Source organism: Bradyrhizobium sp. 142 (assembly GCF_023074015.1).
In the GTDB taxonomy this organism is placed as follows: domain Bacteria; phylum Pseudomonadota; class Alphaproteobacteria; order Rhizobiales; family Xanthobacteraceae; genus Bradyrhizobium.
The window spans coordinates 56,807-140,014 of the sequence record NZ_JADPKQ010000224.1; the positions used below are offsets into that span (position 1 = coordinate 56,807).

At 60.8% G+C, this 83,208-nt stretch carries 67 protein-coding genes and 5 pseudogenes (1 of these 72 running past the window's edge); 31 read left to right on the forward strand and 41 right to left on the reverse strand.

Annotation, left to right across the window (positions count from 1 at the left end; genetic code table 11):
* The 7 genes from IVA82_RS20845 to IVA82_RS20875 form a co-directional block, all read left to right on the forward strand.
* Positions 1-373, forward strand: the 3' portion of a protein-coding gene (locus IVA82_RS20845; RefSeq protein ID WP_247388415.1) for a 2Fe-2S iron-sulfur cluster-binding protein. The gene continues 833 nt to the left of window position 1, outside the view; the window shows 373 of its 1,206 coding nt (coding positions 834-1,206); the start codon falls outside the window, past its left edge; it ends in the stop codon at positions 371-373.
* An 82-nt stretch (positions 374-455) separates the two neighbouring features.
* A complete protein-coding gene (locus tag IVA82_RS20850; protein WP_247388416.1) occupies positions 456-1,610 on the forward strand; it encodes an ABC transporter substrate-binding protein in 1,155 nt (384 codons plus the stop codon).
* Between the two features lie 286 nt (positions 1,611-1,896).
* Positions 1,897-2,769 (forward strand): branched-chain amino acid ABC transporter permease, encoded by an 873-nt coding sequence (locus IVA82_RS20855; RefSeq protein ID WP_247388417.1) that lies wholly within the window; start codon positions 1,897-1,899, stop codon positions 2,767-2,769.
* Complete coding sequence (locus IVA82_RS20860) at positions 2,766-3,812, forward strand: branched-chain amino acid ABC transporter permease (RefSeq protein WP_247493493.1); 1,047 nt, start codon at positions 2,766-2,768, stop codon at positions 3,810-3,812. The genes IVA82_RS20855 and IVA82_RS20860 overlap by 4 nt, the downstream gene beginning before the upstream one ends.
* The gene (locus IVA82_RS20865; RefSeq protein WP_247388419.1) at positions 3,812-4,594 is read left to right on the forward strand and encodes an ABC transporter ATP-binding protein; all 783 of its coding nucleotides are present in this window, start codon (positions 3,812-3,814) and stop codon (positions 4,592-4,594) included. The genes IVA82_RS20860 and IVA82_RS20865 overlap by 1 nt, the downstream gene beginning before the upstream one ends.
* Entirely contained in the window at positions 4,587-5,291 is a 705-nt protein-coding gene (locus IVA82_RS20870) for an ABC transporter ATP-binding protein (protein ID WP_247388420.1), read from the forward strand. The genes IVA82_RS20865 and IVA82_RS20870 overlap by 8 nt, the downstream gene beginning before the upstream one ends.
* A gap of 1 nt (position 5,292) precedes the next feature.
* The gene (locus IVA82_RS20875) at positions 5,293-5,640 is read left to right on the forward strand and encodes a Rieske (2Fe-2S) protein (protein WP_247388421.1); all 348 of its coding nucleotides are present in this window, start codon (positions 5,293-5,295) and stop codon (positions 5,638-5,640) included.
* Between the two features lie 110 nt (positions 5,641-5,750).
* On the opposite strand, the pseudogene IVA82_RS20880 reads toward IVA82_RS20875, so the two are convergent.
* Both IVA82_RS20880 and IVA82_RS20885 read right to left on the reverse strand, forming a co-directional pair.
* A pseudogene (locus IVA82_RS20880) lies at positions 5,751-5,975 on the reverse strand (alpha/beta hydrolase); the annotation flags it as partial.
* A 24-nt stretch (positions 5,976-5,999) separates the two neighbouring features.
* Positions 6,000-6,464: a DUF1348 family protein gene (locus IVA82_RS20885; protein WP_247388422.1), complete on the reverse strand. Its 465-nt coding sequence runs from the start codon at positions 6,462-6,464 to the stop codon at positions 6,000-6,002.
* Positions 6,465-6,804: 340 nt separating this feature from the next.
* Here IVA82_RS20885 and IVA82_RS20890 point away from each other — a divergent pair, with 340 nt between their 5' ends.
* A complete protein-coding gene (locus tag IVA82_RS20890) occupies positions 6,805-8,193 on the forward strand; it encodes a hypothetical protein (protein WP_247388423.1) in 1,389 nt (462 codons plus the stop codon).
* Between the two features lie 99 nt (positions 8,194-8,292).
* Here IVA82_RS20890 and IVA82_RS20895 read toward each other — a convergent pair whose 3' ends face one another.
* A complete protein-coding gene (locus IVA82_RS20895) occupies positions 8,293-9,171 on the reverse strand; it encodes a hypothetical protein (RefSeq protein ID WP_247388424.1) in 879 nt (292 codons plus the stop codon).
* 246 nt (positions 9,172-9,417) lie between these two features.
* Here IVA82_RS20895 and IVA82_RS20900 point away from each other — a divergent pair, with 246 nt between their 5' ends.
* Entirely contained in the window at positions 9,418-9,993 is a 576-nt protein-coding gene (locus IVA82_RS20900) for a hypothetical protein (RefSeq protein WP_247388425.1), read from the forward strand.
* Positions 9,994-10,078: 85 nt separating this feature from the next.
* Here IVA82_RS20900 and IVA82_RS20905 read toward each other — a convergent pair whose 3' ends face one another.
* The 9 genes from IVA82_RS20905 to IVA82_RS20945 all read right to left on the reverse strand — a co-directional run bounded on the left by IVA82_RS20905 (position 10,079) and on the right by IVA82_RS20945 (position 22,181).
* A complete protein-coding gene (locus IVA82_RS20905; RefSeq protein ID WP_247388426.1) occupies positions 10,079-11,665 on the reverse strand; it encodes a class I SAM-dependent methyltransferase in 1,587 nt (528 codons plus the stop codon).
* A gap of 5 nt (positions 11,666-11,670) precedes the next feature.
* Complete coding sequence (gene tssH / locus IVA82_RS20910) at positions 11,671-14,310, reverse strand: type VI secretion system ATPase TssH (RefSeq protein ID WP_247388427.1); 2,640 nt, start codon at positions 14,308-14,310, stop codon at positions 11,671-11,673.
* A 97-nt stretch (positions 14,311-14,407) separates the two neighbouring features.
* On the reverse strand, positions 14,408-15,472 hold the full coding sequence (tssG, locus tag IVA82_RS20915; protein ID WP_247388428.1) for a type VI secretion system baseplate subunit TssG: 1,065 nt from the start codon (positions 15,470-15,472) through the stop codon (positions 14,408-14,410).
* On the reverse strand, positions 15,436-17,403 hold the full coding sequence (gene tssF / locus IVA82_RS20920; RefSeq protein WP_247493494.1) for a type VI secretion system baseplate subunit TssF: 1,968 nt from the start codon (positions 17,401-17,403) through the stop codon (positions 15,436-15,438). The genes tssG and tssF overlap by 37 nt, the downstream gene beginning before the upstream one ends.
* A 1-nt stretch (position 17,404) precedes the next feature.
* The gene (tssE, locus tag IVA82_RS20925) at positions 17,405-17,953 is read right to left on the reverse strand and encodes a type VI secretion system baseplate subunit TssE (protein WP_247388430.1); all 549 of its coding nucleotides are present in this window, start codon (positions 17,951-17,953) and stop codon (positions 17,405-17,407) included.
* Between the two features lie 183 nt (positions 17,954-18,136).
* Positions 18,137-18,622: a type VI secretion system tube protein Hcp gene (locus IVA82_RS20930; protein WP_247388431.1), complete on the reverse strand. Its 486-nt coding sequence runs from the start codon at positions 18,620-18,622 to the stop codon at positions 18,137-18,139.
* 50 nt (positions 18,623-18,672) lie between these two features.
* Entirely contained in the window at positions 18,673-20,175 is a 1,503-nt protein-coding gene (gene tssC, locus IVA82_RS20935; RefSeq protein WP_247388432.1) for a type VI secretion system contractile sheath large subunit, read from the reverse strand.
* A gap of 16 nt (positions 20,176-20,191) precedes the next feature.
* Positions 20,192-20,719 (reverse strand): type VI secretion system contractile sheath small subunit, encoded by a 528-nt coding sequence (gene tssB, locus IVA82_RS20940; protein WP_247388433.1) that lies wholly within the window; start codon positions 20,717-20,719, stop codon positions 20,192-20,194.
* A 121-nt stretch (positions 20,720-20,840) separates the two neighbouring features.
* Positions 20,841-22,181: a type VI secretion system ImpA family N-terminal domain-containing protein gene (locus tag IVA82_RS20945; RefSeq protein ID WP_247388434.1), complete on the reverse strand. Its 1,341-nt coding sequence runs from the start codon at positions 22,179-22,181 to the stop codon at positions 20,841-20,843.
* Between the two features lie 320 nt (positions 22,182-22,501).
* Here IVA82_RS20945 and tssI point away from each other — a divergent pair, with 320 nt between their 5' ends.
* The 9 genes from tssI to IVA82_RS20990 all read left to right on the forward strand — a co-directional run bounded on the left by tssI (position 22,502) and on the right by IVA82_RS20990 (position 36,100).
* Positions 22,502-24,370 carry a type VI secretion system tip protein TssI/VgrG gene (gene tssI, locus IVA82_RS20950; RefSeq protein ID WP_247388435.1) on the forward strand — a complete coding sequence of 623 codons (1,869 nt, stop codon included), beginning with the start codon at positions 22,502-22,504 and terminating at the stop codon, positions 24,368-24,370.
* A 5-nt stretch (positions 24,371-24,375) separates the two neighbouring features.
* Positions 24,376-24,939: a hypothetical protein gene (locus tag IVA82_RS20955; protein ID WP_247388436.1), complete on the forward strand. Its 564-nt coding sequence runs from the start codon at positions 24,376-24,378 to the stop codon at positions 24,937-24,939.
* 12 nt (positions 24,940-24,951) lie between these two features.
* Complete coding sequence (gene tagH, locus IVA82_RS20960) at positions 24,952-26,331, forward strand: type VI secretion system-associated FHA domain protein TagH (protein WP_247388437.1); 1,380 nt, start codon at positions 24,952-24,954, stop codon at positions 26,329-26,331.
* Positions 26,332-26,379: 48 nt separating this feature from the next.
* Positions 26,380-27,717 carry a type VI secretion system baseplate subunit TssK gene (gene tssK, locus IVA82_RS20965; protein WP_247388438.1) on the forward strand — a complete coding sequence of 446 codons (1,338 nt, stop codon included), beginning with the start codon at positions 26,380-26,382 and terminating at the stop codon, positions 27,715-27,717.
* Between the two features lie 287 nt (positions 27,718-28,004).
* Positions 28,005-29,240, forward strand: a complete 1,236-nt coding sequence (tssL, locus tag IVA82_RS20970) for a type VI secretion system protein TssL, long form (RefSeq protein WP_256469686.1) — start codon at positions 28,005-28,007, stop codon at positions 29,238-29,240.
* Positions 29,241-29,283: 43 nt separating this feature from the next.
* On the forward strand, positions 29,284-32,820 hold the full coding sequence (gene tssM, locus IVA82_RS20975) for a type VI secretion system membrane subunit TssM (RefSeq protein WP_247388439.1): 3,537 nt from the start codon (positions 29,284-29,286) through the stop codon (positions 32,818-32,820).
* Positions 32,817-33,518: a type VI secretion system-associated protein TagF gene (tagF, locus tag IVA82_RS20980; protein ID WP_346658791.1), complete on the forward strand. Its 702-nt coding sequence runs from the start codon at positions 32,817-32,819 to the stop codon at positions 33,516-33,518. The genes tssM and tagF overlap by 4 nt, the downstream gene beginning before the upstream one ends.
* A 6-nt stretch (positions 33,519-33,524) precedes the next feature.
* A complete protein-coding gene (locus tag IVA82_RS20985) occupies positions 33,525-34,301 on the forward strand; it encodes a protein phosphatase 2C domain-containing protein (RefSeq protein WP_346658792.1) in 777 nt (258 codons plus the stop codon).
* A complete protein-coding gene (locus tag IVA82_RS20990) occupies positions 34,298-36,100 on the forward strand; it encodes a serine/threonine-protein kinase (protein WP_247388441.1) in 1,803 nt (600 codons plus the stop codon). The genes IVA82_RS20985 and IVA82_RS20990 overlap by 4 nt, the downstream gene beginning before the upstream one ends.
* 9 nt (positions 36,101-36,109) lie before the next feature.
* On the opposite strand, the gene IVA82_RS20995 is transcribed toward IVA82_RS20990, so the two are convergent.
* Positions 36,110-37,138, reverse strand: a complete 1,029-nt coding sequence (locus IVA82_RS20995; protein ID WP_247388442.1) for a DUF4424 domain-containing protein — start codon at positions 37,136-37,138, stop codon at positions 36,110-36,112.
* A 47-nt stretch (positions 37,139-37,185) separates the two neighbouring features.
* Complete coding sequence (locus tag IVA82_RS21000; RefSeq protein ID WP_247388443.1) at positions 37,186-37,467, reverse strand: hypothetical protein; 282 nt, start codon at positions 37,465-37,467, stop codon at positions 37,186-37,188.
* A 159-nt stretch (positions 37,468-37,626) separates the two neighbouring features.
* Between IVA82_RS21000 and IVA82_RS21005 the strand changes: the two genes are divergently transcribed.
* Genes IVA82_RS21005 through IVA82_RS21015 form a run of 3 tightly spaced genes read left to right on the forward strand, consistent with a single transcriptional unit; the run spans position 37,627 to position 41,865 of the window.
* Positions 37,627-39,348 carry a hypothetical protein gene (locus tag IVA82_RS21005; RefSeq protein ID WP_247388444.1) on the forward strand — a complete coding sequence of 574 codons (1,722 nt, stop codon included), beginning with the start codon at positions 37,627-37,629 and terminating at the stop codon, positions 39,346-39,348.
* 56 nt (positions 39,349-39,404) lie between these two features.
* Complete coding sequence (locus tag IVA82_RS21010) at positions 39,405-41,198, forward strand: caspase family protein (RefSeq protein WP_247388445.1); 1,794 nt, start codon at positions 39,405-39,407, stop codon at positions 41,196-41,198.
* A gap of 19 nt (positions 41,199-41,217) precedes the next feature.
* Complete coding sequence (locus IVA82_RS21015; protein WP_247388446.1) at positions 41,218-41,865, forward strand: DUF4384 domain-containing protein; 648 nt, start codon at positions 41,218-41,220, stop codon at positions 41,863-41,865.
* 33 nt (positions 41,866-41,898) lie between these two features.
* On the opposite strand, the gene IVA82_RS21020 is transcribed toward IVA82_RS21015, so the two are convergent.
* The 3 genes from IVA82_RS21020 to IVA82_RS21030 all read right to left on the reverse strand — a co-directional run bounded on the left by IVA82_RS21020 (position 41,899) and on the right by IVA82_RS21030 (position 45,968).
* The gene (locus IVA82_RS21020; RefSeq protein WP_247388447.1) at positions 41,899-42,810 is read right to left on the reverse strand and encodes a hypothetical protein; all 912 of its coding nucleotides are present in this window, start codon (positions 42,808-42,810) and stop codon (positions 41,899-41,901) included.
* A 219-nt stretch (positions 42,811-43,029) separates the two neighbouring features.
* A complete protein-coding gene (locus tag IVA82_RS21025) occupies positions 43,030-44,916 on the reverse strand; it encodes a caspase family protein (RefSeq protein ID WP_247388448.1) in 1,887 nt (628 codons plus the stop codon).
* A gap of 377 nt (positions 44,917-45,293) precedes the next feature.
* Positions 45,294-45,968 (reverse strand): isoprenylcysteine carboxylmethyltransferase family protein, encoded by a 675-nt coding sequence (locus tag IVA82_RS21030; protein ID WP_247388449.1) that lies wholly within the window; start codon positions 45,966-45,968, stop codon positions 45,294-45,296.
* A 307-nt stretch (positions 45,969-46,275) separates the two neighbouring features.
* On the opposite strand from IVA82_RS21030, the gene IVA82_RS21035 reads away from it, so the two are divergent.
* The 9 genes and pseudogenes from IVA82_RS21035 to IVA82_RS21075 all read left to right on the forward strand — a co-directional run.
* Positions 46,276-48,030: a caspase family protein gene (locus IVA82_RS21035; RefSeq protein WP_247388450.1), complete on the forward strand. Its 1,755-nt coding sequence runs from the start codon at positions 46,276-46,278 to the stop codon at positions 48,028-48,030.
* 256 nt (positions 48,031-48,286) lie between these two features.
* The gene (locus tag IVA82_RS21040; RefSeq protein ID WP_247388451.1) at positions 48,287-48,790 is read left to right on the forward strand and encodes a T6SS effector amidase Tae4 family protein; all 504 of its coding nucleotides are present in this window, start codon (positions 48,287-48,289) and stop codon (positions 48,788-48,790) included.
* A 546-nt stretch (positions 48,791-49,336) separates the two neighbouring features.
* On the forward strand, positions 49,337-49,897 hold the full coding sequence (locus IVA82_RS21045; RefSeq protein ID WP_247388452.1) for a hypothetical protein: 561 nt from the start codon (positions 49,337-49,339) through the stop codon (positions 49,895-49,897).
* Between the two features lie 447 nt (positions 49,898-50,344).
* A complete protein-coding gene (locus IVA82_RS21050) occupies positions 50,345-50,785 on the forward strand; it encodes a hypothetical protein (RefSeq protein WP_247388453.1) in 441 nt (146 codons plus the stop codon).
* A gap of 30 nt (positions 50,786-50,815) precedes the next feature.
* A complete protein-coding gene (locus tag IVA82_RS21055) occupies positions 50,816-51,286 on the forward strand; it encodes a hypothetical protein (protein WP_247388454.1) in 471 nt (156 codons plus the stop codon).
* 105 nt (positions 51,287-51,391) lie between these two features.
* The gene (locus IVA82_RS21060) at positions 51,392-51,574 is read left to right on the forward strand and encodes a hypothetical protein (RefSeq protein ID WP_247388455.1); all 183 of its coding nucleotides are present in this window, start codon (positions 51,392-51,394) and stop codon (positions 51,572-51,574) included.
* Positions 51,575-51,822: 248 nt separating this feature from the next.
* Entirely contained in the window at positions 51,823-52,158 is a 336-nt protein-coding gene (locus tag IVA82_RS21065; protein WP_247493495.1) for a transposase, read from the forward strand.
* A pseudogene (gene tnpB, locus IVA82_RS21070) lies at positions 52,155-52,483 on the forward strand (IS66 family insertion sequence element accessory protein TnpB). The gene IVA82_RS21065 and the pseudogene tnpB overlap by 4 nt, the downstream one beginning before the upstream one ends.
* A 70-nt stretch (positions 52,484-52,553) precedes the next feature.
* A pseudogene (locus tag IVA82_RS21075) lies at positions 52,554-53,652 on the forward strand (IS66 family transposase); the annotation flags it as partial.
* Between the two features lie 41 nt (positions 53,653-53,693).
* Here the strand turns inward: IVA82_RS21075 and IVA82_RS21080 are convergent.
* From IVA82_RS21080 to IVA82_RS21195, 24 genes and pseudogenes are all read right to left on the reverse strand, one after another.
* A complete protein-coding gene (locus IVA82_RS21080; RefSeq protein ID WP_247493496.1) occupies positions 53,694-54,023 on the reverse strand; it encodes a hypothetical protein in 330 nt (109 codons plus the stop codon).
* 78 nt (positions 54,024-54,101) lie between these two features.
* Positions 54,102-54,707: pseudogene (locus tag IVA82_RS21085) on the reverse strand (multiheme c-type cytochrome); the annotation flags it as partial.
* Positions 54,708-55,036: 329 nt separating this feature from the next.
* Complete coding sequence (locus tag IVA82_RS21090; protein WP_247388458.1) at positions 55,037-55,414, reverse strand: hypothetical protein; 378 nt, start codon at positions 55,412-55,414, stop codon at positions 55,037-55,039.
* Positions 55,415-55,485: 71 nt separating this feature from the next.
* Positions 55,486-55,746, reverse strand: a complete 261-nt coding sequence (locus IVA82_RS21095; protein ID WP_247388459.1) for a hypothetical protein — start codon at positions 55,744-55,746, stop codon at positions 55,486-55,488.
* A gap of 46 nt (positions 55,747-55,792) precedes the next feature.
* Positions 55,793-58,321, reverse strand: coding sequence for an arylsulfatase (locus tag IVA82_RS21100; RefSeq protein ID WP_247388460.1), 2,529 nt, complete (start codon positions 58,319-58,321; stop codon positions 55,793-55,795).
* A gap of 250 nt (positions 58,322-58,571) precedes the next feature.
* Entirely contained in the window at positions 58,572-58,859 is a 288-nt protein-coding gene (locus IVA82_RS21105; protein ID WP_247388461.1) for a hypothetical protein, read from the reverse strand.
* A gap of 56 nt (positions 58,860-58,915) precedes the next feature.
* Positions 58,916-59,275 carry a hypothetical protein gene (locus tag IVA82_RS21110; RefSeq protein WP_247388462.1) on the reverse strand — a complete coding sequence of 120 codons (360 nt, stop codon included), beginning with the start codon at positions 59,273-59,275 and terminating at the stop codon, positions 58,916-58,918.
* A 52-nt stretch (positions 59,276-59,327) separates the two neighbouring features.
* A complete protein-coding gene (locus IVA82_RS21115) occupies positions 59,328-61,814 on the reverse strand; it encodes an arylsulfatase (protein WP_247388463.1) in 2,487 nt (828 codons plus the stop codon).
* Between the two features lie 488 nt (positions 61,815-62,302).
* A complete protein-coding gene (locus IVA82_RS21120) occupies positions 62,303-63,871 on the reverse strand; it encodes an efflux transporter outer membrane subunit (RefSeq protein ID WP_247388464.1) in 1,569 nt (522 codons plus the stop codon).
* Positions 63,872-64,109: 238 nt separating this feature from the next.
* A complete protein-coding gene (locus tag IVA82_RS21125; RefSeq protein ID WP_247388465.1) occupies positions 64,110-65,408 on the reverse strand; it encodes a biotin/lipoyl-binding protein in 1,299 nt (432 codons plus the stop codon).
* On the reverse strand, positions 65,405-65,674 hold the full coding sequence (locus tag IVA82_RS21130; RefSeq protein WP_247388466.1) for a DUF3302 domain-containing protein: 270 nt from the start codon (positions 65,672-65,674) through the stop codon (positions 65,405-65,407). Before IVA82_RS21130 ends, IVA82_RS21125 begins: the two co-directional genes overlap by 4 nt.
* Positions 65,675-65,778: 104 nt before the next feature.
* On the reverse strand, positions 65,779-66,888 hold the full coding sequence (locus IVA82_RS21135) for a hypothetical protein (protein ID WP_247388467.1): 1,110 nt from the start codon (positions 66,886-66,888) through the stop codon (positions 65,779-65,781).
* A 33-nt stretch (positions 66,889-66,921) separates the two neighbouring features.
* Positions 66,922-68,499, reverse strand: coding sequence for a hypothetical protein (locus tag IVA82_RS21140; protein ID WP_247388468.1), 1,578 nt, complete (start codon positions 68,497-68,499; stop codon positions 66,922-66,924).
* A gap of 19 nt (positions 68,500-68,518) precedes the next feature.
* Positions 68,519-69,367, reverse strand: a complete 849-nt coding sequence (locus IVA82_RS21145) for a hypothetical protein (RefSeq protein WP_247493497.1) — start codon at positions 69,365-69,367, stop codon at positions 68,519-68,521.
* Between the two features lie 18 nt (positions 69,368-69,385).
* Entirely contained in the window at positions 69,386-69,670 is a 285-nt protein-coding gene (locus tag IVA82_RS21150; protein ID WP_247388470.1) for a hypothetical protein, read from the reverse strand.
* Positions 69,671-69,706: 36 nt separating this feature from the next.
* A complete protein-coding gene (locus IVA82_RS21155) occupies positions 69,707-70,075 on the reverse strand; it encodes a hypothetical protein (RefSeq protein WP_247388471.1) in 369 nt (122 codons plus the stop codon).
* An 18-nt stretch (positions 70,076-70,093) separates the two neighbouring features.
* Complete coding sequence (locus tag IVA82_RS21160; protein ID WP_247388472.1) at positions 70,094-72,541, reverse strand: arylsulfatase; 2,448 nt, start codon at positions 72,539-72,541, stop codon at positions 70,094-70,096.
* Between the two features lie 12 nt (positions 72,542-72,553).
* Positions 72,554-73,546 (reverse strand): HAD family hydrolase, encoded by a 993-nt coding sequence (locus IVA82_RS21165; protein WP_247388479.1) that lies wholly within the window; start codon positions 73,544-73,546, stop codon positions 72,554-72,556.
* 132 nt (positions 73,547-73,678) lie between these two features.
* Positions 73,679-75,373: an arylsulfatase gene (locus tag IVA82_RS21170; protein ID WP_247388480.1), complete on the reverse strand. Its 1,695-nt coding sequence runs from the start codon at positions 75,371-75,373 to the stop codon at positions 73,679-73,681.
* 11 nt (positions 75,374-75,384) lie between these two features.
* Complete coding sequence (locus IVA82_RS21175; RefSeq protein ID WP_247388473.1) at positions 75,385-76,356, reverse strand: formylglycine-generating enzyme family protein; 972 nt, start codon at positions 76,354-76,356, stop codon at positions 75,385-75,387.
* A gap of 141 nt (positions 76,357-76,497) precedes the next feature.
* Positions 76,498-77,259 (reverse strand): DUF4239 domain-containing protein, encoded by a 762-nt coding sequence (locus IVA82_RS21180; RefSeq protein ID WP_247388474.1) that lies wholly within the window; start codon positions 77,257-77,259, stop codon positions 76,498-76,500.
* Positions 77,260-77,346: 87 nt separating this feature from the next.
* A complete protein-coding gene (locus IVA82_RS21185; RefSeq protein ID WP_247388475.1) occupies positions 77,347-78,672 on the reverse strand; it encodes a TAXI family TRAP transporter solute-binding subunit in 1,326 nt (441 codons plus the stop codon).
* 119 nt (positions 78,673-78,791) lie between these two features.
* Entirely contained in the window at positions 78,792-79,433 is a 642-nt protein-coding gene (locus IVA82_RS21190) for an adenylate/guanylate cyclase domain-containing protein (RefSeq protein WP_247388476.1), read from the reverse strand.
* 1,859 nt (positions 79,434-81,292) lie between these two features.
* Positions 81,293-81,991, reverse strand: a pseudogene (locus IVA82_RS21195) (ABC transporter substrate-binding protein); the annotation flags it as partial.
* A gap of 406 nt (positions 81,992-82,397) precedes the next feature.
* Here IVA82_RS21195 and IVA82_RS21200 point away from each other — a divergent pair.
* On the forward strand, positions 82,398-83,208 hold an 811-nt coding region (locus tag IVA82_RS21200), incomplete at its 3' end, for an IS701 family transposase (protein WP_247493498.1).

An 83,208-nucleotide genomic window follows, 5' to 3' on the forward strand; every position in this document is an offset into this window, starting at 1 on the left:
CGATCCGGCAACATTGACCGGCCGCATCGTCGGCATCGGCACGGACCGCCGCAGCCGCTCGGCGACGCAAGGTGAAATTCGCTACCGCCTGGTACCCGTCGATGACGGCGGTGCGACCGCCGTTGAGCTGTCGATCGGGTACACGCTCACGGGATTGCTGGCCCAAGTCGGCCGGCCCGGTCTGGTGCGCGATCTCGCCGGACGCCTGGTGGCGGACTTCGCCGGCAATCTCGACCGCCACATGTCGGGTGCGCCGCTGCGCGAGACGGTTCCGGCGGAGCTCGGCGGCTTGTCGATCATTTTCGATGTCTTGCGCGCCCGCCTCGCGCGCATCTTTGGCCGCTTCTTCGCCAAGACGGGCGGAGCGGGATGACGGATCGGCGCGTTCGCGCAAGCGCGGAAGCGATGAAGCTTGGATTGCCTAGGGATCAACAGCGTGGGATTGGAGAGACAGAATGACACGAGCACTCGGACTTGTTCCGGCAGTCGCGCTGGCGGCAGCCCTGTTCGCTGGAGCGGCGGAGGCGCAGACCATCAAGATCGGCGTCAACCAACCACTCACCGGCGCGTTCGCGGCGTCCGGCACCTACGTCGTCAATGGTGCCAAGATCGCTGCCGACGAGATCAACGCCAAGGGTGGCATTCTCGGCAAGAAGATCGAGCTCGTGATCGAGGACAACAAGAGCAATCCGACCGAAGCGGCCGCCGTTGCCGAGAAGCTCATCACCAGCGACAAGGTGCCGGTCCTGATGGGCGCCTGGGGCTCGAGCCTGACGCTGGCCGTGATGCCGAAGCTGATCGAATATGAAACGCCGATGGTGGTGGAGACCTCGTCCTCGGGCAAGATCACCACGACTGGCAATCCCTTCATCTTCCGCATTTCGCCGCCCTCGGCGGTCGAGGCCGCGGCGTTCAGGGGCATCGTCGATAAGCTCGCATTGAAGAAGGTAGACTTCCTCGTCATCAACAACGACTGGGGCCGCGGCACCGCCGAGGACTTCTCCAAGATGATGAAGGACAAGGGGATCAGCATCGGCCTGGTCGAGACCATGGATCAGGGCGCGCAGGACATGAGCGCGCAGCTCTCCAAGATCAAGAGTTCGGATTCGGAGACTGTCATCGTCACCACCGCGGTCGATCAGTTGACGCTGATCTTCAAGCAGGCGGCCGCGCTGGGACTGACGAAGCGCATCATCACCACCGGCGGTTCGCAGAACCCGGACCAGATCATCGCGCAGGCGGGAGCCGCCGCCAACGGCACCATGCATCTGACGACGTTCCTGCCGTGGTTCCCGGACAAGACGCCGAATCCGGAAGCCACCAGCTACTTCATTGCCGAATGGAAGAAGCGCGGCTTCGAGTTCGCCGGCTGCACCGAGAGCTTCCGCGGGTATGACGGTATCCGCACCGTGGCAGCCGCGATCGAGAAGGCGGGCAAGGCCGAGCCCGCGGCGATCAAGGCGGCGTTCTGGGACATCAGGCTGAAGGGGCTCAACGGCGACATCGTGTTCCGCAAGTCCGGTCCCGAAGGCAAGGAGAGCGGGCAGAGCCAGCCGAACGTCTATCTGATCGAGATCAACGAGGGCAAGGTCGAGATGAAGACGCTCTAGTCTTGGCAACCCTGGGCGAGCAAGGTGATCGCATATGGGCTGATCTTGTTGTGGCCGATCCTTCGAGACGCCCGCCTTGGGGCGGGCCCTCAGGATGAGGATGGAGTCCGCGGCAGCGGCTTCAACGGGCTCCGATGCCGCTCAGCCTCATCCTGAGGAGACCGCGGAGCGGTCGTCTCGAAGGACGAGGCGCGCGCTCAGGCCGCCCAAAAGGCCATATGCGATAGCCCTGCCCGGGCGAGGGCGGCGCAGCCCTCGCCGACATGCGGATCATTCGGGAGCAGTCTTGAGCGAGTTTCTACAGCATCTGATCAACATGCTCGTGCTCGGCGGCACCTATGCGCTGCTGGGCATCGGGCTCACGTTGATCTTCGGCATCATGAACGTCGTGAACTTCACGCATGGCGTTTTATACACGTTCGGCGCCTACATCATGTTCATCGTGGTGCATCAGTTCGGCTTGAACTTCTTCCTGGCGTTGCCCGTGGCCGTGCTGGCCGGATGGCTGCTTGGTGCGGCCATCGAGCTGACGCTGCTGAGGCCGCTGCGCGGCTCGGACATCGACACCACGATGCTGGTCATGATCGGCGCCTGGATCGCGATGCAATCGGGCGCGTTGTGGATCTGGGGCGGCGTCGCGAAATCGGTGGCAACGCCGTTTCCTGAGGCTCCGCTGGTGCTCGGACCGGTCTCCGTGTCCTGGCTGCGCCTGTTCGTGCTGGCGGCGGCGGCATTCCTGATCCTGGTGGCGTACCTCCTGATCAACCGGACCAGACTTGGCCGTGCGATGAGGGCAACGTTTCAGGACCATGACACGGCCTCGCTGATGGGGGTCAATGTCGATCTGGTCTACACCTCGACCTTCGCCATCGGCTCCAGTCTTGCGGCTGCCGCAGGCGCGCTGCTCGGGCCGGTCTATGTGATCTTCCCGCAGATGGGCGACCTCGCCGCCGTCAAGGCGTTCGCCATCGTCATCCTCGGCGGTCTCGGCAATATCACCGGGGCGGTGATCGGCGGCTTCATCCTGGCCTTGGCCGAGGAACTCGGCGCCGGCTATGTCTCGTCCGGTTACCGTGACGCCATGGGCTTTGTGATCATCATCGCTGTCCTGATCTTCAAGCCGACCGGCCTGTTCGCGCGCTCGGAGCGCGTCGGATGAGGGCAGGTCTCACCATTCTTGCCGTCGCAGCTCTGGCCTCGGTGCCGCTCTGGCTGCGCGATCCCTATCTGTTGAACGCGCTGATCACGACCGGCATCTTCGTCATCGGCGCGATGAGTCTCAACCTGCTGCTCGGCTTCACCGGCCAACTGAGCCTCGGTCACATCGCCTTCTTCGGCATCGGCGCCTATGTGAGCGCCCTGACATCGCTCGGCTTCGAGATCGGGCTGCCCGGCGGCTTCCGGCTGGTTCATGAGCCCTGGCCGCCGATCCTGGGATTCGTGCTCGCGATCCTGATCGCCGGAACGTGCGGCTATTTCGTCGGGCTGCTCTCGTTCCGCGTCCGCGGCGCCTATTTCGTCATCGTGACGATCTCCTTTGCCGAGGTCGTCCGGCTGGTCGCGTTGAACTGGGTCGAGCTAACGCAAGGGCCGCTGGCGCTGACCAACATTCCATCGATTGCGCTGCCTTTGGCTGGCTTTGGCGAGCTGACACTGCGTACCAAGCTGCAGAACTATTACCTCGTGCTGGCGGTGGGGCTGATCGCCTATCTCCTGATCGCGCGCCTCGTTCATTCGCATTTCGGCCGGGCGATGCGCGGACTGATGGAGAATGAAACGCTGGCGGTCTCCGTCGGCATCGACGTGACGAGGACGCTGACGCTGGCGGCGGTGATATCGGCCGCGATCGTAGGCGCGGCCGGCAGCCTCTATGCCCACTATATCCGGATCATCGATCCCGAAGTCTTTGCCTTCATGAACACCGTCACCATGGTGATCATGGTCATCAGTGGCGGCAAGGGCTCGTTGGCCGGTCCCGTCGTCGGCGGCCTGATCTTCGGGCTGCTGCCGGTCGCGTTGCGTCCGATCATGGCCCCCGAAGCGCAGTGGATCGCCTATGGCGGCGTGTTGATCGGCATTCTGTTCGTGCTGCCGCGCGGCATCGTTCCATCGCTGGCCCAACGCTTTGCCGCTAGACGAAGCGGGAAGACCGTGCTGCCGCCGGTCGCGCTGGCCGACACCGGCGTCAAGGAGCGGGTGTGATGACGGTGCGCGCCGTTGCCATGACGATCGAGCAGGTTGCGGTGCGCTTCGGCGGGCTCGTCGCGATCTCGGACATGAGTTTCACTGTCGGGGAGGGCGAGATCGTCAGTCTGATCGGGCCGAACGGCGCCGGCAAGACCACGGCCTTCAACGTCATGACCGGTTTCCTGGAGCCCAGCGCCGGGCGCGTCACCTATCAGGGCACCGCGCTGAACGGATTGAAGCCGCATCAGATCGCCGATCTCGGCCTGATCCGCACCTTCCAACGCACCAGCGTTTTTCCCAACGACACTGTGTACGACAATCTCCTGATCGGGTTGCACCGTCAGGGCAAGGTCCGGCTGGTCGACGCCATTCTTGGTTCGCCGCGCGCGCGCGCCTCGGAGCGCAAGCTGCGACAGCGCGCAGGCGAGCTGATCGAATGGGTCGGCCTCGAACGCCGCGCCCACGATCTGGCCGGCTCGCTTTCCTATGGCGAGCAGCGTCTGGTCGGCGTCGCGCTGGCGCTTGCTGCCGAGCCCTCGATGCTGCTGCTCGACGAGCCGGTCTCAGGCATGAATGCTTCGGAGACGCACCGGTTCGTCGAGCTCATCCGTGGCATCCGCGACCGCGGCATTACGATCCTGCTGGTCGAGCACGACATGCCGATGGTGATGACAGTGTCGGACCGCATCGTGGTGCTGAACAACGGCCGCATCATCGCCGAGGGGACGCCCGAGGTAATTCGCAACGATCCGGCCGTGATCGAGGCTTATCTCGGCCATGGGGCGGCACGTGCTTGAGATCCGCGACATGGTGTGCGGCTATGGCGGCGTCACCGCGCTGCGCGGCATCTCGCTGGATGTGAAGGCCGGTCAGCTGGTTGCCCTGATCGGCGCCAACGGCGCCGGCAAGAGCACCACGCTGCGGGCCATTTCGGGTCTGGTGCCGCCGCGCTCCGGGCAGATGCGTTTCGAGGGCCTCGACATCACCGGAGCCAGGCCGCCGCGCGTGCTGGCGAGCGGCATCGCGCATTGCCCGGAAGGGCGGCGGGTGTTCCCGCACATGAGTGTCGAGGAAAATCTCGACATGGGCGCTTACTTGCGCAGCGGCTCCGGCGAGATCGCGACCGATCGCGAGCGCATTTACGCGGAATTCCCGCGGCTTGCCGAGCGCCGCCGGCAGGCCGCCGGCACGCTGTCCGGCGGCGAGCAGCAGATGCTCGCGATCGGACGTGCGTTGATGTCGCGGCCGCGGCTGATCATGTTCGACGAGCCATCGCTCGGGCTTGCGCCCAACATCGTCGAGCGGACCTTTGCGATCATCCGCCGTATCCGGGATGCCGGCACCACGGTGCTCCTGGTCGAGCAGAACGCGTTCGCCGCGCTGGACATGTGCGATCATGCCTATCTCCTCGAGAACGGCCGCATCGTGCTGTCCGGGGCCGGCGCCGAGCTGATCGAGAACGAGCATGTGCGGAAGGCCTATCTTGGTGGATGATGTGACGGTCCGTCCAGACGAACCGGGGTGGATCGCGGTCTGTGCTCTGGATCGGCTGAAGGCAGAGACGATCGTTTGCGTGCGCGTGGCCGGGCTCGATATGCTCGTGATCTGGAACGATGGCGAGGTCGCAGCCTGCGAGCGCGCGTGCCCGCACGAACAGGCGGACCTTGGTCTTGGACAGGTGGCGGCGGGACGCCTGTTTTGTCCCCGTCACGCAGCATCGTTCGATCTGCGCGACGGCTGCATCTCTTCGGGCTGGCCAAGTCCGCCGTTGCGGCTCTATCCGGTCCGGGTCACGGGAGAACAGGTCTGGCTTGATGCGAGGACGGCAGAGTCGAGGCGATGATGGCATTCTGTTCAAAGCCACGCGCGAGGTGGAGTAGCCTTCAGAAGCGGCGTGGATTTGCCTTTGGAAACAACGACATTCCTACTGTGCATGGGGTTGTTTTCGCGCTTTTAGTCCAGCTGCCTCCCGGCAGCCTCCACCAGAATGCCGTCAGGGCGTCGCAGCGCCTCGAGGATGGTGAAATGGTCGGCGCCCTCGACCGGAATGAGCTGGCCGGGCGCCTTTGCGCCCGCGCGTCTCTCGTGAAGATTGATGCCGTAGGCGATATCGAGTCGCTTATGCGTTAGCGGCAGGCGAAGCGGCGAAAGCCTGGCAATCTCTTCATCGCTAGCTTGAGATCGAGAAAACGCTCTGAGTTGCTAGAAGCCGAAATAGCTCAGCCCCGGATGATCGTCGGGCCGGCGGCCTAGCGGCCAACGAAACTTCCGTTCGGATTCGGAGATTGGGTGTTCGTTGATGCTCGCGTGACGTGTGCGCATCAAGCCGTCCTCAGCAAATTCCCAGTTCTCGTTACCGTAGGCACGAAACCACTGGCCGCTGTCGTCGTGATACTCATAGGCAAAGCGCACTGCAATGCGGTTGCCGGCGAACGTCCAGAGCTCCTTGATCAATCGATAATCGAGCTCCCTATTCCACTTGCGGGTCAGAAAGGCCTGTGCCTCCTCGCGGCCGCTGGTGAACTCCGCGCGATTGCGCCAGTGGGTGTCGACAGTATAAGCCAGCGCGACCTTGGCGGGATCGCGGCTATTCCAGCCATCCTCGGCCAATCGGACCTTCTCGACGGCGCTCTGTTCGTTGAACGGCGGCAGCGGGGGGCGAGACATTTCAATTCTCCTTTGATCGTGCGTTGAGGGTGATCGACGTGCTTGCGTGTTTGGATGTCTGCAATGTAGCGACGCAGATTTAGAGCTGATCAGTTTGGATCCCTGGGGCGGCGGCAGTCGCCAGGTGACTTTGTATTCGACACGGCAAGCGGTATGAGAAGGAACAGGAGAGCGTTAACGCACTCGTGAACGTCGCCACAGGACAACCGCTGTCCTCGCGAGTGAACACAAGGGACGGCGGGCGCGACCAACCCTAGAGCGGGAATGCTTGCCACAGCGCCTGCCTCCGGCCGCATGTCAGGACGTTCGAGGCAGCATTTCCCGTTCCAGGAGGTGCGATATGCTGCACTTGAAAGACAAGGTCGGACGGTTCGCGACGACGGGGCGCAGCTGCCAGAACTGGAAAAAGGACCAGGAACTGGTCATTTCGCTGCTCAACAAGATCGCCATTTCGGACGGCGGCGCCGAGAACACGCTCAAACCACAGATGGTCGTGACCGGTCACGCCAGCGACGGCCTTTACAACTCGATTCTGTACTTCCAAAAGAAGAACTTTCCTGGCGCGCCTGACGGCTATATTCGGCCTGCCGGCCCGACATTCAGTCGGCTCGTTGAACTGTCGACGAAGGCGGCCGCCAAGCCCGCCCGGCCAAGAGGTCAATGGGACGCAATCGCGACTCCTTCCGTCGATGCCGCACTTCGCAAAGGTCTCATCGATGATACAAAGCTGGACTACGCAGAGGTCGTCGACATTATCCGGGCTACCGTCGCAGACGGCATGGTCACCGCATTCGAGCTGGACGACTTGACCACCATTGCGAACACCTCCAGAACGCTCTCCCCCTCTTCGAAAAAGCTCATCACTCTTTTCGTCGGAGAAGAATACAAGGAGAAGCGCGGGATCGGACCGTATGACCTCAATTCCGACCAGAAAAAACTAGCCGCGGAAATGGTCTGCGATTTCCTCAAGAACACGAGGACGACGTTCTTTCCGAAGCTCGACCCATACCGCGTCGGCATAGGCATTCTCAGGCGCATTGCGAAGCCGAGCCTTATCAATCAGGATCAGGGAAGTCTGTGCGGGCCATCCGCTCTGATGTTCAGTTATGCGTCCGACAAGCCAGGGTATTACGCGCGGTTTGCGATCGATCTCTATCAGAAGGGGCAGGCGAACCTTGGCCGCCTGCTGATCAAGCCGGGAACGGACGTGAGGAGCTTCACGCCACCCTGGTCGCTGGACCACGTCGACTGGCTGACATGCGCCTCCATACGCGATTCGGAGAACTGGTTCCTTGATTTCGACGACACAGGCAAGATCAGCGATCTTGCGGGTGTCACCCTGCCGAGCGAAATGGAGCAATGGTTTCGCAAAGCAGGATACCGTGACGTGCGCGAGAATGCCAACATTTCGCGATTCAACAAAGACATCGACGATGTAAACGAAGCCAACCGCCTGCTCGACAGCGGATATCGCGTATGTCTTTTCATAAGCGCCAATATGATCGACTATGACGACCAGTCCGATAAGGGCTCCGCGTTTACCATGCACTGGGTCGTGCTGCGCGAGAAGATACAAGTGATGAACGGGTACGTGAAGGCGAAGGTCTTCTCGTATGGCGATGGAGATTACGTGATACCGCATCCGCAGGAAAAAACCGGTGCCGTAAAGCCCTTGGCCGTTCGCGACTTTCTTATGAATTTTTATGGGTACGTTGCTGCCAAAGGATGATCGATAACCAGAAGCAGCGCGTCGCGATCGCGCGCGCGCTCGCGATGAAACCCGACGTGATGCTGTTAACCATCGAAAATGCAGAAATCCAGACCAACGTCAGCGTGCACTCTTGGGCTTCGAACCGAGCAGATCGTGCGTCCCACTGATGGTTACCGTTCCCGAGCACTCGAACCCGCCGAAAATTCCGCAGGAGCCGGTGACCGTGACGCGCAAGTCCTTGCGCCGGTACATGTCGACCGAGAGTCCCAAGCGCGAAAAATCGTTCGCGCTGTTCGGTAGGATGAGGTCGATATGTTCGGCTGCCCAACGTGGCAGATGCGGGTTGCTCTTCCAGAACAATTCATTGCCAGCGTGGTGCGCGAAGTTCGGCCCGACCGTAAGGGCACCGTCCACGCCCTCGAACACGAAGCCTGTTTCGTCGATGTGCACGTTCACCCGATCAGGTGCTACTGCGAAATGCAGCGAGGTGATGTCTTGCGGCTGCGGGTCCTTGCCGAATTGCGAGCTGTAGGCATCGCTCCATTGTCCGCGGTCGCGTCCGAGCCCGAAGCCGTGCCGGCCCGGGAGATCCCGCGTTGAGAGTGGCTTATCGGACAGCTTTGGGCGCCAGATCTCCCGAAACCCCTTGCCGATCGTTGCCGCCATCGACAGATCGAGGGCCCAATGCGACGCCTTCTCCGGGCTTTGCCCTTCGGCGAATGCGTCGAATCCGTCCGTCGTCTTGGCAATGCGCAGCTTCTTGATCAGCTCGTCCCAGTCTTTGGGCAGGAAGGTGACGCCGTCGAGCGTGGTCGTCGCGGCAGCGACACCATACTTCTCGAGTTGGTGTCGGATGTAGGGCTTCTCGTCATAAAGGCGCACATTCGGGTTGGGGCCGGCAAAATAATTCTTCAAATCGAGCTGCGGCCGCAGCATGGTCAGTCGCGCCGCGATCTTCCGGTAAGTGTCGCTCGTCGTCGGATCGGTCGTCGTCATGGGGCGCCCTCCGAGGCAATCCTTGCCCCAGATTGGTCTCGCCCGGACGGGTTCGGGTTCAATGCCGGCTCGTTCGATCAAGCTGCCGCCCCCATTCGAATCCCGTCGCGCCAGTGCAGAGAGGGTTTGAACCTGCCGATCAGAAACGGCGACCACCATCCGTGGGGTAGTGTGAAGGGCGAGGACGATCAAATGTCACTGCGGAGCAGGGTATTAGACGTACTCAATGGCCCGGCGGTCGCACGCATGCGCTTCCGGTTTCCGATCCGCGGCAGCCACGTGACGATTGCGCCGCAAACGTTTCATCACGTTGCTCGCGCCATCCGGTTGGGGCAGGTCACCGTTGCGGCTCCGACCGATCTCGCAGCAGGTGTAGCTGCGCAATATAACGATGTCGCGCGAACCCGAGCCGACGGCACAGCGGTCGCGGCTAATACGTTGGAGGTCGTATCGGCGACGGGGCGGCTGGACGCGGCCTATATCGTCCACGAGAGCCTGCATGCGGCATACGATCTGTTGCGTACCGGCCTTGATGCCAATGCGGAAGAGGCGTCTGCCTACGTCTGCACGGCGCTCTATTGCCGCATGACAGGCCTGCCCCGCCCTCGCTGGGCCAACGGGCCGATCTACGCCAATGCCGCAGAGGTCGCCCGAACGCTGCTGTCGCAGTATCAGAAGGGCGATCCCGGGATTCCCTGGGTCGGAGAGCATGAATGGAAGATGCTGCGCGCAGGTGTTGGCTTTGATCCGGTCTATACCAGCGGACCCGGCGGTATTCTCACGGGATGGCTGCTCGGACAGCAATATACTCACGACGGCTAGAGTGCCGGGGACCGCATCCGTCTCAGAAAATTGGCAGGAGCTTCCAATTCCTTCATCGCCAACGGAGCCGATGCTCTTGAGTGCGTCACGCGACCAGCAGGCCCAGCTTGCCGACCATCGCAAGCGAGCGTTGAACGCTTTCTCGGGTTGACAGCAACAACGCCTCGGCGGGCTTCCCGGCACTATCCTTCTGGTCTATCCGGATGGTCGGGCCGAACTTTTCGGTCATTTCGGCCGTGATCTGGTCGATGGTCCGCGCACCGTCGAGCAACTGCAGGAAATCCCGGGTCCGATCATCCTCCAACTGAACCGTCTGGTGGAGGAGGTTAGTGACGAGCGGACCTGATTGCGCTTGTCTTCGCGCGAGCATGCTCGCCTGCGGATGCTCGGTAGCTTCCTTCAACAAAAAGGGGCGCGACAGCAGGAACGAAACCTCACCGCTGCAAGCCAGGATGAACATCGCCTCCGTCAGCACCTTTTGGTCATCATCAGCCTGCCGGTCGCCCAGCAGCGCGCGGGCGCCATCGAGCAGCTCGCCAAATGACAATGCTCGCGGCCAGGCCCGGCCGAGGCATAGATACGCGGCCTTCAAGAGCGGATTGGTTACCGTGACCCTGCTGCCGTCCTGGTTCTCGAATTCCATCGTGGAATCGTCGGTCACGCAGGCGTCGGGATGGACCGGGTTGGTCGTGCTCAGCAAATAGAACCTGGTGACGAAATCGAGGTCGATCTGGCGGGATAGCGAAATGCCGTCATGGCAGAGCAATGTGCGCCGAAAGCCGTTGCCGTCGATGAAGTCCTGATATTGATCGCGCGCCATGAACTCGCTCTCCGGGAAGCGCTGCAGCGTTGTGCGAACCTCCTCGGAATAGCCGGCAAGATAGCGTCGTGAGAAATCAGCGTCGCCCAGATATTGCAGGCCGTGGCGGCTTGCGTCTTCGGCAACCTCATGCAGCAGGAAGGCCTCGGCGCCATCATCCAGATCGTCGTGAAATAAAAGCTCGTCAGGGGACTTGAGGACACGGTTGTACTGGTCGCGCATAACCGCGCCATGCACCGAGTTGGCCTTCGAGCCGTCGCTCAGGAACTTCAGGATCGCGCGGGCCTGTCCTACCTTCTCCGCCATGCCGGTGAGGCGGCGGGTGTGATACCGCATCATGTCGCGAACCATGTCGCGAAGGTGCGAGAACGGGTGCGCATTGTAGCTGACGTAGCAGACCCCGCGCGGAGCCAGGTTCTGCTTGAAAATCATCATCATCTTCTCGCGCACCGCTGGCGGCACCCAGGAATACACACCGTGTGCGATGATGTAGTCGAACTGCCCGAAGCTTGCGTCGACATTCATGATGTCGCAATGGAGGAGCTTGATATTGCTCAGGCCCAATGTGGCTATATTTCGTTGGCCGCGCTCGATCGTCACGCCGCTCAGGTCGACACCGACGAACTCGCTGTTTGGATATTGAAAGGCCATCGGCAACAGGTTGCCGCCAACGCCGCAACCAAGCTCCAGCACCCGGCAACGCTCGACCGGAGCCGCCTGCATGCCGTAGACGGCAGCAATGGTGGCGAGATGGTTCGGATGAGTGAGCCCGTAGACGTGGCCGGGGTAGTAGACCTCGTCGTATGGCGTGGGACCGGTGCTCGGACGGCGATGCTCGGTTTGAATGTTCATGGTCGTCAATTCCACGAATATGCGAACTTGTCGTTCTCGATCGAGACCCGCGCTTGCTTGACTTCTTCCTTGGCAAGCGACTTGCTGAGGAATTCGCGCGACAGCTCCGGGAGCAGGGTGTTGGTGATGATGTTGTCAATCATTCGCCCGCCGGAATCCGGGTCGTTGCAACGTGACACAATGTGCTCCACGACTGCGTCATCGTAGCCGAAGGCGGCGTTATGATTGTCACGGAGGCGTCGTCCAATCCGGTCGAGCTGCAACCGAACGATCCCGGCGAGCATCTCGTCGGATAGCGGGAAGTACGGTATCGAGACGATGCGTCCGAGCAGTGCTGCAGGAAACACCTTCAGCAATTCCGGTCTCAGCATCTTGGCGAGCTCTTCCGGCTCGCTGCGATACCGTGGATCGCGCGAGAGGGCCATGATCAGATCGGTGCCGACGTTGGTGGTCAGGATGATCAAGGTGTTCTTGAAGTCGATCCGCCGCCCATTGCCGTCCTCCATGGTTCCCTTGTCGAACACCTGGAAGAAGATCTCGTGGACGTCGGGATGAGCTTTCTCCACCTCGTCGAGCAGAATGACGCTATAGGGCTTGCGCCGGACAGCCTCCGTGAGGCGCCCACCTTCGCCATAGCCGACATAGCCGGGAGGTGCTCCCTTCAAGGTCGAGACGGTGTGCGCTTCCTGGAACTCCGACATGTTAATCGTAATCATGTTTTGCTCGCCGCCGTAAAGGGTCTCGGCAAGCGCCAGGGCAGTTTCGGTCTTGCCCACTCCGGACGGACCAGCCAGCATGAAGACGCCGATCGGTTTTGACGGGTTGTCGAGTTTGGCGCGGCTGGTCTCAATTCGCTTGGCAATCATCGTCAGCCCATGGGACTGGCCAACGACGCGGCGGTTGAGGATCTCCGGTAGCTTCAGCACGGTTTCGATCTCGTCGCGCATCATCCGGCCGACCGGGATGCCGGTCCAATCAGAGACAACGGACGCCACCGACTGCTGGTCTACATGGGCATAGACCATTCGCTTTTCCGGATTGATGGTCTCAAGTGCGTCGAACTTGCCGCGCAGCTCCGCGCGCCTGACAGCCGGATCTTCGCCTTCCTTGGGCTCTGACAGGATCTCTCGAATGCTCCGGATGTCCTTGACGAGCTCCTGCTCTGTGGCCCAATCGGATTCGAGTTTTGTCAGCTTGACTTTCAGTGCCGCGATGTCGTTGTCGATCGCCGTGATGCGGTCGTTGTCCTCAATCCCAAGATCGCTGTCGCTGACGAGTGCTGATCTCTCAGCTTCACGAGCGGAAATCGCAACGCGCGCATCCTCGATCAGGGCCGGCGTCGCGCTCTGGCTGATGGCCACGCGTGCCGAGGCGGTGTCAAGCAGGCTGACCGCCTTGTCCGGCAACTGCCGCGAAGGAATGTAGCGGTGGGACAGGTTGACCGCTGCGACGATCGCAGCATCCGAAATGCGAACACCGTGGTGCTTTTCCATTGGACCGAGAAGTCCGCGCAGCATGATGCAGCAGGTCTCGACATCAGGTTCATCGATCTGGATCGGCTGGAAGCGTCGTGTAAGCGCGGGATCTTTCTCGATATGCTGGCGATATTCTGCCCAAGTGGTGGCGGCGATCGTGCGCAGCGTGCCACGGGCGAGAGGAGGTTTCAGGAGATTGGCCGCATCACCGGTGCCGGCCGCGCCGCCGGCGCCGATCAGTGTGTGGGCTTCATCGATGAACAGGATGATGGGGGTAGGTGAGCTCTGGACCTCGTCGATCACCGAGCGCAAGCGCTGCTCGAACTCACCTTTCATGGAGGCGCCGGCCTGCATCAGGCCGATGTCGAGCGCACAGAGCCTTACACCGCGGAGCGGTGGTGGTACGTCGCCGGCGGCGATACGCTGGGCGAAGCCCTCGACAACTGCGGTCTTGCCGACGCCAGCCTCGCCGGTGAGGATTGGATTGTTCTGCCGCCGACGCATCAACACGTCGATCAGTTGGCGGATTTCTTCGTCCCGGCCAAGGATCGGATCCATTTCGCCCGATTTGGCCTTGGCGGTGAGGTCCAGGGAGAACCGGTCGAGCGGCGTCGTGCTGTTGGGACCCGCTTGGGCCGCGCCTTCCGTGCCGGCGCCAAGCAGACCCGACCCGTCCATGGGCCGCATGCTCTCCTCGTCGGAGCCGGCCCAGACAGCGCGGCGCTCCGCCGCCAGTGCGTCGGCGTTGACCTTGGCAAATTCCTGCGAGAGGTTGTTCAGCGTACGACGAATGTCGTTCGATTTCAGGCCTGCCACAAGCAGATGACCGGTGCGGATCTGGGTCTCGCCAAAGAAGAGCGTGGCATAATGCCAGCCGCGATCGAGCAGATCGATGACCGAATTGGCGACGCCCGGCATGTCGGTTTCGTTCTTACGAAAGCCATTGATCACGCCGGCAAGGTCTGACAACAAGCGCGCCCGGTCGAGCTTGAAATGATCGACCGAGAGGCCGAGATCGTTGCGTTCCTGCTGCAGGATGTGAAACAGCCAGTGCGCAAGCTCGACGTTGCGATTGCCGGCGCTCTTTGCGTGGCGCAGGGCCTGTATGAAGGCATCATAGCCGGCCCGGTTCAGCTTGCCCGTTACAGCTTCAATGCTGATGTCGGTCACGGCGGCTCCTCCTGCTCAATTCCTCCGCGGATGCCTGGCATCGAGCGGAAATTACATCGAATCCCATAGAGTTAGGCGGTCGGCGCAATGGATAGGTTCAAATCTCCGCGGCATTGGCTGCGGCGCTCCGACGGGATCTCAATCGCTCACCGAGCTGAAAGCGGGCATCGCGGCGATATTCTTCCTTGGAGGTCCAGTTCGGCGATATCCAGGTGGTCCATCCAAGTCGACCACTTTGTCCGAGTCTGAGCGGTACGACCTCTCCCGCAGGAATGGCGAGCTCGACCTCCCATTCCAATTCGTCGCCGATATAGAAGAAAACAGCGTCGGCCAATGGTTCCGACAGGTTGGGCGTCTCGGTCGGCAGGAATTGTTCGTACTGAGCAAAATCTCTGACAAACACCCGAACCCTGATCTTGTCCTCGACGCTGAACACGCGCGAGCCGAGAAGCGCGTCCTGACCGAGCCTTGCGTGCGTTCCGCCGAGCCGGCTGCAGTGACTTGGGTCGAATGAGAGCCAGGTGCCGACGAATTCGTCGATCTCGACTTTGACGTCGAATAGTCCTTGCAGGAACCGCATCAACCGTGATGCACACTTCGCCTTGGGCGCGACCAATCCAGCGAAGCTGAGCTTCGCCATGTCCGGCACCGTATCGCGATCGGCGAAAACAGCAGAGCCCAAGCCGGTGAAGGAGCCGACATAGGCGATGAAGCGATCCTCCGCCGGGCGGTCGTGCTGCGCGATCGGGCGCGCATCGGCCCATGCACGAAAGAAGAGTTGCAGGAAGCGTCCGTTGAGGAGATCGAGAAAGCGCGGGAAGGCGTCATCACGCATTAGCCACCAACCGAGGCTTTCATCGGTGGTGGCGATTGGCAGCGCGCCCTGCGGCCCCAGAAGCCCGAGAAATTTGACGAGTATCCTGAGCCGGCCGGCATGGTCCTCGACCGCCGCGAGGTTCGAGGCGGGGAACTCCAGATAGGGCACCTGGCCGAGGTCGACATATTCGTCGCGACGAGCGGCACTGTCACCGATCCGCGGTCGATCCGGGTTGGCGCGCTCGAACTCGCGTAACGTATGGAAGAAATCGAAACGCCAGGGCTCGGCCTTCATCTGGTCGATCAGCGTCATAGCGGCCTCCGCGTGCCCATGCGCGGTGGCCATCGCATGATCTCGCCGCGCTCCGGCGTCGAGACGACCGTTTGGGTGAAGGTGTTGAAGCCGGAATAGTCGGCGAAAAAGCGCTCCAGCACCGCACCGAGCAGAAACACGCCGCTGCCCTCAAATGCTTTCTCGTCGAGCGTGACGGTAATCTCCAGGCCCCGTGCTGCACCGCTGCCGGTGCGCTCGCGTACCCTCCGCACGACGGGACGGCTTTCTATGCTGCGTACGCCGCGAATCTTGCGTTCCGTGGCGTCGTCGAATTGGTCGGCGAACAAGGACAGCATCTCGCGCAGCGCTCCGGCGTTCTTGCCGCCACCGCGCTCGACGAGGCCAAGATAGTTGAGGCTGAGCATGTTGATCAGCCGCCAGCTGACAATCCCACTGTTAGCGATTTCGCTGCGGCTGCGCAGTTGGGCCACGACCGGCTCGCGTGGCGGCGTGGGACCGGCGACGCACATCAGATCAAGGGATGTGTCGTCCAGCAGGCGAAAATCGGCGCCGCCATGGCCGACCGGCAAGTGCTCCGTGAGATGGCGATTCGAGCAGAGAGCCCGAACGCTAAGTTCGGCAACGGAGCCTTGGCCGCTCAATTCACCGGGCTCGAGCAGTGACAGGAACATGTCCGTTCCGGTGTAGTCGGAGGAGGCTCCGTATGTCTTCTCTTCCACTGTGCGGCGCCGAGGTAAGCGGCGGACGGTGAAATAGAGCCCGTCGACCGATCCGCTGGTCCGGTCGACGGCGGCCGAATATAGCGGGCGCACGGGCCGCTTATCCTTCTCTGCCGGAAGGTGCGCGTAGACTTCGAGCACCTGGTGCGGTTCGTATTCCAGATAGCGGCTGCGATCTGGCACTACATGGTACTCGTAAGTATTCGATTTGACAGGAATGCGATCGCTCGTCTTCTCGAACAGATTGATGGCTGGCGCAGTATAGAGCCTGAAGGTCTCGGGGCGCATGGAGGCGGCCAGCCGCGAATTGTGTTCATCGAAAGCGAAGACAATATCGATCGATTTGCTGCGCAGCCGCGACATCAAACTGCGAAGTCCCGTCAAGTTGATACCGAGGAACTTGCGTGGAAACATGAAATATTCCCGCAGCAGTTCCGAGCCGCGAAAGATTCGGTTATCGTTGGGAAAGAGCGACTCGTTTTCGTCGAAGCCAATTTGCTGCACGCAATCATGGGGCGCACGAATCACCACCGGATCGCCGAAGTCGTCGAGATGCCGGAAGTAGACTCCCTTGCAATTCGAGATCAATTGCTCGTAGAGCGCGATGGCGTCGGATTCTGCGCCTGACAGGTAGATCGGAAGTTCGCTTACGCGGCAGCCTGAGAACCAGGTTTCCGGCTTGGCTCGGGCCTCTGCGTCCGGCAGTTCCTCATCGAGCCGGGCTGCGGTACGATGGGTTAGCGACAGCTTCAGCCCCGCGATGACGTCGCCACCGACCGGGATCCCGAGCGCCTGCAGAGCGCCTGCTGTCGAGAAATACTCTGCGCTGGTAACGTCAAACGGCCAGAGCACGATGCTGCGGCAAAGTCGAAATCGGCAGGAAAGACTTCGTTCTCTCTCGCGGTAGGTCGCGTCGAAGTAGGCGCCGCGTACAATCGTCTTGCCGTCGCGCAGTACCGGGTCGGCATACGGTGGCCGTGCGGTGACCAGCATGGCTGATGGTGTCGGCGCAAGATAGTTCGGTACCAGTTGCTCAAGCAGGTTTGCAGTGAATTCCGGGAATTCGTGCTTGAGCTTGAGCTGAACGCGGGCTGCAAGAAACGCGGCGCCTTCCAACAGTCCCGTGATCATCGGGTCCGAGCGGTCCCGGATCAGGCCGCCGAGGCGCTCTGCAATGCCTGGATATTCCTCGGCGAAATCTCCCGCCTGCTCGTACAACAACGACAGTTCACGATTGTAGAAATCGAGGAATTCGCGGTTCATGCTAAAGCCGATTGATCTGGATGTCGCCGCTGTCGAGGTCGACGTCGGCGACAAATTCCACGGGGACGTTGAGCGGCTCAGCCTTGAGGTCGGCGTGAACGATGAAGCGCAGCTTCAGCTGCTCAGGACCGACCGAGCCGTCGCGACGGACCCGGATCGTCTTGCGATCGAGTCTTGGTTCGTAGGTCGTCAGAGTCTCGCGCAGCGCGTCGGTGAGTTCGTCGTCCGTAACCTCGTCGATCGAGCGGTGGGCGATATCGGGGAAACCGTAGTTCAGTATCGAGGTTCGAACGCGATCCCGACCGCTCAGATCCAAGGTCGATTCCAGAGCAATGGTATTGAGAAGCGTTTCAAGGTCATGGGAGACCTCCCGCCGCAACAACGTTTCCGAGATCGGAAAGCGGCCTGCGCTGCGCCGCCCGGCAATGACCCGCTCACCGAATTCGTCGCGAAGATTAAGCTTCTTGCGCGCATCGCGTGCTTCATGAGCCGAGCGAAAGGCCAGCATTAGCGGGGGAGAGAGTCGATCCCTCTTTGGAGTAATGGTCATTTACCGTCCCCAAGATGCCAGGCTCGCTATGCCCTTCGCGGAGCATCAGCTGGTCTCCAGGATGATGTCGCCTCGGCAGGCGGTCGGGCCCGCAACCACTCCCGCCGAGACGTGCAACCGCAATCGCGCCGCGCGGCGCCGGTTCGCGCTAATCGCAACCGGCGCCAAATGAGGGACCGGCAATCAGGCCCATTCCTTGTTAGCGGGAACGTCCCAGCCAAACACCGGCGCGGCCCCAGCGGCACCTTTTTCCGTTTGGCTCTTGTAGGTCATCTTGACCTTCGCGAAGTTCAGACTCACGTTTTCGGTGAGGCGATCTTCGCCGTGCGATCCGCCCGTCGATACGCTGGTGACCAGAATGTGCTTCATCTCGATCTTGAGATACTCCAGCGGATTTTCGCCCGCCTTGCGGACGGTGAGGATCGCCGTGTCGATATGCTTGCCGTTCGCGCAGACCTTGAAAAGCTCCGGTGTGGCCTTGTCGACGAAGTGCGTGAAGTGGAGATCCTGGACGCTGACCTTACCGGCACCGCCGCCCGAACCGCTGTGGAAAGTGCCTGTCTGGCTTTCGCCGAACGACCAGCTCAAAATATCGATTTCGTCCTTGTGCTTGTCATCCAGCGACTCGCCCTTGATCGGCTCGAGTTTCAAGAAGATGTCGACAGCCATAGCGTAGTCCTCTCAAATGTCTGCATGGTTACGGTTGCGATGTTGCGGCGTCAGGAACTGGGGCCCGGCAGGCGTGAAACCAGACTGAGGCCGACGTCCATCGCCTCCAACTGAAAGTGTGGACGAAGAAAGAAGCGCGCGTTGTAATATCCCGGGTTCTCCTCGTTTGCGATGACTTCGACCTTCGCAGCGGCCAGCGGTTTGCGCGCTTTCTGAGCTTCTGACGAGAGGGCTGGGTTGGCATCAACGTATTCGTTGATCCAGGTCTGCAGCCAAATCGTCAGCTCATCCTTCTCCTTCATGGATCCGATCTTGTCGCGAACCATGCACTTCAGATAGTGCGCAAAGCGGGACACCGCGAACATGTAAGGTAGTCGTGAAGACAGGTTGTCGGACGCGGTGGCATCCACGCCCTTTTCGCCGAAGTACTTCTTCGGCTTGTAGAGTGACTGGGCGCCGATGAAGGCGGCCTTGTCGGTGTTCTTGCGATGGATCAGCGGGATGAGGCCCGCCTTTGCAAGTTCGTGCTCGCGGCGATCACTGATGGCGATCTCAGTCGGGCATTTCAGGTCGACGCCGCCGTCATCGGTCGGGAATGTGTGCGTCGGCAGGTTGATGACTTCGCCACCAGACTGCACACCGCGGATGCGCGTGCACCAGCCAAACTCCTTGAAGGCGCGGTTGATGTTGACCGCCATTGCGTACGCGGCGTTGATCCAGCCGTATTTGTCGCCGGTGTGTCCGTCCGTCTCCTCTTCGAAGGCGAACTCTTCCACGGGCTCCGATTTCGCGCCGTAGGGGAGGCGGCCGAGTGCGCGCGGCATGCATAGGCCGAGATAGCGCGAGTCGTCCTGATCACGCAGTCCCTTCCATGCGGCATATTCAGGCGTGTCGAACACCTTGCCGATGTCGCGAGGGTTGGACAGCTCGGTCCAAGAGTCCATTCCCATCAGCGTCGGCTCGGCGCCGCTGAAGAAGGGGGCGTGCGCGGCGCCGGCGATCTTGCTGAGATCGCGGAGCAGTTGTACATCGGTGGGGAGGTGACTGAAATAATAATCGCCGATCAGGCAGCCGAAAGGCTCGCCACCCAGCTGACCGAATTCATACTCATAGATCTGCTTGAAAAGGGGGCTCTGGTCCCAGCGTGCATCGGGATAAAGCCGCAGATTCCGATACAGCTCGTTCTTGGAGACGTTCATCACCCGGATCTTCAGGTTGGCGTCGGTCTCGGAATTGAAGACGAGGTAGTGGAGGCCGCGCCAAGAACTTTCGATTGCCTGGAACTCAGGAGTGTGAAGAATCTCGTTCATTTGCGCGGTCAGCTTCTGGTCGATCCGCGCGATCATCTCCTCGATTGTATCGAGGACGTCCGACTTGATGACGCTCGTGTCCTTCAACGCCTCTTGAACGAGCGTGGATACCGCGTTTTCGACTTCGGTCGCTGCACGTTCAGTGCGCGGTTTGAAGCTTTGCTTCAGCAGACTGGCAAACTCATCAGCTTCGACGGTCTTGATCTGGGTGGTGCTCTCTTTGTGAACAGCTTCTTTTGCCATGGTCCCCATTCCTTCCTTAGCTCTCGGTGCTAGGTTCGGTCGACTGGCTTGTCGCGCGTTCCCGCAGCGCTGCCATCAGTTGAGGATCGGCGAGAAGTTTTTTCAGCTGGTCCTCGGCGGCCACCTTGCCATCCATGTAGCGCAGCAGGTTGGCGAGTTGTTCACGCGCCTCGAGCAGCTTGGCGGTAGCCGGCACCTGGCGAGCGACGGCCACGGGCGTGAAGTCTGCCATCTTGTTGAAGTGCAGGTTGACCGAGATCTTTTCGTCGGATCCCTCGCTGAGGCGATTGGCGACGCGCGCCGTCACGCCGGGCTGGATTGCCGCCATGCGGTTGTCGAAATTGTCCATGTCGAACTCGAGGAACTTGCGCTCCTCGACCTTCGACTTCTCGATGCCTGGGTTATTGCCGGAAAGGTCGGAGAGGACGCCCATGACGAACGGCAGCTCGATCAGCCGCTCGGCGTCGTAAGGATCTTCGTACGTGATGTGCACGCGTGGTGCCCGGTTGCGTCGAATGAATTTTTGACCGCTGTCAGTAGCCATGGTTCCCCTCCCTACGAAATCGAGAAGCCAAATTGCGCGACGCAGATTGACTAAGGCGCTTCAACTTGCGGTCGGCAAAACATCCTTGTGTCTAGTTAGTGCCCTTGAGCGAAAGGTGGGTTCAATACGATTTGTTGATTGTCTTGAGAGCGCCCTCAGGCAGGACATCATTCAAAAGGCTGAGGAAATCTCTTTGTGCGAGATCGCGCGCGCGATCGACCAAAAAGGGGATGGGGCTGGACGGCTCCGCGGTTCGGAAAAACGACGCCACCTTCGTCAGCAGGCCCAAGGCCTGTGCTCTATTTTCCACCGAGAAAACAATATCTTGGACGCTGTCATCGGTCGTCGATGAGAGCGAGGTCGCGAGCTCCGCCATCCGTTCGATCGGCAGGTCGAAGACCTTGTCCCGCCCGATGTTGATCGCAGCGCTCTCCACGTGGGACGGCACCAGCATCCGCATCACTTCAATGAATGATTTGCCGACCATCTCCTGCGCTTGACGCACCAGCAACAGTGCCGGGTTGGATGGTTCCATTCGGGCGAAATAATCGGCCGCCGCTGCAAGCGCTGCAGATGCCTGTGCGGATGAAGCCACCACCCCCGTCGTATCCGACGGCCCCTGTATATCGACAGGACCGGCATCTTCCGCAGTTCCGGCGATTGCCGTAGGATCCCGCAACGCGACAAGACCCGCGAGCCAGACAGCCATCCCGTTAACCAAGCCGGAGAGCCTGTCGAGGCTGATAGGTTGCCCCGAGTTCAACTTCTCACGCCAGGTCGCCTTGATGCCTGCGATTTCAGCAGCGAGCGCGGAGCACCGCACGCTGGTTGCCTTGAGGGTGTCGAGATCCGTCTCGCTGACGATGCGCTCGATGGTCGCCAGATCGAGCCCGTCGGCGTCGGCGTCACCGGCGGGAATTTCGCCCTGGGCGATTTGATAGGCACGGTAGTTGAGGTTGCCGTGTCTGCGGTTCTCGATCAAGGGAAGGAACTGGAGCGGGTTGATCACGGTCGGAAACACGTCGATTGCTTCGAGCGTGACGGCCCGAAGCGCGTAGTTGCCGTCCTCGCCCCTCGGATGCACCGCTTCCCACTGCTCGCGCAGCAGCAAGTTGGTCGCCCTCAGGCAGTTAAGAAAGCCGTCGAGATCGCGATTGAGGATTGAAAACTTGGCCAGCAGCAGGTTTAGGCGCAGATCGCGGGTACGCGCCAGAAGGGGCTGTGCGGCGGCAAATTGGCCGGCAAAATCGACTGCCTTTGGATCGAAGCGTCCACGCTCCCCATTGGCATTGACGACCTCGAAGAACGACATTGGCAGCAGGGATTCCGCACCTGCGAAGAAGTTGAGATATTGGACGTCTCCGAGGGCGTCGAGATCCGGTCCGCAGGGATCGTCAGCGGTAATGGGCTGCGTCAGGAAGGCGACATCAAGCATATTAGGATCGTCCATCTGCTCGGTCACGGCCCCGCTTCGAGCCCGTGACGACTGCCGGATCGCGGGGGATCATGATCCGATTCTATACCTATGGGTCAGATGCCCGCTGATCTTGGTTCATTCCCGAAGATCATGCCGTTTTCGCGTGAACCGACAAGCTCTTGGGGCCGACTACTTGATGACCGGGGCGGTTCTTTGGACTGCTGTTGTGGAGCGTCAGGAGGCCCAGCCCTGGAGTGGACTTGCCGGCACTGCCGGTGGCGGGCAGGATTTCCGTGGTTCTCGCATAACGTCTGATCAGCTCTTTGCAGCGGGTCATTCGATCGAAGGAGGGAGTTTAAGCCCACATGGGCCAGCTTACTCAGGATACCCGCCTTTGCGAACTCAAGACGCCTCTTGGCAAGGACGTCTTGGTTTTTGCCGGATTCGAAGGCTCGGAAGGTCTCAGCGAACTGTTCGAGTATCGCATCGAGTGTCTCAGTGAGGATGCGGACCTCGACTTCGACCGTGCCATCGGTCAGCAGTGCACGCTGACCATAAAGCTCCATGAAAAGGAGCGCGAGTTCAGTGGCGTTCTGACGGAGGCTCAGTGGCTCGGGGTGAAGAACGACTATTTCAGCTACCGGATCGTGCTGAGGCCCTGGTTTTGGCTGTTATCGCGGACCACCGATTGCCGGATCTTTCAGGACAAGAAAGCGCCCGACATCATCAAGGAGGTCTTCAACGAACGCGGCTTCACCGATTATGAATCCAAGCTGACCGAAGAGGGGTCCTGTCCGAAGCTCGAATATTGCGTTCAGTACCGTGAGACCGACATGAATTTCGTGTGCCGGCTGATGGAACAGCATGGCATCTACTACTTCTTCAAGCACGAGGGCGGCAAACATACGCTGGTGCTGGCGGACTCCAAATCGTCGCATAGCCCGATCAACGGTCTTGCTACCATTCCCTATATCCCATTGACGGGGGCCGATCGTCGAGGCGAGCAGCATATCTACGAATGGGTCTCGGAGCGCCGGTTTCGGACCGGCAAGATCGAGCTCAACGACTACAACTATCAGAAGCCCAACGCGCAGATGATCAGCGACGCCAAGGGCTCCGAGCACTACACCCGGTCGGAGATGGAGTTTTACGACTATCCCGGGAAGTTCAAGGAACAGTCCGACGGCGAGCGCTACGCGAAGATCCAGCTCCAGGCCGAGCAGGCGATGGACCGGAGGCGCCGCGGCAATGGCGACGCCGTCAACCTGTTCCCCGGTGGGCTGACGAAGCTTGAAAAGCATTCCAAGGATTCGCAGAACGTGGAATATCTCGTGGTACGAGCTACGCACTCGTTCTCGATCGAATCTTATCGCACCGGCGGTCCGAGCGACGCCGGGCAACACGTTTATTTCGGCAGCTACGAGTTTCTGCCGAGCGATCGGCCGTTTCGAGCGCCGATGATGACGCCGAAGCCAAGGATCAATGGCATCCAGACTGCCAAGGTGGTGACCAAAGACGACAATTCGAGCGAGGAAATCGACGTCGAGTCGCTCGGCGAAATCTACGTCCGCTTTTTCTGGGATCGCAAGAAGAAGCGGTCGTGCCGGTTGCGGGTCGCCCAGGTTTGGTCAGGCAAGCGCTGGGGCGGTCAGATCATCCCGCGCGTCGGGCAGGAAGTCGTTGTCGAATTCCTGGAAGGGGATCCGGACCGGCCCCTGGTGATCGGCACGGTGTACAACGACGAATACAAGCTACCCTACGATCTGCCGTCGAAGAAGACGATTGCGGGATTGAAGTCCGACTCCACCAAAGGCGGCGGCGGCTTCAACGAGTGGAACTTCGAGGACAAGAAGGGATCCGAGAAGATCACGGCGCATGCCGAGAAGGATTATGACGTGACGGTCCGCGACACCGAGACACGGACCATCGGCGAAGCTGCCTTCGGCGGCGACACCCGCAAGACCACGCTCAGGAAAGGCAATGATAAACTCGATATCGAATTGGGCGGTCAGCACATCACGCTGGCCATGGACCAGTCTGTCAATGCGGGCATCAGCATCACGCTCATGGCCAACGCCAATATCACCCTACAGGTTGGTCCCAGCCAGATTATCCTGACGCCGGCGGGAATCGTCATCAACGCGCCGACGATCGCTATGACAGCGCAGGCCGGCATGGCGCTTGCTGCCGGCGGTCCGCTGGTCGCTCACGGCACTCCAACTCTTGTCGGCTGACGGTCATGGGGCAGGTTCGGTTCGGCACGGTACAGGATCTGTTTCAGGCCTATCCCTTGGCGCGCTATGATGTCGGCAGAGCCGATGCTGACAAGCCTTCGCTGGATTTCCTTCAGGAGGCCGCCGACGCGTGCAATTGGCACCCGGCCGTGTCTTACTGTGCCTACCTGCTTCCAAGGCGCGTGGCAATTGGCTGGGGATGTCGCTCCCTGCGACGGATGTTCGACCATTTCGATGCCAGCGATAGCAGGTCGCTGAATATTGTGGAGACCTGGGTCCGGCAACCGGACGAGCAGTCCCGGAACAAGGCGCTGGCTGTCGGCAATGCCAACGATCCTGAGCAGCCAGCAACATGGCTGGCGCTGGCGGCCGGCTGGTCCGGCGGAAGCGTGGTTCCCCCGGAATTTGCGCCCGTGGAAGCCAAGCCGGATCAGGCCGCACGGGCGGTGCGTGCAGCACTGCTGATTGGCCTCTGCCGGCTCCCCCGTGACACCCGGGACCAGATAATGACGTCATGCCTGGAGGATGGTATTCAATTGGCACGCGGCGAACCGCGCCCTCCGCGCTAACGAGACGATGTGATGGTGCTTCGCTTTAATATCGAGAACGAACCGAATCTTCTGGACGGCGGACCTGTGTCGTTTACGGTCACCGGCAGGCGTTCGGTCGATATTGGCCGGGACCGTCACCTCGACTGGACGCTGCCGGATTCGGCGCGGATGATTTCCGGAAAGCATTGCGAGGTGCACTTTCGCGACGGTGGCTATTGGCTGCACGACGTCTCGACCAACGGCACCTTTCTCAATGGTGCCGATCAGCGCATGCGGGGGCCGCACCGCCTGCGCAACGGCGATCGGCTCACGATCGGCCACTACATCATCGGAGTTTCGCTGGAGGATGAGGCTGGCGGGCGCACCCCAAACCATGAGGCGCAACAGCACGAACCCTCGATCCAGCAGCATGCGGATTACGGAGAGCTTTGGACGGCCGATCGCGACGTTCCGCCGCCGATCGATCCGCAACTGTTGAAGAAGCCACGCGAGGCTGCGCGACCCGTCAATCCGGGGTTCCTGGATTGGGCGGCGAGCGTCCCAGCGCCTGGTGTGGACCCATTTCGACGGTCATCGCCGACGTCTCCGTACCAACCGTCCGTGCAGGATGACGACATGAACTGGGCAGCCGGTCCGGTCACCGCGCCGAAACCGCAAGTCGAGCGTCCGCCAGTCATGCCGACCCCACGCCGGCCGTCGGTGTGGATCGATGATGAACTGGCCGCTGCCCAGCCGCCAGCATCGCCACCGCGCCCGCAGGTTGAGGCGTCGCGCCCGGCGCAAGCGGCAGATGAGCGGCCTGTCACGGCCAAGCCAGTCGGCGGTACCGAGTTCGCGCGGCTGGTGGCGTGCGCTGCAGGATTGCCGGACAATTTCTTTGCTAGCAAGTCCGATGCCGAACTCGCCGAACAGCTTGGCATCATCTTGCGTATGACCGTGGATAATCTGATGGCGCTGCTGCAGGCGCGAACCCAAGCCAAGCAGCTGACCCGTAGCACCAGCCAGACCACCGTCCAAGCCCTCGAAAACAATCCGCTGAAATTCTCGCCGACCTCGGAAGAAGCGATGCGCATTCTCTTTGGGCCGCCGACGCGCAGCTATCTCGACGCACAGCGCGCCTTTGCACAGGGCTTCAGTGATCTCAAGTCACATCAGTTGAGGACCTATATGGCGATGCAGCACGCTGTCCATGAGCTGATCGCGAGCATAGATCCGACGCTGATGGCGCGCGAGCTCGAGCTTCAGCGTGGCGCAAGCTCCTGGCTCGGCACGAACAAGGGCAAACTCTGGGATGAGTTCTTGACGCGCTGGAAGGCGCGTCTTGGCCGCGACAACAGCGCGCCGATCGAAACTTTTATGTTGCTTTTCTCGGACTATTACGACCGCGGTGACAAGCCCGGTTCAAAGTAAACTATCGGCGACCACGTGGTTGCCGACAATTTCTAAGTGGATATAGGAATGTCTTGGTACAGCAAGGTTTTCTGGTCGGAAGGTTTGTTTCTGCGGCCGCAGCATCTGCAGCAGAACGACCGCTACATCGAACACTTGCTGGAAAAGCGCGTTCGCTACACAACACCATACCCCTGGGGCTTTGCCCAGCTAGAGATCGATAAAGATCTTACCGAACAGAGCAAATTCGCGGTGCGCAGTGCGTCCGGCGTCATGCCGGACGGTACGCCGTTCGATATCCCTGCGGACAGCCCAATTCCCGATGCGATCGATGTGCCGGAGACGGCCGCGGGCCAGATCGTCTGGCTGATGATGCCGGTCGCGGCGCCAAACACCCGCGAGGTCGATGAGGACCGCACCGACAGCGCCAGTCGTTATGTTCGTACTTCGGAAACCTTCATTGACTCGACCTCGGCGCTACGCATCGAGGAAGAGATCGACATCGCTTATCCCAGGCTGTCGTTCGAACTGCGTAAAACCAGCAAGCCGGGATACATGGGCCTCGGCATCGCGCGCATTCTTGAGGTGCGCGACAAGAATATCCTGTTCGACGACAAGTTTGTGCCGCCGATGCTGGTCTGTGCCGCGCATCCGATCATCGATGGCTGGCTCAACCGCATCATCGGCTGGGTTGAGACTAAACTCGACGAGCTGGCGCGTTACGCGGTCGATCCGTCATCCGGCGGTGGGTTGCAGAGCGTCGACTATCTGGTCCTGCAAGTGCTGAACCGTACCATTCCCGTGCTGACTCATTTCCAGTGCTCCGGCAGCGTGCACCCCGAGCGCCTGTACGAGGAATTGCTGAGGTTCGCGGGTGAACTTGCGACATTTTCCACGGCGGAACGGCGGGCGCGCAACTATCCGGCGTACGATCACGACGATCTCGAGAACGTCTTCACACCCCTGGTGAGCGACATCCAGGACTTTTTGAGCGCGCGGTTGGGCCGGCGGGCGATCCGCCTGGAGATCATCGAGCGCGCACAGAATGCGTTCGTATCGCCCATCCGCGATCGAGCACTATTCCGAAATGCGACCCTGGTGCTGGAGGTTGCCGCACGGCGGCCGCTTGTGGAGATCCAGAACGATTTCCCACACCTCTTCAAGGTTGGACCGAACACCAAGATGAACGAGATCGTGCACGCAAACTTGCCGGGCCTAACGTTGGCGCATTTGCCGACGCCGCCGCCGCATATCCGGGCCATCACGGATCACGTCTATTTCTATCTCGACCGCAAGTCGCCGCTGTGGCCCGAGTTCAGCACGGCGGCCTCGATCGGAATGCACTTCTCCGGCGATTGGCCGGAGCTTGAGCTGTATCTTTGGGCTATCCTGGAAGACAGGCCATGAGCGACAGGGACAAGCCGGTCAATCCTTTCGGTCGGGGAGAACGGACGATCATTCGTCCCAACCCCGGTGGGAAGTTGCCGCCGACGCCGACCTCTCAGCCTCCGCCGGGCGAGGGGCCTGCAGCACGTCCGGCCTATTCGCCATCACCCGTACCTTCTCCCGGCGCACCAGCGTCACCATCGTCCTTTTCGCCCGTTCCACAGGGCTCGAACTACGCTTCCGCGCCGGCCAGCCATCCAGCCGAGGAATGGATATCGACACCCGCGCAAGGCCAGGCACCGCAACCCATGTTGCCGCCAGGGCCGCCGTTGCGCGTTGACGATCTGGTCGCGCCAAATGCCAACCCGGTGATGCGCGCTGCGGGTCCGTTGCTGCAGCTCCTCGGTCGGTTGCGGGTGGCCCTCATGCGCGCGTCATTCGCGAGCCTGATGGAGCAGGTCGCAGACGCCATCAAGTTCTTTGAGAAGGACATCCGTTCAGCAGGCATTTCCGAGCACCAGGCCAACACAGCGAAATACATCCTGTGTGCCACTGCCGACGATATCGTGCAGCACATCCCAACCGAGGAGCGTCACGTCTGGACGCAATATTCGATGCTGAGCCGGTTCTTCGGCGAGCGTGTCGGCGGCGTCCGCTTCTTTGAGATCCTCGACCATTTGAAGGTTGATCCACTGGTCAACTATCCGGTCCTCGAACTTCAGCACGCCTGCCTTGCGCTTGGTTTTCAGGGTATCCACCGGACCTCAGGGGGCGGACTTGCGAACCTGCAGCTGATCCAGCGCAACCTCTATGAATTGCTGCGCCGGGTCCGACCGAAGACGATGAGCGACTTGTCGCCCAACTGGCGCGGGCAGGCGCTGGCGGGGCGCCGACAGCGTCTGCGCGTTCCGGTCTGGCTCGTGGCGGCCGTCGTCGCCGCGCTGCTGACTGGGTCCTATTTCGTCCTGCGGACGCTCCTCGCTGGCCGAGCAGAGAATGCTGCCGAGGTGGCGCTCGCGCTCCATCCGGCCGGGCCGATCGAGCTCAAGCGCCAGGTCGTTGCACCGCCGCCGCCGCCTCCGCCTCCGCCGCCACCGGATCGCATCACCCAGTTGCAGCGCATCCGCAACGCGCTCGCGAAGGAGAACACCGCCTGTGCCATGACGGCGGACCAGACCCCCAGTTTCATCGTGATCAGGGTCTGCGACCTGGCCTTGTTTGCATCGGGCCAGGCGACCATCCTCGACGGCTTCAAGCCGATCGCACTCCGCGTCGTAGCAACCCTCGACAAGGAGCCGGGACGGATCCGGGTCGTCGGCCATACCGACAGTTCGCCGATCCGCACAGTCCGCTTCCCGACAAATTTCGAGTTGTCGGTCGAGCGCGCCAAGGCGGTTGCCGCGGCACTGAAGCCTGGCTTGACCGATGGTTCGCGCGTCGACGTCGAGGGCAAAGGAGCAGATGCGCCAATCGCCAGCAACACGACACCCGAGGGACGCGCCAAGAACCGGCGCGTCGAGATCTTTATCGAACGCAGCGAATAGGCAGATACCGCCGGGTCAGGTGGTTTGCGACAGGTACGGTTAGATGCTTGCCAAGGACATTCTCCGCATCGTTCTCTACGGAGTCGGGCTCAGCTCGCTCGGAGCGGTGATCTATTTCGCCGGTCCCTTCATCGCGTTCGGCGACTGGCGGCCGCTGGAGAACCATATCGTCCGGCAGATCGCTATTCTGCTGCTCACCACGGTCGTGGCAGGCATCGTTGGCCTCAATCTGTTCAAGCGGCGCACGCGCGCCAAGGAGATTGCCGATGGCATCGCTGGTGCGGATCAGCCCGTTAGCGATGAGCCGGTGCTTAAGGAGCGCATGAAGGATGCGCTCGCGACGCTGAAGACCGCCAGCGGCAACAAGTCGGGCTATCTCTATGATCTGCCCTGGTACGTCATCATCGGTCCGCCCGGCGCCGGCAAGACCACGGCGCTGGTCAATTCCGGGCTCAAATTTCCGCTCGCGCGCGGGGCGACGCCCGCGGCGATCGCGGGAGTCGGCGGTACCCGCTACTGCGATTGGTGGTTTACCGAGGAGGCGGTGCTGATCGATACCGCGGGCCGCTACACTACCCAGGATTCCAATAGCAAGGCCGACAGGGACAGCTGGCTGGCGTTCCTGGACATCCTGAAGAAAAGCCGGTCGCGCCAACCGATCAATGGCGTCCTTGTCGCCATCAGTATCGAAGACATCCTGACGCTTCCGAAGCAGGAGCTCGCACTTCACGCCGATGCCATCAGGATGCGCCTGCTCGAGCTACATCAAAGACTCAAGGTCAGCTTCCCGGTCTACGCGCTATTTACCAAAGCCGATCTCGTTGCCGGCTTCACCGAATATTTCGCCTATCTCGGGGAGGTCGGCCGCCGCCAGGTCTGGGGTGCCACGTTCCAGACCGCCGACAAGACCCAGAATCTCGTGGGGCAGATCCCGGTCGAGTTCGACCGTTTGCTGGAGCGCCTGAGCGAGGAGACGCTCGACCGTCTGCAGGACGAGCCAACGCCCCAGCACCGCGTGCAATTATTCGGCTTTCCGGCACAGATGGCGCGGCTCAAGCCCCAGATCCACGATTTCCTCAATCAGATCTTCGAGCCGACGCGCTATCACGTGAACGCGAACCTGCGCGGATTCTACCTTACCTCGGGTACGCAGCAGGGCACGCCGATCGATCAATTGATCGGGTCGCTGGCACGTACGTTCGGCGCTGAGGAGGTCGGTTCCGGATCCTATTCGGGCACGGGCAAGAGCTTCTTCCTCGCCGATCTGATTTCCAAGGTCATCATCGGCGAAGCCGACTGGGTCTCGACCGACCGTGCCGCGGTGCGCCGCGCGCTGATCCTGAAAACCGCGGCCCTGTCATTGATCGGCATGGTCTCGATCGGACTGATCGCAGCTTGGCTGATGAGCTACAAGCGGAACTCCGATTTGATCGAGCAAAGCCTGCAGGCGGATAGCGAGTATGCGGCCGCCGGCGCACCACTTATCAAGCAGACGTTGATTGCCGATCATGATCTCGACAAGGTGTTGCCCCTACTCTACCGGCTGCGCAACGCCCCGGCAGGCTACGGATCGCGCGGCGAGTCGGTGCCTCTGTCGGCTCGCTACGGGCTCAGTCAGCACGCCCGGCTGCTGTCGCCCTCGAAGGCGGCCTATCATACGGCGCTTGAGCGCATGTTCCGTCCGCGCCTGCTGTATCGCCTGGAGGAGCAGCTAAATGCACGCATAAACGAGCCTGCCTTCGTCTATGAGGCGCTCAAGGTGTATCTGATGGTCGGCGGCCTGCAGTCGCCGGACCGCGAGCTGATCCGCTCCTGGATGCAACGTGACTGGGCGGATAACCTTTATCCTGGCGCCACTAACGCGGAAGGGCGGCGTCTGCTCGACGAGAACCTCGTGGCAATGTTCGATCTCGAGACCGAACAGCAGCCGCTGGTCGAACTCGACGGCCGGTTGATCAAGCAGGCCCAGAGTTCCTTGGCGCGCCTGAGCGTGTCGCAACGTGCCTACGAGTTTCTGAAATCGGAGGCTCGCGCATCGATCGCTGGCGACTGGATCGCCAGCCGCCATGGCGGACCCGACATGGGTGTCGTGTTCGAAACCACGACGGGGCAGCCTTTGGACGCCGTGCGGGTACCTGAGTTCTTCACGTATAACGGCTTCCATCAGAAGTTCGTTACCCGGCTGTCCGGATTGTCTGAGCGGATGAAGCGGGAGCGATGGGTTTTGGGGGATGCCGGCCAGCAGTCGGCCATCGACCAGCAGTACGACAATCTGGCCGGCGATCTGCTCAGCATCTATTCCAACGATTTCGTGACGACCTGGCGAACGGCGCTCGGGAGCCTGCGACTGAAGAAGCTGCTCGCCGACAAGCCAAAATATGAGGTGCTGCGGGCGCTTTCGGCGCCGACCTCGCCGATGCGGCAAATTCTGGAATCGCTGCGCGACGAGACGGTGCTCACCAAGGAACGGGCGAAGCCGGCGAACGCTTCGGCCCCAGCTGCCGCACCGGCGCCAGCACTCTTCACGAATGCCCAAGATGGGCCGCCTGGCGCGATGATCGAGGCGCAGTTCAAACCTTACCACGCGGCGCTCGAAGGCGAGAGCACCCGCCGGCCGATCGACTCGACCGTCTCGAACCTGAACGACATCGCTCAGAATCTGACGCTGATCATCGAGAATCCCCAACTGACCGCACAGGCCACAGCTGCGCTTCAGACTCAGGTCGCAGCGCTCCGCAACAATGCCTCGCGCATGCCGCCGCCATTCTCCGATATGCTGCGAGCAGCAGCCGCGGAGTTCGAAGGCAGCATCGCGGCTTCAACCGCCGGGCAAATCCTGCAAACATTGCGGGATCAGGTCACGCCGATCTGCCAACAGACCGTGACCAACCGGTACCCGTTTATCCGCAGCAGCGGCCAGGAAGTACCGCTGGCAGATTTTGCCAAATTGTTCAGTCCGAATGGCGTTATGGACAAGTTCTTCACCCAGTACCTCGCACCTTATGCCGACACGTCGCGGTCGGACTGGGCTTGGCGAAAGGAGAGCCCCGTTGGCCGGTCGTTCTCGCCCGACACGCTCAAACAATTCCAGAATGCGGCTTATATCCGGGATGCGTTCTTTCAGACGGGCGGCGGTGTGCCCGCCGTTTCATTCGCGATCCGACCCCCCGGGGCACCGGGGCCAGGCGTGATAGTTAAGACCGAGATCGGCGGCACCACGATTGCGAGCCCAACCATTCCCGGATCAGCCCCTTCGTCCTTGTTCGGCGGTCCGCAACCTACGCCACCGCCACAGCCGCAGAGCAACTCGCCAACTACGGTCCTATGGCCGGGCCCATCGCCGCGGACGGCAATTTCAGTCAGCAACGACACCGGCCCGCCATCCGTGCTTGAGCGCATCGGTCCTTGGTCGTTGTTCCGGATGCTGGAGGCGGGATCGTTGGTGGCGAAGGCGGAGACTGCCAGCGCGACTTTCATCGTCGCCGGGCGCGAGCTCAACTATCAGATTTCGACCGGATCATTGCGCAATCCGTTGAACCTGTCAGTGCTCCGCGAGTTTCGTTGCCCGACCGGAATATGACCATGCGTTGCGGTTTATTCGGCAAGATCGGCGCGAAGCGCGATTTCATCGCGATCGCGACTCCGCGCAGTTTTCTCGAAGCATGGGAGCCGTGGGTGCAGGCTGCGGTGTCGGCAAGTCGCCACCAGCTTGGTTCAGGCTGGCAACAGGCCTTCCTGACCGCGCCGGTTTGGCGATTCTGGCTCGGCGCTGCAATCTGCGGCACCACGGTGGCGGGTGCGATCATGCCCTCGCTCGACGGGGTGGGGCGGTACTATCCATTGACCCTGCACGTGGTGACGGACGAGGGTGCCTTGCTTCCGCCGCCGAATGTTGATCCGCAGGAGGAGTGGTTCGGGCAAGCGGAGACATTCCTGCTCGCGACCCTGGATCGGTCCGCAACCTTCGAGCAGATCTCGGAGGCACTCGATCGTCTCACGATGCCACGGCTGCAGGCGACCGTCGCCGACGATCCGCCGATCACGTCGCTCGGGGCCGCAGCAATGGGGGGGCCTTCGGCAGTCGACGCATTCGCGGGGGCGTTTGCCGCACTTTGCGCCGCCAACCCACAGGTCTACGCCGCGGCCAGCTTCTGGTGGACCACCGGAGGCGACGACTTTCCGCCAATGGCGCTGTGCTACCGCGGATTGCCGGATCCATTTCACTATTCCACGCTGCTGACCGGCGATCTCGACGGCGCCGCATCCGGGACAGGATGACCCGTGATGGTACACATGCCATACTTGTTCGATGTCGGTAGCGTCACCCACGCCGGACGGGTCCGGACGCGGAACGAGGATTCTTATCTGGTACGAACCGACGTCGGCCTGTGGGCGGTTGCTGATGGTATGGGCGGTCATGAGGCCGGCGATCTCGCCAGTCGCATCGTGGTGCAGTCGCTCGATGTGATCGGGGCGCCAGAGTCCGCCGCGGACCTGCTGGCACAATGCGAGGAACGGCTGTTCAGCGCAAACCAGCAGATCCTGGCGCTTAGTCAGGAACGACAGGGTGCCACCGTCGGGACTACAGCTGCGGTTCTGCTCGTGCGCGACGGCTATTATGCCTGCATATGGGCGGGCGACAGCCGGGTCTATCTGATCAGCCGCGGCGGCATTACACAGGTGTCCCGTGACCACAGCGAACTGGAGAATTTGATCGCGGAAGGTGCGCTGTCGCGCGAAGATGTGAAGGACTGGCCAAGCAATGCCATTACCCGGGCCGTCGGCGTCGCCGATAATCCGGAGTTCGAGGTGGTTACAGGCCCGGCCGAGCCGGAGGACATCTTCGTGATTTGCAGCGATGGCCTGACCAGGCACCTGCAGGACGATGAGATCCTGCAGCACGCGGCCACGCGACGGGCTCAGGCGGCCTGCGATGACATGCTCGCGCTGGCTCTTGATCGCGGCGGGCTCGACAACGTGACGATTGTGATCGTGCGGCTGCTTATGCCGCAATGCAGCGAGCCGACGAGATCGCCGCTCGATCGGGAGCCGCAACCATGACGCCGAACGATCCGTTCCGATCGTCCTACCGCGGTGTGCCGCCCGGCACCCGGCTCAACGGCATCTACGAGATCGAAGCGGTGATCGGCGCGGGCGGCATGGGTGAGGTCTACAAATGCCGCGAGATCCAGACCGGATCGCCGGTTGCGGTGAAAATGCTGCTGCCCGACATGGTCGACAACGAGGCGGCGCTCGCGCTGTTCCGGCGAGAGGCCGCGGCGCTCCACAATCTTCCGCACGACGCGATCGTTCGCTACTTCCTGTTCACCGTGGAGCCGGTGCTGCAGCGACCGTATCTAGCGATGGAGTTCGTGAACGGCCGCTCGCTCTCGAACATGCTCGAGGAGGGGCCGTTGACCTTCGAGGCGCTAGTCAAGCTGATGCAGCGCGTCGCATCGGGCTTGGACGCTGCCCATGAGCACGGCATCATCCATCGCGACGTTTCCCCGGACAACATCATCGTCCCGCTCGACGATGTCAGGCGGGCCAAGATCATAGACTTCGGCATCGCCCGGTCGACCCAGATGGGTGACAAGACAATCATCGGCTCGGGCTTCGCTGGCAAGGACAACTACGCATCGCCGGAACAGGTCGGGTTGTACGGCAATGAGGTCACCGCGAAATCCGATATCTACAGCCTCGGTCTCGTGCTGTTCCATGCGCTGACCGGACAGAAGCTCGACATGGGCGGCAGCCAGTTTCAACTGGTGGAGAAGCGCCGCCGTGTGCCCGATCTCGGTGCGGTGGATATGCGCATCCGGCCTTTGCTGGAGCGGATGCTGCAGCCCGATCCGGCATTGCGTCCGACTATGGCGGAGGTCGCCAACTGGAGGCCGACCGGTTCGGCACCCGCAACGCCGTTGTACGGCTTCGATCCGCTGTGGCGGCCGGAGAACGCGGCGTCTGTGCCGCAGGACAGGGTGCCATCGACTGCGCAGAGATCGCGCGGCCTCTGGCTGGGGGCGGGTGTCGTGGCGGTTCTGCTCCTGCTTGGTGGGGGCGGATATGCCTTCTACAGGCTGGTCTGGTCGGTGACCGGCGTGGCCGCCTTGCCGCCACCTCCGAAACTCGCCGGAACAAATCCGCCGCCGAAGGTCGAGCCTGGTGGACCGCAGGCCGGACGCCAGGAGCCAGTGAAGCTGCCCGCGCAGCCAACGGTGACACCGTCTCCGGCGCTCGATGGGCCGGGGCGAGCCGAGCGCATCCGTAAATATGTGGCCGAGTATTCTGGCGGTGACTGCTTCTTTATCCTGCCGGTTGCCGTGAGCCAGAACGCCGCCGTCATCGAGGGCTTCGGCGCCTCGACCGCCCCGTTCGATAGCTTCGACAAGGCGTTCCGGCGTGAGCAGGGCTTCGAGGCCTCGGTCGGCGTCAGGCAGGTGACTGAGGCGCAATGTCCGGCCGTCAAGTTCTTGAGCCAAGTCGGGAGCGATCAGGCGAGAGCGCCGCGCATCAACCTGTCGGCGACAGAGCTGAAGGCCGGCGAAACTCTCAACGGGACCGTCGAGAACTTCGCCAACCGCGTGGTGGAACTGCTGATGGTGTCGGATCGCGGCGAGGTCCAAAGCCTGTCTTATCTTCTCAAGCCGGGCATTGATTCGCTCTCGTTCACGCTTCCGACAGGGCGCGCGAGCGGTCCGCAACTGCTGTTGGTCGTGGCGACCCCGCAGGTTTTGGACTCGTTGCGCCAGCCGCGACCGATGGCGGCCGACACATTCTTCCTGCAGGCGCTGAGCGAAGCCCACCGCAACAAGATGACGATCGTCGCGGCCGCGCGCTACGTGCTGCTCACGAACTGATCGGCGCACTCAGAACTTTCCGATCACCAGGATCTTCAGGTCGGCATCCGGCTTGAAATCGCCTGCCGTGTATTCAAGCGTGCTTCCGGCGGAGGATGCCTTGAGTCGCCCCGGACAGAAGCTCACCAAGCGGTCGCTGTCGCCTGGGTCGATCGTCAGCTTGAACGACCGGATCGGCCCGGCCCAGTTCGCGCCAGTCTTGAGCACGTATGATATGCGCCGCTCCTGCAGCTTCGCGGTGTTGACCTGGCTGCTGCCTGCACGTTTGTCGAGCTCGGCGAGGAAGGCATCCTGGACGCAGTACTCCTTCCGATAACGCGCGACTTCCCGACTGAGAGCGCTACTCCTGCGCAAGCTCGAGCGCAGGATGGTGTCGGGGCTGGAGCCGACACTCGGCCGATACTGGTGTTCGACGATGACGGTGCGAGAGGGCGGAAACACCTGCTTGCGCACCGCCGCAGTCTTGATAACCCAGCCCGGCGCATATTGTTGCCGACCGTTGTCGCTCATGCCAGCAGGCATCACAAGCCCGCCGTCCACGAGCCGGGTTCGGGTCGCCGCCGGCAGGTCGGCCACCCGGATGTCGCGGCCACCGATCGGCAGCAGCGGCAGCTTGAGCTCACGGAGCAGGGCGCTGACATCCTTGTTGCCGACCATAGCATGCTGATCGATGGTCAGCGGTGCCGGGCTGCCGTCGACTTTGGTCTCGAAGTCGACGAAGTTGATCGGATCGTCTGACGGCAGCGCAATGTTCTCGGCCTCCGAAAGGTCGATGTCGGGCAGCGGAAAGGCAACAGTGAGCGCAACCGGCTTGGTGGTGACGTTGGTGAATTGGTAGCGAACACTGATCCTGTCGAGCCCGATACGAAGCTCCTCGCTCTCCATGGCCACGTCGTTGGTGCGAACGAACTGGAGCCCGCCGATCGACAATTCGGCGGCCGAGTCGTTGGCGCGCGCCGGCGAGCCGGTCGCAACCAATAGCGCGACCATCAAGGTCCGTACCCCGAACGGCAGTCGGGTCAATGGTCTGTTCACCATGCCAGCCTCAATGCGGCGTCGCAGCATATGCCGGTTCCATCCGGCGGTCAGTCAATCGCCCGGTAAAGATCGCCCCACTCTGATTTCCAGACGCCATCTGGATCGCACACCACGATCGCGAGCTTGACGTCGTTGGCGAGCCGGACCGCGCCGCGAAAGGCGTCCTGGGCCGGCATCGGGGCGCTGACCTGGTCAGTGGTCAGCCGCCCCCCGCTCGCGGCGGCCGGCAGCACCATCGATCCGGAGACGCCGTCACTGTCGCGCTTAAGGACCAGCGTGATCGCGTCAGGCTGGACCTCGTTGACCTGCTCAAATCTATTTCTGGCCATGGTTTTGCACCGCACGCTGAAGCAGTTCGGACTATCACCGTACAGTGATAGAATTGAACGCGATTGAGATTGCTTACCACTAATTGACGCGCCGCATTAACGGCATCTCGGATTAGTCGATCCGGCGCGGCAATCGGTTCGGGGTACATCGAGGCGAACATGCTTCGTCCAACTCATTGGATCTGGGTATTCATCGTTGGCGCTGGCATGTTCGTATCCAGAGCGCATGCCGACGATACTGTCGTACGGAGCTTTGCCGGCGGCTCGGCCGCTTCTATGGTCGGCGTTGTCCCGGCCAGCGAGGACGTGGAATTCGCGGGCCCGCAAGCGCTGAGTGCCGACGGGCAGGGCAACCTGTTTGTGCTTGATCAGGTCAACGGCCGCATTCTCCAGTTCAATCCCAAACAGCCGAATTCTGATCCTGACGTTCTCAATATGCCAAAGGACGTCCAGCCGACCGACCTCGTCGTCCGCAACGACGACATCATGGTTTGGGACGGCGGCGTGCGGACCCTCAAGGCGGCGCCGGGACAATCCACGCGCGGGCTCGGCGGCGACGAGATCCAGCTCGAGGAGGTCTCGAGCCGTGGCACAGATGATCAGGTCGCTGTTTCGGCCTTCGCCCAGATGGGATCGCAGGCGCCCGGCAGCGCAACCGACTTGCTAGATCACAATACCCGAGCGGCCATCATCAAGACGACGCGGCAGCCCGACAGGCAATATGTTGCATCAAGAAGCAAGGGCTCGGTGATCGCCGACATCCTTCCGGACAAGGGCAATGCCAGCGTGCGGATCGAAATCCAAACCATGGTCACCAACGAGACCATTGGCCAGCTCGGCCTGCGCGTGCGCAACCAGCTCGGCACGGTGGAGTTTCTCGAGATTGATAACAGCGACCGGTTCTACGTGCTGGCCGAGGACATTGCGCCATCTGGGAAGAACGCCTCCACATTCGTCGTGCGGTATGCTGCGAACGGACGCCTCGAGGGAATTTACGAGCTGCCTTTGGAGAATACCCCGCTGACCAGACGGTTCGTGACGGTCTCGGGCGATGGCGATGTCTATTTCCTGCGGACCAAGCCGGACGGTATCGAAGTGGTTGGCGTTGGCTTCCGTCCCTTGGGCAACGTTTCGGTCATCGACGTGCGGCCGTCGCGAACAGCAGGCGCGCCGGCGGCACAGCCCGACGTGAAGTTCAACGCGACGGCCGCCGTGCGGCCGTCCAATCGCCAGCAGGCGATCGAGACCGCGTTTGCATTCGAGGGCGTTCAGTGGAAGCTGACGCAAGCGAGTTACGGCAGCGATCCGGACAGCCAATGCAGCGGCTTCAACCGTATTCGCCGGCCGTGGTACCTCCAGGGCAAGGTGAACCAGGAGGTGCGCGGCGTACCCTATTGCTGGGGCTGCCACGGTTCCCTCGCAAACTTCCGGCAGCGGATCGAGAGCGGGACGCTGGCTGGCAATGTCTGCACCCGCAACGCGCCGCGGCCGGATGTGGCGGGCGTTGACTGTTCGGCCTTCGTCAGTGCCGCCTGGGGACTCTCCGTCCACTACACGACCGCCGCCATCCCCGCGATCGCAGCACCCGTGGCAAATCCTTGGGACCTGAAGCCTGGTGATGCGCTGAATAAGCCGGGCTCGCACGTGATGTTGTTCTTGCGGTTCACGCCTGATCGCAAGGCTGAGGTGATGGAATCCTCGACCGGTGGCTGTAACGGCCGCGTCTGCCGCAACGTCTATCCATTGGCGAGCCTGCTCGCGCGCGGCTACGCTCCAGTCCGCTTTCGTGCCTTTGCGGATGATCAGACGACGGTTTCGGCGAGCGCCTTTGAAGAGACCGAGGCGCCGGTGGGCCGCAAGACGGCAAGCAAGAGGCGCTGAACCACGTGGGTCGTTCGCGCTACGAATGGGTAGGCATGAAGGCGAGGTGGATCACGATGCGAATGCCCAGAGGACTTGATTGCAAGATCGGACGGCTATGCGCCACTGTCGGACTCGCCGCGTTAATGGGTCTGGCTACTCCGCACGCGCATGCGGCGGGCGGCCTATCGATCAGCAATCCTGACGGGGCAGCCGTGCGCGCGCTCGTGATAGGCGTCGATGACTACCAGCACGTGCGAAAGCTGAAGGGTGCGGTCGCCGACGCCACGGACATCGTGTCCAGCTTGAAGTCTATGGGTGTTGGCGATGTGGTCGAACTGACCAACGCGCAGGCCGACAGAGCAAGCGTCCTGCGCGAGATCAGCGCACTCGTAGAGCGAACAAAGAGCAACGACATTATCTTTCTGTCGATCGCCGGTCACGGCACCCAGGAGCCGGAGCGCGTCAAAGGCTCGGAACCCGATGGGATGGAGAACGTGTTCCTGTTGCCGGGCTTCGAAACCACACCAGCCGGGTCCGTTGAGCGCATTCTGGGCGGCGAGTTCAATCATTTCATTCGGCAGTTCGAGCTGCGTGGTGCCAAGGTGATCTTCGTGGCTGACACCTGCCATGGAGGCGGAATGGTGCGCGATATCGATCCGCGTGCTGCGGAGATGAGCTTCCGGCAGGTGCCGCGCTACACGTTGCTGGTCGACGAACTGAAGCCGGTATCAGACAGCAATGATCCGAAGTCCGAGCTCGACCTCGACCACACGGCGTTTCTGGCTGCGGTTGATCGCTACACCAAGGCGCCGGAAGTTCGGATTCCCGGGATAGATGGCCTGCGCGGGGCTCTCAGCTATGCCGTCGCGCGGGCGGTGGAGGGGAGCGCGGACATCAATCACGATGGGAAGGTGACGCTCAAGGAGCTCTTCAGCAATGTTCGGCAGGTGGTCTATCAGCTCTCGGACCAGCGCCAGAGCGTCGTGACGATATCATCGCCGGCCCAGACTCCGGAAACCGACGTCGCCTTCGAACTGACGCGTGGTGTGGTGCTGATCCAAGGGCCGGCGGCGAGAGCGGGAGCGGCGGCGCCCGTTGAAGGACAGGCGCCTGGGTCATCGGCTGCCACGGCCAAGGCACCAACCGTTCCGCGCCTTGCCGCTGCGCCCAATGCAGGTCCGATCGGTGAAGCTCCGGGCAGTGCCGCGCCGACCAGTGCCTCGCCATCGCTCCTCCGCCTCGCGTCGCCGATCCGACTGGCAGCTCTCGACGGCAAGACCAACTATTTCGCGGGCGTGACGGCGAAGGATGTCACGATAAAGGCCGTTCAACCGACGGACAATCCCGACCTGATCTGGGATCCTGTGTCCCACGACGTGATCGCCTGGGGTGATGTAGTCGCCTATGGGGTGGACGTTGCCGGGTTGCCGACGGTGGTCGACCGGACCGCAGCAATCCGTGAACTCAAGCGCATGGCAACCCGGTCGCCGCAGATGATGCGTATCTGGCCGGATGATCGACAGCAGCGCGCTGGTCAGACTGTCGAAGTTGACTTGTCTGACGTGGCATCACGGGCGGTACTGCTGTTCAATGTGTCCGGCGACGGTACCATCCAAATGTTGTATCCGGTGGGTTCTGATGCTGCGCTCGCCCTATCGGCGAGCTTGCGTCTACCGCTCAGGGTGGGTGAGCCGTTCGGTGCGGAGCAGATCGTTGCAGTGACCTCGCAGCAGCGCATGGTCGATCTTGAGAAGGTCCTGATGCAGCTCAACCGGCGCCGTGCCTCAGGGCAGGTGATCAAGGGCCTCGAGCGCTACTTGCCTGCGGACGCGCGGATCGCCTCGATCGGCTTTTTCAGCGCTCCCTGATGTCTGGGGGAAGCAGGCCATGCCATCATCTAAGTCGGTCCACAAGGAGCGATCATGGCTCGCGCTTCTGCTGCTGATGGCGGGAACCGGGGCTGGGGCCGCAGCACCGCTGCCATCGGCATCGCTGCATGTCATCACGACGAGCGCACCATGGCTTTGGCCCGTACAGGCGGCACGTGGGAAAGCCGATACCGCAAGTGTGTCCCTTGAGATCCTGCCGAGTCAGACCGTCAGCGTCGGCGGCAAGGTGTCGTTCGGTGTGACCGTCAGGAAGCCGGGATATCTCATCCTTGTCGATGTCGATGCGGAAGGGCGGATGTCCCAGATCTTTCCGACTCCCGAACTATTGGCGCAGCCGGACGGACGCGACATCAATCTCGTCAAGCCTGGCGTCGAATTCATTGTCCCGACCCTAGCGGCGCGGCAGCGTGGTTTTGAGTATGTCGTCGCACCGCCGACCGGGTCCGCAGTGATAGTTGCGATCCTGAGCGAGCGGCGTGTGCAACTGCTCGATTTGCCCGACTTGCCCCGCAAGCTCCAAGGCCAGGCCGAGGCGTTGAGCTATCTATCGGCGTGGACCAGCGAGCTTCGCGTGCCGGACAGCAGCAGCGGAAAATTGGTGTCGAACAATTGGTCGTTCGACGTCAAATCCTATTCCATCAAGTAAGCCAAGCCGCTGCAAGGAAAGTGCTTGGCGAGATTAAAGCTTGCTCAGCCGGCTGAGAAAGCCACCCCTGGCGATCATGTAATGAATGTCCTTCGGAAAGGGAAAAGCATCGCGAACGTTGGAGATCGCGTGTTGGAGGAACTCCCCGTGCTGTGGCGATGGCTTGTGGTTCAGCCGGGGCTGGTCGGCGACCTGCGGAATCATGAAGCGATCCACGAAAGCAGGATCCAGATCGTTGACTCTGACCATCTGGCCAAATGCCGGGAATTGGTCGTAATGACCGACGCTAACGCTGAGACTCTTGAGAGCAGGGCGCTGGGGCTGCACCTTATTGCCGTCGATCGTCGCCATCCCTCGTCCGATCAGGTCGAGCTTCACGGATTGCGGGAGAGTTGACGGACCATACACGATCTCGAGCGTGCAACCGTTCTGTCCCGACAGCCACTGGTACCAGAACGTAGCATCGTCGGGCTTTGCTTTGACTCCGTAGAGGCAGTCGAATCCCCAACAAGCCGTGAGCTTTGGCTGATACCTTCCGAGGGTTCCGACGAGATGGCGCATTGCGTTGCCGCCGCCCGAGTGGCACGCAAGGATGAGCTTGCCGATCTGGAGTTGGGGAATGGACGTGGAGGAGCCACCCAGAAACTTGGCAAGCGCCCCAAGGATCTCCTCAAGGTAGCGTTCGCCCCAGTTCGGGGCCGCCAGATCCTTCACGTTGTAGTTTCCGGCAAAGCCGTCGCCAAGGGCATATTCGTAGCCCAGAAATGGCGCAATAAGCACAATGTCCTTGCCGGAATCCCGCACCTGTTCACGCAGCCGCGCAGGATCGACGTGAAACAGGAATTCATGGTCTTTGACGTAGAAACCGTGCAGCCAGATCACGACATCGAACTTGGTCGCGGCTGATGCGTGCTTGGGCGGAAGATAGACCGCCGTCGGCTTCATGCCGGGCGCCAGCCGTTTCGTGAAGAGCGTCACCCCTGGAAAGGCGTTGGCGTCCTTCTGCTCAAGCTCACATGCCACCACGCAGGTCGCTCCGCTTCGGCCAGGTCAGACAAAAGCTCGTCGCGCCGAGCCGAGGTTATGCTCTGCGGCCCGGCACGCTCGAGATAATCCCGCGCCCCAATAGCTCCTGATAACGCGGAGGTGGCCTTCCGCGCCGCGTTAGTTGCAGACCTCGGCATTCGGATCGGCGTGGGGGCCACCTCCGCCGCGGTATTCGAGATGACAGCCGCGCCTGACGGGGCGGCACATGAGGCTGTTACAGTAGATCTGCCCTGCCGCGCCTGATGCGCTGCGCCTAGAACCATCCGCCTGCGGCTTCTGGCTCGCCGGTCGCAGCGGAACGTCCGCTGTCGGCTGCGGACTCTCGCGGGCCGAACGATCAGCGCGCGACGGGCGATCATCCGTATTGCGCTTGGCAACCGGTTTCTTCCCGCGCCGCTTCTCGCATTCGTTGTCGTCGTTGAGGAATGAGCCCTCTGCGCAGGTGATCTTGCTGCACTGGTCGCCGTCAGCTTTGTAGCCATGGTCACAGATCAGTGGACAGACGCGCGACGCCTTGAGTTTGATCGCGTCAAGCGCGTCAAGACTTGCAAGCTTGGCGTCAAATTTGGTTCCCGTGTACCGGTTGAAAAGGGCCAGCGATCGCTGCGAAGCCGCATTCCATTGGCCATCGGCGGCCCCGGCGAAACAGCCGACGCGACTCAATTCGCTTTGCACGGACTTGGCGATATCGGCCTTGGCGATATCGGTCTGGCGCGGCTCCTCACTCAGCCCGGCGAGCTTGACGGCGTTGTCACCCTGCACGGATGCGGCAGGCTTATCCGCAGCCGCATTCTCAAGAGACGGCTTATTCCCAGAGAGCGCGGCGACTATTGCTGTTTCGGATGCAGTCCGCTTCCGCTCGGCCTCGGCTGCCTGCTCCTGCGCCGCCTGCTTTATCCTTTCGGCAGCAATACGGGCCTCTTCCGCAGCCTTGAGATCCGCAGCCGCCTTTTCCTGGTCGGCACGATGGGCGCCTTCAGACACAAGCCGGGCTTGTTGATGTTCGGCCTGCCGCGCTTTCTCGGTCGCCGCGACGCGCGCGTCCTCGGCGTCGAGCTGCCTAAGCTGCAGCTTGGACAGATCTGCGTAATATCCGTCCGGATGCTGGGCCAGGAACGCGCTCAGGGCGGCCTTGTTGCGCAGCTGCAAGGCCAACTCGTAATCACGACGAACCTCCGACTGGGAGTTGGCCGGCTGCGTCGGCGTCTCTGCCTTGGGAGCAGGAACCAGCGCAACGTCCTCGCCGCCGAGCGAGCCGTACACGTAGGGCTCCTGTCGGTTGCCGGTGGCCTGCAAGACGTCATCGCGGATGAAGCCGAAGGCCCTGCGTAAATCGAGTCCCGGCTTTGCAATATACTTCACGAGTGCTGCCGCGTAGGGACTGTTCTTGCTGTTGCCGTCGAGCGCCGTCAATCCGGCTTTCGCGGCAAATGCGATCAGCGTATTGGACACCGTGGGTTCAACCCGGGCCAGCCCTCGGCTGATCGATCTCGAAGCAACCGTTCGTTTCATCGTGTCGGCGAAAGGATTGTTGCGGCACGCATCGACGATCACAACCCGCAACTGCCTCGCCGGTTCGATTGCGAGCAAGACGCGGTCGAGCGAGAACGTCTCGTCGTAGATATCCGTGTCGCGTTCAAGCTTCGCATCCGTCGGGATCAGATAGTTTGTCCCGTCGATCTCGATACCGTGACCTGCGTAGTACACCAGGGCTACGTCGGCGTCGCGCGCCTGATCGGCGAATTCTCGCAGTGCGCGCCTCATCTCGGTCGCTGCTAGGTTGAGCCTGGAGTCAACGACATCAAAACCGGCGCCCTTCAAGGTCGCAGCGATGGCTGCAGCATCGTTAGCCGGATTTGGGAGCAGTGGAGCGTTTTGATAGGTGGAATTGCCGACCACCAAAGCCACGCGCTTTGTCGCCCAAGCTGGCTGACAGGCCAGGAACAGTGAAGCGGCAAGAAGAAGCAAAATTCGAAGGTGCCTGTATAATCTCATGGCGAACATCCAACCTATGCCCATAGAATGGTAACATCGCGAAGATGGCCGCCCAGAATCCTCACTTAAATAATTCGCAAGCTACTGGCTGCCACATCTCCGTACAGTACCAATATCGAGACCAATCCATTCCTAGTGTTGTCGCATAATTCGGTGAGCGCGTTCAAAGACCACGGAAGATTGTTGGCACCGACCCGTCTTGCGCCGCTTTGAGGATGATCGCGTTCATCCGCGCCTTTCGTCAATGTGAAGATCAACTATAATCTATTGATATTATTAGTTTTCTAGCCTGTATCGGTGATGTAATTGGAGGGCCGACAGGGTCGTGGCAGTGATGGATCGAAGGTTCCGCTGAGTCGCACATCGAGGGGATGTGAAGCGCGGTGTCAGGCGTGCGGATCGATCGCCTTGGTCGAGAGCTCCGGCCCAGCCTGATGATCTCGCCGCCCGAGTCTCGCGGGTATCAGACCTGCAGGGATCAGAAAAGGCGTTGCCGCGGCATAGACATCATATTCAGGGAAAGCCAGTCGTAGAATCCGCTCTTCGTTGATCATTCGTCGGCACTGAATCATCGCAACCATGATCGCGATGAGCACCGCAAGCGGTGAAAGGACCTGAAGTGTGACACCGACCAACGCAATGCCTTCACATAGGTAGAGGGGATGCCGGACGGCTCGATAAGGCCCTTCCGTCACAAGGCGCCTTGCCTCCGGTAGAATGCTGAAGGATTTGCCCAACCAGCGGAGCACCACGATAGAAAGCGAGATCCCCACCAGGATCAACGTCGTGGACAGAGCTGACCAGATCGGGCCGAGCTCTGCCTTCGGAAGAAAAGCGAGTGCGACGGTCGGAAATGCGCCCAGCAAGGCCGAGACCCGCATCTCAACGCTCTTCGACTTCATCGTCGGGACCAGCCGGGTCATGGTTGTCAGTGCAACCAGTCCGAGGAACAGGACGTTGGCAATACTGGCCGCGATCATCAGCAAGTCGTCCAGGCGGCCCAACGGAAGGCGATGGATGCTGGCGGCACCGATGAGAGCGGACCCGCCATAGACGATCACGATGGCCGCCCTCGAGGTCCAATCCAGCCACGGATTGACGCCGCCGGCGATCCGGTTCCTGGCTGTCCCCTCCTGGCCGACCTTCGCGTCAGTCACAGCAGTGATCTCGCTCGCTCAAAATCTGCCTCACTAGACGCCAGGCCCCCGGAGAGGTCAATTGGCTGGTCACTTCTCCGAGCGCCGCCACACTAGCCAGTCCCATGCGGTTCCACATTCCCCGGGCCCTCCGGATCGTCGAGTTGGCATTGAACCGATTCTGTCGTGGCGACACGAATAATAGAACGCACAATTAAACAGTAGTACTGCCATGGATTTGCACGGATTCGTGAATTTGCGCCGAATCTTGTTCCTCCTTCTTCCTGTGCTGCTTTTCTGTCAGCCGGCCTGGGCGGGGAATCGCGTCGCGCTCGTCATTGGCAATTCTGCCTACAAAAACGCGGCGCCACTTTCGAATCCCGTCAATGACGCTGCGATTGTCGAGGCGACACTAACGAACGCAGGTTTTGACGTTGTGCAAACCCGCCGGGATCTTCAGGCGATCGAGATGCGGCGAACGCTGCGCGATTTTGCCGATCAGGCTCGCGACGCAGATGTGGCCGTCATCTATTACGCCGGTCATGGTATGGAGATAGAAGGTACGAACTATCTGATCCCGGTCGACGCCACCCTCGAGCGCGATACGGATGTGTACGATGAGGCGTTTTCGCTCGATCGCGTCATGCTGGCCATTGAACCGGCAAAGCAACTGCGACTTGTGATCCTCGACGCTTGCCGCAACAATCCTTTCTCGGAAAAGATGAAACGGACAGTCGGCTCGCGGTCCATCAGCCGGGGCCTTGCCCGAATTGAGCCGGCGACGGCGAATACTCTGGTTGCCTTCGCCGCCAAGGCTGGCTCGACAGCGTCGGATGGCAACAGCAAGAACAGTCCCTACGCTGCCGCATTGGTCAAATATATCGGGACTCCGGGCCTGGATTTGCGCAGGGTGTTCGGCTTCGTTCGCGACGACGTCATGAAAGCGACGGGCAATCGGCAGGAGCCCTATGTTTACGGCACGCTTGGCGGCGACGATGTGCCGCTGGTGCCCGCCAAGGAGCCTACCAAGGAACCAGTCAAGGATGCTGCGAAGGAAGCTGCCCCAACACCAACGCTGCGATCCGAAATACGGCGCGACTACGAACTCGCGATGCAGGTTGGCAACAAGGATGCACTGAACTTCTTCATCGTCCAATATCCGGATGGTTACTACGCAAGTCTCGCAAAGCTTCAGCTCGCCAAAATCGATGCGGAGGAGAAGCGTGTTGCTGCGGCCGAAAAGGCGCGTCAGGCCGAGCAGGAGCAGGCGCGGCTCGTCAACGAGGGCGCACAACAGATGCAACTTGCCAAGGCTGCCTCGGATCTGAAAGCAGCGCAGGAAGCTCGGGCCGCCGCCGAGGCCGCCAAGGAAACCGCGCAGCATCAGGCTGCTCAAGCCGAACAAAGGCGTGTCGCGGCTGAAACGGGAGCTGCCGCGAAGAACGCTGCACCATCAGCAACAGGGCAACCGCAAGAGGCGAAGGCAAACACGGACACAAAAGTGGTAGCGCTCCCCAATCCACAGGCTCCCGCGCCGCCACCTACGCCAGTCGAGCTGGCAAAATCGGTGCAAACCGAATTGCGCCGGGTCGGTTGCCTCACGGGATTGGCCAGTGGGGAGTGGGATGCGGCGTCGCGGCGCTCGCTTGAGCTGTTCAATCGAAGCGCCAGCACCAAGTTCGATACCGAGACCGCGAGCGCCGATGCGCTCGATGCGATCAAGCTCAAGTCGGCGCGGGTTTGTCCTTTGATTTGCGGATCGGGCCTCAAGCGCGACGGCGATCACTGTGTCAAGATTACCTGCGCTGCAGGTTATTTTCTGAATGACGACGATGAATGCGAGAAGCGCAAGTTTCGTCAGACCCCGTCCGCAAGACTTGAACGAAGGGAGAGGGAGGCTGCTCCTGCAAGACCCGCAAGACCCGAGGCCAGCGCAAGCAACAAGCCGGAAGGCGGCGGAATGCCATTCATGTTCTTCCTGCCCTGAAGATTTCAGCCGATATAGTGTAGAGCCGTGTTCAAGCATGCCGTTCGAGTCTGCATCGGGCCATTCTGAACGTAAGCCCGGCTCTAGATAAATGTCTCCTTGCGGAGATTTTCGGGTCTGCGTGACACATTCCCCATCAGGATTGGCCGATCCGCCCACTGCCGGCCAAGATTGCTAAAACTCACGGGTGGGTATGCGCACTTCTGTAATCGAATACTGTGCCGCTAAGTTAAAACGCTGTTATGGGGGTGAGATCGTGGGACTGATCAACATATACTACAATACAATGCTGAATAACCACCCGAGCATGACCGACGATTTCAAGACCATGATCAATGGCTCCATAAAGAAGTTCCACGATGAACCGGGGCATAAAAATACATGCGCCTCGAAGATATCTTGGGCGCTCAACCATATCGATGGTCACTATGTGAATTGCGATGGAGACTATGGAAAAGGTGGCGTGCTTGTCAAAAAAGTTCGAGTTCTCATGGACGATGGCGGTTGGGAGTACATTTTTTCTACGCTCGATCTTCGGCAGTACCTGAATAACAGGTATGGCTCCGGGCAGATGCTTCCGAACACATCCAAACTGGGTAAGCGGAACGGGGTGATCATATTTGAACCCACAGACACGGGTAACATCGGCCATACGGACGTCTGGGTAAATGGGCAGATACACGATGCCGACATGTACTTTAGCGATTGGTATTCCGCAGTGACAAACGACAGGATATTTTTCTGGGACCTCAGTTCATAGCCGATATTGAATAGTGGGGACCGCGTGTTCGCAGGGTCACATGCTCGTGTGACCCGATTCACGTTCAGTCGACCGAGGCGGGCGACCAGCAGAACGGCCAAATCTCTCTGGTCCACGGTATTCAGCCGAGAACCTTGCAGCTGTCAGGCCTGAAGCCTAAAGTGGTAAAGCTTGCGGAACATTGCGCGCTTTTCGGGTAAGACGCGGTCTAGAGTCGGGTAGTCGAGTGGTGGACAAAAGTCGCTCACCATTCCGGCCGACCAACCGTCGGCCCCTATGGCACCTTGTACTCTCCATCTCCGCAGGTGAGGATCGTCATCTTCATGTTCCCGCCGAAGCGCTCGCCCCGGAAATTGGTCATTCGGTAAAGTCGAAATGAAGGAACCGGTCCTCCGAATTGCGACGGTCGCGTCATGGGCGCTGCCGGAAGGTCGTAGGACCGCAAGTCGCCAATCGGCTTGATCAGAAAGCGTTGAATGTAAGCCGCTCCCTTTTCGAAAGACGGCGCACGAGATACCATCGCAATTCCGAAAGTCGGAGAAGCTGATGGCCATTCCGTTGAGGATTTACATCACGCCATTTGCCGAGAGGGGAACCGTTGAGCCCGGGCAATGGAGCAGCGACACGGCCAAAAAGGCGCTCGACGTGGTCAATACGATCTGGTCAAAGGCCAAGGTCGTATTCGTGATCAGCGATTGCTTGATGGAGAAGCCGCTCGACATGGCAAAGAGCGCGCGCAGCAATGATCAGCTCTTGCTGGGTGTTCTTACCTCGCGCCACGATCCGGACAATGCCGTCCATATCTACCTCGTCAATTCGATTGAAAATCTGTCCGCCGGCGGAAGCTCATACCCCAATAGCCAACCCGAGCCGGCAAGCTTCGTCCAGTGGTATGGCAATGACCACGCCAATGGACGCGCCTGGGCTCACGAGCTTGGCCATCTGATGAGCCTTGATCACGTCGAGATAGACTATTCCAATGAGAAGCAGGCGGCGCAGCGCGTCAAGAACCTCATGACGACAGGATTGAGCGCCGGCTCTGACCTGACCGCCCACCAGATTGATGCAGCCAAAGGCTCAAAGCTGGTCAAGCGGTTTGGCGGATAAGTTGTCGGCCGACCGCAGAAGTCGTCACCTCCGTCGTTCTGCAGATCGCGCGTCCGCGGGAAACGGGCCGAACGTCGTCTTCGCGCGGCGATCTCCACCAAATTCAGAAAAACGATTACATTGTGGCAATCGACGAACGCATGTGCTCCCGGCCTGACGTCGAGGCGGGAGTGCTTACGGCAAATTCCGTCTCGTCAGGCCTCGTAGGCCGAGCGCTTGGCGGGCCCCTGTGGGAAGTCGCTGCTGCGATCGCGACAGTGATGTCACGTATTGCGCAAGCGCATATTGCGTCGGCGCCAGATCGAAATGGGAACATGATCACAACCTTCGTTGCAGCTGTCGATTTCATGAACTTCCTTCTCCTGACCGCACTAAAAACAAGGCGATCCTGCGCCGTCCGGCGGATCGCCGACGAGTTCCTATTTGTCCATTGCAGGTCGAAGAGACATGTTCCACAAGACTGGTCCGGGCAAGGTTGACGTCGATCTGGATTTTTCAGGAGTGGGAGTTCTGCACGCGCGGCTCTGGAATTTCGATTTCGATGACTTTGCCGGCTACCAGTTTCGGGGCTTGAAGACAGCGCATTTCGAATTTCTGAAGAACAAGGTGGTCCCCCTACTCGAGAACGACGCCGGTCAGATCTGGATGACGGGATCCGCGAGCCGGATCGGTACGGCCGATTGGAATATGACGACGTCGGCCAACCGCGTGATTACGGTCGCGAAGTCTCTGTCCGAGATGGGCAACCACCCGGAGCAAATGCAGACGCACGCCATCGGCAATACGCAGACGGCAAATCACGATAGATCAGTGGTCCTTTGGGTGCTGCCGAAGGTCTATTTCGAACCGATCATAAAGCCAGACTTGCCGCGACCCGTTCCGCCGTAGCCAAAGGTCAGTCGAAATTTCAAGATAGCCATGCTGCTTGAGGTCGACGGTTCGATTTCGTTTGCAGCGAGAGCGGCCATCAAGCGCATCGTGAAGGGCAGGGCTGGAGCCGGGATTGCGTTTGCCAGCGCGTTGTTCTCCATATGGGACACGGAAAACAATTTGAAGTGCACCTACGTCTATGCGGCGGTCGGCCTGGGCTTTGGCTTAAGCCTTCCGAAGACCGGCGGCAGATCGGGTACCCTGCATGGTCCCTGGAATTCGTTTACGACCGAAAAGCCAATCTCCTGTTCGCAGTTCGGCAAGTCGATGCGCTTTACGACTATCGGCATAGGGGGTGTGAGCGAGAACTGGATCCTGCTGAAAACGCCCAGGGGAGTGAAGGACGTCTACTTGAGCATCAGCACCGGCACGACCATAGGCGGCGGCGCGTCGACATACCCAGCCCATTTGAGCGCTTTCGTCCCGCTAGAGCGACCGAAGCCGTTTGGCGGGCCGTGACCAAACCGGCTCATCATAACCTTTAGCCGCCATCGGCGAGGCGAGCTTTCGCTCGATGCTTTGCAGGACGTCTCCAGACCGAGCGGGCGCGGTCGCAGTTATGGAGTGCTCGCGCCCAACGTGCTGGATTTGATGCGCTCCGGGTTGACCGGCTATGTGATCCAGTTTCATCATGTTGCTCACGCTCAATTAAAGCGTTTCCCCGACCACGCTCACATTGCGGCGCGTGTGATTTCTCCCTCGAAATGTTGGATCAACGTTGATTTCATTGCCAAAGCTGATTCTTGATTTCGGTTGAATGTGAGACGTTCTTAGCGTTTTCTTTGAGTCGCTCGCGTTGCAATGTAAGCGGTGTTTTGACCGCACCTTTTCCTGAAGATTACGATCGGCGAGTGTGACGATCTCTGAATCGGAGAGATCGTGTTGTGTCTACGCTTGACCATACGCTTAAGCCGGAGGCAACGACGGCGCGCCGGCTTGAGGTTATCACGGGAACGGGCCGTCGCCGGTGGTTCTCGGCAGACGACAAGGCCCGGATGATTGAAGAGACGCTTGTCCCGGGTGCGGTGGTGTCGGAAGTTGCGCGGCGGCATGGGCTTGCGCCGCAGCAACTGTTCACGTGGCGCCGCCAGGCACGGCAGCCTGCCGGGGCGGACGCTGCCACCGAGGCGCCGCAGTTCGTGCCTGCGATCGTGGAATCGGCATTGCCGCAAGGCGCAGTTCGCCGGCGGCAGCGCCAGCGGGCACGCCCGGTGGATCGAGCCTCGGGAATCATCGAGGTGGAGATCGAAGGCGTCAGCGTCCGGGTCGGCCGTGGCGCTGACGCCAAGACGGTCGCGGTAGTCATCCGGGCGCTGAAGGCCGGCACGTGATCGGTCCGACCGGCGCGGTGCGGGTAATGATGGCAACCAAGCCGGTGGACTTCCGCAAGGGCGCCGAGGGTCTGGCGGCACTGGTGCGCGAGACGATGAAGTCCGATCCGTTCTCGGGCGCCATCTATGTGTTCCGGGCGAAACGGGCCGACCGCGTGAAGCTGACGGGAGTGTGCCTGTTTGCCAAACGGCTCGAGGATGGCAAGTTCCGTTGGCCGAACGTGCAGGATGGGGTGATGCGGCTGTCGGCTGCGGAGTTCTCGGGCTCGATTGGCGACGGGTTCACGCCGCGCGCGAGATCCCGGTGCCGGTGCAGCCAGGCTGATCTGCGACAGAGTGAATCAGTCCGATCGAAACGCTCGCAACGGCTGCAGCACTTGATGTAATCGCGCCATATGGCGACGACGGACACGCTTCCCGACGATCCCGGCACGCTCAAGGCGATGCTGCTGGCGGAGCGTGCGCGCGCCGAACGGCTGGAGCAAATCATCAAGGAGTTGCAGCGTCACCGCTTCGGCCGACGGGCCGAGACGCTGCCGGAAGATCAATTGCTGCTCGGCCTCGAAGAAGCCGAGCAGACGGCGGCGAGCACTGAGGCCGAGAACGAAGCGGCGGCGCCAGCCGAGCGGGCAAGCCACGCCGCCAAGCGCCGCATCAACCGTGGATCGCTGCCGGCGCATCTGCCGCGCATCGAGATGGTGGTCGACATCGACGATCATGTCTGCCCGTGCTGCCGCAATGCGCTGCATCGGATTGGCGAGGATGTCAGCGAACGACTCGATATCGTTCCGGCCCAGTTCCGCGTGCTTTGTGCGTCGGCCCAAATATGCCTGTCGCGCCTGCGAGAACGGGGTGGTGCAGGCGGCTGCGCCGGCGCGGCTGATCGAGGGCGGATTGCCGACCGAGGCGACGGTGGCGCAGGTTCTCGTCTCCAAATAGGCCGATCATCTGCCGCTGTATCGACAGGCCCAGATCTATGCGCGGCAGGGCATCACGCTCGATCGCTCGACCCTGGCCGATTGGGTCGGCCGCGCCGCCTTCCTGCTGCGGCCTGTGCACGAGCGTCTGCTCGCCAGGCTCAAGGGCTCGGCCAAGCTGTTCGCCGACGAGACGACGGCGCCGGTGCTCGATCCCGGGCGCGGGAAGACCAAGACCGGCCAATTGTGGGCCTACGCACGCGACGATCGCCCCTGGGGTGGCGCCGACCCGCCCGGCGTGGCCTATGTCTACGCGCCCGATCGCAAGGCGGAGCGGCCGATCGCCCATCTCGCTGGGTTCACGGGCACCCTTCAGGTCGATGGTTATGCCGGCTATCGCGTACTCGCCGAGCGCGGCGACGTGCGACTGGCATTCTGCTGGGCCCATGTGCGCCGACGCTTCTACGAACTCGCTGCGGCCGGCCCGGCGCCGATCGCCAGCGAGGCGCTCGAACGCATCGCCGGGCTCTATGCCATCGAGAGCGACATCCGTGGCAGCAGCGCCGAGGAAAGGCGCGAGGATCACGGGGGCGCCTCTGCGGCCGAGCGCGACCCCATCTAGGATACGGGTTTGCGAGAGAGCGTCTCGGCGAACCACCGAAGTGCTTGGGCGCCGTGGCCGTTCCCCGCGGGCTTCGCTGTCGATTCGATCAAGAACTTCCAGCGGCGTCGCCGGTCGTTCATCCGTTTTCGGTATCGACCAACTGCATCGACGTCCAATTTCGTGATGGCGACCGACAGCGCATGCTTGTCGTTCGCGATCACGCCGACAACATCGCCCTCATGTTGGACGTGGACGACCCCGCTCATCGAGCGGATCGGTTCGAGGTCGACGGAGGCCAGTGTGGCATGGATATGCGGCTTGCGAGGTATCCGACCGTGCAGCATGCGCTGTAGCGCTAAATCGTGGATGAATGCGATGCCCGTGAGCTTGTTCTATGCGGTGTTCTGTCGAGGGCTTGTTCCGACATGAGCACAGCCCTGGCCGCGGCAGGCCTCGCAACGGACGCTGATCTCCGCCCAGGTTGTCGCGAAGCGATCGGTCTTGGCGTCGTAGTTCTTGCGCAAGCCGGTCGAGTGGCATTCCGCGCGCATGAAGTTCCAGTTCTGGTTCAGCCTGGTCCAGTGCAGGACGTCGTCATGCCCGATCGCCTCATTGGGATAGAGGTGAAACCAGCGCTGGCCGCCTTTGTCCTGCGGACGGCTGTCCCAAGCTATCGACAGCGCCTGAATGCGTCCATCCGGAAACTCGATCAGATATTGCTGCAACGGATCGATGCCGAAGGTGTACTTCACCTCGAAGGTGGTGACCTTGCCGTCTGGTCCATCGGTTTCGATCTGAAATTTTCCGTCCTTGCGGAAGAAGCGCGAATGCACGCCATAGTGCTCGAAGCTGGCATCGTTGAAATTGCCGAGCACGGTCTTGTCGGTGGCGTGCTGCATCGCGGCCTTGTGCTGCGAGGCCGCCCACAATCTTGCTTCTGCCTGATGGCAGCCTGCGCAGGTCTCGCTGCCGACGAAGGTCGCGGAGGATGAATCCTGCACCTTCGAGGCTGGCCCGCCGCGGGTGATGAATTGAAAGGCGAGACCCGATCCGAGGATAATCGCCGCTGCGCCCACAGCCGAAATCCAGACCTAGCGCCTCGAGAGGAAGGTGGTTTCCGGTTCACCGGACGCAGGCTGTTGCGACGGCGGGCCGGGGGAACGATCTCCTTCGGCTCCCTTGCGCGATCCACTTCCTGTGTGGGATTTCCGTCGCCTGCGTGCCAACGGCAGCCCCCTCGGTGTCGAGATCGCCGAAATACGATCCGGCAATGCTTGATCAGTACCTCTGCGCGCATCATCAGCTGAGCTTCCATCAAGTCAAGTGCCGTCACCTCGCTCGGCTCGGCACAAAGCGGCTACTGGGCTTGTTTGTTGCGGTTCTTGCTCGCGCCTCTCAGCTTGGTCGCGGGTGAAGGCGATTTCGCCCAGTCCGCCATCTGAATGCAGGTGAGCAGGTCGACGTAACTGTCGCTTCCGCCTGCGGTGGCCTCGCCCTCGCATCTGTTCCTGAGTTCGTCGGAATTCGAGAGCCAGATAGTGCCGACTTGCTGCTGTGCGGCATTCTCGTCACGCATGCAATCGTCGAAGCTCTGGGCCAGGTCCAATCCCATGGCCTTGTCGGTTGCTACGGTTGCCTTGCAGGTCGCCTCGACATTGAGCTTGGGCACGCGATCGCTAACCGGGGTTACCAGTTGACTTCCAACCATCGCCATCGATAGCAGCGCGATCTTCATTGGACTCTCCTCTTGACTACGCGTTTGACCTGGTAACGAGTCGAGGCGCGTCATGCTGACGCGGCGCTCCGTCAGCGCCTGCCGACACGGTTGACCGGACCGCCGCGATTCATCGGTGTTCCCGGCCGTACGCCGACTCCCGGAGCACCGACGCCAGGGGTTGCGACGGCCCTTGCGATCGGCCGCGGTCGAAGCGCGACGCCGGGCCTGGCGACGCAACCGGCGGGATAGTCGACGTATTGGCAGTACAAGACAGCAGCGCCCGCGCTTTCAGCGCCTGCAGCCACGAAACCGGCTGCCAGCAATCCCGACAATGCGATCGATAGCTTCATGTGGGTCTCCTCTCGGTCACAACTGAATACGTGGCAGTGAGCGGGGTCAGTCGCTCTTGGCCTTCTCCTGCATGGCAGTCTGCAGCTTCTTGACGTCTGCGGGCGACAATTGCGGACGGTCAATCTTGATCGTCAGCTTGTTGAGCTTGGCAGTGAGCGCGAATGGCGGCTTGTAGTCGGCGTCGTTCACGCCGGTCAGTGTGTCGGAGCCGATGTCGAAGCTCTCGTCCCACTGCAGGATCATCGGGAGCGTCTTCGGCATCGCTTTCGTGGCGACTTCCTTGCCGTCCACCTTCAGCACACCGGTGCCGGGTTTGGCGAGGCCACTGAAGTTGTTGTACTCGAGCGTACCGACACCAATGCCGTCGTACTTGAACTCGAATTCGACCGTGTGGCGGCCCGGCGATAGCGCGTCCGTGCTTTCCCACTTGATGCGTTCGAGGTCGATCAAGTTCCACAGGAACACCGGCTTGCCCTGCAAAAGGTAGAAGCCGTAGCCGGCAAAGCGTCCTCCCGAAGTCAGGATCATGCCTTCGGCGCCACCGCTCGGCACCTCGATGTCGGCGGTGATCGTATATGAGGTGTTGAGGAGCTGCGGCGAGTCACCCTGCGGCAATCCGGTCATTGGTCGCGTGTAGACGAATTCCGAACGGCCGGCGGTGATATTCGGGCGTGGCGCGATCATTCGTGCAGCGACCGATGCGTCCATCGGAAAGACCTGATACTTTTGGGCCTCCGCGATGAACTTCTGCTTCATCTCCATGACCTTCTGCGGGTTCTTCGCGGCAAGATCCTCGGTCTGGCTGAAATCCTCCTTCAGGTTGAAGAGCTGAAGCGTCTGGTTGTTCAGCGGGTCGACGTTCGCAGGGCCGAAGGCTTCCCAGGGCGCGCGATTGACCTTGGTGCTCAGGAACCAGCCGTCGTCATACAGGGCCCATTGGCCCATCATCTCGAAATACTGCGTCTTGTGCTGACTCGCGACCTTGGCGCCGGCCGCGTCGAAGGTGTAGGCGAAGCTCGTGCCCTCTATCGGCTTCTGCGCGATGCCATCGACTATCTCGGGTGCGCGGATGCCCGCCGCCGCGAGGATGGTGGGGACGACGTCGATCATGTGAACGAACTGCTCGCGCAGGCCGCCCTTGTCCTTGATGCGCTCCGGCCACGAGACCACCATGTTCTGGTTGGTGCCACCGAGCTGCGAGGCGTTCTGCTTGAACCAGGAGAACGGCGCGTCGAAGGCCCACGACCAGCCCGCTGACATGTGATTGTAGGTTTGTTCGGTGCCCCACACGTCGTAGTACTTCGCGAGCTGCACGTCGACGGGCACCGACACGCCGTTGAAGAAGGCCACTTCGTTCGGGGTGCCGAGTGGGCCGCCTTCAGCGCTCGTGCCGTTGTCGCCGTTGATGTAGATGATCAGCGTATTGTCGAGCTTGCCCAGGCCCTCGAAGGCTTGAATCACGCGCCCGATCTCGTGGTCGCCGTAGGCGACATAGGCGGCGAAGATGTCGGCCTGGCGGATGTAGAGCTTCTTTTCATCAGCTGACAGCTGGTCCCATTCCTTCAGGAGGTCCTTCGGCCATGGCGACAGCTTGGTGTCCATCGGGATCACGCCGAGCCGCTTCTGGTTCTCGAAGATCTGATCGCGCACCTTGTTCCAGCCTTCGTCGAACAGGTGCATCTTGCTGATCTTGTCCACCCATTCCTTGGTCGGATGATGCGGCGCGTGGGTGGCGCCAGGCGCATATTTGATCAAGACCGGCTTGCTTGGGTCGGTCTGATGAACCCGCGTCATCCAGTCGATGGCGTCGTCCGCCATCGCCGTGACCAAGTTCCAGCTCCCCGGCTCCTTGCCCAGGAACGGGTAGATCTGCGTCGTGTTGCGGAAGAGGTTCGGCTCCCACTGGTTGGCATCGCCGCCGACAAAGCCATAGAAGTATTCGAAGCCCATGCCGGTCGGCCACTGGTCGAACGGACCAACCTGGCTCGCGGTATACACTGGCGTGTTGTGGTCCTTGCCGAACCAGGACGTGGCGTAGCCGTTGTCGAGCAGCATCCGTCCGATCGTGACTTTGTCCTTGGCGATGATGCTGTTGTAGCCGGGGTAGCCTGTCGACTGCTCCGAGATCACGCCGAAGCCCGCCGAATGGTGGTTGCGTCCCGTGATCAGCGCCGCGCGCGTGGGCGAGCACAGCGCGGTGGAGAACATGCGGTTGTAGCGCAGGCCGTTATGTGCGATGCGATCCATCGTCGGTGTCGGGATGACGCCGCCGAAAGTGCTGGGTACGCCGAAGCCTGCGTCGTCGGTGATGATGAGCAGCACGTTTGGCGCGCCCTTGGGTGGCGTGACGCGCGGTGGCCACCAGGGCTTCGACTGCAGGGCGCCATCCTTGATGACGCCGCCGAACTGCGGATCGGGTGGCGGGAGCTGCTTCCCGGTGATGGTCGAGGTCGCGCTCGGCGAACCAAGGGTCCCGTTGACCTGTTGTGCCGTCGCCTGGCCGGCGATCGCGAGTTCAGCGAGGCTGAGGAGCGCCGCGGTGGCGGCTCGACAGGAAAAAGTGCTCGACCGCATGTTTGTGTTCCTTGATCGATTGTCCGAAGCCGCAAGATTGCGTTTGTTCGCCCTATTGACATGGGGCAACCAAAGCCTGGCGCTTGGCCCATTCAGCACTGAGAGCGGATGCCTGGTCTATGCAAAAACCGACAGCTCGTACCGATTTGCGGCTACCGCGATCTGGCGAGGATTTTCGATGCTGGAAACCAGTTCGTTTGGCCGGCAGCTACAGATGAGTTGCGAGCGGACCTGGGAGAGTTCGGATCGATCATCGGACAGGTTCGACCTTCGCAGCCATGTCGGGCGCACGACTGACCCGATAGGTCGCGTTGCCGCACCTGAGAACCCATACGGCGTGGTCCGGCCTGGAGCGCTTCTTGTCTCTCACCGCGCCGAGCGCCTTGTCACAGGCAAACCCCTGCGTGCGGATCTGCGCCGCCAGTGCGTCCTGCGTTTCGGCTGCGACCGTCGCCGCCGTTGTCTGTTGCGCCCTCACCGATGGGCCGGAAACAACAGTTGCGGCAGCCAGCAGCATAAAAGCAAACGGTCTATGCATGACTTTCGTCCCTCTCGCTTCGATGCCATTCGCATTCCGGCCAGGCTCGCCAAACGTCAGGCTCGTCCGGCAATCGTCCACTCAGCAGCCAGTAGGCCCGTGAAGAGCAAGTGCAGGGAAACAGCGGGCCAGAGCAGCACCCCCACTAACTCTCCCACTACGCCCAGATAACCAAGATAAAGGGTGGCGAGCAGATTGTAGGCAAGCATTGCGCGCGTGACCGACTGCGCGGACGGCCACGGCCAGGACGTCAACGCAAAGCTAAGCAATGCAATCCCCGCAAGTCGGCCGAGCGCCTGGCCCAGCTCGGACAGTTCGGCTCCGAAAATCAGCCGCCCGAACAGCCCCGGGCCGATAAGCAGGATCAATCCGGTAGCGGCGATTTCAACTGCGACGGCTGTCGTGGCCCATCTCATGGCATTTTGTCTCGGGGCAGCCTGCCTGGCGCATCAGAGTGCGGCTTTCGTCCTACTGCTTCTGCGTCCCGACGGTGCTATCAGACGCGCCGGTCGCGGCGCTCTGCTCCGGTGGCAAGGGTTCGAGCTTGAAGGTCAGCTTGTCGATCTTGCCGGTGAACTTGAACGGAACGTCGTAGCGGTACTCGACCATTGCGACGCCGGTGCGGGTGTCCAGGCCAACATCAAAGGTTTCGTCCTCGGGGAACGTGACCGGGATGGTGTGCTCCATGGAGTTTTTGGCCGCTTCCTTTCCGTCCACGGACAGCACACCCGTTCCTCCCTTGCCCAGGCCCGGACCGTCGGATTTGAAGTCGAAGACGATGGTGTGCTTGCCGGCACTCAACTCCGGCCCTTCCCACATGGTGCGCTTGAGATCGAGCAGGTTGTAGAGGAACACCACTTTGCCGCGGCCGACGCCGAAGTCGCCCTTGCTCAGGAACAGGCCGTAGCCGCCGAAGCGCCCGCCTTCGGTGACGATCATGCCTTCCGCGCCGCCCTCAGGGATCGAGACCTCGGCGGTGATGGTGTAGGACTTGCCCAGGATGCTCGGAGCTGCGCTGGCCGGCACGCCGGACAGTTCGCCCGAATAGGTGAAGACCGTTCGTCCCGCCGTCAGGCTCGGGCGCGGCGTATTCCAGCGCGCGAGCGTCGAGTTGTCGAGCGGCAGCACGTTATATTTGGCGGCCTCCGAATAGAAGAGAGCCTGCATCTGCTTGAGCTTGTCCGGTATCTTGGCGGCCAGATCGTTGGACTGGGTTGGGTCCTCGCCGACGTTGTAGAGCTCCCAGGTGTAGCCGCTGATCACGTCCGGCGGCGTGGCAGAGCTCAGCTCCCACGGGAGTGTCGCCGGCGTCGTGGCCGCCACCCACCCGTTGCTATAGATCGCGCGGTTGCCGAGCATCTCGAAATATTGCGTCGTGTGCTTGGTCGAGGCGGCGGCGTTTGCCTTATCCCAGGCGTACGTCATGCTGACCCCCACAATGGGAATCTGCTTGATGCCGTTGACCGTGTCGGGTTGCGGAATGCCCGTCGCTTCGAGGATGGTCGGCACGATGTCGATGACGTGATGGAATTGGCGCCGGATGCTGCCCAAATCGCTGATGTGGCCGGGCCAGGACATGACCATGCCCTGGGCCGTGCCACCGAAGTGTGAAGCGACCTGCTTCGTCCATTGGAACGGGGTATCCATCGCCCACGACCATCCCGCCGCGAAATGCGGGAACGTCCGCCCCGATCCCCAGAACGGATACCAGAGAAACTGGTCTTTCACCGGCACGGGAATGCCATTGAATGTGGTGAATTCGTTCGGTGTGCCGTTGACCATGCCTTCAGCGCTCGCGCCGTTGTCGCCGCCGATATAGATGATCAGGGTGTTGTCGAGCTCGCCGAGGTCTTCGACGGCCTGGATGACTCGGCCGATCTCGTGGTCGGCATAGGCGAGGTAGGCGCCATAGACATCAGCTTGCTTGATGAAGAGCTTCTTCTCCTCGAAGCTGAGGGAATCCCACTCCGGCAGGCCCTTCGGCCACGCCGTCAGCTTCGCGTTTTCGGGCATGATGTCCAATCGCTTCTGGTTGGTGAAGATGGTCTCACGCACTTTGTTCCAACCTTCGTCGAACAAGTGCAAATCGCTAATCTTCTTGATCCACTCGGGCGTTGGGTGATGAGGCGCGTGGGTGGCCCCCGGGACGTAGTAAATGAAGAACGGCTTGCCCGGCGCGATCTCCTTGAGCTGCTTCATGTGCTGGATCGCGTCGTCGGCCATCGCCGTCTCAAGATTCCACTTGGGATTACCCTCAAACGGATAGATGGCCGTCGTGTTGCGGAACAGGTTGGGCTGCCACTGGCTGGCGTCGCCGCCGACGAAGCCATAGAAGTAATCGAAGCCCATGCCCGTCGGCCACTGATTGAACGGCCCAGCCTGGCTCGACTGGTACGATGGCGTGTTGTGGTCCTTGCCGAACCACGAGGTCGCGTAGCCGTTCGCCTTCAGGATCGTGCCGATCGTGCCTTTCTCGATCGGAATGATGGAGTCGTAACCCGGGAAGCCCGTCGCGACTTCGCCGACCACCCCGTAGCCGACCGAGTGGTGGTTACGCCCGGTGATAAGCGCCGCCCGCGTCGGTGAGCACAGCGAGGTCGAGTGAAAGTTCGTGAAGCGTAATCCAGCTTTTGCGATGCGATCCATGGCAGGCGTTGGAATGACGCCGCCGAACGTGCTTGGCGCACCGAAACCCTGGTCGTCCGTCATGATGAGCAGCACGTTGGGCGCGCCTTTCGGCGGTACGACCCGCGGAGCCCACCAGGGCTTCGACTCCGTCGCTTTCTCTTTAATCTCGCCACCGAATTTCGGATCGGGCGGTGGAAGCTGCTTTCCGTCGATCGTGGTGGTGGCGCCGGGCGAACCTGGAGTGCCTGTGACCTGTTGAGCCGGTGCCGAGATACAATTCAGGGCAAGAAGACTTGCGCCCGCAAGCATGCTGAAAATGTTCTTCATGACGGAACACTCCCGTTAAATAGGGGCTCGCTCATTTGGACAAGAATGGTCGCACCGGGCGGACCCGCGCTATGCAATTTCGGCAGGCGTAGCGCTAAATCGTAGCAGCGGCGCGTCGAGATCGCGCATGTGCCGGACCGCGCCGCCGAAGTCGCGCTGGCGACGACCGGCAACAGAGCGGGCGTCCTGAGACACGATCTGACCGATCGGATCAACGCAAATAACTTGCGATCGGATTGGCCCACGCCGCCTGCTCAACCCGTCCAATTCTCATGTCGCGTGACGTCGGCGTCGTGCTTCGTGCGATCAATGGACTCCACCACCACTGTCTCGCCACGACGGATCAGAGCATAAGGATATTCGCCGGCCTTGCCGGATTCTTTCGAAAACGCGATCGCGCGTCTCATCATGCGCTGGTCACACTCTTCTGTGCTCCGTCCATGGTGCTCCAAAAGCAGTTTATGATGATGACGAAGGCGGTTCACCCCTTACCATTGCGGCGGACGAACGGTCGGTCCGGTGTCGGCGGGAGACGGCAGGCCAGGGGTGGGCGGTTGCGGCTCGCCGGCAGGAGCCAGCAATTCTCCCCAATTGGTTCGCGTCCGCATCTGGTCGCGTGTTGCCGCCGTGACGAACTCACTATCTTCTCGCATCTGCCAGCCTCCACCAAGCGCGCGATAGATGGCAATAGCCCCTAAGGGCACATTGCCGGTAGCCACGGCCAGATTGCTTTCCGCCTGGAACAGATTCTGCTCTGCCGTCAAAACCGTTGTGAAATCCGTAGCCCCGCCCTCGTACTGCTCCATAGCGATCTTGAGTGCGCCGCGCGCCGCCGCGGCGCTCTGGCGCAGAAATTCCGCCTGCGCCCTCGATTGCCCAAAGAGCACGATGCCGTTGTCCACCTCCTGTTGTGCCTTGAGCACCGTGTTCTGGTAATCGACCAGCAGTTGTTGCAACTTCGCGTCCTGGAGACGCGCGTTGTTGGTGATCTGTCCATAGTTCAGGATGTTCCACTGGAATGAGGGGCCGGCCGCATATGTCATGCCCTTGGAGGCAAATACGTTGGCGAGGGTGTGACCATTGGCCGTGCTGGCCGCGCCGCCGAACGTGCCGGTGATGCTGATGGCCGGATAGAGCTGCGCCTCGGCAACGCCGATTTGGGCGCTCTGAGCCAGTGCCGCCAGCTCGGCTGCGCGAATATCGGGTCTGCGGCGGAGCAGATCAGCCGGAATACCGACCATGATTGTCCTGGGTGGCGCCGGGATCAAGCCTCTCGACCGCTGCAGCACAGCACTCAATGGCTGAGGCGGAACACCGAGAAGGACGCAGAGCGCGTCAGTTGCCTGCTGCAGCTGAATCGTCAATTGGGGGATGACCGCCTCCGTCGCTGTGAGCACGTTGGTGGCCTGGAAAACGTCGCGTTCGCTGGTGCCGCCACCGCTGTACTTCGCCTTGGCGATCTTGAGTGCGTCCTGCTGCTTGCGTATATTGGTGCGGGCGATCGCGATCAGCTGCTCAGTGGTGCGGATGCCTGTATAGGTTGCCGCAACGTCACCCAGAAGCGTAACCAGAACGTCGTCGTAGCTTGCGATGGATGCCAGATAGGCGCCGTCCGCGGACTCCACGCCACGCCGGAACTTACCCCAGAAGTCCAATTCCCAGGCGGCCTGCAAGGCAAGCGAGTCGGTCCAGAAGAAACTCGGCGTCGCGTTAGGGGCCGACAGAGGTGTGGCGGCGCTCGTCCGATTATAGATCAATGATCCCGTGCCCTGCTGGACTTGGGGATAGACTGAACCGATGGCGATGCCTAACACCGCACGCGCCTGCAGCACGCGCGTCCCGGCGCTCAACAGCGTCAGGTTCTGCTGGTAGGCGCCCTCAATGAGCTGATTGAGCGTGGGGTCGCGAAAGCTCTTCCACCAGGCGCGATAATTCTCGCTCGCAGATTTGACGGAACGGTTGTTCGCTCCGATGAATTTATCGGCGACCGGCGCCGGCTGCGGCACAAAATCCGGACCGACGGCGCAGGCTGCTACGAGCAGAGCCAGGCTCGCCAAGACCGGCCATCGAGCCAAGACCGCCAATCGAGATCGCGCATTGACGTGGAGGTGTGCCGCCGAGCCTCGGATCGGATCCACTGCGTTCAAGCCCTATCCGCTTGGTTTCCTTTTGCTCGATCCGATCATGCATCGGGCTTCACCGCCCTAACACCACTGTGTTCTACGATGGAGCAACAAAACTGCACGTTGTGGCCGTTGTGCAACATGGGATGCGGCCTTGCAGCGCGTTATCACCCTACGATTGCACCGATGGCATGACGTACAACAGCCACTTCTTCATTCGGATCGCAATCTTGGAGATGACGTGCACTGGCTTACCGCGCTTGGTATAGATGGCGGCGGTTCCGCCCGAGCCGAGCGAAAGCGTCCTGGCCACCGTCTCGTCGGTGAAGAGAATTTTGACCGCATAAGCGCCACTTGAGCCAACCTTGGCGGCATTGGGAATGTCGCCGCTCGTCGTAAACTGACCTCCTCCGGACGCTGGAATGATGCTGTCGACCTTCGCGGTGAACAGACGACCCGGATAGGGGTCCAGCACCAGCTCCGCGTCGTCCCCCGACTCGACATTCGTCAGGTAGTTCTGGGGGAAGACGGCCACGACCGCTATGTCAGCAGTGCTGACGAAGGTGCCGGCCGCCGCAATTGGCGCGGGCACCACCATGGTCCCCGGCTGAACCTGCCAGTTCACCACGTAGCCGTCGGCCGGCGCTGTCATCTTGCACTGCTGCAGGTTGAACCGCGCGTCGTCGAGCTGGGCTTCGACGGCGGGGACATTGCTTTGCGCGACCACCACGGCAAACCCGGCCTGTCGGGCGGAGGCTTCGGCCTGCACAAGGCTCGACTGAGCTCCCGCCAGTCCGGCCGCGGCTTGCTGCTCGGCGGCCTGGGCTTGAGTGACGGCGGCTTGGGCCTGCTCGACGGCGGCGTCCGCCTCCTGGCGCTGCTGCGTGGCCTCAGCCACCTTGAGCTTGCTGATCGCCGCGACGTCCGCTTTCTGAATGCTCAGGGCGATCTGTTCCTGCGTCTTGGTCAGTTCGTCCGCTGCTTTCGCCTTATTGAGACTCGCCTGTGCACTGGTAACCGCCGCCTTGGCCTGGTCGAGGCTCGCCTGCGCCTGAGCTATTCCATCCCTGGCCTTTGCGACGTTGGCATTCGCCGCGTCCTGCGCGGCCTTGGCCTGCTCGACGTTCGCCTTTGCGGCCTTCAGTTGGGCTTGCAGTTGATCAACCGTGTATTGGTACGGTGCCGGATCGATCTCCAGGAGCAGGTCGCCCTTCTTCATCGGCTGGTTGGCTTGGGCGTGCACCGTCTTGACCTGACCTTTCACATAAGGAACGAGCTGCACCACGTACTGCGAAGTCACCAGCTTCGGCGAGATCGGCGCCGAGAGTGCCCAAGCCACGACGAGCCCGCCGACGATGAAAACGCCGGCGACCACGACAAGTGCAATCGGGTACGGGCGCGGCTTTATCAGCTTCAGCTTGAAAAGAACGAGCACGACCGCTGAATATATCGTGAGCAGCACGGCAATCATTGGTGCGTCTCCTCGCTGCTGGAGTGTCTTGCGGCTGACGGCACCAGAAAGGCCCAGATCAGTGCCAGCGGCCACAACAGGCCGCCCGTAGCCAAGCCGAGCCAGCTCGCCACGTTGATGGCGGCTGCCTGCGGGTGACCCCACTTGCGCGCGAGCTGACCCGGCAGCTGGCCCAGGCTGACGACGAGGATCACTGCCACGGCGATCAGAAGAGCGAAAACGGCGAACGTCACTGCATCCAATACGCCGAACGTAGTTTCCATCATCAGTACTCCTAAAGATCAAGGCGCCGCATGGCTGACGTTCCCTCTTATTAAGGTTGTCGCGGTCGCGTTTTTGCAAAGACAAGGCCGTCGTGCTCGACTTGCATTCATGTCATTTCCTGAGAAATGCGAATGGGACATCCAGGCGCTGCCTGGTTCATGCGCGCTTTTCTACTTGCAGCTTCCGCCGGCCAGCGAGCGCGATTGATGCTTCCAAGGGGCGTGCTGTCGGGCGTCGAGTTTCCCGTGACGTCGAAATAGATCGCTTCGCTTGCCTCTGATGAAAGCTGGGAATTAGGCAAGAGAGTAAGCCGCGCGACCGTGTGGAAGGGCGCTTCGGCTTCGTTCCACTCGACGCTCGCGTTTTCGATCCAGAAGTTGGCATCGCGAAGCTTGCCCCAATATGTCATCGCGTCGGGGTCGAGAAACTGAACTGCAAAATCGAAGCAGCTCATCCTTCCATCTTCCTTCAGGTGCCGGATTAGCTCGTCCTGCAGGCCTTTCGGATTCCTTTTTTGCAGTGGCCGTGCCGGGTTATCCGCGCACGGTATGGCGGAAAACTTCACGACATCCGTCGGTCCGTGGCGAAATGGTACGGTGCTCCAGTAGCGCAGCTGCTGGTAGGGCTTGATGGCCTGGCGCGCCTGTATCGCTGCAAGAGCGAGTGTCCTCGTCACTCTCAACTTGTCCCGGAAGGGCAGGGACCACAGAGCCAGGACTGGATTTGATGCCGTCAATACACTGATGGTTGCGAGAAAAGCCGGCGAGTCGTTGATAGGCAACGTCGTCGCGTTTTGCATCGAGAAGTCCTGTCGACGGGGCTTGGCCTCGCGGTCAGCAGCGCCGTCCGGGGCGAGGTCGACGGAGAAAGACAACGACCTTACGTCGGGCTTGAAATCCGAGTTTACGCTCGCGTCTGCGTTTGCAAATCGCGCCACCGTGGGATAGATACCAGGCTTCGCGAAAATCGCCTTTGCAAGTCGCGTCGCCAACGCAGGCTCTTGCCCTGCGGTTACGTCGAATACTTCGAATTGGGCTCGCGCGCAGACACCTTTGGCATGGGTTCCACGGCAAAGCGATCGTCGCTGCTTCGCGGCTGCATTAGCCTGCATCAAGAGAGACTTCTCGACGATCGCCTCGATATCGGCCTTTTCACGGGCGGGGTTTCGGTCAGCATCGCTCTCGGTCACTCCAAACCATCTGGTTAGGAACACCATTTGAAACCTCCCGGAGAGGCCGGATCACCCGCCTCATCCCAGCCCGGCGATAAACCTGATTGCGGTGACGCTTGGCAAAAAACAGTACGCAGCGGCTCGCGTCGTGACGAAGCTTGAAAACCCCGTGAGCTTGATCGGTGGTGTCCCGTTCGCCTGCGGTATCACGAAGATGCTTTCCGCCGGGTCCTGGGTGCCGATCATCGGATCCTTCGACCTGCGTGGCAGTCTGACCGCTCCGACGAATTCGCTGTCATTGACCCAGTGTCCGAGCACGAACTCGTATTGGTTCTCGATGCTGGAGTTGATGAAATAGCCAAGCAGCCCGCGTTCGATGCCGTCGTAGGGTTGCGCCGGATCATAGGCCGGCCCGTATGGCAGGCCGCGCCTGATCAGCCGGTGGGTATTGTTGCTGCCGCCGGGCTGCCCCTGGCCCGTAACCGGCTGGCCTCGTGGATTGATGCGGCGCATGTGAGCGCCTATCGGACAGCGCAGACCCTTTGTGTCCCCCGAGTCATCCGCGTTCACGTATTCGAAGTTGTTCAGCTGCTCCGGCGGTATCCCGCCCGACGGGTTGTCGGTATCGGGAGACAATGCCAGGGGAACACCATTACGCCAGCGTCCACAGATTTTGGCAGCGAGTAGTTCGGGATCGATTCTGTCTCTGTTCGACTGCAGAAAGTTCTCGAATCCGACAACGTCTGTCCTGATCATCTTGAACACGGCGAAGCTGCCGTTCAGGCCGAGTTCTCGCGGTTCCGGCACGAAGTAGTTTTCAGCTTCGTCGCGCAACACGAACAGCCAGGGCTCACAGGGCTGCTGATGATCCGGCGGATATCGCTCCGGACCGCCGCGGACCGTGGTCATGCTGATGCCGTCGGTATAGCCGAAGTGAACCTTGAAGGTGGGGATGGTTTCGCCATCCTTCACTTCCATCAACGCCATCCCGTCAGCTCGCCAGATCTCTTGAAAGGCGCCGCCTTCGGCAAATAGAGCAACCAGGCGATCGCTGTAACGCGTTATCGCCTCCGGACTCATGGCGTGCAGCGTAACCAGGACGTGATCGCTGCCTGTCCCAAATTCACCAATCCAGTGCTGTGGGTCGCTCTCGCCGGTATCGCCTACCAGCTTCGCGCGTTCGGCGGCTCCGGCGGTGAACGCGCCGAACGACTTGAACGAGAGCTGCGGGACGCGGCTTTTTATCTCCAAGGCGATCAGCCCGGGCCATGTGATGCCAACGTTCAGGCAGTAATCAGGCTTCCGACGCGGGGCGTCGGCGGGGTTGTCTCCTGGCCCGGGCTCGAACCCCACGTGCCAATCTTCAGCGGTGGTGATCTGTGGCGCGTCGGATTCGTTGCCGTTGACGAACCGTCCGAGCAGCTTGCGGGCCTCCCTGGGGCTGCCGACCGAAAGCAGAAAATGCCGCACCATCGGCATCCTGTAACCGCGCAGAATAAAGCCCTGGATGTCGCCGAGATCGAGTGTGCTCTCCCCGCTGCGCTTAGGCTGCGGGTCGTGCCCGGAGACATCATGCTTCGCGCGCCTGAAAAGATGGCGGAAGAAGCTCTCGCCTTCGGTCGCTGCCGACACTTGCGCCTCGCTGTCCTGTCGCATTCGGCGTCACCTTTCACAATCAGGCTGAGACGGATTGTGGTCTGCTGTCGGCGATCAGGGCATGGATGTCCTGAACCGAAAGCCCTGGATAGGCTTGATAAAATCCGATCGGAGTGCGGCTTGCGCCCGCTGCGAAATCAATGAATTCCTGCAGATATTTTCTGCACGGTGACGGCGGCGGGTTCTTCGTGAACTTGAAGATAAGATCGAAAACCTCTCCGATGTTCTTGGTGAAGTCGGCAATGTATTTGTCGAATGAGCCGTCATAGACCGTAAAGAAGCCGATCTGATTGTCCTCAAGCGGAACGAATTGCGCAAAATGGGGTGTGCCGACCTTGTCCAGGTCTTTCGTCGTGCCGGTGCCGCGAATCCGTAGGATCAGTTTGACCTCAATAAAGGCAAGCTTCGATTTGATCGGCAGGATCACAAGGAACGGATTTAGTTCGCCGCTTCCCCCGACGTCCGCGGCGGACGCCAGCGCCTTGATCTCCCTGGCCGTCACAGAAGGGTAGGCAGTGTAGAGATTGATGGCATCGACGAGATGCGAGGCCGTCCATTCGACGAAGGCATCCACGTTGTCCGCGACTGGGGTGCGGGGTAGATCTTCGACGTGCTGGAAAATTGCGTCGAATATCGGTCCCGCGTGCTTGGCGAGATCGGCCATGAGCTGACCGAATTCTCCATCGAAATCACCAAGAAACAGCAAGGTCTTCTCGCTCAGGACGGTGAAGCGCGAGTAATGTACCGTGCCGATCGCGTCGTTCGCCCGAAACAGCGTCGGCATCAGCGGCGGAAGCAGTTCCGCCAGCGCCTTTGCATCCGCCGGCGATCTCAAGGGAAAGCTGAGGGTAAAGTGGTTCTGGGTCATGTCAGAATTGCCTCGTGGTCACGGGATCATGCCGCAATCGTACATCTTGTTCAGAACGGGAGCAGCGATCTTGTTGATGAAGAATATTCGTGCCTGCGAATCGTTGCGGAGAAACTGGACGGCTTCCTTCTCCTTGTCGGTCCGGGGATCTTTCTTCTGCGCCTTCAGTTCATCGCAGCTTGTCGTCTGGTACTTCTTGATCACCTTGTCGGCTGCGAAGTCGAGGAGCATGCCCTGGGCCGACGCAGCGCCTGCGACGATCAAGGCCGAAACCAGCACGGCTGCACCGATTGATTTGTTCACGTCGAGCCTCCTGTCACGTTAAGCGGGACATCAGGATTATGGAATGATGTCGCATTCGAACATCTTGTTCAGAACCGGCGCTGCGATCTTGTCGATGAAGGCAACCCGTGCCTTCGGATCGTCGCGCAGCAAGTCCAGCCCTATCTTTTCTTTCTCCGATGGCGGTTCATGCTTCTGCGCCTTGAGCTGGTCGCAGGTCGCCGCCTCAAACTTTTTGATCACCTTGTCCGCCGCGGTGTCCACGAGAATGCCTTGCGCCATCACGGCGCCCGCGACGACCATGGCTGAAGCAAATACTGCCGTACCGATTAATCTGATCATGTCGGGCTCCTCATGATGCTGAATGGTTCTAGGCGTCTTGAAGGTCGCCGGTGCAGTCCCGGTGACGCCGTATTCCGGCGTCACCGGCCAATCGAGCCGCTCCTAGTCGCGCGCCCGGGCGCTCGCTTCCCGCAGCTTCAGCTCTTCCGCAGCAGTTAACTGCGTCGGCCCAAGGTTGAACGTCACGTTGTTGATCTTGCCGTTGAAGCGGAACGGCACCTGGTAATCCTGGTCGTTCACCCCGGTGCGGGTATCGATCCCGACGTCGAAGCTCTCGTCACCCGGTAGCAGGAACGGGACTGTCTTTGGCACTTGCAACGTACGAACTTCGTTGCCATCGACCTTCAGCACGCCGGTGCCACCCTTTGCGACGCCGGGACCGTCATACTTGAAGTCGAACACGATGGTATGTTTGCCGGGCGAAAGTGGCTGATCGCCCGCCCATCGGGCCTGCAGCAGCATGAGCATGTTGTAGTTGAACACTGGCACGCCCTTGAGCAGATACAGCCCATAACCGCCCCAGCGACCGCCCGCGGTGACGATCATCCCGTCACCGCTTGCGGGGACCTCGACCTCGGCGGTGATCTTGAACGACCGGTTCAGGATGTGCGGTGCGTTTCCGTCGGGAATTCCGGGCATCTCACCCGAATAGGTGAAGGCGGTTAGCCCAGCGGTGGCACTCGGCCGCGGCTCGATCGCCCGTGCAAACGAAGAGTTGTTCAGCGGAAGCACGTTGTATTTGGCCGCCTCCTGCAAGAATAGCGCCTGCATTTGCTTCAGCTTGTCAGGCATTTTCGCAGCGAGATCGTTGGCCTGGGAGTAGTCCTCGGTCAGATTGTACAGCTCCCATTTGTAATCGTTGATGGGGGGCAAAGGCGCGTTCAAGATCCACGGCCCATGCGGCGGCGTCGTGTTGGCGTACCAGCCGTCGCTATAAATGCCGCGATTGCTCACCATCTCGAAATACTGGGTCTTGCGCGTCGAGGGCGCGTTGGCATTGGCCTTGTCGAAAGTATACGCCATGCTCACCCCTTCGATGGGGGCTTGCTTGATGCCGTTGACTGTCTCTGGCGCCTGGATGCCTGTGGTCTCGAGAATCGTCGGCGCAATGTCGATGATGTGGTGGAACTGGGTACGGATGCCACCGACGTCCTTGATGCGAGCTGGCCACGAGATCGCCATACCCTGCCGCGTGCCACCGAAATGTGAGGCCACCTGCTTGGTCCACTTGAACGGCGTGTCGAATCCCCACGACCACCCGACCGCCATGTGCGGATAGGTCGCCGCCGAACCCCAGACGTCATAATATTTGAGCTGCTCTTCGACCGGAATCTTCAGAATGCCGTTGTAGGCGGTGTACTGATTGGGCGTGCCGAGCAGCGTGCCTTCGGGGCTGGTACCGTTGTCGCCGCAGATGTAGATAATCAGGGTGTTGTCGAGCTTGCCCATGTCCTCGACCGCCTGGATGACGCGGCCGATCTCGTAGTCGGTATAGGCTGTATAGCCCGCGAACACCTCCGCCTGGCGGGCAAAGAGCTTCTTCTCATCCGCCGACAGCGTTTCCCATTTCGGCAGATCGTCCGGCCAAGGCGTCAGCTGCGTGTTCGCGGGAATAACGCCAAGCCGCTTCTGATTGGCGAAAATCTGCTCGCGCATGGCATTCCAGCCCATGTCGAACTTGCCCTTGAACTTGTCGATCCATTCCTTCTTCGGCTGGTGCGGCGAGTGGCTTCCGCCGGGAACGTAGTAGACGAAAAACGGCTGATCTGGCGCGGCGGCGTCGAGCTGCTTCATCCGCGAGATCGCCTCATCGGCCATGTCGGTGATGAGGTTGTAATCGGTCTTGCCGATCCATGGATAGATCTGGGTGTGATCGCGGAACAGATACGGCGTCCACTGATCGGTCTCGCCGCCCATGAAGCCATAGAAGTACTCAAAACCCATTCCCGACGGCCATTGGTCGAAGGGGCCGGCTACGCTGTACTGGAAGGATGGCGTGTTGTGGTTCTTGCCGAACCACGATGTGGCATAACCGTTGTCCCTGAGGATCGTGCCGATCGTCGACTTGTCGGGAGTGATGATCGCGTCATAGCCCGGAAAACCCGTGGACAGCTCCGCGATCACACCGAAACCCGCAGAGTGATGGTTTCGCCCGGTGATCAGCGCTGCCCGCGTCGGCGAGCACAGCGAGGTAGAGTGAAATTGGGTGTAACGCAATCCCGCATTGGCGATGCGATCAAGTGCAGGCGTCGGAATAACACCCCCGAACGTACCACTTACACCATAACCTTGATCGTCGGTCATAATGAGCAGCACGTTGGGCGCGCCCTTGGGCGGCACTATGCGCGGCGGCCACCACGATTTGGAATCCGTGGCCGTCTCATTGATCACTCCGCCAAATTTCGGAGGTGGCGGCGGCAGTTGTTTGCCGTCGATTGTAATCGTCGCGCTAGGTGAGCCGAGCGTGCCGTTGACCTGCTGGGCCATCGCTCCGGGCAAATAGCTTGTTCCGAGAAGAAGGCCCAACGAAAGTGCTGTCGTGATCTTCATGGCAGTATCTCCCTACGGGAATATGGTTTTCCAGTCGTTTTTCATGTCGACGACGGTCCAGCCCTCCGCCTCGGCGGCACCAAGCGCATGGTCGAGCCTGCCGATGGAGGAGTTCCGGTCGTAGGCCCATTCCCGGGCGGCGTCGGTATGGTGCACGACGAGAGCAAAGCCAACGCCGGCCCCCTGCCTGGCCCATTCGAGCATCTGCAGGTCGCCGTCGGAGTTGCCGAATGCCGCAATCGGATGACGGCCGATGTGCGTCTGAATGGCAACCGGCTTGCCAGCCTTGTCGTCGTTGAAATCGAGCTCGGGCAGCTTCATGAGCCGGGGCTTACCGTCTCGCAACTCGAAACCCAGCTTGCCGCTGCTGCCGATGACCTGTTCGGGCGGAATGCCATAGACCCGCTCGGCAAAGACGCGCATGAAATCGATGCCGCCGCCTGAGACGATGAAGGTCTTGAAGCCGTTGGCGCGTAAATAGGCGAGCAGTTCGAGCATCGGCTGATACACCATCTCGGTGTAGAGCTTGCTGGTCTTCGGGTGTCTCGCGGTCGCGATCCAGTCGCCAACGATCCTCTCGAACTCGTCGGTCGTCATACCGGAATGCGTAACGGTGACGATCTGGAAAATGGCGGCTTCGCCGCCCGCAAGGGCGCCCTTGACGTCACCTTTGAGCAATGAGGCAAAGGGCTCCTTATCCTTCCATTCCGGGTGCTGCGGGGCGAGCGCCTTCACCCGGTCGAGGGCAAAGACGAGTTGGACATAGATCGGCTGCTCCGTCCACAGCGTGCCGTCGTTGTCGAAGGTCGCGATGCGCTCGGCCGACGGGACAAAGTCCGGCGAATCCTGCTTGGTGACACGTTTGACAAAAGCCATGATGGCTTTCTTGGGGGCCGTGTCGTTCCACGACGGCAGCGGCTCCTGGGCGAAGCCAGGAGCCGTCGACGATACCGCGATCACTGCCACCGCGGCGATGCGGACCCAATTTAACCAGACAGTTTTCATGGGCGAGACCTCGATGGGCCAGTCGGCGGACGATGGCTGTTTGCCGCCGCCGCTGGCTGCGTTCCGGACCATTTGAAGCGGCTTCTCGACGCTCAAGGAGCCGTCTGGCGTTCAGTTGCGCCTTTACGTGGCCTACTTGGCGATTGCATTCCTCGCGGCCGCAATCTTCTCTTTTACGGCATCCAGATTGAAACTCGCGCCTTTTTGCATCGGCGGAAATTCGATTGCCGTCATCGCCAGCTTCTCGACGACATCCTGGACCAGCACGAAGCGCCAGAACTCGTACTTGTACCATTCCCAGTATTGCAGTGACCCGTTCTTGGTGAGATTTTCAGGAAAGCCCGTTCGCTCGAACGGGTCGAGACGAAGATTGATGATAGCCGGCACCTCAGGCTTGATCTTGTCGCCGAGCCAGCCACCGGGTTGGTCGATAAAGCGGTACTTGTAGTCGCCGACGCGAACGGCGCCGAGGTCGCTTTCGCCGAAATACCAGATTTCGTTACGATTGGATGGCCCCTTGCCGGTGATCATGTCCAGCTGGTTATAGCCGTCCAGATGACACTTGAAGGTGGTATCACCGATCTGTTTGCCCTTCTTCAATTCCTCGGCAATGTTCGGATTGCCGGCGGCTGCAAGGAGGGTCGGAAACCAGTCGAGCCCGGAGATGATGCCGTTCTCGACCTTGCCAGCCGGCACCTTGCCGGGCCAGCGGATCATCGCCGGTGCGCGGAAGCCGCCTTCGAAGATCGTCCCCTTGCTCTGCGCGAACGGTGTCTGTCCGCCGTCCGGCCAGGTGAAGACCTCCGTGCCGTTGTCCGTGGTGAACAGCACGATCGTGTTGTCGTCGACGCCCATGTCCTTGAGTTTGTTCATGACGAGGCCGACATCGTCGTCGAGCTGCGCCATGCCGGCTTCATGAATCGTCCAGCCGTTCTTGGAGTTGCGCAGCGCCTCGTATTTCGGCGACAGATGCGTCACGACGTGCATGCGGGTCGGATTGAGCCACAGGAAGAACGGCTTGTTGTCGGCCTTGGCCTTGTCGAGAAACTTGAAGGACAGGTCACGAATCTCGTCGTCCACGGTCTCCATCCGCTTCGGATAGAGCGTGCCGGCGTCTTCGATCTTCTGCTTGCCGACCCTGCCCCAGCGCGGATCCACCGTGGGATCGTCGACATTGGTCGCATAGGAATGAACCATGTTGCGTGGACCCACCTTGTTCAGCAGTTCCTGCGGATAGGCAGGATGCGCCGGGTCTTCCATCGCATCGAGGTGATAGAGATAGCCGAAGAACTCGTCGAAGCCGTGCGCTGTCGGCAGGAATTCATTCAGATCGCCGAGGTGGTTCTTGCCGAACTGGCCGGTGGCGTAGCCCATTCCTTTCAGCGCCTGCGCGATCGTGACGGCCTGCGCCGGCAGGCCGATGGGTGAGCCGGCCTGGCCGACCGTGGTCATGCCGGTGCGGATTGGCAATTCACCGGTGATGAAGTTGGCGCGGCCCGCCGTGCAACTCGCCTCCGCGTAATAATCGGTGAACAGCATGCCTTCGGCGGCCAGCTTGTCGAGGTTTGGCGTCCGCCCGGCCATCATGCCGCGATGGTAAGCGCCGAGATTCCATATGCCGATGTCGTCTCCCATGATGACGACGATGTTAGGCCGTTGTCCGGCCGGCGCGGGTGCCGTTGCCGGTTGCTGCGCTTGCGCGACGCTTGTCAGTCCGACGGCCGAGAGCGCCGATGCCGCGACGAGAGAACTGCCACTCAACAAGAGATCGCGGCGCTTCCATCCTGCGCCGTTTGGTCCCGGGCTCTTCTCAGGCGTTTTCGACATCTTGTCGTTACTCATGGCGTGATCCTCATCCTGGTGATGCACCTGAAGCCGACATGGCTTGCCGAGGTGTCGATCGGCTCGGCATGACGCGCGGCCGGACGATAGCGGCGGCAGTAATTGGGAGCGCAAAGATGCGAGCCGCCTTTAAGCACCTTGCGTGGAATCCTGATGTTCGGATGGCAAGAGTCGTAGCTTGCGGCCTCGGGCCCGCCGCGCGGATTTTCCGGAATGCAGCACGCCTTTGGCGCATCGGCCTCATGCTTCGGCGTATACCAATCGGCCGTCCATTCCCAGACATTGCCGATCATGTCGTGCAGCCCGTAGCCGTTGGCGGGGAATGCAGTGACAGGCGAAGTGCGTTCGAAGCCGTCGGTGCAGAGGTTTTGGTTCGGGAATTCGCCTTGCCAAGTGTTGGCCATGTGCTTGCCGCCGGGCGCGAACTCCGCGCCCCAGGCGTATTCGGCGTCAGCCAATCCGCCGCGTGCCGCAAACTCCCATTCCGCTTCGGTTGGAAGATCCTTGCCTGCCCAGTGCGCATAGGCGAGCGCGTCGGAATAGGCGACATGCACGACCGGATGACTGTCTAGCACGTTTATGTTGCTCTTCGGCCCGTACGGATGGCGCCAGTCGGCGCCCTTAATGAATTGCCACCATCGGCTCCAATCGCGGAGATCGGCGGCCCGCACGGGCGGCGAGAACACCAGCGAACCGGCATAGAGCATATGGGGCAGTGCACCGGGATAATCCTGCGGATCAGGCGAAAGTTCGGCGAAGCTAACGTGGCCGGTCGCCCTCACGAACTCCTTGAATTGCCGGTTTGTGACCGGCGTTCGGTCGATGTGGAATGCATCGACGGTCACGCGATGAACCGGCGCTTCCTCGGGATAATGCCTGTCCGATCCCATGCGGAACGTTCCGCCGGGAATCGGCAGCATGCCGTCGAATCCGACATCCGATTGGTTTATCGCTGCAGAGCCGCGCATCGTTGCACCCTTCCGTTGACGCCGTGATATGTTTCTCGAGATGGCTGCAGCTGACTATGCAAAAACGAACATCTCGCAACAAAATCGGCAGGCCGAAATCAGCAAGCTCTGCTTGGAAAGCCCGCGGGCGTTTGCATCGGTTCAAGGACTTAGAGGCATGAGGGCGTTGCGCAGCGGTGCGCTGGATAGCTGCATCAGCCCAGCAAATGGCTGACCCAGCTCCAGCACCAGGTAAATCGCTCCAGCAGCCGACAGCGCAAAGATAAACAAAGAACAGACAACGATTGCATTCGGCTGGGCAAACAGGCTGAAGCTTGCAAAGATGATGGTGAGCCAGAAAATCAGCACCACCAGAAACGGCATCGGAATTGAATTGTCCATCTGCGCGAACAACAACAAACGCGTTTGCGCAATATCGGTGCCAACCTGTATGGCCCGGGCTTGCAGGGAGCGTTGAAAATCGTTCTTTGGCGAGAGTTCCTGAAGCTTCAAATAGAATGTTTCAGTTTCGGTGCTGGCCGCGAAAGGGACCGCCTTGGTGGATTCGGAGGTGTTCTCACGCCACATTCGATCGGCCAAAATAGTGACGCCGCGCCGCATCAGATTGCGGAGCGCGACTGTTTCCGGCCCATACTCCTCCAGGAAACGGTCGAGCAGGATGATATTGGCTGTCAGCTGTTTGACTTGAGTGCCTTGCGTGTCATACGAGCTCTTCGCCGAACCTATCAGTAGGCCGAGGACAAGCGCGGCTATCGTCCCAATGAGGCCGGTGCCCAGCCGGACGACGTCCTTTGCGTCCGCGCTCAGATGATGCCCTTTCAACCGGCTTCGAAGCAACATGCCCGACATTGCTCCGCCTGAGATGCACACCAGCGCGATGCACGACAACGCGATCGCGCTCACGGTGCGTCTCCGTTGCGAGCCACAGGAAAGCATTCACGTTGCATATCGGCATCCTTCGAATATGTGCGGCCGCAGTTGCCACGTCGTCTAGGCCGCGGAGGCAACCAACGTTCTCTTTGCAAGCACGGATCGTCGATCGTGAATCAGGCCCTCGAGTCGGTGGGCAGCCACGTTCAACGTAGCGGCATCCACCGCGCTCTCGTCTCCGGCGGCAGATTTGGCGCGTTCTGCCCTAAGAATGCTGTCGATTTCCTCTTCGATCTCCGAGAGCTCCGCCTCTGCGTCGACCTTCCGGATCCGGCGCGCCAATGCGTAAAGAGAGTCCAGGGGCCCTTCTGGAATGGCAGGCCCGCCGATCCCCAGAAACTTCCAGGCCGCGGCAAGAATGGTGGCTGCACCTCCCAGCACCATCGGCGTCAGATAGATCCAGTTGCCGTATTCATCCATGAAGCTCTGTTGGGTGCCGTTGTAGAGGGCTGCGGCCCCGGGATGCAGCGGAAGGAAGGCATCCTGGTCGGTGCTGGGAGCGGTGATTTGCGCGAAGATCGGCTGCTCGCCAAGCAGGTCCCTGCGCACGCTCAAAATCGTCTGCGTGAAGCTCGTCATCAAATCAGTGCCGAGCTTCTTGTTCGCAACCAGATAGAGCGTCGCCCTCAAGGTCGTCAGGTCATCGTCTGGCGACGGCGGCGATCCCCGCAACGTGCCCTTCGGGACGTCGAAGCTTTCATAGGCGCGCTCTGTCTCCGCAATTGCGCCCGCAGACTCGATCGGGATCAACACCGGCACCGTTTTGGCCCCCAACTGAAAGAACCCGCGTAGAAGCGTGAGATATTTCTCGGTCAGGGGGATCGCAACAAGAAGAGCGCTGACCGCTTTTGATTGAATCGCTTGTCGAACGTCCGCGGGCGCTATGTTTTTGAACACAACCTTGGCGCGGGTCAGGTCGTATTCCTTCGTCAGCACATCGACAATCTTCGAGTTCGCGGCACCGCCGACCACGCCCACTGTATGACCCTTCAGCTTGTCCATGCTGTCGAGGGACGAACCCGGCGGCGCGACGATCAAAATGACCGCGTGGGTGACAACGATGACGGCTTGCGCTTGTGACAAATCACCGACGTCGCTGCGAACCACAGCGAGATCGACTTTACCTGTCGAAAACGCATTGGCAGCCTCAAGCGCTGTTCCGCTGTCGATAACCTTAAGCCGCACCGGGGCGTTGGTCGAAACGAGCCGGCTGGCAATGGCTGACATGGCCTTGGCAGCCTCACCGTCAATGGAGCCGACCGCCAGGGTCAGCGTTACCGGCCGAGCATAGTATCGATAGGCAAACAGACCTGCGCCCGTCGCAAGAATGACGAGACCGACGATCAGGGCAAAGCGAAGCCAGAGCGGTAATTTCGACGCCATCATGCTGGTCACTCCGCAAGCGTCGGCCGATTACCGCCGCCGCAATGCTCAGGGGCCGTCTGCATTCCCGCAGGTTGATCGAAGAAAAGACATGCGACTATGCAAAAAGCATCAGTCCGCAATCATTGTTTGATACTTCCAAAGAGAGCGGGATACGCCGCGGTGTCAGGAAGATCGGCGGCTCGGCGTTCCTCGCATTCCTTCAGCATGAACTTGGCCACGGGATCTGCCGGGAAGTTGACAAGGACGGCACGATAGGCGCGCTCTGCCGCAGAAAAATCATCAGCCTCGAACTGTTGCGAGGCGAGCCAGGTCATCTCACTCAGCTGCTCATCTCGATCACGGACCCTTAACTCGGGATCGTCACTGGCGCGGAAAGCGAGCAATTCATAGATCAAGAAGTCGGTCTTGCGCCCCTTCACCTGAACCCGCTTCAGCGGACGTGCGAGTATATCGGACTGCGCCTGGTCGTAGATGCTGTCGCTGATACAGATCGTGGTGCCAAACTGCTTGTTGATCCCTTCAAGGCGGGCGGCGACATTCACGCCGTCTCCCAAGGCGGTATAGCTCAGCCGAGTCGAAGAGCCGACATTTCCCACCAGAACCGTGGCGCAGTTAAGCCCGATCCGGATTCGGATGCGCGGCCGCCCTTCTGCTTCCCAAACATCATTGACGCGCTCCATGCGCCGTGCCGCCCGCAACGCGCCGGCGCAGGCACGCAGAACGTGATCATGGCGTTGAACCGGAGCATTCCAGAACGCCATGACCCCATCACCGATGAACTTGTCCACGGTGCCGCCTTCTTCGAATATCGCGCCCGACACGTCCCGAGATAGGTCGATATCTGGAGCAGCAGATCATCTGGCGCGAGAGTCTCGGAGTAACTGGAGAAATTCTCCAGATCTGAAAAGAGTACGGTGAGGAATCGCTGTTCGACGCCCAAGGCTAGCGGAATGCCCGACTTGATGAGCTGGCGGACGATGTCGAGTGGAACAAAGGAGGAAAACGACTTCAGCGAAGTCCGCAGCAGGGAGGCCGCAGATTCTAATCTTGCGATCTCTTTGATATGCGATGGCGGCGTCGCGTGCGGTTCAAAATTCAGACTTTCGATGGCCTGCAATTGACGCGACACATTTTCGACCGGTCGCGAAAGTCGGCTCGCGGCGAAATAGATAAAGAATAGCTCGATCATGGTGAGGACGATGATGACCAGCATCATTAGCCGATTGGTTGCTTTCAGCGTACCTATGAAATCGTTGATCGGCGTCAACGTGATCACCTGCCAGGTCTGACCGAAGCCGCCAGGGAAATTGGCAAAGGCCGCGATCAATTCCTCTCCGTTTGCCGGCGATCGAAAAGTGAAGCTGTCAGTTCCAGCGAGGGCATGCCGGCGATGAGCTTCGCGCACATTTGGATCGTCAATGTCAGCCAGGGTTGCGATCTCAAGTACTCTATTCTCTACACGCACGCCTTTCTGCTGATCCGGAAACGCGATGATCTTCTGGCTCTTGCGGTCCGCGATGAGTGTGGTGCTGTGTGCGCTGGCCCGGTGCTTGTCGAGAAACCGGGACATGACGTCTACCGTAATGTTGGCCGACGCGCAGCCCAAGAAGTCAACACCATGGAATATTGGAACGCGCAAAGAAAGAATGGGAAAGCCGGTATCGGGATTGATTGAGGGCTCGGTCACGGCGAGCGTTGAGGTTGTCTTTGCGGCCTGGTAACCCGGCAAAGTACGAATATCGGTCTCGGTGGCAACATCGTAATTGCCGACTTCATGGGGCCAAATGTCGAAGAATTTGCGATGGCGGGTCCGCCGCAGAGCGAAGGTGATCGCATCGATGTAGCTGGAGTGCCAGTTAGCGGCCGTTGGAATAGCCGGGTCAGAGCGCCTGCGGTCCTCGTCGATGCGGGTGACCACGCGGTGATAGCCATCCTCGAAGCTGACATAGACGGCGTCGATATAGGTGGCCGAGACTAACGCACGATACAACAGCTCGCGGCTTGGCTCCGTGCGGAAATAGCCGGGATTGGCGGCCGCCACGTCCGCGAGAAAGCGCAGCGAGCTCTCGGTACTGTCGATTAAGTTCTCCGTGCACTCCACACCGGCCTGGCTGGTCTTTGCGATCGCTTCATTCAGGATCGATACCATGCCGGCCGAATTCTTATTGTAATTGTAGATCAGGATAAAAATGAGAACGGGAATGCTAAGGCCGATGAACAGCAGCGACATGATCAGGCTAAGCCTTGGCTGTGCCTTGGCGGCGAACGGAAGCGCGCTCAATTGGGCCAGCAAGCTGCGCCTCCGGTATGCAACCAGGCCCGCAATAGCCAAGCCGACAGGCACCAGCAGCAAGGGGATCAACCGGCGCCGCTCGCTGCTGTCATGTCCACCATCCCAGATCAGTCCTTCGGGCAACTTATCGTCAGTCAGCAGCCAAAGCTTGTGGTAGGTCGCGGCGATGCGTTGCCAGCGCTCGGGATCCTGCTCACCAATCCGGGCGGGGTCCCGCCCGACCAATATCTCCATATGTTCCGCCTCGAACAGCAAGGCGTCGCGGCTCTTCTTTCCGGAATAGCTCTTCAGGATAAGATCGATCGTTGCCGCCTTGTGGGCGAGCGCATAGGCCCAGCCTTTCAGGCTGGCCGATCTGAACGCGGCGACTCGGTCCGGATGGGCTTCTGCCTCGGTTTCGGAGGTGCACAGACTGTCGCCGTAAAAATCGATCTCGTACGCTTGAGGCGAGAAAATGCGGTACGCCGCGCCAAGCTGATCAAAGACGAACGGCTCGTTGGTGCTGTAGGCGACCATTGCATCGGCCCTGCCGGCCAAGAGATCGCGCGGGTTGCCATCGTGGGCGACACGCGGCAGGGCGTCATAGTTGACCCCTTCGCGCCCAAGCATCACGGCGATCTCATCGTTACCTGGAGAGTCCATGAGGGTATGGCCACGCAAATCCGACACGCTGCTGATATCCGCCCGGCGCGGAACCAGGATGACGATCGGAGAGTGTTGAAAGATGGCGGCCAACACGACCAGCCGGCGACCCATGGACCATTCGCGCAGAACGCTGGCGTTGCAGACGCCGAAATCCGCTTGGCCGCTGGCGACCGTCTCGGCAACGTCGATGCCGGGACCGCCCTCGCGGATGGTGACGTCGAGGCCCCCATCGCGATAGAAACCTTGCTCGAGTGCCGCGTAATAGCCAGCGAACTGGAATTGGTGCTTCCATTTGAGTTGTAGAGATACCGCATCGAGCGCCACAGCAGGATGCAATGCCAGCAGGCCGACGCAAGCGGCCATGGCGAGCCGTCTCAACATGCCGCTTGCCGCGCTTGTGCCGCGGCCAACCAAGCGGCCGCCGCAATGTCAAAAGGCCTGATGGCCTTGTGCTGTCGCATGTGATCCCGCCGAGCGTATTTTGCGGGGCAGGACCGTGACGCGCGGTTTGCCCCTTTTCGAAATCGCTCCGAGAGGCTATGCACGTTCCGATCCGGCGACTATGCAAAACCGGACAATTCGAGCGCACCTTTGATGAGCCGCTGGTTTGTCAGATTTGAAAGAACCTGATTCACGCTCGATCCGCGACCACGTGGAAGGCAAGATCAGGTAAATAATAGAGACGTAACTAACGATCGCCGTTGCACGAAACAATATTTTATAGCGGCGTCCACGTCCCTAACATTACAGTTGCTTTGTTTGCAGACTTCTGAATCCATGGGCAACCATGATTCGAATGTCGTGGGCGCGGGCCGCGTCGGTTGAGGAGACGCTTGCGTTGTGGGCGGCGTCGCTTCGAGAGATCAAGCAGCGGATACGTCCGTTGTTCACGCAAGAGCGTGTTGCGACGAATGCAGGCCTGTTCCTGGAAGGTCTGCTCGGAGATGAGCAGCGCAAGACCGGTTGGATGCGCGCGGAGGCGGCTGGCGATCCCGGCCCATGGCGGCAGCAGGCGATCCTGGGTCGCGGGGATTGGGACGCTGATGCCCTGCGCGATATCGTGCGCGACTATGTCATCGAGCATTTGGCGGATGACGATGCGGTGCTGGTGATCGACGAGACCGGCTTTCTCAAGCAGGGTAAGGCCTCGTGCGGAGTGGCGCGGCAATACACTGGTTCGGCAGGGAAGATTACGAACTGCCAGATCGGCGTCTTCGCTACCTACGTTTCGCGTCATGGTCATGCGTTCATCGATCGCGCGTTGTATCTTCCGAAGGAATGGACCGACGATCCAGATCGTCTGGAAGCCGCCTATGTGCCTGCCGATGTCGGCTTTGCGACCAAACCAAAGCTTGCGACGAGAATGATCGCACGTGCGATAGCCGCGTCTGTACCATTCAAGTGGGTTGCCGGTGATACGGTCTACGGTGTTGGCGACATCGAACAGCAACTACGGCGGGCAGGCAAAGGCTACGTGCTTGGGGTCAGCAGCGCTCATGTGTTTCGATCCTGGGGCAAGCGACCGCCGGTCGCCGGTACGGCCGCGGACCTCGCCCGGACGCGGCGCCCGTCCGACTGGAAGCGCCTGTCGGCGCGAG

Coding starts and splice junctions, on each gene's coding strand:
- IVA82_RS20850 (WP_247388416.1), top strand. CDS start 456: ATGACACGAGCACTCGGACTTGTTCCGGCAGTCGCGCTGGCGGCAGCC.
- IVA82_RS20860 (WP_247493493.1), top strand. CDS start 2,766: ATGAGGGCAGGTCTCACCATTCTTGCCGTCGCAGCTCTGGCCTCGGTG.
- IVA82_RS20865 (WP_247388419.1), top strand. CDS start 3,812: ATGACGGTGCGCGCCGTTGCCATGACGATCGAGCAGGTTGCGGTGCGC.
- IVA82_RS20885 (WP_247388422.1), bottom strand. CDS start 6,464: ATGTCTCGCCCCCCGCTGCCGCCGTTCAACGAACAGAGCGCCGTCGAG.
- IVA82_RS20890 (WP_247388423.1), top strand. CDS start 6,805: ATGCTGCACTTGAAAGACAAGGTCGGACGGTTCGCGACGACGGGGCGC.
- IVA82_RS20895 (WP_247388424.1), bottom strand. CDS start 9,171: ATGACGACGACCGATCCGACGACGAGCGACACTTACCGGAAGATCGCG.
- IVA82_RS20900 (WP_247388425.1), top strand. CDS start 9,418: ATGCGCTTCCGGTTTCCGATCCGCGGCAGCCACGTGACGATTGCGCCG.
- IVA82_RS20905 (WP_247388426.1), bottom strand. CDS start 11,665: ATGAACATTCAAACCGAGCATCGCCGTCCGAGCACCGGTCCCACGCCA.
- tssG (WP_247388428.1), bottom strand. CDS start 15,472: ATGGCCACCGCGCATGGGCACGCGGAGGCCGCTATGACGCTGATCGAC.
- tssF (WP_247493494.1), bottom strand. CDS start 17,403: ATGAACCGCGAATTCCTCGATTTCTACAATCGTGAACTGTCGTTGTTG.
- tssE (WP_247388430.1), bottom strand. CDS start 17,953: ATGACCATTACTCCAAAGAGGGATCGACTCTCTCCCCCGCTAATGCTG.
- IVA82_RS20930 (WP_247388431.1), bottom strand. CDS start 18,622: ATGGCTGTCGACATCTTCTTGAAACTCGAGCCGATCAAGGGCGAGTCG.
- tssC (WP_247388432.1), bottom strand. CDS start 20,175: ATGGCAAAAGAAGCTGTTCACAAAGAGAGCACCACCCAGATCAAGACC.
- tssB (WP_247388433.1), bottom strand. CDS start 20,719: ATGGCTACTGACAGCGGTCAAAAATTCATTCGACGCAACCGGGCACCA.
- tssI (WP_247388435.1), top strand. CDS start 22,502: ATGGGCCAGCTTACTCAGGATACCCGCCTTTGCGAACTCAAGACGCCT.
- IVA82_RS20955 (WP_247388436.1), top strand. CDS start 24,376: ATGGGGCAGGTTCGGTTCGGCACGGTACAGGATCTGTTTCAGGCCTAT.
- tagH (WP_247388437.1), top strand. CDS start 24,952: ATGGTGCTTCGCTTTAATATCGAGAACGAACCGAATCTTCTGGACGGC.
- tssK (WP_247388438.1), top strand. CDS start 26,380: ATGTCTTGGTACAGCAAGGTTTTCTGGTCGGAAGGTTTGTTTCTGCGG.
- tssL (WP_256469686.1), top strand. CDS start 28,005: ATGTTGCCGCCAGGGCCGCCGTTGCGCGTTGACGATCTGGTCGCGCCA.
- tssM (WP_247388439.1), top strand. CDS start 29,284: ATGCTTGCCAAGGACATTCTCCGCATCGTTCTCTACGGAGTCGGGCTC.
- tagF (WP_346658791.1), top strand. CDS start 32,817: ATGACCATGCGTTGCGGTTTATTCGGCAAGATCGGCGCGAAGCGCGAT.
- IVA82_RS20985 (WP_346658792.1), top strand. CDS start 33,525: ATGGTACACATGCCATACTTGTTCGATGTCGGTAGCGTCACCCACGCC.
- IVA82_RS20990 (WP_247388441.1), top strand. CDS start 34,298: ATGACGCCGAACGATCCGTTCCGATCGTCCTACCGCGGTGTGCCGCCC.
- IVA82_RS20995 (WP_247388442.1), bottom strand. CDS start 37,138: ATGGTGAACAGACCATTGACCCGACTGCCGTTCGGGGTACGGACCTTG.
- IVA82_RS21000 (WP_247388443.1), bottom strand. CDS start 37,467: ATGGCCAGAAATAGATTTGAGCAGGTCAACGAGGTCCAGCCTGACGCG.
- IVA82_RS21005 (WP_247388444.1), top strand. CDS start 37,627: ATGCTTCGTCCAACTCATTGGATCTGGGTATTCATCGTTGGCGCTGGC.
- IVA82_RS21010 (WP_247388445.1), top strand. CDS start 39,405: ATGCGAATGCCCAGAGGACTTGATTGCAAGATCGGACGGCTATGCGCC.
- IVA82_RS21015 (WP_247388446.1), top strand. CDS start 41,218: ATGCCATCATCTAAGTCGGTCCACAAGGAGCGATCATGGCTCGCGCTT.
- IVA82_RS21020 (WP_247388447.1), bottom strand. CDS start 42,810: ATGAAGCCGACGGCGGTCTATCTTCCGCCCAAGCACGCATCAGCCGCG.
- IVA82_RS21025 (WP_247388448.1), bottom strand. CDS start 44,916: ATGTTCGCCATGAGATTATACAGGCACCTTCGAATTTTGCTTCTTCTT.
- IVA82_RS21035 (WP_247388450.1), top strand. CDS start 46,276: ATGGATTTGCACGGATTCGTGAATTTGCGCCGAATCTTGTTCCTCCTT.
- IVA82_RS21045 (WP_247388452.1), top strand. CDS start 49,337: ATGGCCATTCCGTTGAGGATTTACATCACGCCATTTGCCGAGAGGGGA.
- IVA82_RS21050 (WP_247388453.1), top strand. CDS start 50,345: ATGTTCCACAAGACTGGTCCGGGCAAGGTTGACGTCGATCTGGATTTT.
- IVA82_RS21055 (WP_247388454.1), top strand. CDS start 50,816: ATGCTGCTTGAGGTCGACGGTTCGATTTCGTTTGCAGCGAGAGCGGCC.
- IVA82_RS21065 (WP_247493495.1), top strand. CDS start 51,823: ATGATTGAAGAGACGCTTGTCCCGGGTGCGGTGGTGTCGGAAGTTGCG.
- IVA82_RS21080 (WP_247493496.1), bottom strand. CDS start 54,023: ATGCTGCACGGTCGGATACCTCGCAAGCCGCATATCCATGCCACACTG.
- IVA82_RS21090 (WP_247388458.1), bottom strand. CDS start 55,414: ATGAAGATCGCGCTGCTATCGATGGCGATGGTTGGAAGTCAACTGGTA.
- IVA82_RS21095 (WP_247388459.1), bottom strand. CDS start 55,746: ATGAAGCTATCGATCGCATTGTCGGGATTGCTGGCAGCCGGTTTCGTG.
- IVA82_RS21100 (WP_247388460.1), bottom strand. CDS start 58,321: ATGCGGTCGAGCACTTTTTCCTGTCGAGCCGCCACCGCGGCGCTCCTC.
- IVA82_RS21105 (WP_247388461.1), bottom strand. CDS start 58,859: ATGCATAGACCGTTTGCTTTTATGCTGCTGGCTGCCGCAACTGTTGTT.
- IVA82_RS21110 (WP_247388462.1), bottom strand. CDS start 59,275: ATGAGATGGGCCACGACAGCCGTCGCAGTTGAAATCGCCGCTACCGGA.
- IVA82_RS21115 (WP_247388463.1), bottom strand. CDS start 61,814: ATGAAGAACATTTTCAGCATGCTTGCGGGCGCAAGTCTTCTTGCCCTG.
- IVA82_RS21125 (WP_247388465.1), bottom strand. CDS start 65,408: ATGATTGCCGTGCTGCTCACGATATATTCAGCGGTCGTGCTCGTTCTT.
- IVA82_RS21130 (WP_247388466.1), bottom strand. CDS start 65,674: ATGATGGAAACTACGTTCGGCGTATTGGATGCAGTGACGTTCGCCGTT.
- IVA82_RS21135 (WP_247388467.1), bottom strand. CDS start 66,888: ATGGTGTTCCTAACCAGATGGTTTGGAGTGACCGAGAGCGATGCTGAC.
- IVA82_RS21140 (WP_247388468.1), bottom strand. CDS start 68,499: ATGCGACAGGACAGCGAGGCGCAAGTGTCGGCAGCGACCGAAGGCGAG.
- IVA82_RS21145 (WP_247493497.1), bottom strand. CDS start 69,367: ATGACCCAGAACCACTTTACCCTCAGCTTTCCCTTGAGATCGCCGGCG.
- IVA82_RS21160 (WP_247388472.1), bottom strand. CDS start 72,541: ATGAAGATCACGACAGCACTTTCGTTGGGCCTTCTTCTCGGAACAAGC.
- IVA82_RS21165 (WP_247388479.1), bottom strand. CDS start 73,546: ATGAAAACTGTCTGGTTAAATTGGGTCCGCATCGCCGCGGTGGCAGTG.
- IVA82_RS21170 (WP_247388480.1), bottom strand. CDS start 75,373: ATGTCGAAAACGCCTGAGAAGAGCCCGGGACCAAACGGCGCAGGATGG.
- IVA82_RS21175 (WP_247388473.1), bottom strand. CDS start 76,356: ATGCGCGGCTCTGCAGCGATAAACCAATCGGATGTCGGATTCGACGGC.
- IVA82_RS21185 (WP_247388475.1), bottom strand. CDS start 78,672: ATGATGGCGTCGAAATTACCGCTCTGGCTTCGCTTTGCCCTGATCGTC.
- IVA82_RS21190 (WP_247388476.1), bottom strand. CDS start 79,433: ATGGCGTTCTGGAATGCTCCGGTTCAACGCCATGATCACGTTCTGCGT.